The organism is Acinetobacter sp. CE-15, from assembly GCF_051059255.1.
Classification (GTDB): Bacteria; Pseudomonadota; Gammaproteobacteria; order Pseudomonadales; family Moraxellaceae; genus Acinetobacter; species Acinetobacter guillouiae.
The window spans coordinates 2,190,897-2,306,239 of sequence record NZ_CP192737.1; the positions used below are offsets into that span (position 1 = coordinate 2,190,897).

Below are 115,343 nucleotides of genomic sequence, written 5' to 3' on the forward strand. Positions count from 1 at the left end.
TCAAGACGGAATTTTTTTTCACCAATGCTAAATGTATAAAATTCAGGTAGTAATTTTCCATTAAACTGATTTAAAAACGTTTTACCTAAGGCAAAATCACGATTACCCACTTGAAAATAAATTTGATTACCAGCTTGCAAGGAAAATTGTTTTAGATGCTCAATAATTTCATCTAACCAAGGCGCAGTATAATCATCCCCAATCCAAGCATTAAACCAGTCACCGAGAATAAACAGTTGCGTATTTTGATATTTATAGTGTTCTAATAAATCAAAAAACCCTCGAACCAGTCGAGGGTGTTCTGGTGACAAATGTAAATCAGCGATAAACAGATAGGTCACTTATTTTTCCTATTTAATAACTCCTCCCAAGCTTGCTTTGTAAAGGGAACAGTATTCCTTTATTTAAAAGTCAGCTTCGGGAGGATTTATAAATTATTCAGAGATAATTTTTGCAGATTCAATCACAATGTTTTCTAAAGGAACATCAGCATGATAACCACGGTTACCCGTGCGAACACCTTTGATTGCTTCAACGATGTCTAAGCCTTCAGTCACTTTACCAAATACTGCATAACCCCAACCTTGAGCAGTTTTACCTGTATGGTTAAGGAAAGAGTTGTTTTTTACGTTGATAAAGAATTGTGCAGAAGCAGAGTGAGGCGCTTGAGTACGTGCCATTGCAATCGTACCTTCGTCATTGCTTAAACCATTGTCCGCTTCATTTTCAATTGAATCACGTGTGGTTTTTTCTTTGAAGTTTTCATCCATGCCACCGCCTTGGATCATGAAACCGTCAATAACACGATGGAAGATTACGCCATCATAAAAACCATCACGAACATATTCTAAAAAGTTAGCAACAGTTTTTGGTGCTTTTTCAGAGTTAAGTTCAAGAACAATGCGTCCTTTGTTGGTGTTTAATTCGACTTGAGGAAAACTCATTCTATAATCTCCTAATCATGACTAAAAATGTCATGGGTTTTTGGTTGAGAGAAGCATAAGCAAACTGTAAACTACATAGCAAGTAAAAATGTGAAATTCTTTTGTTAAAAAAGGATAAAATCACATTTTCTATATTCAATTTTAACTTTTAGAAGTGATTTATCAACTATGAAGCCAAATGATGTTGTTTCAGAACTGCCGAAAACCCCGACAAATAGTCCAAGCCCTGTCGATAATGCGCAGCAAGAACAACAAGCGGGCTTAGATTTTGTACGCCAAGTCATTACAGAAGATTTGGCAGCGGGCCGTACACAAAAAGTTGTTACACGTTTTCCACCTGAGCCAAATGGTTATCTACATATTGGTCATGTAAAGGCTATCTGCTTAAATTTTGGCATCGCTCAAGAATACGATGGTTTGTGTAACTTGCGTTTTGATGACACCAACCCAGATGCGGAAGAACAAGAATATGTTGATGGTATTGCCAATGACGTAAAATGGTTAGGTTTTGAGTGGAATGGCGAACCTCGCTATGCATCAAGCTATTTTGACCAATTACATACTTGGGCTGTTCAGTTGATCAAACAAGGCGATGCTTATGTAGATCTACAAAGCCCAGAAGAAATTAGAATTAACCGTGGTAATTTTGTCGAGCCAGGTAAAAACTCACCTTATCGTGATGCATCTATTGAAGAAAATCTTGCTCGTTTTGAAAAAATGAACAATGGTGAATTGGCTGAGGGTAAAGCAGTATTACGTGCCAAAATTGATATGACATCACCAAATGTACATATGCGTGATCCAATTCTATATCGTGTACTTCATTCAGAACATCACCAAACAGGTGATAAATGGAAAATGTACCCAATGTATGACTATGCTCATCCATTGTCAGATGCGATTGAAGGGATTACCCATTCATTATGTACTTTAGAGTTTCAAGACCATCGTCCATTTTATGATTGGGTGGTTGGGAAAGTGCATTCACAATCAGTTCCACGTCAGTATGAATCTAGCCGTTTAAATATAGATTATACGATTACCTCTAAACGTAAATTACGTAAATTGGTAGAAGGTAACTATGTTCATGGTTGGGATGACCCGCGTATGCCAACTGTGGTGGGCATGCGTCGTCGTGGTTTTACCCCTGAAGGGTTACGTGAGTTCTGTAAGCGTGTAGGCGTGTCTAAAACAGACGGTATCGTTGATGTGGCTATGCTTGAGTTCTGTATTCGTCAATCTCTTGAAAACACAGCAGCACGTGGTATGGCTGTTTTAAATCCGCTGAAAGTAACTTTGACTAACTTGCCAGCAGATTTAGATTTAAGCCATGCACGTCATCCAAATGTAGATATGGGCGATCGTATTATTCCTTTAACCTCTGAAATCTATATTGATCGTAAAGACTTTGAAGAAGTTCCGCCAAAAGGTTTTAAACGTTTAATTCCTGAGGGTGAAGTACGTTTACGTCATGCTTATGTGATCAAGTGTGATGAAGTGATTAAAGATGCCAATGGCGAAGTGATCGAGTTGAAATGTTCAATTGATCCTGAAACTTTAGGTAAAAACCCAGAAGGTCGTAAAGTGAAAGGCGTTGTACATTGGGTTTCTGCGTCGAAAGGGATTCCTGCTGAGGTTCGTGTTTACGATCGTTTATTCACCGAAGCTGCACCAGATGCAGATGATGATTTCTTGGCAAATTTAAATCCAGAGTCTTTAACGGTACTTCAAGCGGTGATCGAGCCTGCTTTGTCTCAAGCGCAACCAGAAGATCGTTTCCAGTTTGAGCGTGAGGGTTATTTTGTTGCGGATCAATATGATCATACAGCAGATAAACCTGTGTTTAACCGTGTCTTAGATTTGAAAGATAGCTTTAAACCGGGTAAATAATTTTATTCAACCCTGAATAAAATCATGATTTAAGACCTAGCTTCGGCTAGGTTTTTTTATGCTGTTTAAAATTGATTGAGGAATACTATAGAAAAGCGATATAGTAAATGCACAAATAATAATCAGGACAAATATATGTCTTCCCAATTTGATTTTGTTACGGTCTATATTAAACCTAATGTTCATTATAAAGGGCGATCAATCAGTTATCTTATCGAATGCAAAGATGGTTCGAAGAAAACATTGGGGGTAATTTTACCCACAGAGAAACCTTTAACTTTTGAAACGCATGTGACTGAGCGCATTGAGATTGTCTCTGGAAAATGCTTGGTTCGGATAGCAGATCAAGAAGAAATGGAAGTCTACAGTTCTGGAGAGTCTTTTACTGTTCCTGCAAATAGCCGTTTTAGTCTGCAATCCAGCGAAGTTGTAGATTATGTTTGTCATTTGGAATAACGGATAATGTTAGCTAAATCATCGTTAGAATTGTTTAAAGTAATCCTGTAAATACTCAATAAAAACTTTTACTTTATCAGAAATTAATTTTTTATCTGGAATAACAGCATAAATAGCAGTGGGTTCTACCATAAAATCAGGAAGCACATGAACCAGTTTTCCTGAATCTAAATCGTTTTTGACATGCCAAAGCGAGTGATTGGATATGCCGAGCCCTGCCAAAGATGCCTGACGAATCCCTTCGCCTGAGTTGGTAATAAAATAGCCATTTACCTGAATATCTAATCTTCTATTTGGGTTAGCATGATCCACAAAGTTCCATGTATTGCTGATGCCTTGTTGATGACGTTGCACGATACAACGATGTTGCTGTAAATCCTCTAAACGTTTGGGGATACCAAATTTAGCGAGATACTCAGGTGCAGCACAAAGTAAGCGCTTATTGATAGATAATGGTTTTGCGATGAAAGAAGAATCTTGTAGTTTGCCAATGCGAATCGCGAGATCCATGCCTTGACTAATAAGATCTACATTTTGGTCATTTAAATCTAAATTGATTAATAATTCAGGGTGTTGTTTTAAAAACTCAGCAATAACCTGAACCAGTATCTGTGTTCCAAAGGTTGCGGAAGCCGTGATATTGATGCTTCCTGAAAGTTTTTGATCTTGAAGCTTTAAATTTTCGGTTAATGTCTGGAAACTATCGAGTAGTGGACGTCCTTGCCCAATCAATATTTTGGCTTCTTCGGTCAGACTTAGTTTCCTTGTCGTGCGATAAAAAAGTTTAAGACTGAGCTGATTTTCAAGCCTTTGCACTCGTTGACTTGCCACTGAAACTGCAATATTGGCTTCTTTTGCCGCTTGGCTGATTGAACCTAAATCTGCAACACGTAAGAAGAATTGAAAGTCTTGTGTATTCATTTTCCATAAAATCGAAAAAGTATTTTCTTATTATCCTGATTTTTAAAATAATACCAAGTTGTTATTTTGTGATGAGACACATTTTTTAATCAAGGTGAATGATCATGAAATATAATTTTTTAGGCAATTCTGGTTTAAAAGTATCTGAGTTGGGATTTGGTGCAGGAACCTTTGGTGGGAAAGGTCCTCTATTTTCTGCATGGGGACAAGCAGGGCAGAAAGAAGCCAATCAAATGATTACTACATGTATAGATGCAGGAATTAATTTCTTTGATACGGCCGATGTGTATTCAGACGGTGAATCTGAAAAAATGCTTGGAATTGCATTAGCGCCTTATCGGCATAATGCGATTATTTCAACTAAAGTTGCGCTTCGTAGCAATGAACAAGTGAATCAGGTCGGATTGAGTCGTCATTATTTAATTCATGCCGTAGAGCAATCGTTAAAACGATTAAATACAGACTATATCGATGTTTTACAGTTACATCAGTTTGATAGCTTTACTTCGTTAGATCAGCTTATGAAAACTTTAGATGAATTGGTCCGAAGCGGAAAAGTTCGTTATATCGGGGCATCTAATTTTTCAGGCTGGCAATTGATGAAAGCGCAGTCGATTGCAGATCGTTATGGTTATGAAAAAATGGTGGCACATCAGGTGTATTATTCATTGATAGGTCGGGATTATGAATGGGAGTTGATGCCTTTAAATCATGATCAGCATATTGGTGCTGTTGTGTGGAGTCCTTTGGGATGGGGGCGTTTGACCGGTAAGTTTGATCGTGAGCATCCTTTGCCTGAAAAAAGTCGCTTACATGAAACAGCACAATTTGCGCCACCTGTAAACGAAGAATATCTTTATCAAGTGATCGATGCTTTAAAACAGATTGCATTAGATACGGGATATTCAGTCCCACAAATTGCTTTAAAATGGTTGCTCACACGTTCTACAGTGTCTACGGTACTGATTGGTGCTCGAAATCAACAACAATTGCAAGATAATCTCATTGCAACAGATCTAGTGCTTACGGATTCACAATTACAGCGTTTAAATCAAGTCAGTGCGGTTCATCCAGCATATCCATATTACCCGTATTGGAATGGTCAATTTTCAGAGCGCTATCAGCGCATTGTTGAATCATCACTTATTCAAAACTAATTCGTTAAATTTGTTAACAAAAACATGATACTGATTACATAGCACTTATGTTATCAGTATCACTTTGTTATCCATATATAGTTCTATATAAGTTTAGAAGAGTAATAAGAATGAATCCAACCATTGAAACTCAAATGTTAATTCGTAAACCTGTCTTTGCGGTTTTTAATGCATTTATTGATCCTGAAATTACTTCAAAATTCTGGTTTAGCCGTTCTACAGGACCACTAAAAGAAGGCAAAATTGTGCAATGGAGTTGGGATAAGTATCAAGTCAGCGCAAAGGTTATGGTATTTAACATTATTGAAAATAAATTGATTCAAATTACTTGGGGTGAACCCAAAACATCGGTAGATTTTATATTTGAAGAAATTAGCCCCGAGCAAACCTATTTAAAAATTAGAAATTACGATATTTCACTACAAGGCTCTGAACTGATTCAATTTATTATAGATGCGACTGGGGGATTCACCACAGTGCTGGATGGTTTAAAAGCTTATTTGGAACACGGAATAGAACTCAAATTGGTTGAAGACAAATTTCCACCATTTTAGTGGTGATTTAAAATCAGGGCTTTGCCTAACGTCATATGATGAATCTAGCTGAGTATTTTACTTTTTAGGCTGTTGTTCTTTAAGTGATAAATAGGTTGGAAGTTTTAATTTTGACTGAGCCCTGAGTTTCATTTTTATATATAAAACCAAAGCAAAACAGGTGGTTGCAACTGTTAAAAATAAGCCATTCATATAGGTCATGATTGAACTGATATAGCCAATCGTGGTTAAACGGTTCATCATTTTTACCACTTGAGGACTACTTTCAACTCCTGTAATTGCCCAACTACACAGATGTTCACAATTATTGATAATCAAATGATAGCTGTTTTCGTTCATGCGTGTACGCATACGTCGCACCACATGACGACCAGAAAACTTAGGTTGATCATAGTAACGGACACGGATCACTTTACCATGTGAAAATTTTTCAAGTGAAGTGATTTCGATTGGGCGTTTTTTTACAAAATGTGCCAGCCCAGAATAATGTATAACACGACCTTTTCCAGCATAGATTCCATGATGGCTATAGCCAAAATGTTTGACGATTAAATGCGCACCTAAAGGGTATTTAGCTATTTGTTTTGTCTGCATATTCCACTCAGTTCAAATAAAGTGTACACATGTATTTAATTGAAAGGATAGTTTGATTATAACGATGCAAAATGAATTTGATAGCCCTTAAAGTGATAATTAAGTAAAAAAATGCATTAAAAGTGCTAATTAGCCTTCATTATTCAATAGATCACACGATAAAATATAACACTTTGAATGGGGATGTTATGAATTTGAAAACTGGGGTATATGCGCTGATAAGCATGATGGGATTGAGTGCACTTTCCTTTCAAGTCAATGCCAATACTGACTATATCAAAATAATCAAAGACAAGAAGGTGATCGCAGATGCTGTTCGTATCGACGATCTGGATCAGCTACAACTATTTTTAAAAAACCAACAAGGGCAAACCTATAAAAAGTTCGCAACTGTGCAAAAAGAGCGTAAAAAATGCCAGATCAGTTTTGCCATGAATGCAGGAATGTATCACCCTAATTTTGCACCAGTAGGCTTGTACATTGAACAAGGTAAACAACAAATAGAATTAAACCAACAAAAAAACAAATTTGGTAATTTTTTTATGCAACCCAATGGTGTGGTTGCTTGGAACAATAAGCAAGCTGTGATTAAAACCACAGAGCAATATCTTAAATCTAATTTTAAAGCTCGCTATGCTACCCAATCTGGTCCAATGTTATTGATCAATGGTGAGATCAATCCAATTTTCGTTAAAAACTCAGATTCATTAAAAGTTCGTAATGGGGTGGGAATTAAAAATAATCAACTGTATTTCGTGATAAGTCGTGGAAAAATTAATTTTTATAATTTTGCTGATATTTTTAAGTCGCAGCTTAAAACAGATCAAGCTTTATATTTAGATGGCTCAATTTCAAGTGCATTTATTCCACAAGTGAAAAGAAATGATCAGACTTATGATTTAGGCCCGATGTTTATTTATAGTGAAGCAAAAAATTGTGACGATTAAAATGGCAAAATTAAAGTTTTAGTTTTTATTTACAGGCAAAAAATGGATGCCTGCAAACAGAAGCATCCATTTTGTAGATCAAGGATAAATTACTTAACCATGCCAATGATTGAAGACTGTGCTTTACAGGCTTGAATAGCATCTTCTTTAGATAACTTTTTAATTTCTTCTTCAAAGGCTTTTTTCTGTTCTTTTAGTGAATCTTCAGGAATGCCACTTTGTTTTGCCAAGTCTTCCATATGCTTCCAAGATTCTTCACATTCCTTTGGCATACCACCACATGCGGTTAAGATAGTGCCTAAAGCGAGAATTGGAATTAAACGTAATAATTTCATATTCTGATCCTTTAATTTAAGTTGGTTTTTTACTCAGGTTTATTCATATTGATCATTAAAATTTATAGCGTATACAAATGACGGAAAAATGAATTTGTCTTTGAATAAAAAGAAAAAGACTTCATTCTCAAGTATATACACTAGAATGAAGTCTACGCTAAAAAATAATTTTAACAAGATCACGCATTGAGCATTAGAAACGGTAACCTATTTTTAAACCATAGCCTATGGCATGGTTGTCACGATAATCACCTTGTTGGGCAATTTCTGAAGCACCGGGTACCGGAATGTAATAGGTGCCATCTTGTGCCGTGGCATCCCCGATCCAAATATATTTGATGCCTCCTGCGATAAAGTAATTGTCAGTAGGATTGTATTGAACACCCAACCCTAAGCCCCAACCGCCTTTGGTAGGATTTAATACAGAAGCAGGATTTCCAGTACCAGAATCCCATGAAACATCAGCCGACGCAGCCCATTTTTGTGTGAATTGATGTCCTAAGCCAACAGTGATGCTGTATTGGTCTTTTTGATAGTCATCCAGATTAAATCCACCAGCATATAGGCCTTGGCTTAACTCAGCCGTTGCCAGTTCGGTGAGTGCACCAAACTGTGTTGGACGGATTCTAAAATCTTTCCAATTTACCCAACGCGCATTTAAATATGCCAACGTATCTTTATATACACCTGTTTGAAAATCTAAATTTACCGATTGTGGCGTGTTAATTTCTGTATCTTTATCAGTGGTGAATGCTAAAGGTTGTCCAAAAATGGTTTCTTGAGCATCTATTTTGTGCTTAATTTTAGAACGATAAATCACGGCTGCCTTTAAAGCAATTTCAGGAATCTGAAAAGCAGCACCAGCAAGCCATCCAACAGCACTATCTTGTTTAAAGTTGGCATCATAGCCATTAAACACACTCATCGAATTACCACGTAAAGACACTTTGCCTTTGACTGTCTGGTATACGCCACCGCCGTAGAGGTTAAAATGAGCATCTGGCTGAAAACCAAATAGCATCGCAATATTTTGAGTATCAACATCCGCAAGGGTACCTTTCATACTGATTTCAGTATCAGAGAAGGTATTATTGCTACGTAAAGGATATTCGATTGCAGCACCATAAGGTTGATCATAGATGAGCCCAAAGGAAACTTTTGGCGCAATTTGCAGTTTTAATGCTGCATTATAGTATTGATATGATTGTGCCATATCACCTGTACTCAGATCATTGCTGCCTGCATTGACTAAATCAGGTCGATTTCGGACTTTGCCTGATACTTTCGGGTCAACTGCGGCAATACTGGCTTCGAAATAATTCTTGTCTTCAAGAAACGCCAGTATCGATTGACCAGATTGATCCATCGCAGCTGCATGAGTATAAGCAGTGGGTAAAACGCTGAGGATACTGAGAATGAGTGATTGAGTTTTCATGCTTTTCTTTCCTTGAATGTTTTTTTTATTTCGCATATAAAATTCAGACAAAACTATAGTGAACAATGGAAGTTAAGCTATTAGTTTATTTAAGTTTTATCTGAAAGCTTTATGATTTTAGTGAATCATTTTTACTGGATTTAATAAAGGGGTGTAATGACCAATTTAAGGGGGGATTATCGGACAATTCATATGTGCATTGTCTTAAGAAGTTGCCTTAGATCATTGAAGAATATTGAAGAATCAATCGCTGATTTAAAAAGATTATTTTCCAAAAAGAAGTAATTTAAAAAGACTGCTTTGATCGATGAGGAATTGATAGATCAGCAATGGTACAAAATAACCTCAACAAGATGATTAAGTTCATCGATGATTTATTAAATATTGAATCAAGTAATCTAGGTGGATAGCTAATTGTTGCAAAATTTATTAGTATTTAATCTAAATTACCTTGTGGTATCAACAGGGTAAACTATTCGCTGTTAGGTTATTTGGAATGGAATTTACATATCGCTATGAACTATAAAAGATCCTCTGTCATGGAAGAGAAAATGCAACAGAACCGCGAGATGATTTTATTGTCTGCACGAGAACTGGTTGCACAAGGAGGATTTAAAGATGCACAAATTCAAGCGATTGCAGATCGGGCAGGCGTTTCAAGTGGACTGGTCTATCGTTATTTTGAAAATAAAAATCAGGTATTGATTGAAGTTTTAAATGCGGCGATTCATATCGAAGTCAATATTCTCAATGATATTGCACATACCCAACTCAGCGCTGTAGAAAAACTAGATCGCGCCGTTACAACTTTTGTAAAAAGGGCAATGAATAGCCCTCGACTGTCTTATTCTTTATTATTTGAACCTATCGATCCTCAATTTGAGTTAGAACGTTTTCAAAGCAAGCAATTGATTAAAGAAAGTATTATTAAAATTTTGACCGAAGGACGTCATTCAGGTGAGTTTATTTTTGAGGATTTAAATACCACCGCATTGTGCATCGTGGGTGCAATGACTTTTGTTGTGATTGAACCTTTAAGTATCGCCAAGACCAAGCGTTTTGATAAAAGCTATAAAGAGTATTTTGTAAAACAAATCGCTGATTTTTGTTTACAGGCAGTGAAAGTCAAACATCCTCAGGAATAATAATATTAATCATCATTGCAAGGCTTAAAGAAATGGCAAAGGACTTTAATAATCCAGTTGTAGTTGAAGGATATGATGCACATATTCGTAAATTAATTCCCGGTTATGAACTGATACATTTACAAGTCCATGCTGTATTAAAGAGCTATGTATCGACTCAAGCGAAGATTTTAGTCGTGGGATGTGGTACAGGTTATGAACTGCAATATTTGGCTGAGCAATTTCCTCATTGGAATTTTACAGCAATAGATCCTGCAGCAAATATGATTGATAAAGCCAAACAACATATAGCAGATTTAGGGCTTTGTTCTCGAATTCAGTTTATACAAGGTGATACATCTGTTCTTAAACGAGTCGATGTGAGTTTTGATGTGGCTTTGGCGATCTTGGTTTCACATTTTGTTCCAGTTGATGCAAAAGCACAATTCTTAAAAGATATTGCAAATCACCTAAGCAGTACTGGTCTATGTTTAAGTTATGAGTTGATGGAAATTTCGAATACCAAACAATTACAAGCTTTAAAAAATCTGAGTTTAGCAACCGGATTAACAGAAAAACAGGCGCAACTTATGACCGATCGTATTGAACAAGATTTTGCTTTAATTTCTGTTGATGAAATGAGTGCTTTGTATTTACAAGCAGGTTTTAAGCGTGTGGAAAACTTTGCTCAAGTATTGAATTATCATGGTTTTATTGCATTTAAAACGGATTAAGAAAAACCTCTAAGTAATAACTAAAAATCATTTTTTGCTTAAAGTAAATCAATCAGCCATATTTTCTAGAATCTATGTTTTCCATAATTTATATACGCTTATAAAAAAGTTCCTTATCCAAATGGTTGAAGGAACTTCTTTATTTTGGATCATCGTCAAAGCTTAAAAGATTATTTCTCTTTGCTTTCTTTTTCAGGTTCTTTCACCACATTGACATCATATAGATGAGCAAGGGCGGAAAGTAAACGAATTTTAGGATCTGCATTTGAAATCTTAATGCTTTGATCTGCTTCAAGTGTGATTAATTTCTCCGCAACAAAATAATCGACAATTTGTGTGATTTCACTCTCAATCTCAGACTCATCCCATTTTAAAAAGAAGGCTTTTTGTATAAGTGGGTATTGTTCGATGACTTGGGTATATAAATCAGATTTTGAAATCTCAAATTGCTGCTGCTCTGTTTCAACACGCAATACTTTGGCAATCAGTGCTGGCAGGATAAACGTGTGCAGAATGTTATTACTGAAATACTTAAGTAAGCCCACCTGTATATCACTGACTTTCACCCAACGTTCATTATCATGCTCAATCAATTCAACTTGTTTAAGCTTCATGGCATATTGAATGATTTCTGTGTTGGAAAGCTCAGTGATTTGCATACGCTCATCATAACGATGCTGTTTGAGTAGATTACGGAATTGTTCTAAACGTACCAATACTTCACGCTCTGCCAAAGCATGCGTTGGTGCATTTAACAAGACTAGAGAAATCAAACTGATAGGATTAATCACTACGGCTTTATTGATATTTTCCAAAATATCAAATGCAACATCATTGACCGTGGCTTTAACAGACTCAGGCATCTCTTCATGCAAAGCAACACGTTGTGGAGCATTGTTCTTTTTTAAGATCTCTTCAAGGAAAACTGGTTCACCTAAATTGACGTGGACAACACCAAAGACTTTTTCAATTTTTTGAATAGATTTAAGTAGTCCAAATAGTGATTCAGCTTGTTTTTTCTGTCCACCCAGTTCTTTTATGTATGAACTGCCTTCGATCAGTTTTTCATATCCAAAGTAAGTTGGAATAAAGGCAATCGGTTTGCTATTTCCACGCAAATAACTTTGGATGGTCATTGCGAGCATCCCTTTTTTAGGTGGCAATAAAAGTCCAGTACGAGAACGACCGCCTTCAATAAAATATTCCATCGGTGTATTTCGATTGAGCATACTGTAGATATATTCTTTAAAGACAGCGGTATAAAGCGCATTACCATTAAAGCTACGTCGAATAAAGTATGCACCTGCACCACGCATCAGCTGCCCAACCACAGGCATATTTAAATTAATACCTGCTGCAATATGCGGAACCATCAAGCCACGGTTATAAATCACATAAGACAATAACAAATAGTCAATGTGGCTGCGATGACAAGGGGTATAGACAATTTCATAATCTTTGGCAAGTTCACGAACCGTATCGAAATTATGTACTTCGATACCGTCATAGAGCTGGGTCCATAATTTCGTTAAAGCAATTTCAGCAAAGCGTAAGGTCGAATAAGAAAAATCAGAGACGATTTCATCGAGGTATTTATGCGCGAGTGCTTCGGCCTCATTGATGCTGATTTTTTTATGAATGCTTTCATTGAGAATGGCTTCTTTAACCGCATCACTCACCATGAGTTTGTTAATCACATTGCGACGATCTGAAATATCAGGACCAAGAATTGCTTCTTTATAGCCATTAAATTGTTTATTGAGCTCAGTCACCACATAATGCGCTGGTGAAAAATTGGGTGTGAGTTCAATGGCTGAGTCAATTAACTGGCGTAAAGAAACTGCTTGATGGAATTCAATATAATTATTACGGCCATACAGGGTAATATTCAGTGCTTGTTTAATGCCCGTTGGTTTAGCCCAAGCATCGGTCATCAATGCTTTATACCAGCTATCTTCATTCTCTGGTGCACGTCCCCATAAAATCGTTGTTGGCACTAAAAGCACATCTTGCTCAGGATGTTTCAGTAAATATTCGACTAAGCGAATAATTTTATCTGGGTAGTATGCAGAAGCATTGCTTTTGGTTGGTTCTAAAGTGATAAAACGATCATCTTCCTGATAATCTGCCCTTAGATTAAGTGGCGCAAAAGCAGGGCTGAGTTTTCTTTTTTCTGTTTCATTGTCGATCAAGACTTTATTTGAAGTTGAGTCATCTTGAATGACATAGCAAATCGGAAAATTAGCTGTGTTTGGATCATTAACTGTATTTTCAAGAGTTTTTGTATCGCCTAAAACTTGTGGGCTGACGATTTTATCTAAGATTTTTTTTGTAAATTGACGATAAAATTTTTGATAAGCATTGCTTGCCATAATATTCTCTAAATATGAGTCATATCGTTATTATGCTTGAAATAATATACAAATATATAGTTTGATTTGACGACAAATCGGTCAAACACTTTGCCTAAAAACTAAACTTATGATTTTTATCAATAAACTATTTCGATATTGGTATAATTAAATTCAGTTACTCAATATCAAAGTTTCATAGAAAAGCATTATGATAGATTGATATAAATTCATTTAAATTCAAGGAAAGGTCATGTCTACAGATCCAAATTTTCCAGCAACTGAAAACTTAGGTATTGCTGTTTATTCTAATAATGCTGAGGCAATTGGAAATACACCACTTATTCGTATCAATCGTCTTATTACAGGTGGCGCAACGGTCTTAGCAAAAATTGAAAGTCGTAATCCTGCGTTTTCTGTTAAAGATCGAATTGGCGCTGCACTTATTGCAGATGCAGAAGCGAAAGGGCTTTTGAAAAAAGGTATGCATATTGTAGAACCAACCAGCGGAAATACTGGTATTGCATTGGCATTTGTAGCAGCGGCAAAAGGTTATGCGATCACTTTAACCATGCCAGCAAGTATGAGTATAGAGCGCCGTAAAGTATTAAAAGCGTTGGGTGCAAATTTAATTTTAACTGAACCCGCAAAAGGTATGAAAGGCGCAGTTGATGAGGCAGTACGTTTAGCAACTGAACAACCTGAAACATATTATTTACCGCAACAATTTGAAAATCCAGCCAATCCTAAAATACACGAAACAACAACTGGCCCTGAAATTTGGGCTGCAACAGGCGGTAAAGTCGATATCCTTGTGGCAGGTGTCGGAACTGGCGGTACTATTTCAGGAATTTCTAGTTATTTTGAAAAGGTCAAGCAGCAAGCGATTTACTCCGTTGCTGTAGAACCCGCAGATTCACCAATTATTGGACAAACCAAACGTGGTGAAACTTTAACGCCTGGGCCACATAAGATCCAAGGGATTGGTGCAAACTTTATTCCGAAAAACTTGGATTTAGACTTAGTTGATGAAGTTATTGCTATCGACAACCAAGAAGCGATTGATTTTGCCCGTCAAAGTGCTACTCAAGAAGGAATTTTTGTCGGTATTTCTAGTGGTGCGGCTTTAGCTGCTGCTGCACAATTAGCTGCTCGTCCTGAAAATGCAGGCAAAACCATTGTGGTGATACTTCCAGATGCAGGTGAACGTTATTTGTCTTCCGTTTTGTTTGAAGATATTTCAGCAGATTAAGTTTGAATTAAATCATCTATATCTATGTTGTGTATTGTTGTTATAGACTAAAAAATAAACCCGCTCAAGTATCAGCAAGAGTGGGTTTATTTTATTGATATTCAGTTTCTATTCTTAAAATTTATAATGAAGACTTTAACTGTTTTTCATGTTGTTTGACTTGTTTCGCGTATCGTTTACCTTGACGTTTCATTTTACGATTTGTTTGGTAATTTGTGGGTCCAACATTGTAGTAGGCTAAGGCCTTTTTCCAGCTTCCTGCACTTTGATTATATTTTGCCAAGATCATGGTGCCACAGCGTACATTGGTATATTCATCAAACAAATCACCAGGGCAAGCTTGTTGCCAATAACGCGGCATGATTTGGGTAAGCCCAACAGCACCAGATGGAGAGGTGACATAACTCCGATAACTCGATTCTTGACGGATGGTTGCTGCGATCAGTAAAGGATCTACATCATATTGATCTGCGCTTTGTACAATCATTGGGGATACACGATTGGCAACATCGGGAGAGACAGAATAGGCTTTTTGGATTCCAGTCGAAAGTTTAGCAGCACGTTTTTGCACAGAGCCGCCACCCAAAGACGAACATGCTGTGATCGCAAGTGTTAAGCCCACTGTAGAAATTATTTTTAACTGATACTGAAAATCCAAAATAAAACCAATGCTATGTATCCAAGATTGCCCTGATGTTAAGTAGCTGATTTAAACCTGTCAATCTATGAAAATTGGTAGATTTATTCGTGATTTGTATCTTAAGCTGTTGGTTGCTTGCTATTTAGGCGTTATTTCGTCATTTTTGCTTGTTTTTTCTGTAACATTATTGCCAACATTAAATGCAATGGATTCTGAGCAGTATATTGGACTTCAAATTGTTGATTTCCATTGTGCTGGTACAGAGCATAAATTACTGGAATATTTAATTTATTTCCTTCAATCACATTTGAGTCTTTATCTAAAAGTTCTTTGGTCATATCTGCAAGTACATTGGTGCTAATCTCTTGTTGAATTACACCTTGGCAAATATATTGTGCACCTTCAAAACGATCAGTAATCAAATCGATTAGATTTTGTGAATCCTGATTGTCTTTATCAGCCTGTAATTTTTCCAGATTTAATCGCTTTATTTTAGTTAAAGTGATTCCTTCTATAGAAGGTATGGTTTTTGTTGTTTTGTTTGCATTTGGATTAAATTGTTGAGTAAGTTGATTTAATTTTGATCCAAAACTGATATTTACCTGACTTGAGTAGAGTTTTTTTACACGATCAGTCACTTGTTGATTATTACATTCAGACTGATTAAATAAACTGCACCCTTGCAGACCCAAACCTACACAGAGCATTGTAAATATTATTTTGTAATTCATCTATATCTCTCACAATCATGTTTATTCACTAACTCCACCAATATCTTAAAATATGAAAGAAGATAGGTGCAGAAAAGCAGATCGAATCAATCCGATCTAACATCCCACCATGACCATGAATCAACTGCCCCCAATCTTTGACACCACGGTCACGTTTGATGGCAGACATCACCAAACCACCGAAAAAGCCAAAGATACAAACAACCAGCCCTATCAATGCAGCTTGTAGATAGCTAAATGGAGTGAGCCATGCCATAGCGACACCTAAAGCTGTGGCTAAAACAATACCACCCACTAAGCCTTCAACTGTTTTTGATGGTGACAAGACAGGTGCAACCTTGTGCTTTCCAAAAAGCTTACCACAGACATATTGCAAAACATCGGATGCTTGAACGACCATAATCAGCCAGATTGCTAACCAAATCGGTTCACCTTTAAAACCATTTAGTTTTAAATTGAGTAATGCAGGAACATGGGAAATACAGAAAACACAGACCATGAGTCCCCATTGAATTTTAGAACTACGTTCAAGGAAGTGTTTGGTATCTTCTTGTTTTAAACTGGCAATCGGAATCAGTAAAAATACATAAAGTGGAATAAAAATTGAATATAAGCCGTACCAGTCGATATAGATCAAATAATATTGATAGGGAATAACAAAATAAAAGGCGATAAGTAAAGGGAAATAATCACCACGCCGTGTCGGCAATAGACTGGTAAATTCTCGTAGAGCAAACAGGGAAATAATCCCAAATAAGATAATAAATGCAGTTTGACCCAATAGGATGGCTGCGCCAATGACGATCAACATCACCCACCAAGCATTGATTCGTGCGTTTAAATTATCAATCACTGATGAGGGTTTTTGCCCAGCTTTTTGCTTGAGAATAAAGCCCACACTAGATGCAAAAACTAAAATTCCCGCAAAAATACCAAATAAAAGATAGGTTTTATTCAGATTATCTAAAATCATTGATTCTCAACCTCTTTTAATTGTAATAGCTGCTTCTGTGCATAATCTATAAATGTGGCTTTATCCATTTCTAAATGTTGTTCTAAAGGAAAGCCAAAGCATACGGTAGACAGTAAAGGCAAAGGAACAAAAGAACCTTTTGGCATGACACGTCTTAGATTTGAAATCCAAACAGGGACAATCTCAATCTCAGGAAATTGTTTATGTAAGTTATAGAGGCCACTTTTAAAAGGTAATAGCTCGAGATCATCATCGAGATTTCGAGTACCTTCAGGAAAGAAAATAATGGAATAACCCTGAGCAAGAGCGTCTTTCACAGGTTGTAAAGGGTCTGCATTATCTTTGCGATTACGTTGAATCGTGACACCATTAAAGGTGTCTTTAATTAAAAATTGTCTAAAACCATCTTTCAGCCAATAATCTGAAGCAGCAACAGGTTTAGTTTTACGACGCATCAGTTTGGGAAGTGAAGACCACAATAAGATAAAGTCGATATGACTATTGTGATTGGCATAGTAAATACGTTGTTTCATCTCAGGCTGACAACCAACCCATAAGCTACGAGCACCAGTTAAGAGTCTTGCGCCACGGCGTGTCAAAAATGCGATAAAGCGAGCAATAGAGTGTGATGCTAAATTTCCATTAGATGAATCTAAGTGTTGAGTCTTCTGCTCTAAAGACGGTTTATTGTATGACTTTTTATCTTGTTCGGAACGTTGTTCAGGTAGTTGATTCATTCTCTAAGCCGATTGATATTGAAGCATTTTATTGTGGGGCAAGCTGTATAATAAGATGATTAAAGTATAAAATTCTACTTTTTAAGTGATTAAAATAAAAATATAACCAAACTTGGTTTTGAATAAAAAGTAAAAAGCTTGGTCTCCTTTTACAAATTTATAATTTCTATTTTTTGAATCATAGAAGAATTTTATTGCATTTCAAGATCTTCACTGCTGAGAAGCTGAGAATTTTCTTGATTTAAGATGATTAAAACCATCATACGATAACAATTGAATATATCAGCTAAAACTGTATCAGTTGAGGTTAAAATCGCTTTAAATAATTCTAGAAATCAAAATCATTAAAACCAGATATTGTATCAATAATAAAGCAATTTGAAGTTTTAAAAGTTTAAAACATCCTGCAAAACGCTGTGACCAATCACGACCTGCTTTGGATGCGGGCATCAATTTCATACTCATTAGGGTTTGATCAAATTGCAGGGTTAAGTTTTCAATAGATTCAGTTTGGGATTCTCGTGCAATCATTTTAATGAGTTGAGCATCAAACTTAACTCTAAATGAGAGGTAGTGATGAAGCCCAGATAATAACAATGTAATGACAATGAACGTCCAAAACTCAAATGATTGCCAGCCTTTGAACAGGATGGCAAAAATAGATAAGGCAAAAGCCAAATAACCTGAAAGTAATATAGCTGTGGTTGCAGACAACAGTTGCGCAACCACATAAAAATTCATTTTCATGGCGCTAAACCTTTCAGTTTTAGATGGTAAATTTCTAATTCTTCCAATTGGGCTTGTTTTAATACCACCCAAGGGCGAGCTTTACGAATAATGTTTACCATTTCATCAATATTGGCATCTTGGTTTTGTTGAATCAGCCAAGCGGTGAGTACAGCGCTACTTCTTGAATAACCTAAGGCACAAAAAATCAGAATATTTTGGGTAGAGCTTGCTTCAAGCTTTGACATCAAATCATTTAATCGTGCTACGGCTAACTCAAGCTGATTGGCTTGTAATGGAATCAGATCTAGACTGAGATATTGCTGATATGCCGTTGCTTGGTTTAAGGGTAACTCAGCAACACAATCAAATATTGCATTGTATTGGTGGTGATCTTGTTGTGTTGGAATTCTTCCAATATAGATTTTTTTAAGTTCATGTTGAATGATGAAAGAATCTTCGGGATGTTTTTTGGTCCAAACACGACTATTAAGCCAAGCAAAGATTAAATAAGGCGCAAGCAGTATTTGTGCTGCAACCGTCATTTTGCCATTTTCTTGTTTTTGAAAAAAATGTGGACGTACAAAACTATAGCTATGTGCAACGATAAACAGGCTCACAGCAGGGTAAATTAACCACAGTCCCCATGATCTAAACTCATAAGCTAAGATAAAGAAAATTACTGAACCACATAGGTAATAACTGCCAAGCTTTAAATGTTTTGCTGTTAACAGTTGCAGTCCATCTTTTCTGAATGGGGATTTTACTGAAATTGGAAATAACCATAAGCATAAAGCACCAACCAGTATTCCTGTAGGAAGGTCAATAAAATGATGCTGCCATGTGGTGAGTACAGAGATTCCAATCAGCACACACCAAAAATCGACCAAATATTTCCACGTACCTTGTACATGGCGACGATAGAAATCCCAAAGGATAATCAACAGAACAATATGTAATGAGGGCGCTTGGTTAAAGGGTTTATCGAAGCCCATGAGGACATCAAACCATAGACCGAAAAAACCATCTAAAGGTGGGCGTTCAAAGCTAAACTTTAAAGGAAACAGTAAGAAGCAACTAATCGAAATAACTTGCGCTAAAAATAGCCTAAGCGCTTGTTGTTTAAGCTCAAACTTGTTCCAACAAAGCAATAAGGAGAGACCATAAAACAGGTCAATTGACCAATATGGCACAATCGTCCAAGCCCAAAGTGGAATATGCTTTTCCCAAGCAAAGACAATACTTGGAACATCACTCAGACCTGATGCATATTGATTTGCAAAGCCATAAGTGAGGAAAAAGAAAGGCGCAAGAAAAACTAAGCAAAGTACGCCCCATTTCCATGTCCCAGTTTCTTTGATGAGTGTTTGCATAAAACATCCGTAGATTTTTATTCTATTTAAATTAAAAAATTGGTGACTTAGATTGATTTATATCAAGTCACCAACTGTGATAGCAGAAATTTTATAGCTTTTGTGCGACTGAGACGGTAAATATTCCAAACTCATCAATACATTGGTCGACCTTTTTAAAGCCAGCAGCTTCAACAAGTGCGTCCATTTCCGCTTGTGAGCGTAAACGCATTACCCATGCATCACCTTCACGATGTGAGGTTAGTGCACGCGCAATAAACTCTTGCTGTGGGTGCCAAATCTGACCAGTATAAATCAAATAACCATCTTTAAGGATTGCTTTACTTAAGCCTTCAAGTGATTGACGTAGCAAATCATTGTCTGCAAATAACTCGTATAAACCCGAAACTACGGCAAGTGATGGTTTTGGTTTAACAGAGGCCAAAGACTGCGTATCAAATGCATCTGCTTGAACAAATTCAGCAATGTCATTGAGTCCACGTGCTGCAATCATTTGCTGACCAGCTTGTACATTGATATCACTATAATCACGCAATAAAATCGAATCTGGTCGTTTTGGTAGTTGAACCACAGCATCTAAAATATAACGTCCATGACCAGATGCAATATCCATAATTCTCAATGGCTTGCGTTTTTTAATCAGAATATCCGCATATTTCTGAACCAAATGTTCAATGTTCTGTTTGCGGACACGGATCCCACGCCAACCAATCGCATTTAAATACTGGCGGTCAATGATTTTGCCAATAGGATTGGAACTTTCAGATTGATTACGATAGACAAAATCTAAAGTACTTCCAGAGTCATAGCCTGTGTCTTCACCAATTTTTAAGCCTTTAGATAAATGGCTACCAATTTTTAGATTCTTTTTGGTGATTTCCCAAAATGCATTTTTCATTGATTTAGCGGGTAAAGGTGAACTGAGATCTTCAGCGATAGCACAACTTGGACCAATTTTGTCCGCATTTAAAACGTCTGGAGCTTGATATTCAACCGCAAAGCATTGCTGGATAAATCGGCGTATTTTCTCTGTTGCTATATGGCGATCTTTTTCACCTAAAGTATCGTGAAAGAAGCCATCTAAAATATGTAATTCTTTTTTAGGATGCGGAAGCTTTTGGTAAAACTCACGTTGCGGTTTTTGAAAAACCACAAAATCTGAACCTGAGCATAACACTTGAGTCGGCACAAAGATATTTTGTGAATCTGCAACAATACGCTTTGAGGCATCATAAAGTCCAAGCAACATTCTCACCGAAATGGCTTTAGCAATTTTAGGATCGGTATCATAGCTTTGAGCACGTTCTTCATCATGGGTCAGCATTTTGGCTTTAACATAACTTTGGATGAAAAAATTACCGCGAATTTTTTCCATAACTCTTAAACTAGGTTCGGCAAATGGCACATAAAGCTTAATATCAAAAGCAGGGGAAGCGAGACACAAGGCGCGAATTTTAGGTGCATAATCGTGTACCCATGTAGCGGCCAATACCGCACCTACACTTTGTGCAACTACAGCAATATTCTTGGCATCGATACCATAGTTTTCTTCAATATGTTGGACAAAATATTGAATATCTTTTACACATGCTGAGAAGCTAGGTGCATCACCACGTTCACCAGGGGAATCACCGTGACCGCGGGCATCCCATGCAAAGAAATCAAAATCACTTAAATTGAGTTCCTTGACCAAATGCGCCATACGTCCTGAATGTTCATGCCCACGATGAAACAGAAGAATGGCTTTTTTTGTTTCGCTCGGTGAGTTGGTTGCCCAATGTTGATAAAACAATTCTGTTCCATCATGACTCTTAAAGGTGTGATGACTGTTGTTATACATACGAATTTACCCTAAATATGAAACTGTTTTATAAAGCTGTTTTTAAGCTATTTTTAATTCGGTTATAGATGGTTAAACTAAGCAGCAGACCAATTAAAATGAGTATGCCATTACAGATTAAGCCGAGAAGTTGTAAATTTGTAGTGAATAATGGCAAGGCGACAATCACGACTGTGATTAAACTAAACCAAAATGCACGGTCACTTTTTCCCATTGGACCGTCATAACGACGTTCTTGCCCAATCAGTGGCGCCATTACACCAGTGTATTCACTTAGAATTGCAAGGAAAGCAATCAATAACAGTAATTTTGCATTAATAAAGCCAAAAGCAATCAAGCATAGATAGAGTGCTGTGTCCGAAATAACATCACACAACTCATTGTAAAACGCACCTAAGTTGGATTGTTGTTTAAATTCACGGGCAAGCATTCCATCGATGGCGTTGAAAGCCATTCGTAGCAGCATCCACAAGGGAAAGAGCAATAACCACCCATTTACAGCATGATTCAGATAATACTGGTATAGAAAAAAGCTTAAACCGAGCGATATAAACATCGCTAATAAGGTGACTTGATTTGCCGTGATTCCGATATTAAAAAGCTTTTGAACAAAAGGGCGCAGTAAGTTTTGAAATGCTGGTTTTAATTGATAGATTGATGGCATTGTTCTAGTAATATAAGGTATATGACAGGATTTTAATCAAGTTTTCCATGATTTTACAAGTATTAATTTTCATCATTTAAATTTGTATTGTTATTTTAAAATTTACATAAATAGTCCTATAATTCAAATGTCTTCTTAATTTTGATCTTGTTTATTCTATGACGCCTGCTTGCAAAGTTTTAAAATCAAATAAAATTGAATTTTCAATTCATGAATATGAACATGATGTAAATGCAAAAAGTTTTGGCTTAGAGGCTGCTGAAAAATTAGGTTTAAATGTTGAAGAAGTGTTTAAAACTTTGATGGTGACAGATGATAAAAACTATTTTGTTGCCATCCTTCCAGTGAACCATCAATTAAATTTAAAGAAAGTGGCGAGTGCCTTTGCTTGTAAAAAACTACATATGGCTGATCCTAAAGATGCAGAGCGTTTAACTGGATATTTAGTTGGTGGAATTAGTCCTGTAGGTCAAAAAAAGCGTTTAAAAACGGTGATTGATGCAAGTGCACAGCAATTAAGTAAAATGTATGTTAGTGGTGGGAAAAGGGGCTTGGATATTGGGGTTAATCCACAAGATTTAGCTAAGGTTTTGGGTGCGAATTTTGCTGATATTATTGATGAATAAGAAGAGTTTCTTGAGTTAAATTTAAAAAAAGCTGTTATTCACTATATTAGTCACAAAAATATTGACTCCACTAAGGCAATAGAACTGAAAATTAAAGACAAAGATTACAGTCATTCATTCAAGATATGAACTACCTTTGCAGTGGTTTTTTATTGTATAGATGAAAGTGGAACTAAATTAAGTAAGCAAAATTAAGTAAGCAAAACAGGTGGTAGTTTTAAAACCTAAATAATCTTTCCATATTCATCAGATTTTGGACTAACAAGCCCAGTTCTCATATTTTTAGCTAGCGACTACACACGTTATTTCAACGTTATGCCTGATTCCTGAGTGGTATCTGTGCGAATAGCATCATCAGATTGATCATAGCGAGATTGGCAAACCTGAATGGTGTCCATATTCTCGACGGTCCAGTCGTAGAGCGCGTTAAAAGGCAATTTGAGTGATTGACCAAGTGGCGTCAAGGCATATTCCACGCCCAGCGTTTTCCCATCTATAACGGTGCGTGTCACCATACCATTGCGTTCTAACTTGCGAAGTGTCTGTGTCAATACACGTTGGGTAATACCATCAAGGCGCCGTTTGATGGCGTTGAAGCGACGTGGTTCATGTAACACCATCAAAACCAGCATTGACCATTTGTCTGCGATTTGATCGAGAATGGCACGGCTTGGGCAGTCGGCACGGTAGATTGGATCGTGATCAGGGTTCATAGGTATGCTCCAAGATACTTAGGATGCTTAAGGTGCGTAATTGACACTAAGTATACATAGGATACCATGATTGCACACAGCTAAAATCAAGGGTATATGATGACCATTCCAACTTATTCCACACTTCACATTGAGTATGATCGAGGCGTGGCGACTGTCAGTATTAACAATCCACCAGTTAATGTATTGGATGTTGCATTGATGAGTGATATTCGAGCTTTTCTTACTCAGGTACGTGATGACCCACAAACACGTGTAATCGTGTTCCAAAGCGCCGATCCTGAGTTTTTCATCGCACATGTAGACATGACCTTAATTGATGAGCCAAACGCTTTTGACCAGTTCGCAAAAGATGTACCTAATGGATTGAATCCATTTCAGGCTTTGGGAGAGATGATTCAGGCACAGCCGCAAGTGACGATTGTTAAGCTCGAAGGCTTGGCGCGTGGTGGCGGTGCTGAATTTGTAGCAGCAGTGGATATGGCATTTGCTGCTATTGGGCGTGCTGGCCTCGCCCAATGTGAGGCATTGATGGGGATTATTCCTGGTGGTGGTGGTACTCAATATCTTTCACAGCGTATGACACGGGGGCGTGCATTAGAGGTAATTCTTGGTGTTGACCTTATTGACGCTTTGCTAGCCGAACGATATGGCTGGGTAAATCGTGCGCTTCCGGCAAATGAGTTAGATGCTTTTGTTCATCGCATCGCCACAAATATTGCTGCTTTATCTGAAGGTGTCATCGCCGCTGCGAAGAAAGCAATCCCACCAGCGGATTTAAGCGAAGGCTTCTTGCGAGAGCATCAGGCATGGGCTGGTCTGTTTGCGCGTCCTGCTGCTGAAAAACTCATTCGTGGCGGCTTGCAGGCAGGTGCTCAAACAAAAGTAGGCGAACAGGATTTGGAGCAGCTACTCCGCGATTTGTCTGCATCCTGAGGTCTTGCTGCTGTCTAATATTCTGCTCTAGCTTATTCCTGAGGTTTGCGGTCGAGAAATACTGCACCCCACTTTTTAAGACTAATACAGTTTATGCAATTGAGAGGCGATGACAATAGTTTGAAGTATTGACCATCTATAGGGAATAAGCCATATTTTTGCTACAGTGAACCAAATTAAGATCATCTATTTACTAGGCCTCGCATTTGCGGGGTTTTTAATGCTGAATAAAAGGAAAACTTGATGGAATTGCCCAATATCATTCAACAATTTATTGGAAACAGCGTTTTAGAGCCAAATAAAATTGGTCAGTCGCCATCGGATGTTTATTCTTTTAATCGAAATAATGAAACTTTTTTTCTTAAGCGATCTAGCACTTTATATACAGAGACCACATACAGTGTCTCTCGTGAAGCGAAAATGTTGAGTTGGCTTTCTGAGAAATTAAAGGTGCCTGAACTCATCATCACTTTTCAGGATGAGCAGTTTGAATTCATGATCACTAAAGCGATCAATGCAAAACCAATTTCAGCGCTTTTTTTAACAGAGCAAGAATTGCTTGCTATCTATAAGGAGACACTCAATCAGTTAAATGCAGTTGCTATTATTGATTGCCCATTTATTTCAAGCATTGATCATCGGTTAAAAGAGTCAAAATTTTTTATTGATAACCAACTCCTTGACGAGATAGATCAAGATGATTTTGAGGCTGAATTATGGGGAGACCATAAAACTTACATAAGTCTTTGGAATGAGTTAAATGAGACTCGTGTTGAAGAAAGATTGGTTTTTTCTCATGGCGATATCACGGATAGTAATATTTTTATAGATAAATCTGGTGAAATTTACTTTTTAGATCTTGGTCGTGCTGGATTAGCAGATGAATTTGTAGATATATCTTTTGTTGAACGTTGCCTAAGAGAGGATGTATCTGAGGAAACTGCTAAAATATTTTTAAAGCATTTAAAAAACGATATGCCTGACAAAAGGAATTATTTTTTAAAACTTGATGAATTGAATTAACTCCAAGCAATATCTAAAAAAACTTAGCTGTATTTTTAAGTTGCTAATTTTTAAATAAATAAGTGAAAAAAGTTAGTGGAACTACTGATTTAAAGTTTATATAGCCTATAAATCTAAATTTTGGTTTTTAAAATGAACTTATTTAAAACATCTAAAGCTGTTTATTAGCTTAACTTGAGATTTAAGTTTTTTTGAATATAAAATTATTAATTTATTAGCTTTACAAGTTTATTTAAATTTCATCGTGCAACATTTTTAACCAATTTTATTATCGATGGTATTTTTTTGTCTGCTTTTCTTTTCCTAGTCTTTTATCTATCCGTCAACCATATAGTATTTTATTAAATTCTTATGGGAAATGACGAATGTTAAATTATCTTAAGAGCTTTAATAATATCAATACTTATTTGATTTTATCGATAATTCTGCTGTTAATCATAATATCTCTAGATTATTTCTAAACTGAATGAATGTTTATAATGAGTGATTCATATTGCTATTGAAATCGCCTTCTCACTTTGAAAGAAGGCGAGGATGAGGGGCTTTTATGTTGATTTATCATTTTAAAAATGTCTTATAAAAGAAGCCTAACGTGTTTTCTTATATAGGTTTAAACATAATTGTTGTATATCTTAAATCTAATTGATCTTATAATTTTCCTTTATTTTTTTGTATTGTTTTGCAGGTTTAAAAGTGAAAATTTCTAAAGGATTATTGAATATCATCAGCTACGCTTGTTTAATCATCAGTTTTCCAACGATTGCTAAAACCAGCACAAGTTTAGTTTCACCTCAAAAAGGTGTGATTTGTGATCAATATATTTGTGTAAATAAGAAAGGTGTATCAAAATCACTTACGGCTCAATATTTAGGAACCCAAAAAGCGAATAAAGTTTTCTCACAAGGTGATTTTGATCGTTCTGCATTTACTTTCTCAAATGGAGTATTCTGCGATACAAATACAAAACAATGCCATGTAGATCGATATTTTGACAATGGACATCGAAGTAAAGTTGATCAAAAGATAACAGATCAGCTTTTTAATCATAAGTAGTTCTTTGCCATAAATCGGCTAAAGAGTTCACCCGCAGATGGGCTTTTTGATTTATCTTCAAATTTTTAGAATGCTGTGTTCTATTAAATAAGATTGTATAAATCCATATACATGTTAATAATTAGCAATAGATTTATTAAATCATTCCTTCTTCCCCCTCTGAATTGGAATTTTAATTTGTCTAACAAGCCCTTCAATCGAAGGGTTTGTTCTATAAAAATTATAAATTTCGTCATTTCATCAATTACTTATGTTTTTTGTAAAACAATTCATATTTTTGTTTAAAAGTGTGACTTATTTTGCTAAATTCCGGTTGGATTTATTGAACAGAAAAGTAATGAATATGAATAAATATTTTGCAGAATTTATTGGAACATTTTGGCTGGTCTTTGGAGGGTGTGGTAGTGCAGTACTTGCTGCAGCTTTTCCAGAATTGGGTATCGGTTTTGTCGGTGTTGCACTCGCGTTTGGTCTCACTGTACTGACTGGTGCTTACGCATTAGGTCATATTTCAGGTGGACATTTCAATCCCGCAGTAAGTATAGGTTTATGGGTTGGTGGTCGTTTTAATGCAAAAGACTTAGCACCATACATTATCGCTCAAGTCGTAGGTGGTATTTTCGCGGCATTTATATTGTATTTGATTGTGCAAGGTCAAGCAGGATTCACTGGTACGGGTGGATTTGCAACAAATGGTTTTGGTGATTTATCACCTGGAAAATATTCTTTAGTTTCTGCATTATTAATTGAGATTGTCTTAACTGCTATTTTCTTAATTGTAATTCTCGGTTCTACAGATAAACGTGCACCAGCTGGTTTTGCACCTATTGCTATTGGTTTGGCATTAACTTTGATCCATTTAATCAGTATTCCTGTCACCAATACTTCGGTCAATCCTGCACGTAGTACAGCAGTGGCTTTGTTTGCTGAAACGGCTGCACTGAGTCAATTATGGCTTTTCTGGGTTGCTCCAATTGTTGGCGCTGTGATTGGCGCTTTAATTTATAAGTGTTTTGAGCAAAAAAATTGCCAATAGCATTAAAGATCTTTCATAAATCAAAAAATGATCATGTGGAGTGAATCATATTGGTATTGAAAGTTCTTTCTCCCTTTGGGAGAAGGTTAGGATGAGGGTGCTTTTATGTTGATTAATGGTTTTAAAAAGGACTTATGAAAGAAGTCTATTATCAATGCGCCTAACTCTAGACAACATCATAAAAACCTCCCTTGGGAGGTTTTATCATAGCTGAGATTAGATTTAAATAATTGAAACTTCAGCTAATATTTTTTGAGCTGTTTCATCGCCATTTAAATATGCGCCATGAACCGTACCCGCATATTTCAAGCTACAATGTTCGCCAGCGAAGAAGATTTTTTCTTGAATTGGTTGATGCAACACTTTAACAATATCCTCACTGTGCTTTAGTGAGGGAAAACTAAAAGAACCATAGCTATAAGGGTCGGCACCCCAACGTGTAACGATGAGTTTTTTAGGTGTATGGGGAATATTGTTAAATTGTTTCTGCAAGTTACTAAAAATAAACTTTGATATTTCATTATCCGCTGAATTATCAATAAACTCAGATTGCTTTCCTCCAAACAGCATTAAATAAATTGGTTTTTTATAAATTCCAGATAAGTCTAGAATATTAAAACAACCAAGCTCATTCCAATAGAAATCACTTATCTTGTCTATCGGCATTTTGGATCTAAAAGAAAGTGGTTGTTCTAATTCAAAAAATACTTTATTGAAGGATCCAAATCCAATATCTTGAATAGATTGAGTATAGTGATGAGGTAATGGAGGATCAAACGCGATATGATTTTTCTTTAAAATTCCAAGTGGGACAGTAACCACTACACGGGAACCTATGTAAAAATTATCATTGGAATCAATAATTTTGACATAATCATTTTCACAGATGATTTTTTTTACATCAACATTGAATTGAATGTCGATTTTTTTTGAAAGCACGTCTATAACTTGGGCATAGCCATTGGGAAAAATAACTTCATCACCATCAAAATAACCTTCGTAATTTTTGTAATTTGATGAAAGTAGCTCAAGATTTGTCGCAAATGGGTCATTTGCTATTCGGTTGAAAAAGTTAAATAATAATTGTTTAAGATAATCTTCTGAAAATGTATTACCTGAATAATGTAAAGAAGAAATTATTTCTTCAGTCGCCTTGAGGGCCGATTGCGTTTGTGTTTGAGAAAGTTGCTTTTCTATTTCCTCTACATAAGATTCAAACTCTTGGACTTCTTTGTCAGAAAATAACAACCCATTTTCATGAAAATATTGTGATTTGTCATAGTTAAATACAGTTGTTGCTATATGGTTCTCTTGGGTAATTTCCCAGATAGGATTACCTTCAACGCCATGAATCCATGATGCACCTAAATCAAAAACATCAGCATCAGATTGCAATGAATCTATGCGCCCACCTGTGCGAGATCTCGCTTCGAGTATGGTAACTTTTTTACCATTTTCTTGTAATTTTTTAGCGCATGCGATTCCTGCTATCCCAGCGCCAATAATAATAATCGGTAAATTAATATCGCTATGTTCCAACATAAAAATCTATAGCTCAGTTTTGTATCTAAAATTAAGATAATACACCTTATACTTCTCAGATAAAATTATTTGATTTTTATTTTAAAAAAAACAATAAATTATATTTTATCACATTGATTACATGTTCTTTAGAATGGCTGAGATTGTTGAATAATAATCTTTTAATATGAGCTTTTTTTGTTTTCGATAAAAGCGCCAAGTAGGATGAAATTAAAGTCATGCTTATGCGACCAATGCGTGTTCGCAATGGTCGTTATTTAAAAATAAATATTATATAATTTATTGAATTTAAATGTTTTTTATGGGTGTTTATCGTTTTTAATATTATTTCCCTCTAGCTAAATATATTCATAACTTTGCAATTTTGTTACTGATCAATATTTAAAATATTTTTATAGGAATATGCGGTGAGTAGACGGCGTAATCAAACAGGAATGAGTTCTTTTAATTTATCTAAAAAGTATGATTGAAAACTACACTTGATTCTACTAAAATAAAAAAACTTCATTGGGGAGTAGCCGCTTTTTACCTCAGGTAAAAAGGTGATGGTCAACATAATTGCTTAAACTAGCATGGTCATCATAGCAAAGAACCAAATGATCCTCCGATCATAGATTTCTTTTTGTTGGCAAGACCTTTGATTTATGACTCTGCTATGGCTAGCAAGAGTAATAAATCATTGGTAATTATTGCTAGCCAGAGAAATTATTATGATATCTGCTTTCCTAATCTCTCTTGCTGTAGTTGCTTTATCTGAAATGGGAGATAAGACCCAATTACTGGCACTACTGCTTTCTGCACGATTCCGAAAACCTATTCCTATTCTTATCGCTATTTTTCTCGCGACACTGGTAAATCATGGTGTTTCTGCCGTACTCGGGCAGTGGATTACGACGGTTCTTAGTCCGACTGTCTTATTGTGGATTGTTTCTCTAGGATTTATTGGGATGGCCGTATGGATGTTAATCCCAGATAAGCTAGATGATGAATCTGGAAGTATCGATAAGTGGCAAAAATACGGTGTCTTTGGCGCAACCTTTGTGCTTTTCTTTTTGGCAGAAATTGGTGATAAAACTCAAATAGCGACTGTGGCATTAGCTGCTCGTTTTGACAGTATCGGCTGGGTAACTGTAGGTACCACCTTAGGAATAATGTTGGTGAATGCTCCAGCCGTATTTATTGGTAATAAACTTGCAGAAAAACTTCCAATTTCACTCATTCATAAAATTGGCGCACTTGTCTTCTTAATTATTGGTGTTGCAGCACTCATTCAACATTACTTTTTCTAATGACAATGAAACGATTTAATCGAATACCAGTAAGCTGGCAACGCATGTTTTTTATACCGTATCTACTTGCACTACCACTGATCACTTTACTGTTATTAGGTTTAGCTGGGAGTTGGTCGGATAGTGTTCGTTTGGCATTTTTATCACTACCAGGGTGTTGGTTGTGTTTTCAAGCCACAAAAAAACCAAATTTATTTTGGAAATTATTTTCAATCATTTGGTGGTTTATTTTTATATTTCATACCAGCTTACTCTCAGTAAGTTGGCTGTTGTTCAATAGTGACGCTGAAGCATATTCAATTATTGAATCTATCGCGAATACAACATTGAATGAAAGTTTAGAATTTTTTCAACTGCATTTTGGCTTTTTTATTCTAATTGTTGGCTTGATTTTAAGCGCTTTGATTTTATATTTTTTTATTTTATTTAAATATTTTAATACGCGTGAGTTCCATGATCAGAAAGTACATCGATTAGGACGTTATGCTATAGGTTTGTTATTTCTACTGTGTACTGCCAGCTATGCGATTAAGCCTTCAATTGCTTTACATCCATTGCCATTTTGGTATGGATACTATGGCAAAATTCAAGATTTCAAACAGCGTATTCTACAGCATGATCAGATACATAAAGAATGGACATTGAATGCAGAACAGCGCTTAGATTTTAGTGGTCAATTGAATAAAAGGCAGACACATACCATAGTTTTAACTGACAGCATTACCAGTTTTAATTTTGGATTATGTGGCTATCCACGAAATACAACACCTGAGCTAACTCAACGGAGTGATCAATTCAAAGTCTTTTGTCGTGGTTACTCGCCAGCATCATCTACTATCCAATCTTTACGTTATTTGTTTAATGATGGTACGCGAAATGCAATGGATGATCATGCCCCTGAAAATATTATGGCATACGCTAAGGCTGCAGGTTTTAAAGTTTATTGGATTAGTAACCAAGATGATGTTTATATCTCTTCACTTTTTGCCTCATTTGCAGATGAAGCTGTTTTTATCAATAAAAAGTCAGGTCGTAGTAGCACGTCATTAGATGAAAATATTCTGCCCGCTTATAAAATTGCATTGGATGACCCAGATCCTCGTAAATTGATTATTTTGCATCTCATTGGTTCACATCCAAATTATAAGTTGCGCTACCCAGAGCAATTTTCTAAGTTTAATGATTCTAGCAATGATGAGGTTGAAGAAAAACTTGAACGAAATGAGATCAATCACTTAATTCAGTTAAAACGCAATGAATACGATAACAGCATACTTTACCAAGACTGGGTTGTTGCAAAGTTATTCGATCTTTTAATTTCCACTCAATCTGATTTTAGATCTTTTACCTTTTTATCTGATCATGGCAATGAAGTCGGGCATGCTAAAAACTATGCTGGGCATAGTGCAAATACTGAAGCTGGCTACCGTATTCCAATTATTATTTGGTATGATCATATGCCGACTAAAGGAATAGTCAGTGAAAAACCAATTGATGCCAGTGACCTAGATCGATATGTATTACACCTCATGGGTGCTCATGATCGATTGGATCGTAAAGAAAAATTGTGTTGGTTAGATCAGACTTGTAATTTTGTACCTCAGTTACTTTGGCATTCACCAAAATAAACAAGCGATATTATATTAGCTTTGGACAAAATTTTTGCTAAACCGTATCGCTCTGATTGATTGGGTCAGATTTGCTTCGACAAGATCTAGATGAAATAGCATTTTAAAGAAGCGACACAATTCACGGATATCGTTAAACCTACTTTTTATTTTTCCATTAGAAATATCACAATAAATCAATAAATAAGCCTTAGATTAAAATCTGCTAGTGAAGTTGTAGATCAATAAAACTTGCTAAATAATCTCTTAAAATGAAAATTTCGATGAAATTTCTCAATTCTAAATGAGAATATTATCATTTATTACAATTGAAAATTTTAAAATATAAACCATAAGAAAAAGACCAATTCATCATAAATTTTCACAAATCATAGTGTTAAACCTGTATAGACAAGCAGGGTATAACATTGCATTCTCAAATGAGAATGATTATCATTATTTTGTGTTAAGCAGAGCTACACGATCCAAGAAAAACATAAATCAAATTTCTAGATCTTTTTAGTGCAGTAAAAAGTCTTGTACAGAGGATATGGTCAGATGAAAGAGCTTGCCAGCCGATTGGCGATGCAGCACCTAATCAATGCATACTCACAAGAAACAGGAAGTAGAATTTTACTGGAGAAATATCAGCAAAACTCTACACAACTTGCGTTTAGCCAAGGCTTGACCTTGTTAATGATTCCATTGGAATCCATCCAATCCCAATTATATGTACCGCTTTCGTATAGAAGTCTTGTAGGGCGGCATCGAATAGATAAACTGCCGCAGATTTTTAATAAAGGACAAGCGCAAAGGTTTAGTCCAATTGCGATGGTGTGCTTACTTCTAGAAGAGCTGCTACGAAATTCTGTTGAATCCTTAGATTCAGCATCATTGGTTGAAAAATGGATACAAAGCCGAGATGCTTTAGCTGAGTTTTTAAAGCAGCGTCAATATGATTTTGACCAATTGATTCAAGCAAAACAAGATTTTATCCAGACAGAACAAGCCTTGATTCTTGGGCATAGTATGCATCCAGCGCCAAAGAGTCGCACAGGTTTTGTTCATGAAGATTGGTTAAAGTTCTCACCAGAACATAAAGGTCAAACACAACTGTATTACTGGTTAGTTGCACCAGAATATCTGGCAGAAAGTACGACATCAGATCAGCCAATCACGACTCAACTCATCAAGCATATGCAATGGTATTTGAGCGAAGCAGAATTAGATTTAATTCATACACATTCAAGCTATAAATTATTGACACTGCATCCATGGCAAGCACGTTATTTACAGAGCAAAGATTGGTATAAAGAGTTAAAAGCCAAAAAAAAACTAATTGATTTTGGTGAAAAGGCTTGGCATTTTTCCGCAACAACATCCGTCAGAACATTGGTCAGCTATTCAGCGCCGTGGATGGTGAAACTTTCACTATCCGTGATGATTACCAACTCTATCCGAGTCAATTTGGCCAAAGAATGTCATCGTGGAGAAATCACGCGTCAACTTTGGCAGGGGTCAATGGGTCAATCGATTTTAAAATCTTGTCCTACATTGAAAGCAATTCATGACCCCGCATGGACTGCGTTAATCATTGACGGAACAATTGTCAATGAAACGATTTGTATTTTTAGAGATCAACCCTTTGATCGACAGCAGCAAGTGACATGTATTGCCTCCTTATGCCAAGATCATCCAGCAAAAAAATTAAATCGCTTTGATTATTTATTTGAACAAATTGCACAGGCAGAACCGCAGCTAAGTATAGAAAAAATTGCTTTAAATTGGTTTGAGCGATTTTTAGCGATCAGTTTAGTCCCCATGATGTATCTATACCATCACTATGGCATGGCATTTGAGTCACATCAGCAAAATGTACTGGTCGAATTGGAAAATGCGTATCCTCAAAATTTATGGTTAAGGGACAATCAGGGTTTTTATTACATCAAAGAATACGCCACTGAAATATTAAAAGAATACCCGGAACTTGATGGAAAAGCGCAGGCTGTTGGGCCAAAAACTTTGGTTGATGAAAGGTTTAGCTATTATTTTTTTGCTAATACTTTATTTGGCATGATCAACGCAATTGGAGCAACAGGGAGTGTTTCAGAACAGCAACTTATTGATCTATTGCAAGATAAATTGATGGAATTATATCAACAGTATCCTGACAGTAGTTTATTACAAGGCTTATTGTATCAACCAACCTTGCCATATAAAGGGAATTTACTCACGCGTTTATATGAGCTGGATGAACTGATTGCACCTGTAGAACAGCAATCAATTTATATTCAGTTGCCAAATCCTTTATGTCTAAAACAAAAGGATGCAATTTATGCTTGATTTTATTGCTGTGGGTTTAGGACCGTTTAATTTGAGTTTAGCCAGCTTGTTACAACAAAAATCAAAGCTAAAATATCTGTTTTTTGAAAAACAAGCTCAGTTTGATTGGCATGCAGGAGTGCAGCTTCCAAACACAATGTTGCAAGTGCCTTTTATGGCTGATTTAGTCTCTATGGTAGATCCGACCAGCCCATTTAGTTTTCTCAATTATTTAAAAGCACAACAGCGACTCTATAAGTTCTATTTTTTGGAACATCCACATATCCCTCGTAAAGAATATAATCATTATTGCCAATGGGTTGCAGATCAAATTGAACATATTCAATATTCATCTGTAGTCACAGAAATTGTACCCAAATCCTATGGCTTTGAAGTTCTCGTTTTTCAAGCGGGGATTTATCAGCGCTATCGCTGTCGAAACATTGTATTAGGGGCGGGAAATGTGCCGTATATTCCACAATGTATACAGGCATTGATTCAAAGCTATCCTGAGCGATGTAAACATTCAGCACATTATCTAGAGCATCAGCCAAAAAATTTACAAGGCAATGTTGTGGTACTGGGATCAGGGCAATCTGCGGCAGAAATCTTTTTAGATTTATTCGATCGTCAGTATCAATTTGATCAGGTGTCTCAACCGAAATTCAATCTCAATTGGCTGACCCGAGCCAATGGATTTTTCCCTATGGAATATACACCATTAGCTTTAGAACATTTTAGTCCAGACTATAGTCAACATTTTCATTGCTTTGATGACCTTAATAAAGATTTGCAGTTGAGTAAACAGTCACTTTTATATAAAGGAATCAGTGCGCAAACTATTCGTGAAATATATAAGAAACTTTACCATCGACATCTTGCTGGAAATGATTTAGCAACACATTTGCACAGTCAGTCCAACCTAATTGATGCTGTTTTAACGAAGCAGGGAAAAATTAGACTGATTTTTCAAGATCGAGTGACTTTAAATCAGTTCAGTCTAGACAGTGACTATGTGATCTGTGCTACAGGCTATCGCCGTCCTGAATTTCAATTTCTCAAGCAACTGAAGCCCTTGATTAAAACCAATCCTCAAGGACAATGGAATATTTCAGCAAATTATGCTGCTGAATATGCTGGTATTGGCAAAATTTTTGTTCAGAACATGGATATGCATAGTCATGGTGTTGGCACACCTGATTTGGGTTTAGGCGCTTATCGTGCGGCGACAATTGCCAATCAGCTAGTGGGTTATGTGCTATATGACTTAGCAACAGCCCCTCAATGTTTCCAACATTTTGATCCTTTGCAGAATCCGCAAGTCCAAGTGATCTCGAAAAATATCACAACACAGCATCATGTGCATGCTCAGCATGTTGAAGATTTGGTTAAAAATGTCAATTTTCAATCTCAAAGCCCAAGTACACAACATTCTCAGCATCAACAAAACCATCAACGATATTCGAATATTGAGAACAGCATATGAGTTTTGCACAGTTACAAATTAATCAGCAACAATGGCGAAGTGCAGGCCAGCGCTTAATTGAAATGGCAATCGCTGAGTTTTTATATGAAGAAATTATTCAGGCGGAAAGTCTGGGTGATGATGTATTTCAATTGAGATTGGATGACCGAATTTATCAGTTTAATGCACAACAGTACTTATTGGGACATTGGCAGATTCAAGAGGGTTCAGTACGTGATTTAACTTTGGATACGAAAAGGCCTGCTTGGAATTTGCATCAATTTATTGCCGCTTTTTCCAATCAGGTTGAAGTTAAACCCTTTACCAAAGCCTATTTGATTAAAGAGATGAACAATACATGGTTAGCTGAAGCACATGTACTGGATGAAAATCGACTAACAAGCGCAGCAGCATTGACTGCACCGCATTACCAAATTGAAGCAATGTTGCGCGGTCATCCTTGGTTAATTATGAGCAAGGGGCGAATGGGCTTTGGTTATGATGATTATCTGAACTCAGCGCCTGAGATTTTACCCAGAGTCAAAGTGTTATGGCTGGCTGTGCATCGTGATTTGGCAGAGTTTCGTTCTACACCTGAATGGTATGCAGGACAGTTATATTGCCATGAGTTTGACCAGCAGGAATTGCGACAATTCCGTGAAAAAATGCAAAGTCTTGCTTTAAACTCAGAGGATTATTATCTCATTCCCGCATATGCTTGGCAGTGGCATCAATGGATTGTGCCAACTTATGCCAATGAAATTGTAGATCAAAAAATTGTCGAACTTGAAATTGGTCAAGATGATTATGCACCAATGCAGTCAATACGCACTTTATGTAATACATCATATGCACAACGTCATTACATTAAACTGCCATTGAGTATTCTAAATACTGCCGTTTATCGAGGATTGCCTGCTCAACGCAACTTAGCAGCACCTGCTGTTACAGCATGGTTAAAAAATATTTTAAAACAAGATGTGGATTTACAAAAAACGGGTGTGGTGTTTTTAGGTGAGATTGCAACTTTGACCATTCGGCAGCCTTGTTATGATCACATTGCAGGAGCGCCTTATCAATTTAAAGAATTATTTGGCTGTTTATGGCGTGAGAGTGTAGATCCATTTGTTGAATATCATCAGCAGGTCTTATCACAAGCTGCTTTATTACACCGTGATATTCAAGGGCTTTCCATTTTAACGGTGCTTATCCAAGCTTCAGGATTAGCCCCATTGGATTGGCTAAAGCAATTTATTAGCGTCAGTATTCAGCCGCTTCTGATTTGCCTTTATAAATACGGACTTGCATTTTCCCCCCATGGTGAAAATACCATGTTAATTCATGAAAATGGTATACCTAAAGCCATGGTGCTTAAAGACTTTATCGATGATATCAATCTTGTCGATGAAGATTTTCCTGAATTGGCGGATCTTCCTGACGAAGCTAAAATTTTACTGAGACATTCTGCACAAGACCTGAGTCACTTTATTTTTACGGGTTTGTTTATGGTGCATTACCGCTATATCTGTAATGTATTTCTACAGGATTTCCCACAACATCATGAAATTGAATTCTGGCAAACCGTATCCTATGTAATAGATGAATTTCATCAACAGCATCCAGAATATTCAGCAAGAATTGAAAAGTTTGCAATGTTTAGAAATCAATACCATAAGGTTTGCTTAAACCGTGTTCGTCTATTTACCACCAGTTATCACGATGAAGCACAACGCCCCGTACCTGTAATTCTAGATTTGATTGCAAACCCTGTAAGCCCAGAAACCTTAAACAGTTGGATAGCACAATTTTCGCCTGCGCCTGCATGATAAACCGTGCTCGCGCAGACTAGCTATGTGTCTGTATAGCACTTTGATTCAATACAAATTGAAAGCACGATAATCTAACAAATACAACAAAGGTGACAGTGATGAAAACGTTATCACAGCAATTGCCAGACTTTTATGAATACTATGAAAACAGCAACACGTTTTATTTACGTCAAGTGAAATACTCTGATGATATGGCTTTATTACACAAATGGATGCATGAACCACATGTGATTCCGCAGTGGCAACTGAATAAATCAGAAACAGATCTGAAGGTCTATTTTGAAAAACAATTGGCTGATGATCATCATCGTTTATTTATCGTTGGAGTTGATGGACAGGATGTGGGCTATGCTGAAATCTATGAAGCTAAACGAGATCGATTAAGTCGTTATTATATTGCGCATGAACTGGACTTGGGCTGGCATTTGCTGTTTGGTGAAAAATCGGCTTTTGGTAAAGGCTATCTTAGAACAGTAGCGCGCTTATTAAACTTTTATATTTTTGAGCATGCGAACTCGCTGAAAATTGTAGGTGAACCTGACTCGACAGTTAAACCCTATGCAGCAGTTGTAGAAGAAATGTGCTACGAAAATCAGGGTATTCTTAGGATGCCAGAGAAAGATGCAATGTTATATTATTGTTTTAGAGATACTTTTTACCAAAAATTTGGTGAATACCTAGTCCAATCTCAGCAATATTTAGCACAAAAAAAACAATATAAAATCCAATAAGTTGAATTTGCCTTATGAGTTATCAATCTATACATATTCAGATCAAAGAGATGATTTTTTGCAAAGATGTCTCAATCGTTGAATTTCAGTTCTGGTTGGCTGAAATTGAAACATTTCTATGTCAGCAACAAAATTTTGTTTTGGTGATGAGCAGTGCAAAAGGTACGACATTTCCACAGGAATACCGTCAAATTCAAGCCAATTGGTATAAAAAAAATAAAGCCAATTTTTTTAAGTACTGTGTAGGTTTAGTACGGATCGCCTTAGATCAAGCCGATCAAGAACGGCTCAATACACCTGCGCTACATGTTGCATGGCAAGTTCCATATTATGTGACATTAGATCGTGCTGATGCATTGCAATGGGCTGTGCAGAGGTGGCTATTATGCAACGCATAAATAATTTAACCAAACCATCTGTTACTCAACAAATTTCCGTCATGAGTCTAAGTGTTGTGGTTGTTTTATATTTGGCTCATGCCTTGCCTTTGTATTTTTATAATGTGGCATTGCCTGCGATTTTAAGACATCAAGGCGTAGATCTACGCTGGATTGGGCTATTGTCACTGCTTTATATTCCTTGGGCTTTCAAATTCTTTTGGGCACCACTTATTGATCGTTTTTATATTAAAAAATTAGGCAAACGAAAAACGTGGTTGCTGTTCACTCAAATTGCTTTGGTTTTAGGGATTATTGCGCTTGCATTGACTCAGTTTTCTTATGGGTTACTGGTCTTTGTCATTATTGGTTTATGGATATCGAGTTTTGCAGCCACCCAAGATATTGCCATTGATGGATATACCGTTGAAGCATTTTCACCACAAGATTACCGCTTTGGCAGTATGGCGCAAAGCATTGGTGTTGCACTTGGCAGTATGCTCGGTGGTGCTGCAACACTTTGGCTATATCAATATTATGGATGGCAAACAGCACTGATTTGTTTAGCAAGCTTAACCGCTTTGACGATGTTTGCAGTTTTTCAAATACAAGAAAAAAACACTGAACACATGATGAAAAGCCCACCGAGTTTAATGCGAGCATTTAAACGACCTGAAATTCGTTGGGCATTACTTTTAATTGTTTGTTATCGCTTTGTAGAAGCCCCCGCAATGGCAATGCTCAATCCAATGCTGATTGATCAAAAATGGTCACTTTCACAAATTGGTGTGTTGATGTCTGTGGTAGGGGCTGGTGTTGGATTGCTTGCAGCCGTTTCTGCTGCATTGCTGCTTAAAAAGCGAAAGGCGACCCAATTACTGCTATGGGCTGGCTGGGTGAGAACACTGATATATGGACTCTTAGGAATCGCTATTCTGTTCGGATGGATAAATCAGTGGCAGCTTTTGCTGGGTATTTTTGTGATTGCATTCCTTGCAATTCGTTATATCGCAATGACTTCTTTATATGCATATTTCATGCAGAGTAGCTCAAAAGCGCAAGCAGGGACCGACTTTACAATTTTGGTGTGTTTTGAATTGCTGGTCTATTTTATTGGCGGGGCTGGCTCAGGTTTTCTTGCCAAATCATTAGGTTATGGCAATTTTTATATTGTTTTAGCTATTGCATCCGTAGTGAGTTTGATTCTCTCACAACTCATTATTTCCAAATCACAAAAAACTCTAAGATCAGAGATGTTGTAAGGGATAAATCATGAAAAGAACATCAATTCAAATACAACTGACGTGTTTAAGTTTGGCTATTGCGACACAGATTTATGCGCAAAAGCCCACGACTCAAAAGGTTGAAAAGACTGGGGCAGAGGTAAAAAGCCTAGCGCCTATCGTGGTCACGGCAACACGTTCTGCAAAAAGTATTTCAGACATTGCTGGGACCGTTTATCGCATTGAGCGTAGCGAAATTGAAAAGCAAGCCAATGCAGGTAAAAGCACGGCAGAAATTTTAGGACTATTGGTACCTTCACTCACACCCAATACTGGTACAACTTCTAATTATGGTATGACCATGCGTGGCCGTGTGGTGCAATATATGATTGATGGGATACCACAAACAGGTTCACGGGATGGATCGCGTCAGCTCAATAGCATTCTTCCTTCAATGATTGACAGAATAGAAGTTGTGTCTGGGGCAACGAGTATTTATGGCTCAGGTGCAACAGGCGGTATTATCAATATCATTACCAAAAAAGGCGGTGATGAAGCTTTAAGTTTTGAAACTAAACTGGGGCTAACGTCTGGGAATAATTTTAAAGGCGACGCCTTGGCTTATGAAGCTTCACAAAATGTTTCGTTTAACCAAGATCGCATCAAAGGTAATTTGGGTGTTGGCTATGTTAAACGGGGAGAAATTCAAGACAGTCGTGGCGATCGTATTGGGCCTGAGGTTGCGCAAACAGATCGTCAAGATACCCAAACGCTTGATGTCAATGGACAACTCACTTGGAACATTTCAGATCAACAGCACTTAACCGTTGGCGCACAATATTATAATGATGAACAAGATAGTGATTATGGACCTGATTATGGTCAGGGTTTATCTGTCATATTTAGAGGAGCTACACCCAGTTTAAAAGCATTAGAAGGCTTACAACTTGAAGACCAATCTAGAACAAAACGCTGGTCAACGCATGCCCAATATAACCATAATGATGTATTGGGGCAAAGCTTAACCTTGGAAGCTTATTACCGTAAAGAGCAGGCAAGATGGTTTCCAACCGCAGTAAGTTTACCGCATCCGCAATTACCTCTTCCTACTAGAAGTATTCCTGTTGTAATGCAGTCCAATACCGATATTAATATTTGGGGATCACGTTTAGCTTTGCAGAAAGATTTTAAAGTTGCAGATCGGGCTTTAGGGCTAAGTTACGGTTTAGATTTTGAAAATGAGAAAAATGGTCAAGAAGGGCAAAGGTATGATACTAATACTTTTATTGCGAGTAATGGCTTAAATCATCAAGCGACAAAAAACTATGCGATGGGACCAGATGTTCAAATTGCAAAACTTGGTGCATTTGTTCAAGCGAATTATGCAGTTACGGATCGTATAAATATACAGGCAGGCGTGCGTCACGAACGAATTAATAGTGATGTCAGTGATTCTACCCCGTACCCTGAAAGTATTGTCGCTGACTTCGATCCTAGCTATACGGCGAAAAGTTTAAAAGGTGGTGAAGTAAAACATAATGCGACTTTATTTAATTTGGGCGGGGTTTATCACTTAAATGATACCCAACAAATTTTTGCTAATTTTTCTCAAGGCTTTAGTATTCCCGACGTACAACGGATGCTGCGAGATGTTCCAGCAAGTTTTGTTGTGACCAGTAATAATATTGATCCGATTAAAGTGAATAATTATGAACTCGGCTGGCGTCTACAAGAGCAAAAGGGACTCAATCTAGGGCTGACTGCTTTTTATAATGATTCTGATAAATCTGTGAGGTTTAATGCTGCCCCAAATTTTAATATTGAAGTGATTGATACCGATGAACGCATATATGGTTTGGAAGCCAATGTAAAATATGCAATTTCAGATATGTGGAATATGGGAGGAACTATTGCTTATACGCGCGGTCAATTTAAAAATATACTCGGTGATTGGCAAGAGCTAGATGCTATACGAGTTTCACCACTGAAAGGCACGCTATTTTCAGAATGGCAATTTGTAGATAATATCAATTTACGCGTACAGACTTTAGCAATTGGTGGTACAGATCAGGCCGCTAAAGACTATGTCAATCCATTAAATGACCGCAGTATTCGAAAACCCGCTGAGATTAAAGGGTTTGCGATTATGGATGTGATCACCAGTGCAAAAGTAGGTCCAGGCAGATTAGGCTTTGGCGTTTATAATGTATGGAATACAGATTATAAAACAGTGTTTAGTCAAGCAGTTGCGCCTACCTACGGCGCCATTTCAAGTTTGGCTGCACAAGGTCGTAGCTACGGTTTAACTTATACGCTGAAGTATTAATCCAGATAAAGCCTCTTTAAAATTTGAAAGAGGCTTTTTATTGAGTAATATCTCGATGAAAAAACTGAAGCGTGGGTAATTATATAAATTCAATAAAAATTTTCCTAATCAGTTAAGACTGATATTTTAGGAGATTCAAATGAATAAAAATAATGATATTTGGATGATGGCAACGTTACTCAACGGGATCAGCTTATCCATGATTTTACCTTTACTTGCACCTCTTATTCGTCTATTAAAAATCTCAGAGCTTCAGGCAGGTCTGATGGTGTCTGCCAGTGCATTGCTGATGAGTTTGACTGCAATGTGGATTTCTAAAAAACCGAATCTTCAAAATCATTATTATTTATTGAGTATCGGTTTTATTGGAATGAGCATAACGTGGGGACTATTTTCAGGGGTGTTAAGTTATGGACTAATATATAGCATGCCAATTGGACTACTTTTCACTTTATTATTGCTTACACGAAGCAGTATTGGCTTTTTTATGGCAATGCCGCAAATCGCATTACAAAGTTATGTGATGACGCGATATTTAGATGAAACGACACGCAGTCAGAAGATGGCAAGCTTTGGTGCCTTAAACAGTGCAGGGCTAATTTTAGGGCCATTTTTAACCACATTACTCATTATTTGGGGAATATTGATTCCTTTGTGGCTCGCCGTATTGCTTTTGACTGTCATGAGTATGCTGATAGTAGGTTTATATCAACACAACGGGAAAAATGCTCAACAGTCACATTCAAAAAGTCATGCTCCAAACCATTCGCCTTTAACCTATCATTTTGATGAAGATCAGCATATTCAAGACACAGTTTTACAAAAAGAGATTTCTCAGCAAGATTCTAATCATTCGCAATTGGTTCGTCTGAGTGATGATGATCTAAGAAAATCAATGATTTGGTTGATCCTCGGATTTAGTTTATATATTGCGATTATTACTCTGAATTTAACTGCTGGTTTTTATATTCAAGATAAATTTCAATTTAATATTCAGCAAAGTGCCCTCTATTTTTCTCAATGTTTGTTGATTGTGGGGATTGTATCGGTTTTGATGCAAATTGCGATTTCTAAATGGTTTAAATGGTCTTTAACACAGCTTTTAATGGTCGGATTAAGCACGATGTTGGTTGGGCTAATCTTGTCAATCTATACGCAGCAGATCGTGATTTTTCAGTTGGCTTATGTTTTTTATGGTATCGCTGTGGCATGTCTAATGCCTGCATTTACCACAGGTGCATCACAATCAGTTTCGATAAATTTGCAAACTAAAATTGCTGCTTTATGCACCATGGCGCAAGCGCTCAGTTTAGTTGTTGCACCATTAATGAGCACAGGGCTGTACCAACTTAACATTATTTTCCCATATTATTTACTGCTTAGTATTTTCTTATTACTGTCTTTTTATTTTGTTGTTTTTAAATGGAATAAATAGAGGATGGTCATACCAGTGTCATGTTCTTTGATTAGTTTGCCTGCATTAAATCAAATATGACATTTCAATGATGAAACCATTTAAAATTAAACATTCGCTAATCATTTGTTTTGCTTCAGGACTATTTTTAACAGCCTGCAATAATGATCAGGATGATAATTCAGCTGTTGTAGTCCCACCTAAAGTTGATACATCACTATATTTACAGACCAAACAACCCTATCAACCCCAGCAGAAACTAAGCAGTTATGAAGCAACGCCAGCAGGTTATCGTGCAGTTTTTACAGAATTAGTTGCTCGACATGGTTCACGAGGTTTATCGAGTATTAAATATGATTTAGCTTTATACAACATGTGGTTAAAAGCAAAACAGGAAAATGCCTTAACGCCATTGGGTGAACAATTGGGTGCTGATTTAGAAGCCATGATGAAAGCCAATATTCTATTGGGTTATGGGGTGGAAGGTATACGCCAATATGGCTATGGCAACGAAACTTCTGTAGGTATTAAAGAACATCAGGGTATTGCAGATCGCTTATTACAACGCTTACCACAATTGTTTAATCAAGCCAGTCAACAAGGTAAATCTGTACAGATCGTTAGCTCGGGTGTGGATCGTGCGGTGGACAGTGCTAAATTTTTTACCAATGAATTGTTGAAACAGCAACCAAGTTTAAAGACTGCAATTACACCAGCAAGCTATCAAAGCCTCAACAGTACCTCTATACCAAGTATTGTCAATGGCGGGGTAAATCGCTTTCATCTGTATTTTCATAGTTTAAATGCACAAGACGATTTGGCCAATGTCAAAACGGATTTAGACAAAACAGTCTATGCGGCTAGTTTAAAATATCAAGATTTTGAAGAGAATGACGTTAACTTAAAACAAAAAATAAAAGAGTTAAGTGCAGATCCTAATGCGCAAAAAATCGCAACAGAAGTATTAAACCCAATTTTTAAAACAGCGTTTATTCAAAAAATTGGTCAAACTCGCTATAGCTTTAGTAATTCAGGATCATTCACTGTAACAAGCCCTAAAGGTGAACAGATTACTGAAAAAGGAAAGGGGAAAAATACCATTGCCAGTGCAGTAGATGCTGCTGCTTATGTGTACGAGTTGTATTCAATCACTGGCGGAATGCAAGACGAGCTTGGTGCGACAAACTTTAAAAAATATATGCCAACCGAAGCGGCTAAGTTCTATGCGCAATATAACGATGCCAATGATTTCTATAGTAAGGGTCCAAGCTTTGATACAGGCAAAGCTGTAACAACAGATATTGCCAAATCACTCAAACAGGATTTATTTAAACAAGTTGATGATGTTATGAGCAATACACAAAAGAATGTTGCTGTATTAAGATTTGCTCATGCTGAAATCATAATCCCTTTAGCCACCAGCTTAGAGTTAAAGGGGATGATGCAATCTGTGCCCTTGACGCAGACGTTTAATTATTCAAATAGTGCGTGGCGTGGTGAAGATATCTCACCGATGGCAGCAAACTTACAGTGGGATATTTATCAGAATTCGCAAGGGCAGACTTTGTTAAAAATGCTCTATAACGAAAAAGAGATTGCTTTTAAAAAAGATTGTAATTATGCCCGCTATAAAGCAAACAGCTATTATTATGATTATTTAAAGTTGAAACAATGTTATAGTATTCAATAGATTGCTATAAAATTTGAGGGAGAACGGGTTTCTCCCTTTTAATCTGTTTATAAAAGGAACACTGTGAAATTCCAGCAACATACGATTCAAGCTGCTATTTTTGATATGGACGGTACGATGCTGGACACTGAACGGCTTAGGTTTGATGTGTTAAAACAAGCGTCTTTGGAAATCTCTGGTGTAGAATTTAGCTTAGATTATTTGATGCAATGTTTAGGGCTTAATGCGTTAAGCTCAGAACACTTAGCACAAAAGTTTTATGGTCAAGATATCCCTTACCAGCACATTCAGCAGCGTGCTGAACAAATTGAACTTGAGATGATTTTGTCGCAAGGCGTACCAGTGAAAGCTGGGCTTTTAGAAATATTAGCTTATTTGCAATCTCAAAATATCCGATTGGCTGTCGCTACATCTAGTACCCGAAAAATTGCTGAAAAATATTTAAAACTTGCAAAAATTGATCATTATTTTACCTTGTTGGTCTGTGGCGATGACGTGATACAAGGTAAACCACATCCAGAAATTTTTAACAAAGCCTGCACCTTATTAAATCTAAATCCGCAACACAGCTTGATGATTGAAGATTCTGAAAATGGGATTACTTCAGCAGATTTGGCTGGGGGAGTAACGATATTGATTGAGGATATTAAAGCGCCAAATCAGACTATGCTGGCAAAAGCAGATTACTACTTTGAATCTATGTTGGATTTTTATCAAGCAATCATAAAATCTGACTGAATAAAATTTATTTTCAATTGAACAACACTCAGTCAATTCAAGATTTAAACATGATGATTACGTGCTTTAATAGAAGCATTAAAATTAATGTGAATTTGATGTGTTTTTAGATTCTCAAAGTTTAACAACTCCAACTGAGACACATGATTATCCCGAGTGGCACAAAGGGAGAAAACACTACGCCTTATGGTATATCGAAATTCATCATCCTGAATTATTGGCTTATTTAAGCGATTTAACAGAAAAATTCTCAAACTATTTATTGCACCCCAATACACGCCAATTTCATATCACATTGTATATTTGTGGCTTTCTAACAGAAGATAAAAAGCAATTTGATGATGATTTTATCCAAAGTAAATTTCAACAACAGCTTAAAATTTTGAGCCAAAACCAGTTAAATAGTTTTAAATTAACAACAGGAAAAATAAATAGTTTTAGCAGTGCTTTATTTATAGAAATTCGAGATCATGAAAATAGCCTAAGCAATATTCGACAATTATTATCCCATTCAAGCCAAGAAATTGCTGCTTTAGATTATTGTCCGCATATCACCTTAGGTTTGTATTCAGCTGAGTTTAAAGCGCAACAAATATTTAAGGCTATTGAAACGATTGATCAAAAAAGTTTTGAAATTGGCATTGATCAGCTTAATTTTGGTATATATCAAGCACAAGTCTTACAGGGGCCTTTAGCTACGTTACATCAGCTTATACTCAATCCGAAAAAAACAGATGGATCTTGGGAGTCAAATTTATGTTGCAATTAATCCTAGGTGGCGCGCGTTCAGGCAAAAGTAAATTAGCTGAACAGATCGCAAAAGACTCAAATCTACAAGTTGTTTATATTGCTACCGCGCAAGCGTGGGATGATGAAATGCGACAACGTATTTCACACCATCAGGCACAACGACCTGATGCATGGAGGCTGATTGAAGAAGCACTTTACCTCGCCGATTGTTTAAAACAAATAGATCAACAAGAACAAGTGATTTTGGTGGATTGCTTAACCTTATGGATGAGTAATTTATTGATGCATGAGGACTCAAATCTTCAGCGCATCGAATGTGAAAAATTGCTGAAAATTCTACCTACATTAAAGTCTAAAATTGTTTTAGTTAGCAATGAAACAGGACTCGGTGTTATACCAATGGGTGAAATAACTCGAAAATTTGTTGATGAATCAGGACGTTTACATCAACTATTAGGTCAAATAGCTGATAAAGTAGTGTTTTGCATCGCAGGTTTTCCGATGTTATTAAAAGGATAAATATTGTGATTTTTATCATATAAACTTGAGCATTTTAACGATTAACAATGAATTTTTAAAATACGAGATGGAGAGCAACAATGAATTGGTGGTTAGAAGCATGTAAAGTGCCAAACGCAGAAACAAAACAACAGGCTGAAGAACGTCAATTACAATTGACCAAGCCAACAGGCTCACTGTCTGTTTTGGAAAATGTCGCCGTGCAATTGGCTGCTTTGCAAAGTAACTCAAAACCGAATGTAGATAAACCTTGGATTGCAATTTTTGCAGGTGATCATGGGGTAATGGCTGAAAATATTTCAGCATATCCGCAAGCAGTAACGCGTCAAATGCTACAAAACTTTGCAACGGGTGGCGCGTGTATCAGTGTAATTGCTAAAGAATATGCTGCGACTTTACAAGTCATTGATTGTGGCACAGTGGGTGAGGCTTACCAATATCAAGGGGTTGAGCGTCATAGTATTGCTCAAGGGACTGCCAATTTTGCTCAACAAGTGGCAATGACTGAGCAACAATGCCAGCAAGCCATGGCGCTGGGGCGTGAGAGTGTAGAAAAAGCCATTGCACAGGGTGCTTCTATTTACATTGCTGGAGAAATGGGGATTGGAAATACCTGTTCCGCTTCTGCGATTGCATGTTTCTTATTAAATGAACCTGCTGAGCAACTGACAGGTGTAGGCACGGGGATTCGTGCTGATCAGTTGATTCATAAAAAAAATATCATTCAGCACTCACTTGAGTTACATAAAAATTATGTTGAAAATGATGCATTTAAAGTTTTGTGTGCTGTAGGTGGCTTAGAAATTGCTGCAATGACAGGAGCTTATATTCGCTGTGCTCAACTCGGGATGCCTGTAATTGTCGATGGCTTTATTAGTTCTGTGGCGGCATTAGTCGCGGTACGACTCAATCCTGAAGTTCGACAATGGATGTTGTTCGGTCATCAGTCTGCTGAATATGGGCATCAACGCCTATTACAAGAGTTGAATGCTGATCCATTATTAAAGCTTAATTTACGTTTGGGAGAAGGCAGTGGTGCGGGTGCTGCCTTGGGTGTGATTAAGTTGGCATGTAGTTTACATAACAATATGGCCACTTTTGCAGAAGCTGCGGTAATTGGCGAGAAAGTTTAAATTTATTCATAATTCAAAAAGAGCATATGCATGAAATTGAGGATTGATCTATTACGTCACGGGGAAACTACGCTGAATCATACTTTGCGTGGTTCGACTGATGATGAATTGACAGAATTGGGCTGGCAACAAATGCACCAGACCATTTCCTATGATCAATCCTCTGTGCAAACGCAATGGGATTTTATGTTTAGCTCGCCTTTAAAGCGCTGTTTCTCATTTGCACAGCGACTTTCTGAACAAGTTCAAATACCACTGATGCAAGATCATCGATTGCAAGAAATTCATTTTGGTGATTGGGAAGGTATTTCAACACAGCAGATTTATGCAAAAACGCCTGAGTTATTGGAAAATTTTTGGCAATCTCCGACACGTTATACTCCACCAAATGCTGAAAGATATTTAGATTTTCAGTATCGAATTAAGCAAGCATTACAAGCGATCAAAGAGCAAATGCTGATTACACAAAGTCAAACAGCTTTGATTGTGACGCATGGTGGTGTGATTAAGCTTTTAAAATGTATGGCGCTACAACAATCTCTTGATGATATTTTAAAAATGTCTGCTGAGCTTGGGCAATTAAATCGCTTTATGTTGGACAGCGAAACCATGCAGTTAGAGTTATTGGAGAGCAATAAATGACCCCATTTTTTATTGCATTGCAATTTTTAACGATTTTCCCTGTTTATTTAAAAAATATGCCTTCGCCAAAACAAAATGGTCAGTCACTGCTATTTTATCCAGTGATTGGGCTTTTGATTGGTTTGGTTCTGTTTGCCGTTGCCAGTTTTCTACATGTTTTGCCTGTAGTTTTACTCAGTACCATTATTCTGGTCATCTGGATTTTGCTCACGGGTGGCTTACATTTAGATGGTTTAGCGGATACTGCGGATGCTTGGGTCGGTGGCTTTGGTGATAAAGAAAATACCTTAAGAATTATGAAAGACCCAGCATGTGGACCGTTTGGTGTGCTGAGTTTAATTGTTATCTGTTTGATTAAATGGTCTGCACTGTATGTGTTATTACAAGAACAACACTATACTGCTTTGATTCTATTTCCTATTTTAGGGCGTTTAACACCATTATTTTTATTTCTGACCACTGAATATGTTCGTGAAAAGGGCTTAGGCTGGTCGATTGCTCAATATATCCCTAAAACTTGGGCAATGATCATTTTTGGTATCAGTTTATTGGGCGCAGGTTATTTTGTTTGGGTTGGTTTAGTGACGGCGACAATTTTTATCCTCACCTTAATTTATCTACGCTATAAGTTTATTCAACGAATCGATGGGATTACGGGTGACACCATTGGTGCCAGTATAGAAATCGCAGAAACCGTCTGTTTACTCTGTTTTATCATTTGTGGTTTTTATATTTAATCAGATTAAAAAAACCGAAGTTTTTAAAACTTCGGTTTTTAAATTGATCACTTATTTATGTTTATCTACTCATTATTTATCAGTAAATAATTAATAAGATTTTGATTTATATATCTATGCTAATCAAAATTAGAATTTTTTCTCTACACTGAACAAGAAGCTTGGAATAGCATCATTGACCCGAGCTTCATATAAAGCACCATCACTTTGACTATTTAAGCGCTCTTTATAGTCTGTACTCAAAATATTACGAGCACTCAGTGTTGTTGCCCAGCCTTTAGGGAAGCGTTTTGTCGCACTAATATCCACATTTACACGTTGATTGGTTGTACGATCATAGGGAAGATTGTCTAAAGCACGGGTAAATTCAGGCGTGTAGCTTAGATTAATACTGCTTGCCAATTGCCAAGGCTGGTAATTGTATGAAACGCCTGTACTTGCTGTATAAGGGGCAACATCACTGGCTAAACGGGTATTATGATCGGTATCTTCGATTTTGGCGCGTACCGTCGATAATTGTCCATTCAACATAAATGAATGACCATTTTCGGTTTGTTTTAAAGCATAGCGACCTGAAATTTCTACACCGTAGGTTGTTGCTTGGTCTTGGTTATACGGACGTTCAACAAAGCGTGTGCCTTCTTGACGAATCACTTTTTCGATATAGTCATCAATATCTCGATGAAAAGCCGTAATATTTACGCCACCTGCAGTAGTGTTATAACCCAAGGTTGTTTCCAGTGCGGTGATTTTTTCAGGTCGAAGATTGGGATTACCACCGCGGTCTGGGTTATTGATAGAGCCTGCATCAGCATCTGTTGAAATGGAAACAGTCGGCATGAGATTGTTACTATTTGGACTTTTAAAGGCGCGACTAACATTGGTTTGCAAAGACCATTGATCGTTAAAGTCTAAACGGTGTGCAAGCACAGGGCTGAGGTTTTGATCACTGTATTCAACCAAGCCTGAACGTTCTAACCATTCCTGACGCGCACCCACGGTAAGCGTTTGACGTTTTGAAAACTTCCAACTGCCTTCCAAATAAAGTGCGTAACGTTGCTCATCTAATGTATCAGCAATATTGCTTGCTAGCGCATTAGCACGCGCATCAAGTCCAAATTTTACTTGTTTGTTTTCGTCAAACTTGCGTACCCCATCATACGCTAAGCCGTATTCATTCACAGTTTCATCAATATAAGAACTGTATTGATTGGAACGAGTGGATTCAGTTTCATTTTGCTTTTCAATAGACAAGCGGACTTTGTCTGAGTCACCTTTATCTTTACGCTCATAACGGGTATTTAAACGAATACTGTCATTTTTATCATTTTGAACTTGATTACTGCTAGAGCCATCACTTTCATTCTTACGATAAAAAAATTCTGAAACCAGTTTTTGTTGATCATCAATTTGATATTCAACACGTGGTGCAAACATGGTATTTGTACGATTGGTAGTGCGTATTTGTTGGCGTGTACCATTTATATTTTCAATTTCCGTGCTTGATTTGCTGTCATTCCACATTTGATTGGCTGAAACACTGTAAATCCATGCACCATCACGCCCATCTGCTTGTACACTGATATTTTTACGCTGTTCTTCTTTTTGATCCGATTGGGTGATGCCATATCCTAATTTAACATTGCCACTGATTCGAGCATCGTCTAAGGGTTCTTTTAAAATGATATTGATCACTGCGGATGAGGCAACTGAGGCTTGAGCTACACTAGGTTGTTTGGTGATTTCAATTCGTTCAATCATTTCAGGCGTAATTGAGTCAACAATAGACATACCACCACGTGGTCCACCTTGTACGGCTTCACCATTAATCAAAAATACTGGTGCGCCACCACCACGAAAACGCATGCTGCCGGAACCGCTTGATCCACGTGGTCCTTGTCCAGGTGTTGGCATTTGAAAACCTGCTGCACGTCTTAAAGCATCATTGACCGATTGATCGCCGAATTGCAGCATTTCTTCACGTGTCACAATGGTTTTAGCAACCGCACTGATATCAGGATCTTTAGCAGGTGTTTGTTCAGCGGCAAAAACCAAGGTTTTTAATTGTTTTGGTGATTCATTTTCTTTAAGTTGAGTTGCTTCAGTGGTTTTATTTGCAGATATTGTTTCATCATTTGCAAGGCTTGCAGAGGTGATGGCGAATATTGCAAGGCTTAAAGTACTCAATGTACCCCAGTAAAGTTTTGTACGGTGCATGTTGCATCGTTCCGTTTATGTAATTTCGCGTAAGATTAACGCACAATTATGTAGAAATTTTGAGGAAAAGTGCATGGATGAAAAATAAATTTAATGCTGAATTTTTTTATTTAAATCAAAAAAAAGCCTAATGATTGAAGCATTAGGCTGATGAAATTTCTAAAATATAAACTGAAAAATAGAACAGGGGATTACCACATCAAGTCATCTGGAATAACATAAGCAGCATAAGGATCTTCCTCATCTGTCACTTGTTCATTCTTCTCAGAATTATTGACAATAATAAATCCAGTCATTTTTTCATTGATACGTTCACCCAAAGCTTTGGGTAAAATTGCGTAGGCATCATTATTGTCGTGTGCAATCACCAAACTGCCTGAAACCAAGGCATTATAAACTTGCTGATTGATATAGATTTTCTTAACCGAACCATCGATAAACTGATAGACCGCATCGCCATCTGTATCTGTGATTTTATGTTGACCAATCATTTGGATAATTGAAGCTTTTAAGGCTTTTTCATCTAAAATGCGTTGTTTCTCTTGATTCAGCGCTTGGTCTTTACTGATTTTCTCTTGTTTGTCTTGTTCAATTTTAGCTTTAAGCTCAGCTTCATTACTCTGACCTGTACGTTGCTCGTGCTGTGCCTGCTTTGACAATTTCTTTGCTTTTTTATTATCCACTAAGCCAGCTTTGAGTAACTGTGCTTGCAATGCGTTTTTGACCATAACAATAACCAACCATTAAATGTGTTTCGAACCATGCCGAAAATAAATAAACCAATACGTTAAGCTGAGTATTAAACTTAATCCAGCAGGGATAAGGAATGAATTTAATTGTAAATAAGGATACACGATACTGGCAATCAGCCCACCCAGAATAAATCCGCAAAGAATCAATAAATGTAATGTGACACGGCGCTTTTCAATACCGAGTCCCCGAAAAAGATAGCCTAAAGCCAGACCAAGATCAGTTAAAACCCCTGAAAGATGTGTAGTGCGAATAATCGTGCCTTTATAGTGGCTGACCATGGCATTTTGCATTCCCATTGCGGTACTTGCCCAAAGTAAAGCATATTTGGGATAATAAGGAATAAATAACCAGCAAAGCAAAATAAACACACTGACAAGACTGAGTGGAACACCATATCTACGACCCAGTTTAAAATTGCTATTACCTAAAATAAAGCCACTATAACTTGATCCAATCACATAACTGAGCATGACCAAGAAAAGGTAAAGCACATGATCATATTGTTGATGAATCAGTGCTTGCGCAAATAAACTGGCATTGCCCGTCATATGAGAGATGGATTGATGAAGGACGGTAATCAAACCAAGCACATTAATTATGCCTGCATTGACTGCAAGCATAAACGCACCTAGTTGAATCCAAACGGGCAAATACTGTAGAGGCATAATTCCTTCTTTTTATTCATATACCTTGTATATTACTTTTTAGAAAGATCAACTGCTGCTGTAAATAAGACATCAGTCGAGGAATTCAATGCTGTTTCTGTTGAGTCTTGAAGCACACTAATCACCATACCAATTGCAATTACTTGCATTGAGATTTCTGAAGGAATACCAAATAAACCACAAGCCACGGGAATTAACAACAGAGAACCACCAGCAACACCAGATGCACCACAAGCCGTTACCACAGAAACTACAGATAAGATCACCATAGTGACGATATCAACTTGAATACCAAGTGTATGCACAGCAGCGAGGGTGAGCACGGTAATTGTTACCGCTGCACCTGCCATGTTAATTGTTGCACCTAATGGGATCGCAACGTTAGCAGTAGTATCATTTACCCCTAAGCGTTTTGCCAAGTCAAGGTTTACTGGAATATTTGCCGCAGAACTACGGGTAAAGAATGCAGTGATTCCACTTTCTCTTAAGCATTTTAAAACCAAAGGATATGGGTTTTTACGCATCACAAAACCAACAATCAATGGATTGATGACGAGGGCTACAAAAAGCATGGTACCAACGAGTACAGCAATTAACTGGGCGTAGTTCTTTAATGTCTCTAAACCTGCTTGTGCAAATGTTGCAACAACTAAGCCAAAAATCCCCACAGGAGCAAAAGCAATCACCACACGAATAATGGCATTCGTCGCATCCGCAATATCTGTAATCACTTGTTGAGTGGTTTCTGAACCGTGACGAAGTGCCGCACCTAAGCCTACAGCCCAAGCTAAAATGCCAATAAAATTTGCCTCGTGTAAAGCCGTTATTGGATTGGTAATAAAACTAAGGAGTAGATTTTTTAATACTTCTGCTACGCTACCCGGTGGCTGTAAAGTCACTTCACTTGCATGTGCAAAAACCAAAGTACTTGGAAACATCGTGCTTATCGTAATGGCACTAATCGCAGCCAGTAACATTCCGATTGCATATAATCCAAGAATTGGTTTTAAGTTACTCGCACCTTCGCCAACTTTAAAGTTAGCAATTGATGAGAGAACCAAGACAAATACAAGAATTGGTGCAATGGATTTTAATGCTTTAATAAAAAGCTCGCCTAAAATAATGAAATATTGGGCTGAATTGGGGAATAGATACGCAACTATAAAACCAAGAATAATGGCAATAAGAATACGAGTAACTAAACTTAAACGTGCTAGGACAGCAAACATGTTGAACCTTTATGCCTAAACTGGTCTAAAATCGATGAACAAGCCGCGTATTCTATACCTAAAAGCGAAAACTTAAATAATACAATTTCGCCATAAAAATTAAGATATTAAAAAATATATAGCTTTTTCAGCAATCATAATAAAAAATGTTGATAATTTAAACGATTATTTAACTAAAAGTTTGGGCATCCAATTGATGCATGGCTTGGTAATGCGTTAAATAAATATTTCCACTGAGCTGTTTAATTAAATTGGACTGTTTTAAACGATCCATGACTGGACCTTTGACTTCCGTGAGATGCATTTGAATTTTTAATTTATTTAAATCACTGTTGATTTCTTCCAGAGTTTCTAAAGCACTTGCATCAATATTACTAATACTTGAGCAATTGATCACCACATGATGTAGTTCTGGGTGTTTACTAACTTCTAAAATGATAAATTCTTTTAAGGTATTGGCATTTAAAAAACTTAGATTTTCATCTATACGAATAGACACAATATTGGTACTGGTCAAAACATCATGTCTTGAAATATTGCGGAAATGTTGCGTGCCTTCAACTAAGCCAATGACGGCAATATGTGGACGGCTAATACGCCATAACAGCAATAAAAATGTAGAAACAATACCAATAATCAAACCTGTTGAAATATCGATACACAACACCCCAAAGAATGTGACCCACATGGCAATCCCATCAGCTTTGGAATAACGCCATGTTTCGATGAAGGGTTTAAAATCAACCAATTTCCAAATGGATACCATAATGGTGACAGCGAGAATCGCCAAAGGAAGTTGTTTAAATAAACCGGTAAAATATAAACTCACAATCACGATAAAAATTGAAGATAACACACCAGCCATAGGCGTTTTTGCGCCTGCATCTGCATTAACCACTGTACGTGATAAACTGCCAGTCACAGGAAATGCTGACGTGACACCTGCACTAAAGTTGGCTAAACCCAGTGCAATCAGCTCTTGATTACTATTGAGCTCACTACGTTGTTGAAATGCTGTGGTCTGTGCAATAGAAATAGATTCGACAAAACTCACCATGGTAATCATCGCTGCACCGGGTAAAAGCTGGATCACCAAATCCCAGCGCCAGTAAGGCATGGCAATTGGTGGAAATCCCGAAGGAATCTCACCCACGGTTTTGATACCAAATTGGTCTATATGCAGGAAATGTATTAACGCAATCGAAATAAACACCAGAACCAAGGGCAGTGCTTTCACCCAGAATTGAAGAGAATGTGCAAAAGATTGGCATAACTTAGATTTAAAAAAAACTGGGATGTAAATCAAAAACAGTATTGCACAGACACCAAAAATCAAAGTTTCAATATTGGTAAAGCTAATGTATTGCCATAGGCTTTGAATAAACTCGATAATATTGCCAGATTTTAAGGGTACATCGAGCATAAACTTAACTTGGCTGAGTGCAATCAATACTGCGGATGCGATGATAAAACTTTTAATCACAGGATGGCTGATTAAACGGATTAAAAAGCCGAATCTAAAAATTCCCAGTAAACTTGAAAGTATGCCGACGAGAAGTGCCAATAAACATGCGGCTTGAATATATACAGGTGAACCCACCTCATAGAGCGGTTCAAGTGTAGCAAAGGTCATCATGGAAATCAGTGCAACAGGACCAATCGAAAGCGTTGGGCTGCCACCCACAATGGCATAGATGATCATGGGTAAAATACTGGCATATAAGCCAGTCACAGGAGGCAACCCAGCAACCATGGCATAAGCCATACCTTGAGGTACAAGCATTGCAATGACGATTAAAGCAGCAAGTAGATCAGCCCTAAATTTAGGGACATTATAGTCTTGCAGCCATTGCCATGCAGGGAGTATTTTACTGAGTTGAACTTTTGGGGCAGCCATTGGAACTTCATTAGCATATTTTCATATATATTATGCAGAAAAAATGCTAAGAAAAATAGCGACAGCTAACTTATATACTGAATTGTTTGTTTTTATTTTAAATTTATCTAGACGCTAAGATGTGTATTAAACCTGTGGGCAATACAAATCATATAAGGTTGTTAATACCACTGTCAGTTTTTGATCTTTAATAGAATAATAAATTTGCTTCCCATCACGACGTGTTGAAACAACATCACTTTTACGTAACATCATCAATTGTTGAGAAAGCGTCGGTTGATTAATCTGAGTTTTTTCTTCTATTTGCGAAACATTTAACTCTTCTTGAGCAAGATGGCATAAAATGAGTAAGCGATCTGTATTGGCTAAAGATTTTAAAATAGTCACGACTGATGCAGCTGATTCACGCATTACATCAATTTCAAGATCACTAGACATCGGTAGGTTCCATCCATTATTTAATACAGTATAACTGTGTCAGTGCATGTCGTATGGCTTTTAGCTTATGTTTTTTGATGAATTTCTAAATCAATTTTGTGAATATATCTTCACATTCTGTTTTAACTTTCTACAGAGCTAGATTTTCTCTGTTTACAGTTGAATAAATAGACAAAAATAAGTGGTATGTTAAGATGTAACTACAGCTAAAAATCAAGCTGAGGATATTTGACATGACGACATTTACAGCAATGAAGACGACATTACGTGAGGAAGCAACGATTCCTGTGCTTGCTATCGATGCGTTTAGTGCGGCATTTAATCATGCAAGTCAGTCAAACGCTACAATCACTTATGTAAAAGATCAACAACTGGTTCAACAAAGCAATGGTGAAATCAAAGTTGTTGAAGATTTATCTTCTGCCTATGTGGTTCCCAAGCTTAAACACAGTGTGTTAAAACGTAAAAAGAAACAAGAGGTGATGGCATAATTTTATATGCGACAGCCGAGAATAAGAATGTTTGCTGGTCCAAACGGATCAGGTAAAAGCACAATTAAAGACTATTTAGCGCCCCATCAGATTGGGGCATATTTAAATGCAGATGAGCTTGAAAAACAATTATCTGCGACTCAAAGTTTGTGCTTAGATGATTATCATCATGATTTATCTAGCGCAGCGTTACTGAAATTTTTAAAACAAAAAAAACGTAAAAAGAATGACCAAGTCGTGCCGCTATTATCCTCAAAACCACAAATTGTGGATGGACTCATTATATTTAACCGAGATGAAATCGACTCCTATCTTTGCGCACGCATTATCGATTTTATTCGGATGGAATTTTTAAGGTTAAAAATGAGTTTCACTTTTGAAACTGTGATGTCGCATATCAGCAAAGTAGAGTTTCTACGTGAAGCCCAGAAACAAGGCTTTAAAACGTATCTGTACTATGTGGCAACCGTTGACCCAAAAATTAATATTGGACGTGTGCAATATCGGGTCGCTACAGGTGGTCATGCTGTACCAGTGCAGAAAATCTGTGAGCGCTATTACCGTAGTTTAGATTTATTGATGTTGGCAATTGAAGCCTCAGATCGTGCATATATTTTTGATAATTCAAGTCACGGTGAAAAAGCAGCTTTTATTGCAGAGATCGAAAAGGCTGAAGTACTAAAACTAAATCCTGTTGTAGAGCATTTCCCTAAATGGTTTGTAGACAAAGTATTGAGTGAATTTAATTAATTTGAAGATTAGATCTGTTTGATAAAGCAAAAAAGATCATGTTGAGTGAAACATAATGGTATTGAAAGTTCCTTCTTACTTTGGAATAAGGCAAGAATGAGGGGATTTTATGTTGATTTATCGTTTTAAAAAGGACTGATAAACGAAGTCTATTGGCAAAATATTAAAAATTAAAATAAATTATAAGCTATTGATTATTAATTATAAATATGAATAAATCTATCCAGAGATTTAAATCAAAACTAAAAATTAGGCTGTGCAATTCTGTAGCAAATCATATAGAGATTGTATTTGCAGTTATGCCTTTGATTTGCATATTTCTATATATCCTTATCTGAAGATGATGTTGATTAATTTAAATAATTATATATTATAAAAACATATATTGTATGGATTTAAAGCAATGCATGATTTTATATTGGCCTTTTTTGGGGGAGTCCTACTTGGGCTGGCTGTAGTTGGCTACTTATTTGTAAATGGTCGTGTTGCTGGGGTAAGTGGTCTAATTGCACAAGTCCTCAATCCACACAGAATTTTTAAAACACCCGCTTTGTGGTTTTTATTGGGCTTATTCAGCACACCATTTATTTATAGAGTGATTTTTAATCCTGAAATCGTGATGCTAACGACAAGCCCAATTTTACTTGTCATCGCAGGTCTATTGGTAGGCTTTGGCACACGATTAGGATCAGGCTGTACCAGTGGTCATGGAATTTGTGGGATAAGTCGTTTGTCTAAGCGTTCAATTGTCGCAACCTGTACCTTTATGCTGGCTGGGTTTATTACTGTGTATGTGATGCGCCATGTGATTGGAGCTTAATCATGAAAAATATCTTTGCATTTATCTTTGGTGGGCTATTTTCTGTAGGTTTAATGCTCTCGGGGATGTCGAATCCAGCAAAAGTCATCGGTTTTTTAGATATATTTGGCCAGTGGGATCCAAGTCTGGCTTTTGTGATGATTGGCGCAATAGTCGTTGCATTTATTCCTTTTCAAAAAGCGATACGTGATCCTGTAACTGTGTTTAATGAAGTGATCGAATTACCAAAAAATACCCAACTCGATACAAAGTTAATTGCAGGCGCTTTCATTTTTGGTATAGGTTGGGGAATAGCTGGAATTTGTCCAGCACCAGCATTTACATTGATTGGTTTAGGTTATTATCAAGCCCTATATTTTATTGTTGCCATGCTGTTTGGCGTATTGATTCATCGCAAAGTGACAGGAGCATAATTTTTTATGAATCCATTTGTACAAGATTTTTTTGATGAAGCCAGTAATACCTTTAGTTATGTGGTGGTTGATCCTGCAACTCAATACTGTGCCATTATTGACAGTGTATTGGATTATGATGCGTCATCTGCAACAACATCGACAACACATGCAGACCATATTATTGAGTATATTCAAAAACATCATCTTACAGTGCAGTGGATTCTTGAAACACATGTACATGCAGATCATTTAACAGCTTCGCAATACTTAAAAACACAGTTAGGTGGTCAAATCGCCATGAGTGAAAAAATTGTGACTGTTCAAGATATTTTTAGTCAAATTTATAATATTGATTATCAGGCTTTAAAAGCACAGCATTCCTTTGATTATTTATTTAAAGATCATGAGATTTTTAAGATTGGCGAGTTAGAGGCATATAATCTCCCTACGCCTGGTCATACTCCAGCTTGTTTGACCTATGTGATTGGTGATGCAGCCTTTGTTGGTGATACTTTGTTTATGCCTGATTATGGCACAGCGCGTTGTGATTTTCCAAAGGGCAGTGCGGCACAACTTTATGATTCTGTGATGAAAATTTTTAATTTAGCAGAGCATACTCGGTTATATTTATGCCATGATTACCTGTCAGAATCACGCCTAGATTATCATTGCCAAACAGACATTAAGAGCCAACGTGAAGAAAACATCCATATCCATACAGGGGTAACTAAACAAGCCTTTATTGCGATGCGGGAACAGCGTGATGCTACATTGGCTATGCCGAAATTGATCCTTCCAGCCATTCAAATCAATATGAATGCAGGTCAATTTCCTGAGCCTGAAATAAATGGTATTCGTTATTTAAAATTACCTTTAAATTATTTTAGGTAAATTGCTTAAATTAAAATGTATTTATTAAATGATAATGATTTGAATTTTTGTTCAATAATTATGCGATTTAATCACGATGATTATTTATTTAGTTTTTTAAAATAATTTTCTTTAATATGCTTGAAAATTACGCAATGATTGATTTTTTTATGAATATTGTTAAGATTATTGTAAATAAGTGCAGAACTCAATCATGGAATTGAGTCTCTTTAGAATAAATCATAACAGGGGGATTTTTTTCTCATATTACAAAATATAAAATTTATTTATCGAGTTGATATTTAAATATAATTTAAACAAACATGGGTTTGTCATAAATTTGAAACATACCTAAAAACTTAAAAGAATAGATTTTATAAACGTTATTGTATACAATTTAAACTTATTAGCTAAAGTGTGACTTATATCACATGGTTTTTTTAAAAAAATAACGACTCGACACTTGGGTTATACAAGAATCTGTGGTTATTTAAAATACATATAAGTTTGAACAATGGTTTATCTTAATTTTGCGTTGATAGATAGGATTAATTTATGGCAGGCATTTATTTACCTTTGCATTCGAGTTTGAATCAGGTGGGTTCATTTCCAAAGTCTATAACTCCTCGATCTGCACAAATTTTGAATGAAGTCAAAGAAGCTTTAGATCTGATACCCCACCTTATTTGGGTGACAAAATTGGGGATTGGCTATTGTAATACCCCATTAAAAGAATTTATTGGTGTAGATACGCATAATATTTGCGATTCCGATTGGATTAAATGCTTACATCCTGATGATGCAGAACATATCTATAATATTTGGATAACCGCGCAGAAAACTGGTCAGCGTTTTGAAAAAGAATGTCGTATCCGTCATGTGAATGGCGACTATCAATGGTTTTTGCTGATTGCTCAAAGTACGGTTTATAAACAACAGTTTTTTGATTGGACCATAACCTGCACCAATATTCATGAACGTGCAACGTTATTACGTGAAACCAGTGAGTCACTAAAAGCCAATACAGATATGCTTGATGTCAGTGTCGACTGTATCAAAATTATTACACCAGATGGTTATGTGTCACATATGAATAAATCTGGTTGTATTGCATTACTAGGACAAGAAAAAGTAAAAACTTTTGGTATGGAATGGCTTGGACTATTACTACCAGAAGTGCGTGAGCAGGGTAAAAAAGCCATTAAAGAAGCGGCAAAAGGGAAAAACGCCAGATTTGCAGGTAAAAGTGTCTTTGGTAATTTAACCATGTATTGGGATAATATTTTAACCCCAGTTGTCAATGAAAATGGTCAAACCACCAGTATTTTATGTGTTTCACGAGATATAACCAAACAACGTATTGCCGAAGAAAAACTCAGAGTGATCTGTGAATTTGATGAAATGACGAGTTTGATGAATCGTCGTGCATTTAAAAGAAGATTAAAGGCATCAATCTCTAAAGCCAGAGAAAATCGAAGTAAAATTGGATTATTACTGATTGATTTAGATCATTTTAAACATATTAATGACACATTAGGTCATTCTGCTGGCGATCATTTACTTAAGGTTTTGTCTAAACGCCTTGCGCATTGTTTAGATGAGAATGCCTATATCTCAAGACTTGGGGGTGATGAGTTTGCGGTGGTGATTGACCATGTGGAAAGCCATGCACAGATTGAGGCTGTTTCCAAAAAATTATTACAACAACTCGATGCGCCTATTACTTATAGCGGTAAATTGCTGAATGGTGGTATGAGTATCGGCGGTTCAATTTATCCGCACGATGCCAAAGATGGCTCAGGATTGTTGAAATGTGCAGATGCTGCTTTAAATGATCTTAAAGAACGGGGTCGTGGCGGTATTCGTATGTTTGGTGTAGACATGTTTGAAATTGCCCAAAGTAAAGCCAAGCAATTAAATACAGCGCGCCAAATTATCCGTAACAATCAAATTGAACCATTTTACCAACCTAAAGTGAAACTGGATGATTGCTCAATTATTGGTTTTGAAGCATTACTCAGATGGCGAGATGTAGAGGGCAATGTTTATTTACCTGCGACTGTTGCTGAAGCATTTAATGATTTTGAGTTAGCGACCAAAATCAGTGAAACCATGCACGATAAAATATTTACAGATATTTCTCATTGGATCAAGCAAGGCTTTAACGTGGTACCGATTTCAATCAATGCCTCACCTGTAGAGTTTATGCGGGATAATTATGCCGAAATTTTATTAAAGCGCTTGACCCAGTATGCCATTCCACATCATCTTGTTGAAGTCGAGATTACTGAACATGTTTTGGCTGATCGTGGCTATGAATATGTCATTCGCGCGTTAAAAAAACTTAAACAAGAAGGCGTGCGGATTGCCTTAGATGACTTTGGAACAGGGCATTCATCGATGACGCATATTCGTGATTACCCTGTCGATAGTTTAAAAATTGACTATAACTTTGTAAATCGTATGCATGAAGAAAAGTCAATTAAAGCGATCGTGGAAGGGATTGCAAAATTAGGTCCAATCCTTTCTTTAGATATTATTGCAGAAGGGATTGAAACGATTCAGCAGCTTGAAAATTTAAGAGCCGTGGGCTGTAAATTTGGCCAAGGTTTCTTATTTAGCCAAGCAATTTGTGCTGAACAAGTGCAAGAAATGTTGCAGTAAGGGCTTTGGATTAACACTATTGATTGGGTTAAATTGTGCCTTAACTCAATCATTTGTATTCCATACATAAAATATAGAAAAACTTTAAAAAAGGGCTTGAAAAGTCTACAGACTACAGGTATTGTAAATTCAATATAGATTTTTATGAACGACATAAAGATGAAAAAGCAACCTGTAATCGCTACTTCTTATTATTTCTGGCAATTCTTTAGATAATTGCCTGAAGTCGTTCGGGCAATGAATTGGTTGCCCATCAAAGTTAATACCTGATCGGCAACACCGATCAGGTTTTTTTATATCTGAATGTTAAAAATATTTTGAATCAATTAAGTGTAAAGATTTTGGAGAATGTCATGATGAAATTTAACTACGTATACTTTAGCAACTTTTATTGGACTTACTTTGGTCAAGTGAAAAACCTGATCGCCCATTTGAATAGATCCCATACGCTCAAATAAAAGTTCGGACTTTAGAGAGTCCAAAGGAATACATCATGAATGCACTAAATATTGCTTTACAACAAAATCAAACCATAGAAACTCAACTCAGTTTGCCTTATGAGTTAAAAGAAAAATTTGCATTAAAACATAAGCTCGCTTTACAGATCGCCGAGCAACGCCAAACAATTGAAAATATTCTCGATGGTACAGATGATCGTTTGCTGGTGATTACTGGCCCATGTTCTATTCATGATGAAAAATCCGCATTGGAATACGCAGATCGCTTAATACAATTACAAGAAAAAGTGTCAGATCAGATCTTTCTAGTGATGCGTGCATATATTGAAAAACCACGTACAACTGTGGGCTGGAAAGGGTTTTTATACGATCCAAATTTAGATGGATCTTCCAATATGCAATTGGGTTTAGAAAAATCACGCCAATTGTATTTACAAATTATTGAAAAAGGTTTGCCGATCGCCAGCGAAATTTTAAGTCCTATGGCAACTGCATATTTTGATGATTTATTGGCTTGGGGTGCAATTGGTGCACGTACCAGCGAATCACAAATTCATCGTGAAATTTCAAGTCATATGCCTTTTAGTATTGGCTTTAAAAATGGTACAGATGGCTCGATTCAAATTGCTTTAGATGCAATTCAATCTGCAAGCCATCCTCATCAATTTCTTGCCATGGGGCAAAAGGGATTGCCTTGTATCGTGCATAGTCATGGTAATCCTTTAGCACACATCATTTTACGTGGTTCAAATAAGGGCACAAACTATGATGCAGAATCGATTCAGCAGATCCGCCAGCAGCATCAAGGAAAATTACCCGCATTGGTGATTGATTGTAGTCACGGTAACAGCAGTAAAGATCCTTTAAAGCAACCGTTGGTTTTACAGCAAATTATTGAAGAAAGACATGTAACCCAAGTACGTGGTGTAATGCTAGAAAGTCATTTGGTGGATGGTAATCAAAAAATCTCTTGTGATATGACTTATGGTCAATCTGTTACAGACGGTTGTTTGGGTTGGAATAAGACGGAGCAATTGTTGTTGGATGTTGCAGAGCAACTTTCGAAACAGGAGTTGTTGCAGACGGCATAAAATGTAGTATCGGCTTGTGTTTTTATCATTTTAAAATAGCGCTTTATAAAAAATCCCATCATATTTTTATATGATGGGATAAAGGTTAAAGTTTATTATTTGGGTTGTACTTGAATCACTTTACAGTAGCCATTGCCAGAATATGGTTCAACATACACTTCTACAGCTCTCTTTTTTTGATACCACTGCGCCAAAGTCACAGCAAGAATGACCTTACTTGTTTGAGGAATAAGCATCCAACCATAAGGAGTGCCATTACAAACAGTTGGAAGGTTTCCTGATTCAAGCCGAATGAGTAATCCTTCCGAAACACTTGTGATAGATGTCATATTTCCATATACATATGTCTCAGCTGCAAAAATTTGTTGAGTTAATAGCACAGAGAGCAATAGAATTTTTTTCATGTTTTAGTACCTTATTTTAAAAATTAACTTTTGAATTTAGCAACCTATCGATAGTCAATTAATCATTTAAAATATAATGATAAAACCCTTGAGCTAAAGTTCATGGTTGGAAATCTGAACAACTTTGTGCACCAGAAAAATATAAAGTTACAGATTTCTTTGTAATTTGAGCAGTAAGTAATACAGCAAATAATTTACTGCAATTCGCTGGAGAGATTTCATTCCAAGTTGCTGATGTACTACATAATAAGGGACTGCTTAAACCACCAACACTGTTAGCAAATAATCCACCTGAACGTGGATTTATTGACACACCACTCACTTTTCCTGTGCACATAATATCAGCCGAAAAAACGGATTGATTAATTAAAATAAGTAGTAAAAAAATAATTTTTTTCATTAGCATCACCTTTTAAGAAGAGATCTTTGCTACGGTGGTAAATGATGTCAAAGTATAAAAATTTCTTGAATTACCACATTCTTACCATCCATGGTACAGTTACATAATCAGTTTCTTCACAATTATAATTGTCCTGTATATAACGCAAAGTTATATTCCTTTTCATCGCATATGCTTGCATTAGGATACCTAAGTATGGCTTCGTTGATGGTTTTGACCATGAGCCAATCTGTTTCCAAGATTCTCGACCACTTGAAGATTTAAGCAATGCTAATAAATCAGTTTCTTGTGTTTGAATTTGCATTACTTTATATGGTCCACAATCTACTTGAGCAAAACACTGATTACAGAAAAATGAACTAATAAAAATAATTATAATTTTCATAAATATACCTTGCTAAATTAATAAATATGAAACCAAACGATAGATGGCCTACCATCTGAGGAACATCCATCTAAATAAACATCTACAAATTTCTTACTTAAATAAGCTGCGTAAAGCGAGGCATATGTTCTTTTTCCATTTGTAGTGCTAGCGTCAAAACGGAATTGATTTACATTTTTATATGGACAAGACAAAGTGTTACCAAAAGGCTCCCCTGACAAACTTGCATAACATGTTCCGTCTACATGATGGCAACCAATACTGGTAATTTTTCGATATGTAATATTCTCAGCAGCATATAAAGAAGTATTTGCTGTTATTAAAATAAGAACAATTGTGATTTTTCTTAACATTTTTCTCCACTTTCATGATGAATTGTGAATATTTTGTGTTGAACTTGTATTTTTTTTTAAAAATATGTATTTTTTATATACAACTTATTAAAAAAAGTAAATAGGGTTAAAAATGAAAAAAGTAGTGTTCTTTGTTTTGTTGATGTCTCAACTAGTGTTTGCTGGAAATGTTTTAGCCAGTGACTACACAGGAAAAGTTGAATCAATTGTAGTGCGTGACTCAGATGGACTCATTTATATTTATTTTAGCGGTAGTCGATCAAGTAATATCCCGGATTGTGCTAAAAATACAAGTTATATGATGATAAAAAATGAAAATAGTGCAACGGGAAAGCGGCAATTAGCAATGTTAATGTTGGCACAAGCATCAAATAGAAATGTAGGTGTAGAAGGAGCGAATGTATGTACAAGGTGGCCTGACGGTGAAGATATTCAATCAGTTATTTTGCAACGCAAATAGGTAATTAAATAGATAAATAAAAAGGGATATCGCTCATGAGAATAATAATGAGTTTTGTTTTAAGCCTATTTAGTTCAATACTTTATGCTGGAGCAATAGACTGGTCTGTTGCAATGACATCTTTTCCATCAGATCAAAGTGTCGGTGATACAGGACAAGAAAAAACACCCAATGGTTATGTCGATTTAATGAGTGGTAACCTTGTTTATGATGTACCTGAAGTCACATTAAAAGGTGAGAGAGGTCTGAATTTTACCTTGTCTCGTTCTTATGGAAAGGTAAACAATGGCTTTCGCTCTATGGGGAACTGGGAGTTAGAGTCACCAAGATTGGTGATGATGACGGGACCTTCAACTAAACTCCAAGGTGATAGTGGCGCTGGCATATGTGAAGCAAATGGTGATGCAACTAATAATAGTTCAGGAAGGCCTGCTTTTACAGCTTCGCTTACCAATTCAAGTTTCAGAAGTAAAATTGAGCAAACATATGTAAATCAAGCGAATGCAACATTAGCTAACCAAACATTAAATACAATTATAAATTTAGTACAATATTTTGGAAGCTTAACGGGTGATGCAAATGCGCAATACAATAAACAACAAGCACAAAACGCTACATCTAATTTACAATTCCAGTTATTTAGTGCTTTTAAAAATAACGTGAATGCTATATCCGTTACTTCAAGCCAAGCAACCACTGAAAAAGCGAAATACAGACAAAGTATAACAAATGTATTGCAGACAGGACAGGTAACAATTTCTGTTAATGGCACTAGGCTAACTAATGGAAACTTAACCATAGTTTTAGATGGTTTGGCAGTAAATTCCTCATTTACTGTTCAAACAAATAATGTACTAATGGATGCCGCTATTAGACAAGTAATCATAGGCTATCTTTACTATCATAATATTGAAAAGATTAAATCTCCAATGTTGCTAAATGGAATTACTCAAACTTCAACACTTAATACCTCATCCAATGTTGATCCAAGACAAAGACCAATAAGCTTATATCTTCCTAGTCAAAAAAACATAATTTTTTATCCTATTAAAACAGGTGTTGCGGGATACCCTCAATCTGCAAAATATATATCTCAAGACAATTGGTATATTAGTTGTACAAATTCAGGAAAAGATTTTGTAGTAAGATCAAATAATGGTGTTACTTATTATTTTCCTGGTGAAAATCGAGAAAACCAGACAGGTTTTACTTCATTCTTTGGAAGCGAATATATTCCTGGGCGTGTATCAATTTATGCTTCAAAAATAGAAAATCAATTTAATGAAGCTTATCAGCTTAATTATTTTAATAAAAAAACCAATACCCTGATTTATAATGGGTTTAATTATACAAATAAATTTTTTCTAAAGTCAGTACAACATTTGCTGGATGGAAAAATTGTTAATGAAAATACGCCTGAACTTGTACTCAATTATGTAAAGAGCCAAAGTGGAATTGAGAATACTGATGAAAGCCAATTTGATAATATTTCGGGGGATATAACCCTTAAGAAAATTCTTAGATATATCAATGGTTCATATAAAGAATGGACTTCTTATAATTACACGAGCCAAAAAAATCTTTCAAATTATAAATTGACAGACACAATACCAACAGGTGGGACGATAGGAGCTTTTCAAGACAACAATTCTGCGTTTATTTATTTACAAGCAGCAGGTTATATTACAGGTGATGCTATAAATTATGGTTATGGTGGTCCTTATCGAATTGTTGGTAATGCCACACCAGCATCGACGAGTATGACTGCGCAAGACTTTCTCTGGTTCTATAGTGATTTAACAAATATTCATTACTATAAGAGTTCTTCAAATGGCTTAGTCAATACTAAATCTGTTTATTGGACATATTCACTCATCAATGAATCTCGCCCAGGATTTGCTGAAACTAAATCCTATAAAGTGACAAGTTCCTATTATACTGGTGCTGATGTCAATCCATTGCAAATTACCTATGCATATAGCCGTAATAAAGAAGCTAAAGAACAAACTACAACAGTAACAACCAAGGATGTAACTACAGGTCTGACAAAGGCATATGCTTATGTGATGAATGCTTTCGAAGGTGGGATTGCAGAAAGCTTCTTACATGGATTACTTAAAAAAGTAACGATTGATGCTCGTACAGAAGTTTATGAATGGGTGACATTAAATCTTATTGGTCAAAAACCAAAAACAACCAATGATAATTACACTGATAATGAAGATGTTTTATTGGTTCGAATGTCTAAAAAAACAGTTAATCATCATGGTGCTTATGGCACAACTTATCGAGATTTTGACCAATATGGTAATGCTCAAACGATTGAATCTACAGGTCTAAAAGGTACAAGTTCAACTTCATTACCAAGTGTTAGTATTGCTTATTTTAATGCTGAACCTGCAAATGCTTCAGTGAATGATGGTAGCTTGCCTTGGATTATAGGTTTACCTCGTCAAAAGACATCTGGTGGGTATACAACACAATCTATTGAATATGATGTTCAAGGTGCGATCAAAACAGAAAGTAAAGAAGGACGTATCACCAAGTTTAAATATGAAACTGTTTCATTTAGTTCATGCTTAGGTAACCTTGCTGATTTTGCTTGGTCAAAATTTGCTAGTTGTTTCTCCGATTATGTTGCTGGAGATAAACATACTGGATTACCAATGGAAGTTGATGTGGGCAATGGTCAACAAATTACTCAATACTCTGCCTATAAGAAAGGTGTACCAGCCAATATTCGTTTAGCCAATGGTGGCTTAGAAACCAATGTTATCGATGACTTTGGTAATATTATTTTCCATACAGATGCAGATGGTGTTCGTTCACAAAACCAATATGACGATGCAGGTCGTTTAAAAGTTGAAACACCAGTTATTGGTTTAAGCTATACAACTATTGATTACAATGGCTTAGACATTGTAAGAACCATGCAAAATGGTGCAAGCTATAATAAAACAGAAAAATATAATGGTGATGGTTTCCTGATCTATTCTGCTGCAAATACATCAAATAAGACGGTCGTAAATTCAAGTAAATATGATGCTTTTGGAAATGCAATCTTTAGTTCAAATCCATCTGTTGGAGGTACAAATGAGGGGATTTCTACAAGTTATGATGTCTTTGACCGACCAAAAACTGTAATTGATAATGGCGTATCCGTAAACTACTGCTATCAATCATGTGGTGGGCGTAACGGTGCTATTGCATTAACAACAGATGCTTATGGTGTCACTGAAACTGATTATTTGGCTGCTGGCGATTTTAGTGCAAATCTAAAAACACTGGTCAGTCGTAAAGGTGGTGATGGTTCTGTATTCACAACCTCAACTGAATATAATTTAGGTCTGTTAAAACCAACTTTTGCAGCTTCAGGTGCTTCAACACAAAGTTATACCTATAACAGTAATGGCACATTGGCGACCGAAAAAGACAATAGTATCAATGGGCAAAAGGGTTATGGTTATGATGCGACTGGGCGAATTAAAACCATTAGCCATCAAGATGGTTCAGTCGAAACAATTGAATATTATCCAATCAATGATTTGATTCGTTCTCGGGCTTGGCGTGGTATAACCACCAATTATAGTTATAGCTTAGCAGGACGTTTAAATTCAACCAATAATGCCAATACTTCACAAGGCTATGGTCGTGATGGTTTTGGTCGTGTTGTAACACTGACACAAAATATTAATTCCAATAATGCTAATTATGGTTATACCACCACATTTGGTTATAACAATCTAAACCAAGTGGTTTCGATTATTTATCCAAACGGCAAATCTGTGAATTTGTCAGATCAAAATGCTTTGGGTGAAGTTTATTCAATACCTAGTGTGATTCAAGGGCTTAACTACAATATATTGAGTCAACTTACATCTGTACAAGCAAATGCTGACGTGGCTTGGACATATTCGTACTCAAACAATGGTTTACCTACAGGTGTAAGTTCTACCAGTTTAAATAAATGTGTACTCAATATTGGTTATGGCTATGATGCATTAAATCGTATCAATAGAATGAGTGATCATTGCGGTGCGACCTATAACGCCACAATTGACCGTTTTGGTACAGGCTTGATGAAACAGGTTGAGCTTGATCAGGCACGTTATCAGTATTTATATAACAATGATGATATTAGTTCAGTCAATATTACCTCTAAGAGTCAAATCGTTGCACCTGCTTCCTACACTTATAACTATGTGAATGGCACATCACGCTTAGCTAATGTTAGTGGTTCAGCATATAGCTTTAGCTATGATGCAATGGGGAATGTCACCAATGATGGTATTCGTGCCTTAGATTATGATGCTTACTATCGTATCAGTAAAAATGGTAATGAAAGTTATATCTACAATACAGATGGTTTGCGTGTTCGTGCAGTTCGTGATGATGGTATTACTGACTATATTTATGATTCAGCAGGTAATTTGGTTTATGACATTAACCATCAATCAGGTTATAGCAAAGCCTATGTTTATATTGCTGGGAAATTAGTTGCAACTTTAGAACGTTATCCAGATGCCAACAGTAAAGGCTTTGATTTGATGAATGATTTTGAAGGAGCCGAGTTTGGTATCAATAGCTTGTTAGAGAGTTATGTGGATAGTGATGATGATGGTTTACCTGATTATATCGAACGCTTTATTGGTTCTGACCCAAATAATCCTGATTCAGATGGTGATGGTCACAAAGATGGTTATGAATATAAATTATTGGGTGCGAAAGGTGTTTTAGACCCGCTGATTTATCCAAGTGAACCTGATCCTGATGAAGATATGGCAGCATGGTTGCCTGTAATCTTAGATATGATCTTGGAAGATGACTAAGGGGATAAATCATGAAAACAAAAATGAAAAATCTAATGAAAAATAACAATATGCAGTCAAATAAGATCTGGTTGATAACAGTTCAATTGATTGTATTAAGTCTCTTCCTTGTTCTTAGTCAGCTCACGCTGGCTAAGGATCGGATTCAATATCATGTTCAGAACTTTGATGGTTCAACCTTAAAAGTGATCAATGAACAGGGCGTGGTTAGTCAGTCTTATCAATACGCGCCTTTTGGTCAACAACTGCAATATAAGAAACCAAGCAATTTAAAGAATCCCAATGCTTTTGTTGGAGGGGTTCAAGATGCTGATGATTTGGTTTATTTAAAGCAACGTCACTATAACCCAGTATTAGGAAGATTTTATCAGCCTGATCCAGTGACATTTATTATTAATGGTGATGGGCAATTAAATAGATACCATTATGCTTGGAATGATAGTTATACATTTAGTGATTCAAGTGGAGAAGCTGTACAGTTATTAGCATTTGTTCCTTTAGTGCTTTGGGTTGCAGATAATTTTAGATCAGATATACCGAATGCTAATAACATCCCGCCAAGTGGAATTGGCGATGCGGCTCTTGCCGGATATGGACTAAGTTCATTACTATTTCAAGCAAGGCTAGCTTCAATGGGTGTTGCTGAGCTAACATACTATAATATTGCACAAAATAGTGCTTCTATATCTCCTCTAGTGCTATCTAGGAGCATTACAAATATTGATCCAGCAAAATTACTTTGGACTCAACGATCAGCAGGAGGGAATGGAAGAGCTGATATTTTACGTGAAAGTATGTCTATAAATGGATATAAAGGACCTCCAATAGATGTTGTGCAATATCCATACGGTTTAGTAACACTTGACCATACGCGTGCAGCAGTAGCACTTGAGCAAGGTATAAAAAGTATTCCTGCTATAATAAGGACTCCTAATGAACTTTTACCACAAAGTATGATAGGAAGGTTTGGAAATGCTACAACATGGGGCGAAGCGGTAATTTTTAGAACTGCAAATCAAAGACCACCTTTAGCTCCGCAAGGAACTGTAACGCCTCCTAGATTACCTAAAACCAAAAATTGAAGAGATAAAATGAACATTAATTTTCCAAAAGGTTATTATTGGTTGTTAGAAAGAAATTTGATTTCGTATGAAACATTTGGTGCATTACAGCCATGGTTGTATCTGCCAAAAGAACATCAATTTAATTTAAACGATAAGTGGGGCACTACTGATTGTTTTAACAGAATAGCTTTCGCAAAAAGGCAAGATAATGATGAATTAGCATGCTTTGTCTATAATTTAGAAGGAGAGGTATTAGGTGTTGATCTCATACAAGGATGGACAAATGATGGATATACTATATTGCAATCATTTAATTCATTTTGGGAATGGCTTAAGCACGTTATTGATGATATGGCTGAGTGGTTAGAATATGATATTTAAGGATAAGTAATGATATCTTACTCATAATGAGATTCATACAATGAATTTTGGATAAATGGTAATGAAGACAATTAATATTGAGTTTATGAATGAATCTACATTTGAAATTACTGTAATTGTTGAGCCTCTTGCTGATGAGTTTTTATTAAAACCTAAAGATATAATTAAAGTCGTATGCGAGTCTTTGGAGGAAATTACTACAATTCATTCTGCTTTAATGGATAAGGAAACTGTTGTTATTTGGTTGCCTAGAGGTAATGTTGAATGGAAATATTATATTAATGATTGTTTGACTGACCCGATTTAAATAATCATGTTTAAATTTCAATTACTATCTGATACTGACTCTGAATCAGGAATTTTAATAGCAAAGCAAAAAATTACTTCAAATGGATTTAATAAATATATTACATCTGAGAATTATGGTAGTGATTTAAATGGAATAGTAATTATATTAATGTGTCGTAAACCTGAAATTGTTTTTAAAAAACGATTACGGTTATCAAAAAAAGAAAAAGTCTTGTACATGGATATTATGTTGGATTATGATCTATTTAATAATATGACATTCGAACAAAGAATCACTCAAATTTGTAAAACGCTTTTAGTAGAGTTATCACAGGTACTAAAAAAATATAAATTTCAAGATTTTAAATCGGATGAACTAATAAAAAATTAGAAAATTGGTTTGTGAGTTATGGTTTTATTTAAGTAGTTAATTTTATTATGAGCCTAATAATCAAGGAGGCTCATCAACAGAGACTGCAATTAGCAGGATATCTTTATAGACAAGGCTTAAGATAATATGATCTTTTTCTTAACTGAAAATTTCAGATTTATTTTTTAGTTCTAAGGTTATCTAACAGAGTACTTTAATAGGAAAAATTTAGATGAAGAAGAAGATAGTATTTGCTAGTATAGATTTTTTTAAATCTACATTAACTTTTATCTTAATAACATATCCTTTATATTGCTATATTAAAAGTCAGTTTATTTTAAAACTTGAAAATGATTGGTTTTTAGGAGTGATTATTTGGATTTTCTTAATTTTAACTGGTTTTGTTTATTTGTTTTCATTTGTTATAAAAATAATTTTTTTTAGAAATGAAATATTTATTTCAAAGAGATATGTTAAATTTGTTAACTATTATGTTTTTTTTATTTTTTTGTTTTTATTTTTCTTACCAATTATAAATGTAATCTTGAAGAAGATAAAGTAAATGGTGTTCGGTATGTATTTCATATTAATATTTTTATCTATTATATTAAGTGGATGTGGATTAATGAAAAATAATAATAACTTTTTATATGGTAGCCTGGAGTATAAAAATGTAAAAGATATATTATTAATTTTAAATGATGAAAAAGTTTATTTTATTGGTGTAACACCATGTGCACTGTCAAAAATATGAATATTATCTGAGAAGAAAATGGTGTTGGTTATTTTGAGAATTAGTGAATTACCAATGGGTTTGAGAGAAAGATTGGAAACATGTAACTGGAAAATTGAAGAGTTTTATAATTACATACCTACTGAAATAAAAATTGATAAGGTAGATCGAGAATATATAAGAAGGAGTAAAATACATCCATGGTTTAAATTTTAATTATTTAATAAGGAATATAGAGATAAATTAACTTTATATTTTATTCTAAAATATTTAGTGAAATAAGGTTTCTTTAAAATTGATTAATTATTTAATTTACACTTATTAATAGGGTGATATATGAGTAATTTAAAAAATTCAAGAAAATTTCATTAGTGATTATAGGGAATTATTACAATGTTTTTCTGAATACATAGCCTTTATTAGTATGGAATATGCGAATATAAAAGCATATTGTAAATTAATTAATAAATTGTTGCCATGTATAGAATTTTTTTTTGATTACGAATAATTAAGGTCTATTCTATACAAAAATAATGGTTTATCCCTCATTGAGGACAGTACTACCACAAATGAAATAATACATACTGCTTTTGTTATGAATCTAAGAATCAAAAAGGGTCATCAACAGAGCCTACAATTAGCAGAATATCTTTACAAACAAGGTTTAAGATAAATGAATCGAATTTTCAGTATATTGAATATTCTAATATCAATAACTATTTTTTTAATATTATTATTCCCTGTATCTGTCTATGTATATAGTCAATATGTTATAAGGGTTGAGAATGATTGGGTAACTGGAATTTTAATTTGGACTAGCATATTTTTTTCTATTTTTTTAAAAATATTATGGGTTATTGTGTGTGATTATTTTTCTTACGTTGAAGGCAGGGAGGTAGTAAAAAAATTAATTATTCTTCTGTTTTTATTTTAATTTTTTTAGTGCTTTTACCGTTTATTGAGTCAATATTAAAAAAATAATTTAAGAAGACTAAATAAAAGTGGCTAGAAATTGAATTCCTGTATTTGTTAATTCGTGGGTTAAGTAATATGGATTACAATCAATTAATTGATAAAATTGAAAAGTTTGTTAACAAAGATGATATCTCACTAAAAAACACTCAAGAGATTGAAGTTCTTTTGGAAAATTTAATTATTAAAGATGAATTAATTACTGAAACAATTTTATTTTTAGCATCATATAGACCTGGAGGTGGTGAATATATGAATGATGAAAGTCAAATTACTCAACAATTAAACAAAGTTTTAGTACTTTTAAAAAGTGAATAAAGAATCATTACATGTTTAAAGAAATGCATGCAGCACTTCTTTCTGCTTTCCATGCACAGACGATAATTAGCGGTTGGGCAAATGGTTGTTTTATAGGGTATCCAGTACTAACTAAATTAGATTTAAGAAAATAACAAATTAAGTAATTAAAATTTGGAAAACAAAAAGATCAGACTCATCTGATCTTTTTGTGTTTAAACATTATTTTTAAGCATTAGAATTTTAAAAATTAAAGCCCAGCTTCATATTCGCTATTGCTGAGTAACTTTTCAACATCTGCAATATTGTCTGGTTTAATCTTATAAATCCAACCTTTGCCATACGGGTCGTCATTCACAAAATCTGGATCATCTTCAAGGGCAGTATTCACTTCTACAACTTCACCCGAAACAGGCGCATGAATATCAGATGCTGTTTTAACGGATTCAACTACACCAGCCTGAGCGCCAGCAACCACATGGCTACCCACTTCAGGCGCTTCAACGTAGACTAAGTCGCCTAAAGCATCTTGAGCATGGTCAGAAATACCAGTAATCACAAGATCACCTTCAATTTTTACCCATTCATGTGTAGCTGCATATTTCAAATCTGAAGGATGATTCATAATGACTCCATTAATCAATTTATTTTTGGCACGAGTTATACAGGTTTTTTAATCAAAACAGAAAGCAGAGATACTGATAAACTTATTCATCGAAACAAATAATCGTGATAAATCACATTATAAGTATGGGTCTTTGCGCCAACTACTTGGGCTACGACCACTCCAGCGTTTAAATGCACGACTAAAGTTTGCAACATCACTATAACCGAGTTCATCTGCAATTTGTTCCAGTGTATAGTCAGTACGGGAAAGTAACGATGTGGCATGGCGATAACGTACTTCATCTACCAGTGTAGAGAAAGAAGTACCTTCGGCAGCCAACTGACGCTTTAACGTACGGTCTGACATATGCAGACGATCTGCGACATTTTCAATACTTAAATAATGCTGTTCCGAATGGGTCAAGATATCGCGTACACGCATTGCCAAACGACGTCTTTCACCCAAAGCTGAAAGTTCTGCTTCACATTGATTAATCGCAATTTGACTGGCAATCGGGTCAGCATTGACCATTTTTAAGCCCAAGTAGGATTTGTCAAAACTTGCAATGAGATGTGGCTGTTCAAAACGCATATTGTATTGCTTTGCCAGTTTCTCGATGTATTTGTCAAAACCATCAGGCTTGGGAAAATCAAAATCGATATCGCCATGCAAATAATCAATACCAGTTAAGGCTTTTGCCATGGTCATAATACCAAAGGTTAGCCCCATCACAATTTCTGTGCGCAAAGGTTCGATTTCGATATCACATTGCAATTGAAGTGTGGCTTTTTCACCAAAAGTAGAAAAATACAATTGTAGAAAGGGCATACGCAACTGGATAAAACGGTTGGCTAAGACAAGCGCATCGGTAATATCGTGTGCTGTCATGATGGCATAACCAATAAAGCCATGAATGGAGATACGCATTTGTGTACCAAGATGAAAACCTAAGGTGCTTTCACCTGTAAGTTTTAATGCGTGTTTAATCAATTCATTGGCAAGCGGTGTTGGAATCCGACACTCAGGATCTGCTAACTGTTCGCTGGTAAAATTAAAGGGTGCGAACAGTGTTTCTGCGCTATATCCCCAACGAGAAACAATATCTAATAATAATAGTCCATAAACACCAGGAATTCCCTGATCTTGGCGAGCTGAGACTGTTTTCATGTGCTTTCCATTGCTCTGAACATTGTTTTTACTTGTTTCATCATATTGTCATGATATGGAAAAACCCTTAAATATTGTAAGACAAATTTAGGATTAATGTGCATCAAAATTGCGCTTAAATACCACAATTTTAGTGGTTGAAATCAGCAATACATCATCATCTTGATTTTTTGCTTGTGTTACATAGGTCACAATTGCGCGATCATTTTTGGTTTTAGACGGCTGGATAGATACAATTTCGACATCAACATGTATTTTATCGCCCACACGCGTGGGTTTGGGCCATCTTAAACTTGATTCTGAACCAATTAAGCCATAAGCAACAGGGAAGCATTCTGTCCAAAGACGCATGGTGACCGCAGAGGTATGCCATCCACTTGCAGCAAGTCCTTTAAAAATCGGGTGATCTTTGGCTTTTTCAGCATCAGTATGGAAAACTTGCGGATCATACTTATGTGCAAACTCTAAAACCTCATCCAAAGTCATTTCGTATTCACGACTTTTAAAATGATCACCAATATTTAAATCTTCCAAATACAACATTGTTTATACATTCCCTTAATTTCACACAATACTCATAAATAATGATGTTCTACGCATAAAAATTAAATTATCTAAACTTTTTCATTGTAAATCACCATTAAGCAATTTCAATGACTGTTTTGCCAATCATCCATTTTTTTAAGTCGTATTGAAATATCACTCAAAATATCGAGTGATTTAGATCATAATAACATTGTGTAATGTCCTGAAAGTAATGAAAATACGACCAAAGTGAATTGAGCAAGCTTATGACGCATTAAAGCAATGTTTTAAGCATCCAAACTTCACAAACATGACTATGACCAGTATTACCTTTAGGCTGTGATAAATGTTTAAAGCCTAACTTTTCATAAAGTTTAATGGCTTGCCAGAGATCTTGAGTGGTTTCTAAATAACAAGACTGAAAGCCTTGCTGTTGTGCAAATTCAAAACACTTTTCTAAAATTTTCTTAGCAAATCCTAAACCACGAAGTTCAGGCAAAAAATACATCTTTTGAATCTCTAAAACAGTTGCATCACCTTGTAATGGTGAAAGACCTCCGCCACCAACAACGCGACCATTTGCATCCTCAATAATCCAATATTGGGCATTGGGTTGAGCATATACCTGATATAAATCATCCAAAATCGGGTCAGCTACAGCAAAGCCTGATTCAGGTGCTAAGCCAAATTCTTTAGATACTTCACGAATAACTTGTGCGATCGACGGATTGTCTTGTATTTGTATCGTTTTAATTTGGTACATAAGTAAATGAAAATAAAAAAGGTAGAATTTTTATAACAAAAATTCTACCTTTTGTGATCAGTTAAAAATTCAACTGATCAAAACTTTACCACTTGAATAACAGTATAGGGGCTGTTGACAATTCGTCTAGTTATGAAATGCCAACAAACCCTAAGTAAATTTACATGTTTTGCTGCAATACTATTTTAATTCACTCGAAGATTTACCCAATTCTCGACGGGCAATGATCAGCTGTTGAATCTGTTGTGTTCCCTCAAAAATATCTAGAATTTTTGAATCACGCGCCCATTTTTCTAATAATTCATCTTCGTTATAACCCACACTGGCAGCCAACTCTACGCATTTTAAAGTGATTTCATTACAAATACGTCCAGCTTTAGCTTTGGCGATAGAAGCTTCGCGAGAGTTTGGTTTTTTGTTATCTGCCATCCATGTGGCTTTTATGGTGAGTAAGCGTGCAGCTTCCCATTCTGCCTCCATCCGATAGATTTGTGCAGCCAAATTGGATGTTTGCAAATATGGAGTAGCATAATCGGGATCTAGTTCATCTTTAAAGATTTCTTTAATCCGTTCTAAAGACGCTTTGGCACAGCCCACTGCCATGGCTGCAACAAGTGGACGGGTATTATCAAAGGTTTCCATCACCCCTGCAAAACCTTTGGCTACATCAATTTCTGCATTGCCGAGTAAGTTTGCTCCAGGGACACGGCAGTCTATAAAACTAATTGCCGCTGTATCCGATGCCTTAATACCAAGTTTATGTTCAAGGCGTTCAACTTTCATGCCGGGTGTACCTTTAGGTACAACAAAAGATTTAATTGCAGCACGGCCCAATTTCTTATCTAAAGTTGCCCAAACCACAACCGAGTCAGCGCGTTCTCCAGAAGTGACAAATATTTTTTCACCGTTCAGAATGTAATCATCACCATCTTTGGTTGCGGTTGTACGAATCGCAGCAGAGTCAGAACCACAACCAGGTTCAGTAATGGCCATCGCAGCCCACGTCCCTTTAAAACGTTCCAGCTGTTCATCATTGGCGACTGCCGCAATCGCTGAATTGCCCAGCCCTTGACGAGGCATGGTCAGCAATAGGCCTGTATCACCATAACACATTTCGATCACACCCAAGGCAGTCGACATATTGGTGCCATTTTTATTATTGCTGTCGATATCGCCACGTTTATTGATTGCAGCGCCAGCATTGAGCCCATCACCACCGTCGTTCATACCATCCAGTAAAGAAGCCAGCATATCGAGTTCTTTAGGATAGGCATGTTCTGCTTTGTCGTATTTACGAGAAATTGGGCGCAAAACATTTAATGCTGTTTCGTGTGCTTGGTCTAAAAGCATCTGGAATTTTTTTGGATTTTGTAAATTCATGATTTTTATCCTTTATCTTCTAAGTTAAGCGTGTAAGCCAGAATGTAGAATGGCTGTTGCACGTAAGTCGCGGTACCAACGCTCAGCTGGATGTTCCTTGGTAAAACCATGGCCACCTAAAATTTGCACACCATCTGTCGCAATTTTCATGGATTTTTCTGCACAAAGTAGACGGGCTAAATACGCTTCCCTATGGAAGGGTTGTCCGGCTTCTGCAAGACTGGCAGCATTTAAAATCAGCATACGCATTGCATCAATTTCAATCGCCATATCTGCGATCATAAATGCCACGCTTTGACGGTGTGAGATAGGCTCACCAAATGCAGTACGTTCATTGGCATATTTGATGCTGTATTCTTTAACCGCTTCGCAGCTACCAACAGCCATTGCACACCACATTAGATTGCCTAAATCTAAAAATGCAGGGTAATTAAAATCGTCGTCACCTAGACGTTGGGCAGGGGTATTGTCAAACTTCAAAGTTACCGTTTCAGTTGCTTTTAAACCCATTGCCGGTGATTTTTTCACTGTAATACTTGGGTCTCGCTTTACAACGAAAACGTCCGCTTGACCCTTAAAGTCTGCACTAACAAGGAATAAATCTGCTGTTGCACCTAATAGCACTAAAGTTTTTTCTCCAGTAATGCTGAATTGTCCATTGTTGGCAGTCGCTTTGGTTTTTAAGCGTAAGGGATTAAATGCTGGGGTTGCTTCTTGTACCGCAAAAGTGGCTTGAATATCGGTATCATTGGCAAAATTTGCTAAATAAACAGATTGAACTTTTTCAGAACCCCATTGTGTGATTGCATTGATGACACTAAAAGTAGAGAGCAGACCTGCAGCAAGTGAAAAATCACCTTTAGCCAAGCGTTCGGCAATTAAAATATTACTCACAATATTTTTTTCAGATGCAATACCGCCTAAAGCTTCAGGCAGTGCATAATAATTTAGACCTAAATCGGTACTGTGTTGCCAAAGCTCAACTGGAAACTTTTCGTCGTGATCCGCTTTATGGGCCAGTTGATAAAGTACTTCGGACGCAAATTGATCCATGGCATCCACCGTCATTTGCTGTTCTTCAGTCAAACTCAGATCAAATAGGGACTTTTGCTGATTGGGCAGACGTTGTTTGGTTACATTTGAATCTGATTTAAATGCTTTTTGTGTTGCACTTAAGGTTTTAAAACCAGCTTTAGAACCTTGATAAAGTGATCTTTCGATAAATTTGCGCAATTTAAACTGATCAAGTAAATCACTACCTGCAATTTTTGTAATTAGATTTAAACCCAAACCTTGAGCTTTATTTACCATATTGGTCATGCCGAAGTCCCTGTATTTTAGTGTCGGTATACAACAATCCTGACATGCATAAAAATAAAAAACTATGTCAAAGCTGACAAAGTGATTGACCTTAGATGAATGGTAGAGTAGATGATATATTTGTTATTAATATTTTGATTTTTATTGTTTATTTTTAAATAAAAAAACCCAACATTTGTTGGGTATTGGTAAAAGTGACATTTTTAAAACGTTTACAATCTCGTTTAACCTGTATGAAAACTAAAAAGATTAAACAAAAGGTACAATCATTTTACGAACATTGGTCTTTGCTTCAATCACCGTCATAAATGTATAAGCACCTATAAATTTACGACTGATAAACATAAATTCTTTTGGTGGAATACTGAAGTAACGTGAAGCCATTGATTTTGAAGCACGTTGCATCACACGGCTATGTAGCTGGCTTTTTTTCCAGTCATAACGGTTATGTTGATCCATCACGCCAGCAGGTAAATCTGGGTTATTTAAAGGTGTACTAAATGCTTCTGTTGCCAATAAAAATACTTTTGCCATATCGGGTTTAATGCTTAAAGGCATGGCATCAAAGAACTCATAGCCCGACATGGCATTGACCATTGCTTCAGCATCGTGGTTATAACCCGCTTTGATTAAATTACAAGCTACGCGAAGTAATTGGTCATCGAATTGACGTATAGCGCCAAAATCTAACAAAATAATTTTATCTTTTATCTCTTCACCATTGCCCAAACGAACAAGGTAATTGCCAAAGTTCGGGTCGGTTTGCATTTCGCCCCATTCAAACAATTCACGAACTGCGATTTCAAGTGATGCTTCACCTAAAAGATTACGTCGTTCTTGTGGTAAAGACAGCATGACAGGGCTGTTGATGGGTACACCACGTTCAAAGGTCATACACAGGACTTGATTGGTACAATAGTCATCAATAATTTGTGGCACGCCATAACGTGGATCTTCTTTAAGTCGCTGGCCAAAACGGCGGGTTGTTGCCGCTTCTACTTTATAATCAACTTCACGATGCATCATTTCACGCACTTCATCAAACCACTGATCGAACTCACGGGTTTGTGGCACCATACGTGTCAATTTAAGCATATTTCGAAATAGGCTCATATCTGAGTCTATGGCGTCGGCTACACCTGGATATTGGATTTTAAGAACCAACTCTAATCCATCTGACTTACGTGTTGCGCGGTGAACCTGAGCCAGAGAAGCGGTACCAATCGGCTCATGATCAATGGTGAGATCGTTGAGTTTTGAACCCAATTGATTGACCAATTGCTCTTTAATCGCAGGCCATGCAAGGGCAACTGTTTGATTATTGAGAGTGTTTAATGCTTGAGTAATTTCTTCAGGTAAAAAATGCTCGCCATAAAGCGCCATCATTTGACCGATTTTAACAATTGAACCTTTTAGCTTGCCAATTTCTTGAACAAGATAATTGGCTTGTTCTTTCATAGCTTGTTTACGTTTTTTTTCTTTTTCTTCTTCACTTGAAAAGATTGAACTCGCACTTGAAGCTGCCCAGCGTGTACCTGCCAATAATGATGCTTTTGCAATTGATAAGCGACGATCCATTGATGAGGTTTTTAACTGTTTGAGCTTTTCGTTCTGATCTGACATGAAGATAAAATCCTTTATAAGAGATTCGAAAAGATAAAAAGATGACTAATTGTAAGGAATATTACATGGAATAACTGTATTTAAACAGTTCAATTCGCTGAATGGGGGAATTAAATTAATTCCATCAAAATAGCCTAAGCAATATTAAAATTTACATTCTAAATTGGATTTTAAGCTCTTTGCGGAGTATTAAACCCTGCTTATTTGAAGCAATGTAATGAATGATCAGATCTTTAACGCTTTGATTAGTAAAGCCCAGTGCATAGCCTTTAACAATGATAATGCTGGGCAAGCTAAAGAAAAAATATTTTACATCGTCTAGAGAAGGTGCTTCGTAAACACCTTGTTCAGTGAGAGTTTGTTGAAAAAATTGCTTTTCAATTTTGACATTTGGAGTGGATTCATCATCCCACCATGACTGACGCATCGCCATGAGGTTATTATGTTTGTAGCTCATAAATTGACTAAATTCATAAATATTTAAAAACTTGTTGTATATATAAAGGTGAAATGACCCAATTTCAAGTTAAGTGCTCAATCTCAGCAATTTTGCCACAAATAAGTTTATATTTTATAACCAAGCAGATTGATTTGTTTTAAAAACATACAACAATAGGCTTGAAAATAAACCTAAAAAACGAGTGATATGGCAAAACAAAGCTGATTGTTTTAAATCAAGTTTTAACAATAATTTATCTGCAATGATTGTATTTAGTTTCAAATCTTTTACACTCTTTTACATAGGCGATTGTTGCTAATCAGTGCCTGAGTTCTTTGGATTAAAAGTTTTTGAATTAAAATAATGATTTTGGGATAGGGGAATTGGATGTATTTAAAGTATTGGGGTATCAGTTTAGTGGTATTATTGCCGATGCACACGCAGGCGATCGGTTATAGCTCAGATTATTTAAGCTGTATGAATTCGGCAGGTTCAAGCTCGGCAACACTTGCCAGCTGTATGAAAACTGAGTTGAGTAAGCAAGATGATCGTTTGAAATCATTATTTAAACAGACACTGGACCTGTATACAGACAAGCAACAGAAAGCTCAAAAGAAATATCAGAAACAATGGTTTAAACTTCGAGATCAGCAGTGTGATGAGTCGAATAAATCAGTTTCTGATGATTATAAAATGAAGTATTACAATTGTGCCCTCAAACAAACAGTCAATAGAGCCAATATGTTAGAGAAACAAAGCTATCGTTTATAGTGCTTTATTGCGCTATAAAATAATTGCTAAGTAAATTGTCGTAAAGCATTATAAATGTCATGCAAAACAAGGTATCATAAGGCGTTTAAAAATATGACCTTGGAGAAACCTTAAGTGGATCGACCGACTATTAGCCCTGAACATTTACAGGAAGCTGCTGAAAACCTATCAACAATTCGTGATTTTATTCGTTTTGGGGTTACAGCTTTACGTCAATACGATGCACATTTGGGTCAAGGTACAGAAGATTATTTCGCAGAAAGTTCTGCCTTGGTTTTACAAACGCTTTCTTTGGAATGGAAGGCGGATGCTGAAATTTTAGATTCAAAATTATTGCCAAGTGAAAAAGCTGAGTTTTTAAATTTACTCGAACGTCGTGTAAATGAAAGAATTCCTACCTCTTATTTACTTAACCTCTCTTATTTCTTTGGTAAGCCATTCTATGTTGATGAGCGTGTGTTAATTCCTCGTTCACCGATTGCTGAATTGATCGAAAACCGTTTTGCACCTTATTGTTTAGATGAAAATGGACAAACACGTGCAGGCGTGAATAATTTACCTGAAAACCCAAATCCAAAAACACCGCAACGTATCTTAGATATGTGTACGGGTTCAGGTTGTATTGCGATCGCGCTGGCATATGCATTCCCTGATTCAGAAGTAGATGCAACTGATATTTCTAAAGAAGCATTAGAAGTGGCTTCTATTAATGCGGAGCACCACAATAAGCAATATCAGGTGGCTTTGCTTGAGTCAGATTTGTTTGCCAAAATTCCAGCTGAAAATCAATATGATTTGATTGTTTCGAATCCACCATATGTGGATGCCGAAGATATGGCAGATCTCCCGGATGAATTCCATCATGAACCTGAACTTGCTTTAGCTGCGGGTCAAGATGGTTTGGATTTAGTTCGAAAAATGTTGGCTCAAGCAGCTGATTATTTAACTGAAGACGGTTTAATCGTGATTGAAGTAGGTAACTCAGAATGGGCAATGAAACAGAATTTTAATACCATTGATTTTTACTGGTTACAGTTCCAAAAAGGCGGTACAGGTATTTTTGCTTTGACTGCTGAACAATGTCGTACATTCCGTGATTTATTTATTCAATCTATTCAAGCTTAAGGAGTCGTAAGCATGGCAGGTAACAGTATTGGACAACTCTTCCGTGTAACGACTTGTGGTGAATCTCACGGCGTAGGCTTGATGGCAATTGTTGATGGTGTGCCACCGGGGCTTGAATTATCTGCTGAAGATTTACAAATTGATTTAGATCGTCGTAAACCGGGAACGTCTAAGTTTGCCACTCAGCGTAAAGAGCCAGATGAGGTTGAAATCATTTCTGGAGTTTTTGAAGGTAAAACGACAGGAACTTCGATTGGTTTATTGATCCGTAATACAGATCAAAAATCTAAAGATTATGGCAATATTGCGCAAACTTTCCGTCCAGGCCATGCAGATTACACCTATACGCAAAAGTATGGTTTCCGTGATTATCGTGGTGGTGGTCGTTCAAGTGCACGTGAAACGGCGATGCGTGTGGCAGCGGGTGCGATTGCAAAGAAATTTCTTTTTGAGAAATTTGCGATTGTGATTCGTGGACATGTGACGCAAATTGGTACTGAAAAAGCACAAGCTTTAGATTGGAATGAAGTTCCGAATAATCCGTTCTTCTGTGGTGATGTCAATGCGGTTCCACGTTTTGAAGCGCTGGTGACATCATTGCGTGAACAGGGGACCAGTTGTGGTGCAAAGCTTGAGATCCTTGCAGAAAAAGTACCTGTAGGTTGGGGTGAACCCGTATTTGATCGTTTAGATGCTGATATTGCCCATGCCATGATGTCCATCAATGCGGTGAAAGGTGTTGAAATTGGTGATGGTTTTGCCGTTGCAGAACAATTTGGCCATGAAACGCGTGATGAACTTAGCACAGATGGGTTTTTAGCCAATCATGCTGGTGGTATTCTTGGTGGTATTTCTTCAGGCCAAACCATCCGTGTAGCGATTGCGTTAAAACCAACCGCAAGTATTACTACACCGGGGAAAACCATTAATCTAGATCGTGAAGATACAGATGTACTGACCAAAGGTCGTCACGATCCTTGTGTGGGCGTGCGTGCGACACCTATTGCTGAAGCCATGCTTGCCATTGTATTGATGGATCATTTTATGCGTCACCGTGCACAAAATGCGGATGTGGTTGCACCATTTGCCCCAATTGAACCTAAATAGCAAATATATTTGAGATAAGAGAGGGTATTTTAGTTTTGAAATACCTTTAATTATTAGAGTAAATTTCAAATGATTTGTTTTTTACTTAATAGAGTTATTGCTCAACAAATTTAGCTGAATGATCTTGGATTCATTATTTTAAGTTAAAGATTTTGAGTTAAAAAAACCAGACATTTTGTCTGGTTTTTTATATCTATACTTGCTCAGTCTTATTGAGTAACAATTTGACCTGTATAACCCTTTAAGAACGTCAGATACGCAGAAGACTGTTGACCATCTGCCTTTAAGATTGAACGTTCAACATCACCCTGATTGGTTACCAATTTAAGTGAAATTTCTTTACCATTACGGAATGAGTTAAGAAAGCTGACAGGAACATTAATCGAGTTTGATGAAATTGTACCCGCGTATTGTGTCGTGTTAATGGTTGAATATGTATATGGCTGACCATCCACTAAAAAGACAAATTGGGTAATATCATATTTTGTTGGATTGTTAATTTCTGCTGTGATTTTAAATCCATCACGGACTTCATCTTTCCAACGCATAGAAAGTTCAGGGCAAACTTCATTTGCTTCACAGATTAAAGGGCCTTTTGTAACAACTCTTTCTGGATAAGAGCCAGCACAACCCGCCAAAGTTAAACATGCTAAAGAAGAAATTACCGCAAATTGAAGTTTCATACCGCTTCCTAATAAGTTCATTTGTGTTATTGATATGTTGATAATCTATGTAAAATTTACCGCTTTTTAGTTAAAAAGTGAATTAAATATTTCAGTAATTTGTATTTCAGTTAAGACATAGCATAAATCTTAAACAAAATTTAAGATTTTTAATATTTCCTTTGCAACATTTTCAGTTAATTGATTTAAACGAGTCAACGGCTCACCTTCAATAAAATATTTAAAATTCGACAATGTGTTTTGATAATAGATTGAGATAAAAAAAGTACCTTCTGGTTTTTCAATACTAGCACTACCACCAGGTTTAAGTAAGCCCGTACAACTGACAATGATATCTGCAGCGCTAAAGAGTTTTTTCCCTTGAACTGCCATTGCTTTCGTGACTTCAACTGATTCAGCGCTATATTTTTCGATGAGGGATGGATCAACTTGTAAAATTGAAATTTTAATAGAGGGGTCGTAACTAACTAAACCGCCTAATAAAATATCTGCACCACTGTTTTTATAGATCGAAAATTGGCTGGATAAATAACCAGAACTTGCACTTTCAATAAATGCGACTGTTAAATTCTTTCTTTCAAGCAGATCACAACATTGTTTTAAAAGCATTGGTATGGCTCTAAATTAATTATTTATATTCAATAATTTAACTATAAGTGAATTGAGAGAATTTGCAAGAAAACCAAACAAAAAATAAGCATATTGAGCCATGAACTTAATTATTTTTCGGATATTTTTATATATAAATCATAATATTAGCTTATATGGTTTATTAAAGACAAAATAAATCAAAAGAGCGCTGAGTTGAAATAAGCTTGTCATATTTATTTGCCATAATGACGGCACAAAACAACAAAAACCAAGAATAAGCATCAAATAACAATCACAGAAAGTTAAAAGAATAATCAGCGTAAAGTCTGTAAATATGCAGTCAACCCACTTCTCAACAGGTGGGTTTTCCTTTTTTGGGCCAATTGTAGAATTACTATGCAATATGATGAATTTTTATATTTCAAACGCGTCAAAAAGTGATATAAATAAAAATAAAGTGCATATGAAAATGGAGTGCGAATGATGAAAACGACTGTTAAGTATGTTGTCTTAAAAAGTAGAGAATATCAGCTTGGCACAGCCTTATTTGAAGAAAGTATTGAAGCCGAAGGAAATTATTTTGATCAAATACCTGAGGTCATCCACTATCAAAATCATAATTTTAAAGTAAAGTCCAAAGAACTTAGCCGTAAGCAAATTTTTGATGATTTTGAAGAATCTCAAACCATTTTAGTCAAAGTTATCGCGGTTTAATAGTTTCCCCAAGTTATCTTTGATCTGGACATTGCATAAATAAAACCCAGCTAAACTGGGTTTTATTTATTTGGTTTTTAGGGGCGTTTGACAATTCATCTACAACGCAAATCATTTATGAACGGTTAATAGACCCTAATCAATCACTGTTTGACAATCAATACAGGAAGTTTGGTTTGACCCAGTACATCTTGCGCAAAACTGCCTAAGAAAAACTTTTGGAAGCCTTTACGACCATGCGATCCCATAATAATTAAATCTGTATGTAATGATTCAGCAGTTTTAATGATGGTTTCAGCTGCAACCGAGTCTCTCACGACTTGTGTATCAATTTGAACACCTTGCTGTTCAGCCAATTGTTTGGCTTTGCCCAAACCTTCTTCCGCATTTTTAATTGCTTCTTGAATGTAATCTTTTAACATATCTGGCGAATAGTAAAAATCAGCAGCAGCAAAAGGGTCTTCAGCAACGACACTGATCGCAGTGACTTTGCTTCCAAAGGCTTTGGCAATCGCAGCAGCATGTTTTAATGCAGAAAAAGAAATGTCAGAACCGTCAACTGGAACAAGAATATTTTGATAACTCATAATCACACCTTTTTAATTAACATTTCAAATAAAAATTAAGCTTCTTCTTGGGTAGATTTAATAATCAACACAGGCAGTGGAGAAATCGACAACACTTCTTGTGCAACACTCCCTAAGAAGAATTTCTTCAGACCAGTACGTCCATGAGAACCCATTACAATAAGGTCCACATTCAGTTCATCTGCAGCATCTAAAATTCCAGTAGCTGGAGGCACTTCACGTACCACTTTGGTATCTACTGTTGTTACACCATGGTGAACTAAAGTTTCTTGAATATCTTTTAAACGTGCTAAAGCATTTTTTTCAGCTTCAAATAAATATTGAGTTACAGCAGGCGCTATTTTATAAAAATCGACGCCTTTAAAAGGATCAACTGCGATCACACTCATCACAGTAATTTTACAGTTAAAAGCAAGTGCAAGTTTCTCTGCATGTTCAAGTGCAGCATAAGAAATAGGAGAGTCATCTACAGCAAGAAGGATATGTTGATAAGCCATTATAAGTTTCTCCTTTTAAGGGGGCTGTTGACATTTCATAAAGGGTTTGCGTTGTAGGCTAAAATTGAGCAGACAAGGCAGGAAACGAAGAGAATAGCGAGACTATTTTCGAGTTTCATAACGCAGACTGAGATAATTTTAGCCACAACCCTTCGGGACTAGCGTGTTTTTTGCCGCTACGTCGTTACGAAATATTCATTTAGAATGACTAAATTTCATACTTCGTGCCTAGTATCACCTAAAAAACACACGTAGTCGCAAATCTAGACGAATTGTCAACAGACCCCGTCATTATTTATTCATTGATAACACATTGCGCTGTTAGTCGCAAATTGTCGATAAGAATTTTAGTTGATCAAAAGTGTGTTATTTCAAGCTTTTGTGAAATACACATAATTTTATTATGGTTTTATTTTGTAACGTTTAATTGTTCTGATTTTTTATTGAAATCTCGCTCATGTAAATTTGATCTCAGGTTTTGGGTTGGCGTTCTAAATAAGATGCAGTTTGAATTCTTACGATTCTAAAAACTGGCATGATAAATGCTTTAATTTAATGCAAACCGATATTTATGAATAAAATTTTGGCATCAATTTGGAACATTTTAAATCAAGTGCCATAGAAAAGTGGATCAATATGAAAATTTATACGCAACGTCTAGACCATATAGAGTCAAACATTGAGGCTGAAAGTATTGAATTGACTTTTGATACTCGGCAAAAGAGCCGTTTTCGTGCAACTTTAAATAATGGGCACGATATTGGTGCGGATTTACCACGTACAGGCATTTTGCGTAGTGGTTCTTATATTGCAACTGAACAAGGTGAAGTGTTACGTGTAGATGCCAAAGCTGAAAAATTAATGCAAGTTTCGGCACTGCATAGTTTTGATTTACTTAAAGCTGCATATCATCTGGGAAATCGCCATGTTCCGTTAATGCTTACCCCAACTGCACTTTATTTTGAACCTGATCATGTCCTTGCAGAAATGATCCAAGGTTTAGGGCTGACAGTAGATGAAGTTGAACATCCATTTGAACCTGAAAGTGGGGCATATGCACAACATCAGCATGATCATCGTTTAAGCCCGATTAAGGCTTTACATCATGTCCATCACTAATGCATCGCAACTATTAAGTCTATTGACCCTGTCATCGACAGCTTTACCTATAGGTGCATATTGTTATTCACAAGGGGTGGAAAGTGCGATTGATCAAGGCTTGATTCATGATGAAGCAAGCAGTATTGCTTATTTTGAAGAAGTACTGGAAATGTTGCTGGTTAGGTTTGAACTCCCCGTTTTAAAACGTCTGATGCAACAATATTTAGACGAAGCTGAATTTTTAAATTGGGCTAACTTTTATAAAGCGAGCCGTGAGTCGAAAGAATTACGGGCTGAATCTCAGCAGTTGGCATTTTCTTTGAATGCTTGGATTCGTGATGTTTTAAAACAGCAACCTGAGATTAAAAAGCAGTTTGGTTTTGTCCCTGTTTATGCACATTTATGCGGAACATTAAAACTTAATCTGGTGGATGTGCTGACAGCATATAGCTTTACTGTTTTAGAAAACCAAGTGCTAGGTGCGGTTAAAACTGTCCCTTTAGGGCAAATGAGTGGTCAAAGAATTTTGTGGCATTTACATGGCTTAATTCCTCAAGCGGTAGTGCGTGCCTTAGCCTTAGAAGATGATGAGTTAAGTAGTGCCTTGCCCAATTATGCGATGTTAAGTATGTCGCATGAAACTTTATATTCACGATTATTCAGATCATAAATGACACGTTTCATTCGCTATTTTTTATTGAGAATGAAGCATAGAAAAGGAAAAAATGATGACAGAACGTAGCCCTTTACGTGTTGGAATAGGTGGTCCTGTTGGTTCAGGTAAAACAGCATTAACCTTGAACTTATGCCTTGCTTTACGCAACAAATATAATATGGCGGTTGTGACCAACGATATCTATACCAAAGAAGATTCTAATTTTTTAACTCGTCATGAAGCGATGTCACCAGAACGTATTGTTGGTGTTGAGACAGGTGGTTGTCCACATACGGCAATTCGTGAAGATGCTTCAATTAACTTGGCTGCAATTGATGATCTTTGTGAAAAATTTGATGGTTTAGAGCTGATTATTATCGAAAGTGGTGGAGATAATCTAGCCGCTACGTTTAGTCCCGAATTGTCTGATTTAACTCTTTATGTGATTGATGTTGCAGGTGGTGAAAAGATCCCACGTAAAGGTGGTCCCGGCATTACCAAGTCGGATTTATTGATTATAAACAAAACAGATTTAGCTCCAATGGTCGGTGCAAATCTCGATGTGATGGATCAAGATGCAAAACGCATGCGCGGTGACAAACCTTTTTTATTTTCAAATATGAAAACTCAAGATGGTTTAAAGCAAATCATTGAATTTATTGAAAAACAAGGTTTATTTAAAGCTTAGCGTAGAGATTAAAGCTTAGTCGCGATATTAAAAATAATTGTATCTATTTGAATTGAAAAATAATCAAAGGAGAATTCGAATGCGTTTTTTTAAACACAGTCTGATGGCATGTGCTGCATATTTACCTGTATTGGCTTTGGCTCATCCTGGACATGATCACCATAGCGGTTTTTGGGCAGGCTTTATTCACCCATTTACAGGTTTAGATCATTTGATGATGGCAGTCGCATTTGGTGTATTGATGTGGACGGCAAATCAACGCTGGAAACTTTTCGGCTTGATTGGCTTAGCTGTAGCGATGGTGATTGGCTTTATGATCGGTAGCCAAGGATTTATTCCAGCAGCAGTTGCTGAGTACGGCATCATTGCGTCATTGATTTTATTGGCTGTTGCGCTTTGGACAAAAACAAATCAAGTTTTACCTATCGCAGCAGTTCTATTGGCAAGTTTTCACGGCGTTGCACATGGCGCTGAATTAGGCCAATCAGGTCATGCCAGCTTACTGATTTTAGGTATGGTGACAGCAATGGCATTGATCTATGCGGGTGGATTGGGCATTGGTGCTTTTATCAAAAAGTACGTTCCATATGGCAAAAAAATTATTGGTACTTTGGCTGCAATCGTTGCCGTTATTGGTTTGGCTTAATGTTTAAGCGCTTAATTGCGGATTTCAATTTATAAAGGCGGTCATGATAAGTTTAGTAGAACATCTTCCTGATCAGCGCCTGTGGTATGCCAAACTCGAATTGGGTTTTCAGGCTCAAACTGTGCGAACGATATTGGCGCATCGTAGACATTTTGGACCTGTACGTGTGCAAAAGATGCTGTGGCCAGAAAAAACTGGAATTTGTCATGCGATTATTGTCCATCCGCCTGCGGGTATTGCAGGTGGCGATCATTTAACATTTGAGATCAGTGTAGATGCTGCTGCCCATGCCTTAGTCACAACCCCAGGTGCTGGTAAATGGTATCGAACCAATGGCAAACAAGCTTATCAACATATCCATATCTCAGTTGAACACAATGCTGTGTTTGAATGGCTTCCTCAAGAAACCATGTTATTTGATGGTGCCAATGCTCACTCAGAAACCTTGATTCAGCTTGATCAGACAGCAAGCTTTATCGGTTGGGATATGTTGGTAATTGGTCGACAAGCTCGAGATGAAAAATTTCAATCTGGTGCTTATCACAGTCATTTTAAATTATGGCGAAATCAGCAATTACTGGTGGCAGACACACTGAGTTTTAAAGGCAATGATCGTTGGCTCAGTTCTTGTCTAGGCATGAATAATCATGCCGTTATGGGCAGTTTATGGGCTGTTCCTCCTGAAAAATTCCGAGCAAACATTTATTTAGAGGCACATATCGATTTAATTCGTGAGTTGATGATGCGAATGGATATGCCTGTAAGGTTAACCTTATTGGGTGATGTCATTAGTGCACGTTTTTTAGGCGATGATGTTCGACATTGTCATGATGCCTTTGCTGCAATTCGTGCCAGATTAAGGCGATATTGGTTTGATTTGGAAGAAGCATTTCCACGCATTTGGCGAACTTGATTCATTTAAAGATCACCTTTTAGAAATAAAATCTGCGTGTTTAATTTAAAACTGAGCACATATTTTGCATAAAAAAATGTGAGAACTTTAGGAAATACATATGGAACTCAATCCTACTGAAAAAGATAAACTGCTGATTTTTACAGCGGGTTTAGTTGCAGAACGTCGCAAAGCACGTGGATTAAAACTCAATTATCCTGAATCTATTGCATTTATTTCTGCAGCATTGCTTGAAGGTGCACGAGATGGAATGACTGTCAGTGAGTTGATGCATTTTGGCACCACTTTACTCAGTCGTGATGATGTGATGGAGGGTGTGCCTGAGATGATTGCCGAAGTGCAGGTAGAGGCTACTTTTCCAGATGGCTCGAAGCTCGTCACAGTCCATCAACCGATTGTATAGAGAACACTTCTTCAAAATTAGGATAAGCATATGATCCCTGGTGAAATTATTACACCTGATAGTGATATTGAAATGAATGTCGGTCGTGAAGTACTGAAAATTTCAGTGTCAAATATAGGTGATCGGCCGATTCAAGTGGGTTCACATTTTCATTTTTATGAAGCCAACGATGCTTTGCAATTTGATCGTGAACGTGCCAAAGGTTTTCGTTTAAATATTGCGGCTGGTACAGCGGTTCGGTTTGAACCGGGGCAGCGACGTGATGTAGAAATCGTTGCACTGGTCGGAAAACGTGAAGTCTATGGTTTCGCAGGGCGTGTGATGGGTAAGTTGGACTAAAAGGATAATCAAAATGAAAATGTCACGTCGAGCTTATGCTGAAATGTTTGGTCCTACCGTTGGGGATCGAGTACGTTTAGCAGATACCGAACTTTTTATAGAAGTTGAACAAGACCTTACCACCTATGGTGAAGAAGTTAAATTTGGTGGTGGTAAAGTTATTCGCGATGGGATGGGACAATCTCAATTACTTGCAGCAGATGTTGCAGATACGGTGATTACCAATGCATTGATTGTCGATTGGTGGGGAATTATTAAAGCCGATGTGGGATTAAAAAATGGGCGAATTTGGAAAATAGGTAAAGCTGGCAATCCTGATATTCAACCTGATATTACCATTCCATTAGGTGCGGCAACTGAGGTGATTGCCGGTGAAGGACAAATTCTTACAGCAGGTGGTATTGATACTCATATTCACTGGATTTGCCCTCAACAAGTTGAAACAGCGTTAATGTCAGGAACAACGACCATGATTGGTGGTGGTACTGGTCCTGCTGCAGGAACATCGGCAACAACGGTAACACCGGGGCCATGGCATATTTCAACTATGCTGCAAGCCATTGATGATTTACCTATGAATATTGGCTTATTGGGTAAAGGTAATTTGAGTCAACCTGAACCGATTGCGGAGCAGATTAAAGCGGGTGTGGTGGGGTTGAAATTGCATGAAGATTGGGGTTCTACCCCTGCTGCAATTGATAATTGTCTAACTGTGGCAGATGAATATGATGTACAAGTGGCGATTCATACCGATACTTTAAATGAAAGTGGTTTCCTTGAAGAAACACTGGGGGCGTTTAAAAATCGTACTATTCACACTTATCATACTGAGGGTGCGGGTGGTGGTCATGCACCTGATATTTTAAAAGCCATTGGTCAGGCAAATGTTTTGCCATCTTCAACCAATCCAACCCGTCCATATACCATCAATACCATTGATGAACACTTAGACATGCTCATGGTCTGCCACCATTTAGATCCAGCGATAGCTGAAGATGTCGCATTTGCTGAGAGCCGTATTCGTCGTGAAACGATTGCCGCAGAAGATATTTTGCAAGATCTCGGCGCAATTTCGATGATGTCTTCTGACTCTCAAGCCATGGGGCGTGTGGGTGAGGTGATTTTACGCACTTGGCAAACGGCGCATAAAATGAAAGTACAACGTGGGCCATTAGAAGGTGATAATCAGTACCATGATAATAATCGGGTGAAGCGTTATATTGCAAAATATACAATAAATCCCGCCATTACTCATGGTTTAAGCCACGAAATTGGTTCTATAGAAGAAGGGAAACTTGCTGATTTGGTGTTGTGGAAACCCGCATTTTTTGGGGTAAAACCATCGATGATCATTAAAGGTGGAATGATTGCGGCAGCGCCAATGGGGGATATTAATGCCTCAATTCCAACACCACAGCCGGTACATTACCGTCCAATGTTTGGGGCGTATCCAAGAGGCGTGCATAATACCTGTATTACTTTCTTGTCACAGGCCGCAATTGAACTTGGTGTTGCTGAAAAATTACAATTAAAGAAGTTAATTTCACCTTGTAAAAATACCAGAAACATCACTAAACAAGACATGAAGCATAATAGCTATTGTCCTGTGATGGATGTGCATCCTGAAACCTATGAAGTTCGTGCCGATGGTGTACATCTAACTTGTGAAGCTGCTGAAGTATTACCAATGGCACAGCGTTATTTCTTGTTTTAATTCTATGTATATCAACAACAAGAAGATAAAACTCCTTTCTTATGATAAGAGCGGAGTTTTTCGATTTAAAATCAATAGATCTATACCCAATGCAACCAAAGACAACTTTATTTATTCAAAAAGCTATGTTTAATATTGGGTGGTATTGGTACAGCGATATAACCTTTTCCTTTTTTTGAGTTTTATTGATGACGCAATTTTGGTCTAAATTTTTTTCCAAGTTACTTTCTACGTTGTTTTCAAAACCATTGAATCAACAGCAGCGCGAATCGAATAAACATCATCAAGCTTCTGGTGCAGACGTTGCAGTAGCCGTGGATACAGATGCTAAGGAGATTGGCTTTGCACAAGATCAAATTACTTATGTAAGTCCTCAAGGCGTGGATTTGATTTGTGGTTTTGAGGGATTAGAGCTTAAAGCTTATGATGATGGTGTCGGGGTTTGTACCATCGGTTATGGAACGACGATTTACCCGCATGGAAAAGCTGTTCAGTATGGTGATACTTGTACCATTGAACAAGCAAAAAACTATATGCAATATGACCTTAGACGTTTTGAGAAAGCAGTAACTGCTGCTGTAAATGTGCCGTTAAATCAAAATCAGTTTGATGCGTTGGTTTCATTGAGCTATAACATTGGTATTGGTGCTTTTAAAAATTCAACTTTATTAAAATTATTGAACGCTTCTGATTATCACGCTGCCAGTGATCAATTTGATGTTTGGATCAAAGCAGGTGGCAAAACAGTACAAGGTTTAGTAAACCGAAGAGCAGTAGAGAAACTCTTATTTAACTCATAATTTTAAACCTCTTTGCTAAATTAAAAAATGATCATCTGGAGTGAATCATATAGCTATAGAAGGTTCCTTCTCCCTTGGGGGAGAAGGCTAGGATGAGGGGGCTTTTATGTTAATTTATGATTTAAAAAAGAGCTGATGAAAGAAGCCTTTTGAAAATGAAGATGATTTTTAAAATATCAAAAAAGAGAAAAATATAAGGGCCAATTTGATGATTAGAGTATTAAAAATAGCAATTTTTATTGCTTTTATAGGGATGAATAAATTTGCGTATGCTGATGTGCGGTCTGAATTAAATTTAATAAGCCAAGATTTATTAATAGCATGTAAAAATGAAGATGATTATAGACCAATAAAAAATTTGAATAACTTCTTAAATGACTCAAAAGGAAGTGATATTCATGTATATGATCTTATGTTTATATTTAATTCAGATTTTTTACTTTTTATAAAAGATAAAAATTGTGCTTTGGCAGCAAGTAAATTTTCAGCTAATGGTATTTCAATTAAAGAAAAATATTTTAAAGATAAATATGATATAGAGAGAATGCTGAATAATGAAGTTTATAGGCAAGCAGGTTATGCTAATTTAATTGAGTATTCTTGGACGATGGATAACCAAAAATTACAACAAGCTCAAGAAAATTTTAATATTTATTTAAATAGAAATATTATTTCAAAAAATGAGAAAAGCCGATGTGGAGAGTTATGTAAAGATTATGTATATCTAAAAGAAGATCATGGATTTTATCTTCCTCTTCATTATGTGGGTATTTTAATGGCATATCATGATCTATTTCAACATCATTATAAAAATTTTAAAAAAACAGAACAGCAGATCACACAACTTCAAGAAATATTTGATTTAACTAATGATTTTGAAATCAAATATATAAAAAAAACAGGTTTAAATTCTTTCCCCTTCGAAGTTGCATCAATTGAAAACTTTAAATTCATTTTTAAAATTGATGACCGAAACATTAAAAATATTTTCTATGCAAAACTAGATGCTTATATAAAATATCGTATTGAAAACAATCTTCTTGATGATCGCATGATAGAAAATATATATGAGATTTTAAGCAAAGAAAGCAGATACTTGTACACAAAGGTTGAATATCTAGGTACACATGAGACTAAAAGCAAAAGTGTAACAAGTTATCAATTAGGTCAGCACATTTATAGTTTTATAGTTTCAGACAATAAGTTAAAACTAATTATGGAGCCGATAAATTTTTCTAAGCAAAATTCTGGATGATTAATCTTCAAAAATGATGATTGAAATATGAGTTGTAAATTGATTGACTAAAAATTATTGATTATTTTCAAAATAAAGGTGAGGTAAGAGAATTTTATGAGCATTTATTTAATCCGTCATGCGCAAAGTTTGGGTAATGTAAACGGTAAAACTGAGTCACATGCAAGTATTCCCTTAACCGAATATGGACATGAACAGGCGCAAAAACTTGTTGATGTTTTACCTCCAGCAAAGCAAATTTTTATCTCGCCATTCCTCCGTACACGTCTAACAGCTGAACCAATTTTATTACGGGATCAGATTACACCTCAAGTTTTGAATATTCAGGAGTTTTCTTACTTATCCGATACGCGATGTAAAAACACCACTTTAGAGGAACGAAAACCTTGGGTTGATGATTATTGGAACCAAGCAGATGTGAATCTAGTGACAAGTGAAGGTGCTGAATCTTTTGCCAATTTTTATCAACGTGTTACGGACTTTATTTCGCACTTGGATTCGTTAAAAGTACACTATCAACATGATCATTTACTGGTATTTAGTCATGGTCAGTTTTTACAGTTATTGAAAATGCTGGTAGAGCAAAAGCGAGAATTATCATCACAATTAATGCGTGATTTTCGTTATGCATTGTTAAATCATCAATTAGACAATACAGAGTTTTTTATTTTTAAATAAAATGAGATTAACAGCATGAATTTTATAATAAGAAAAATTGCTCTATTGACAGTTTTTACGTTTATACCTGTATCTACATATGCAGATATTGTGGCTTTAAAGTCAGATTTAACTCAATTTGCGCAACCTCTTGAAACACAATGTAAGGGGCCTGAAAGCTATATGCCTCTTAACATGTTGCATAAATTCTTAAATCGTTCAAATTCTGAAAAAATAGATGTGTATTCGATGGATGTTATTTTTGTTTCAGATTTTTTGGGTTATTTAGAAGATAAAAATTGTGCTTTAGCGGCATCTGATTTCACCATATCGGGCGTTAAAATTTTGAATCAATATCGTAACTTATGGGAGAAAGATTTACCAAAAGAGAGAAAAATCTTGAGATATGAAACCTACCTTGCAGCAGGTGATGCAAGTTTGGTGAAATATAAATGGACGCATAAGATTCAATATCTAGATGATGCGCATCAATTTTATACAAAGTACTTAGTGACCAATGCAATCAGTCAACAACAAAAACAACAATGTGGGAAAAAATGTGCTGAATACTTAGCTGATGTAAGTAAGATGCAATACTTTAATCTGTATGATTACGCGTCTATATCCTATGAATATCAAAAACTTTTTCGTGATATCTATGAACAATATTCACAACAAGATGCAAATTTTTCAGACAATCTCGAAAGTCTGAATCTGGTTTTTGAACGCACTGATCAATTTGAAGTGAATGCAATTAAAACCACAGGATTAAGCTCAGTAAATAAAGAGGTGGCTTCTTTAAATAATTTTGATCGCATTTTTAGTTCTGGTGATAAAAAACTTATAGAACTTTATACAAAACGTTTAGATCAATATCTACAAAATAGAATCCAGCATAAATTATTAGATGCAGAGATGACGGATAAAATTTATCAATTCTTGTTAAAAGAATCGAATGAAAATAATGCGATGATTGTACGTACTCAGCAGGAAAGTGCTCTTCAACCTAATCAAAGTTTTCAAATTGGAAAACACCACTATATTTTCAATGGAAAAAGTCATCACATGCAGTTAACTTTCCAACCCGTTGAGTAAAGCATGAGTGAGATTGGCATAAAAACTGCTTGATCATTCACACTAAAAAATGGTGATTGAAAAGTTTAAAGGCGGTTTGAGTGAGTAAAACTTATTTACGTGGGCAAGACTTAATAGACCAAATCCAAAATACTCCCTATTCACGAGATCTCATTGGCTATCACGGTCAAGTACCTAAAGTAGCATGGCCTAATCAAGCCCAAATAGCAGTACAGTTTGTCCTTAACTATGAAGAAGGTGCTGAAAACCATATCGAACATGGTGATGCCGGTTCTGAGCAGTTTTTATCTGATATTGTGGGAGCAGCAAGTTTTCCTGACAAGCATATGTCGATGGATTCGATGTATGAATATGGTGCTCGTGCAGGATTCTGGCGTATTCATCAAGCGTTTAAAAAGCGTAACTTACCCATGACCATATTTGGAGTGGGCATGGCACTGGCACGTAATCCATATATTGTGGAAGCCATTCAACAAGCCCATTACGATGTGATTTCACACGGACAGCGTTGGCTAAATTACCAAACTATAGATATTGAAACGGAACGTCAGCATATTGATCAAGCGATCAGCATTCTAGAAACCTTGTTTGGCACTACACCAATGGGGTGGTATACAGGGCGAGATAGCCCAAATACGCGTAAATTATTGGCTGAATTTCCACAGATCAAATATGACTGCGATTACTATGGTGATGATTTGCCATTTTGGACCAGCTTAACCAATTTACAAGGCCAAAGTCGCCCGCACCTGATCATTCCATATACATTAGAAAGTAATGATATGAAATTCTGTGCGCCTGCTGGTTTTAACAGTGGCGAGCAATTTTACCAATATTTAAAAGATGCCTTTGATGTGCTTTATGCAGAAGGTGAAACTGAGCCGAAAATGCTATCGATTGGCATGCATTGTCGTATTCTGGGACGTCCCGGTCGTTTTAAAGCATTACAACGTTTTTTAGATTATATCCAGACACATGAAAAAGTCTGGATCTGTCGTCGTGGTGATATCGCTGAACATTGGTTTAAACACCATCCAGCCGCATAATTGTCGCTATGAGGATGTGGCTTTTAAGGTAAGCACTTTAATTTTAATTGAATGAAGTAAAGCGCGTTGCAAAGTTTATATAAAAGTGTTTGAAAATTTTAGCGAACTCAAGCATAGGTATTATTCGTGAAAATAGAAGAATTTAATCAAGCATCATCAGAAGAGCTTACAACCTTGCTCAAGCATTGTGTGCACATTCAACGTTGGTCAGATGAAATTTTGTCACAACGTCCATTTGGTAGCACTCAAGCGTTAATGGATTTTGCAAAAGCACAAGCCTCAACTTGGACATGGTTAGAGGTTGCAAATGCATTAGCGACACACCCACGGATCGGTGAAAAAAAGGCTCAGGCTGTGCTGAGTGAAAAAGAGCAAGCATTTTCCAATCAAGAGCAATCAGCAATAAAACAGAGCACTGAAACACAACATGCTTTATTGCAAGGCAATATTACTTATGAAAAGAAATTTGGTCATATTTTTTTAATTCGTGCTATGGGCTTAGATCAGACTGAAATTCTACAAGCACTGAAATATCGTTTATTAAATGATCCTGAAACAGAACAGCGTATTGTTAAACAACAACTTGGTGAAATTGCAATGTTAAGACTCAGTCAAGAACTGAGTGAAGATGAAAGTTTAAATGATTGATTGCATTAAAATAATGTTTAGAAAGGAAATAACATGATCAGTACCCATATATTAGACACGCATCTCGGTAAGCCTGCCGTAAATGTCCTGATAAAATTATTGGATAGCCAAGACAATATTGTTGCAGAATCAAGGACCAATGAAGATGGACGGGTAGCAGATTTTAATTTAAGTGGAATTAAAACAGGGAATTATAGTTTGGTTTTTTATACTGCTGAATATTTTGACCGTTTAGCCTTAGCAACGTTTTTCCCAAAAGTTGTGATTCATTTTTCAGTCCTTGATATTGCACAACATTATCATATTCCTCTATTAATCAGCCCATTTGCTTATTCCACGTATCGTGGAAGCTAGCTTTTATAGAACTAGATTTATAGAACTAGTTTTTTCATGATTTTAAAGCCCATTGATTTGGGCTTTTTTTATGAAATTTTGACCAAATGTAAAAAATTGGCTTTGTTTTTGCTTATTCACGCAGGTGTTTACCGCTATTTCTGATGGGGAATTTATACAATGAAATTAACACAATTTGCTGCGCTTTCAACTTTGGTTTGCACCGCTTTTAGCACCCATGCTGCGCCTATTTGGCAAGACTTTAGCATTACTGGATTATATGGAAAAAATTATGAATTAATTGCTCGGGAAGATGACCAATCGACCATTACTTTTGAATATGCAGCCAAATTAAAATATGGGGACTTCTTTGCATTTGCGGATCGTACCAATAATGATGTTTCAGGCAATGAGACCTATTTTGAAGTTTCACCACGATTGAGCTTAGGCGCGATTTCAGGGCATAAGTTGGAAGCAGGGCCAATCAAAGACGTTCTTATTGCTACAACATGGGAAGGCGGTGAAGGGTTTAATAATTATCTGTATGGGATCGGGGTAGATTTGGCGATTCCATATTTCCAATATGCACAATTAAACTTTTATAAAGCAGACAATTACAAGAACACAAATGATGATTATCAGCTGACTTTTGTTTTTGGTGTGCCTTTCAAAATTGCATCAGAAGATTTTCTTGTTGATGGTTTTCTGGATTGGTCAACCGCTGAAGATGATCATGCCAGTGAGTTAAACTGGACCACCCAGTGGAAATGGAATGCGGGTAAACATATTTCACCGGATACGAAATTGTATTTAGGCGTTGAATATTCCGTTTGGAATAATAAATACGGCATTTCAGGCAAAGATGAAAATAATGTCAGTGCTTTAATTAAATATCATTTTTAAAATGATCTTTATCTGATCATGTTTTTAAATGCATGAATAGGATTGAGATAAGCTTAAGATAAATTTCCAAACCAGCGCAACACTGAATGATGCTGCACTGGTTTTTTATAACCTAGGGTGAAGTCTTATCTCAGTACTTCTCAGCACTTTTAGTGTGAATGTTTTGATCCATGCATTTTTTATTTGCTGTTTTGAAAGGATGATTATAAGGTCAGGACAATATTTTCATTAAAGTGAAAAACATCGCAATTGTGACCCTCACCAATCCGATCAATTACAGTAAAGTCGCTGGGTGCTTCAAGCGTCAATAACGGATGATGCCAAGTGCCTGCACGATAGTTTACAGCCTGTTGGCCATTGCTTATAAAGGCATAAATATGATCAAGATCAGGTTGATCCTGATCTAAAGCCGCTGCAACAACAACCAAGAAGGATTGACCTTGCATCGGGATAAATGCCTGTGAACCGAGTGGATGGCGTTCAAGCATTTGAATTTCGCAAGGCACTTGGGTTTTTTGAATATTACGAAAAATACTCAACCCGACTTCAGCATTGGCCGCTTGAGCCAAAGATAAAGCATGATAGCGTTCCGTATGCGCGCCATTGATATGGAAAAAGTCATTGCCAGAACAGGCAATGACCTCACCAAAAGCTGCAAAAGCTTCAGCAGTTAATGGCTGAATTTGGATATATTTCATAAAATCACTCTGCAATTTTACCCCATAATCGGATACGGCTAATGCCACCGTCTGGAATCATATTGACACGAATATGTGAAATTTTTTCATGTTTTAAAATATCGGCTACATAATCATGAATATGATCCATTTGCATATCCTGAGCATTGAGTAAAAATGGCCAAAACATACTTTGCGGAATCAATTGTGGATCAGTCGCATTTTCAATATATATCGCCTGAATCGATACTTGAGCGGGGAAATTGCCTTTGAAATGTGCGGTATCAATTTCAATTTTTTCAATTACACCACTTTGACCGAGCGCCAAAATACACCAGTCAAATCCAGGTGCACGGCGGCGTTTGGTTTCCCAACCATCACCCATATTGATCCCACGATTCGGATTGATCAAATTACGGGGATGACCAAAGTGTGCATCACTATAGGCAATCACGCGTCCACCATTTTCAAGTGCCAGTAAATCTAATGTATGTTGGCGATCTTGGATCTGTATTTGCACTTCACCATAGACGCGGAATCGTGCAATGCCACCATCAGGAAAAATATTTAAGCGGACATGGGTAAAGACTGCTGAATTTTTAATGTCAAAAATATGATGTTGGCTGGGGCCAAGAACAGAATTATCTAGAATGGGCTGCCATAGTGCATTGCTTAAGTCCCCATTTGGTGCATAACAGGCTTCAATTGAAGCAGAAGCAGGGTAATTCCCCGTAAAAAAAGTAGTATCAATATCAAATGCTGTAATTTTTCCAGCAACACCTAATTTAACAATTGCCCAGTCATAGCCTGCATGGCGTTTACGGCGGGTTTCCCATCCATCCATCCATTTGCCGTGATCATCAAATTTATCTTCTACAAAAATAGGTGGATTAAATTGCAACATTCGTTGTGCTTCTGCAAAAAAATCATCTGAACATTCAAGTACTTTTGTACCAATTCGGGGATCTGCCAAATTGCTGTATTGTTGCAAATGTGCAGGAAGCTCAAAACTTGGTGCAAGTAAAGTTGCCATATTTATTTACCATTCATATTATGATTTATATCATTTTATTGATTGATATCAGCACTTAAAGTTCAATAAGCACTCATAAAAACAATATCTTAGCGTCCTCATCATGCATAGCCTATGCCAACTTTGCTTAAGGAATGTTGTGATTTTTATATAAATGGCACGTTTTTAGCATTTTAGTCATAAGTGTTAAAGAAACAGACAGAGGAGAAATAGATGGAGATTACTATTATCGGTGCAGGTATGGGGGGATTAACCGCAGGTATTGCACTAAAAAAATTCGGACATACGGTCACCATCTATGAACAAACTGAACAAATTCTAGCTGTAGGTGCTGCTATTTCTTTATGGTCAAATGGTGTTAAGTGTTTAAATTATTTAGGCTTAACGGATCAAGTTGCTAAACTTGGTGGTCAAATGGATCATTTAGCCTATATCGATGGCTTAACTGGTGAGCACATGACTCAGTTTAGTTTAATGCCTTTGATTGAAGAGGTTGGGCAACGGCCTTATCCAGTTTCCCGTGCAGATTTACAAAACATGTTGATGGATGAATTTGGCCGTGAGGATATTCATCTTGGGAAAAAAATGGTTGCATTAGAACAAGTAGATCAACATATAAAAGTTCAGTTTGCAGATGGCAGTGAAGTCACCACAGCATTGTTAATTGGTGCTGATGGAACACATTCGCTGACACGTCAGTATGTATTGGGTGAGCAGGTTGAACGTCGTTATGCAGGTTATGTTAATTGGAATGGCTTAGTCGAAATTTCAGATAAATTTGCCCAAGCAGATCAATGGACAACCTTTGTTGGAGAGGGAAAACGTGTTTCGCTTATGCCAGTGGCAGAGCAACGTTTTTACTTCTTTTTTGATGTGCCATTACCTGTAGGTTTAGAAAACAGTAAAGCCCAATATAAAACACTCTTTAAACAATATTTTAAGGACTGGTGCCAGCCCGTTCAAAACTTAATTGAAGCGATTGATGAGCAAAAAACCAATCGAGTAGAAATTCATGATATTGAACCTTTTACCCAGTTTTATAAAGGCCGAGTGGTGATTATGGGGGATGCGGCTCACAGTACCACACCTGATATTGGTCAAGGCGGTTGCCAAGCTATGGAAGATGCAATTTACTTAGCAAGAGCTTTGCAAATCAATACATTAGGTTTAGAGGATGCGTTAAAACGTTATCAAAATAAACGTAATGAGCGTGCCAATGAGCTGGTATTACGTGCACGTAAGCGCTGTGATGTGACCCATATGAAAGATGAGGCTGTGACCGAAGCGTGGTATCAAGACTTACGTCAAGAACAAGGCCCACATATTATGCGTGGCATTATCAGTAATATTATCGGAAATCCTTTAGATTAAATGTTGCTAGGTCGATGCTGAATTTAAATTACTGAATCTAAATTCAGCATTGGAAATCTAACGCTTTTGATTCATATATGTTTAGGGAGTTATTGCTAGTCATCACTCAGCTACACGTCATTGCTTTGTTGCTTAAGGGGCTGTTGTTCATGTATTACAACATAGCTAAAGCTGATTATTGATAAGGGATCAACTTGAGCTTAAATGCTTCGATTTGTTCAATAAGATGCTTAATCATAATCTGCGATACGCGTGAAAGTTGTCGTTTTGGCGCAACACATAAAGCCAGTGTTAATGGATATAAACCCTTTTCTCGAATCGGCTTAAAAACCAGCTCGCCACGCTCTAAATATGGATATGCATCAATAAATGACAATAAACCAATACCTAAATTCTTTTGAATTAATGACATAATCATTCGAATGTCATTACAATCTAAGTGCTGTTGTGGGCTAAATTTATGGTGCTTATACAAGGTCTGCACATAATCATGAATAATTAACGGTGCACCAGGAATTAAGTGTTTATCGTTGACACTATCTGACAAATAAACTTTCTCATTTTTTGTTAAAGGATGATCTTTAGGTAAAACAAAACCGATTGGGATTTCGACAAAAGATAAAACCTCTAATTGATGATGGCCTTTCGGATTTAATAAAATTCCAAAGTCAATTTCAGCGTCCACAATCATATTTGACACAGTTTCACTGTCTTGGATATGAAAATTAAAATTAATCCAAGGGTAGTTGTCATACATATATTGAATTGAATCTAAAACAAAGCCATCACTAAGTGCGGAAATCAATCCGCAATCAATTGTTCCCCGAGAAAGCCCTTGGATTTCATCAAAACGATTACGGGTTAATTGAAATTCTTTTTGCCACTTAATCAAATCTGCATAGAGTAACTCTCCAGCAAGCGTCAGTTTTAATCCACTGGGTAAACGTTCAAACAGATCAATGCCAAACTCTTCCTCAGCGAGCGCGATTTGACGATGTACCGCTGATACTGAAATATAGAGTTGATCTGCTGCTTTTCTTAAGCTGCCTGTCTTGGCAACTGCAATAAAATAATCAGAAAATCGCGAAAAAGTTGTATTCACAGGCATATGGGCTGTCCATTATTTATATTTCACGGACTTATTCCTAAGCAATGAAAATCAAGGAAATTTAAAACTCGCTAAAATCACAGATCACTAAGCGATTTTTATGCCAAGGATGAGTTTTTTCTAAAAATAATTTTCAGATAGGTGTTCTATTTTTTAGAACGAGATAAGCAAAACATTCTAATAGACAGAATTAGACAAAATTCGTAATTTAAAACTCAGCCATGATTTTAGCTGAGCAACATGCTGAAATCACAGCATAAGATCATGACATTAAATATATATTCTGTGAGTTTCGTATGAATGCAATTCCAGTTCTGAACTTATTTAGTCAACCACAATGTAGTGGTTTTGAGCCTAAAGACTGGGAAATACTTGCTCAGCATTGGTATCCTGTCGCACGTGAGCAAGATGTCACAACAGCCCCACAACAAGTACAACTCCTTGATGTGAAAATGGCACTTTATCAAACTGCAAGTGGTGCGATTCAGTTGGTGCGTGATATTTGTCCGCACCGTGGTGTACCACTCAGCAAAGGTTGGGTACAAGGTGAAGAGATTGTTTGTCCCTATCATGGATTACACTACAACACAGCAGGTCAATGTACAAAAATTCCAGCCCAGCCAGACCTGACAAATATTTCAGAGCGCTTTAGTCTCACCAAATTTCCTGTAGTGTTAAAATATGGTTTGGTTTGGACAAGTTTATTTAGCCGTGATGCAAGCCATGCAAACTTTCCAATATTGGACACTTGGGATGATCCTGAGCATCAGCCCGTACTGCCACCATTTGTCGACATTGCGGGCTCAAGCGGGCGGCAATTGGAAGGCTTTATTGATGTCGCACATTTTGCTTGGGTACATCAGCAGTCTTTTGCCGATGCTGAAAATCCTGTCGTACCCAAATACATCACTGAGCGTACAGACTATGGTTTACATACAGAATATGTCAGTAATGTGAGCAACTACCCGCATGGCTTACAGCATCTGGCACCAGAGGGTTTTTTATGGAAACGAATTTTTGATGTTTACCCGCCATTTTCAGCAGTGTTAAAGGTTGAATTTCCACGCGAGGGTGTGTTGAAAATTTTAAATGCCTGTTGTCCTGTATCACATAACAAAACCCGCTTATTTGTACCACTGACCCGTAATTTTGATACCACAGGCGACTTGCAAGCAGTTTACGATTTTAATGCGCAAATTTTTGCAGAAGATCAGGACATGGTAGAGAGTCAAAAACCTGAAGAGCTTCCATTAGATATTACAATGGAAGCACATTTTGAAGCAGATCGTTCATCTACAACTTATCGTCGAATATTGGCAGAATGGGGGCTAAGCAAACGCTATATTGTATAAATTTTCTTTATAGCATCAGGAGCAGTCAATCTTTCTTTTTGACGGATTGAGTGCTCTTTTGGATTTACAGTTGAATCCATGTGGTTTTTAACTGTGTAAATTTATCAATCGCATGTAAAGATAAATCACGACCATAACCTGACTGTTTATATCCTCCAAATGGAGTACTGACATCTAAAGCATCTACTGTATTAATAGAGACTGTCCCGACTAAAAGCTGTTTAGACAGAAGAATTGCTTTCTGAATATCTTGGGTCCAAATTGAGGCAGCTAATCCATAAATGGAGTGATTGGCAAGTTCAATTGCTTCTTCTTGGGTTTCAAAAGTTGTGATTGAAACCACAGGACCAAAAACTTCGTCATGGAAGATTTTAAAATCAGGATTGACACCGATTAGAATGGTTGGTGCCACATAGGTGGCTGGATCTAAAGCAGCATCTAAATCAAACGGAATAATATGAGATTGCGCACCTTGAGCCTTGGCTTGATCAATAGCAGCTCTGACATTTTCTGCGTGTTGACGATCAATTAAACAACCCATCGTAGTATTCGGATCTAGAGGATCTCCAATCTTAAGTGTTTGGGCTTTGGCTATAAATTTCTCTATAAATTGTTGTGAAATGCTTGTTTCTAATAAAATCCGTGAATTTGCCGAGCATACTTCACCTTGATTATAAAATGCACCAAAAATCGCCTTATCGACCGCTTTATTTAAATCAGCGTCAGCAAAAATGATATTGGCACTTTTCCCACCGGTTTCTGGCCAAACAGGTTTCATATTGGATTCAGCAGAATAAGCCAAAAACTTTTTTGCCGTTTCGGTCGATCCAGTAAAGACTAAACAATCGACATCTGGATGTCGTCCAAGTGCTTGACCCGTGATATGTCCTAAGCCAGTAACTACTTGTAATACACCATCTGGAATGCCAGCTTGTTTTGCAAGTTCAGCGAGTTTTAATGCAGTAAAGGGTGATTGTTCTGCGGGTTTTAATACAACACAATTTCCTGTCGCTAAGGCAGGTGCAAGTTTCCAACTCGCCAAATCAAGCGGAAAGTTCCACGGGACCACAGCAGCGACAACGCCTATGGGTTCACGACTGACCATCGCCAGTTGGTCTACACTTGTGGGGGCAATTTCATCATAAATTTTATCAATACTTTCTGCATACCATTCAAAGCAAGATGCTGCACCAGGAATGTCAACATGCAGTGAATCCTGAATCGGTTTACCTACATTGAGGGTTTCGAGTAAGGCAAGCTCTTCAGCATTTTCACGAATAAGTTCAGCAAGCTTTTTAAGTATTTGTTTACGCTCGCGCGGCGCTAACCGAGACCAGACACCACTGTTAAAGGTCTTTCTCGCATGTTGAACAGCTTGATCAACGTCATTGGCATCACATGCTGACATATCGACTAAAAACTCAGCGGTGGCTGGATTTGATACTTTATAGGTCTGTGTGGTGTTGACAAATTGTCCAGCGATAAAGGCACAACTTGGCAGTGTTATCTGCGCGCGTTGTTCTAGCCAATCCTGTTTTAGTTTCATTCATCTTCCTTAAAATTTTAGCGATAGAGTAGGTTTAACCGTATTATTTTTCGCCAATTTTGTGAATTTGTTTTATACAAGCCTTGGGTTTAGAAAAAACAAATTAAATAGACTTCTTTCACCAGTCCTTTTTAAAAGCATAAATCATCTTAAAAGCGCCCTCATCCTAGACTTCTCCCAGCGGGCATTGGTATCTACACATCTTTTTGTAGAGACTCTAATGCAATTTCAGCAATCAGCTTAAGGTCATCAACCGAATGTTCAGATAATAATTGTAGTGTATTCAGTAATATTGACAGACCAGCCAAAATTGCAGGAGCACTTTCCCTTGTTCCTCTTTTTTGTTGTCTTCCTGATAGACGTGTTAGAAAGACTCTAACTCTTGAATTTTTCTCATCATTTTCTCGCTGTATTCGCCAAGTTAACACACATGCCATACTTGCAATTAAGAGTCGTCTTAATATCGCTTGCGGAGTTGTTTGTAGCCATGACTCAATGTCATGGCCCGCCTGTTTTAACAACTTAAAATAGTTTTCTATTTTCCAACGCCAGTAATACCAAGTTGCCAATTCTATACTTGGAATTTCTGATGATACATTACTTAATAAGCTCCAACGAGAAAGTGATTTTCCTTGCTTATTTTTAACTTCAACTACAATCAGTCGAACGGTTAATGACTTTCCCTTTTGTGGTGGAACTCTTTTTCCCGTTTCGTCTTTCTGCATTGGTCTTGCATTACGTGTAATACTGATTTGAGTTTCACCAACATAGAGTTGTTCGCAATTCCCTTTATATTGAATTGTATGGGTTTGTGTAGTTGGTATTTGGTCTGACACTTCCCTTAACTTAACATCTTCTCCTTGATATTCAACACGATTTCCTTCTTTACCTCGAATAAGAAATAAATGTTCTTGTTGATTCAATAATCTAAGATGAGCAATTGAATCTCCTTCACGATCAATAATATGTACGAGTTTCTTTTCTATTGGTAAAGACTCAATATGTTCGATTTGTTCACATAGTGCATTTAAGTGGGTTTCTTTTATTTTATGCCCATCAGTAAATGTTGAATAACGTCCAGTAGCATCACATAAAGTTTGATCTAATGGTGCAATGGGTAAACCCGTTTCAGCATCAATTAATAAACTGCTTTGTAATTCATAGCCTTTGTCACTTGCATGTGTTCTTTTGAATCTATTTAACTTGTTGTTATGTTTGAAATATTGTAGTTGAGACCAATCATGAGCAACTAAGGCATAGTGGTGATTCGATAGAGCGATTTGTTCAAGCGCAAGTTTCTGAAGAGGCTGATTGAGTTGTTGAAATGAAACGTTTTCGTTATTTAAGAAACGCCAAACTGCTTGGGTTGTAGCAAAGCTAGTCTTTTGGGTAGAGGCAATATCTTTAAGCGCTGGGGCTAATGAAGCAAGTGGATTCATATTAAGTTTTACAAGACTTCCGTAGCGTTTAACTAATCGGTTATCTAAGTGTGGAATGTTAAATTGGAGAGCATGCTCTCCAATTTAACTTAAATAGATTTAATTGTGTAGATACCTATGCCCAGCGGGAGAAGGAACTTTCACAATACCAATATGATTCACTACACATGATCATTTTTTATTTATGAAAGATCTTTAAGGTGTTGCTTATTTTTTAAACTAACTTTTTAAATCAATAGTCGCATCTTAGCGCTTAATATGACTGAGCAGGCGTTCAAAAAATGCATCACATTGTTGCATCTGTGAGATTTCAATATATTCGTCTGGTTTATGCGCAACTTGAATAGAACCTGGGCCACAAACGAGTACCGCAGAATTTAATTGTTGATGAAATAATCCACCTTCTGTGCCAAATGAAATCTTCTGTAATGCAGTTGCTGGATCAAGGAGGTTTTGTAAAAATTTGACCGCTTGAATTGTGGTTGAGGTATTTAGTCCGGGATATTGGTTAATTTCCTGAAAACTGACAAATTTTGCATAAGGGCTTTGCTCGATATATTCAAAAATTTTCGATTGAACTGACTCCGTATCTTGTTCTGCAAGATTACGAATCTCATAATCTAAAACACATTCATTGGGAACGATATTTAAAGCTTTACCGCCTTGTATTTTCCCGACATGTACAGTGGTATAAGGCACATCGTAGTCCATATCGACAATTGGACCTTCTGCAATCTGTTTTTGTGTTGTGGTAATGGCCTCAACAACATTTTGAGCACAATAAATCGCATTGACATATAACGGGGCTAAAGCGGAGTGACCTTCTTGTCCACGACAAATTGCTTTAAATACTGCTTTGCCTTTATGGCCTGTGGCAATATTCATACTGGTAGGTTCACCAATCACACAAAGCTCAGGTTGAATAATTAATTCAGAGAGTAGGCCAAGAATTCCGCGTACACCAATACAGCCAATTTCCTCATCATAGGAAAGGCACAGGTGCAGTGGTTTAGCCAATTCTGGCATTTGTGCTGCTTTTAACATGGCCTGTATCGCGCAGGCGATAAAACCTTTCATATCAGCTGTACCACGACCAAAAATTTTATCGTCTTTGATTACAGCGTGGAAAGGTTCGGTGCTCCACGCTTGTCCTTCAACTGGAACCACATCGGTATGTCCAGAGAGCAATATACCAGCTTGGTCTTTAGGACCAATACTTGCCAATAAGTTGGCCTTGGTCTGCTCTGGATTAAAATTTAAAGTGATACTGATTCCCGCAGGTTCAAGTAAATTCTTAACGAATATGATCAGTTCTAAATTACTTTTGTAGGATGTTGTATCAAATGCAACAAGTTTTTTAAGTAGTTGAATACTCGACAGATTAGACATCTGAGGAATCCTTTTGTGTTTGGGCTTTTATATAGGGATCGTAGAAATGCGGCGAACTCATACCCGAAATAAAATGATCGGAGATAAAGCTTTTACAACGACTAATGAATGCTTCGACAACAATATTTTTGGGTACATTTTTCGGTGTCGCAATGCCGATATACATCGGGCGATGTTCATGCGCAATACGAATACGGACCAGACGTTTACCATCAAGGCTATAGGTGTTTTTCGGGCGAACATTCAAAATCGTGTAGCCAATATTATTGGCAACCATTGAACGAACGACATCGATATTTTTTGAAGAACGCACAACATTGGGCGTAAGATTTTGAGCTCTAAATAATGATAAGAAATATTCATTGCTAAAGGGCATGTCTAAAAGAATCATCGGGTACTGTGAAAGTTCTTCTAAGCTTACAACAGGCAATATTGCTAAAGGGTGCTCCTCACTGACCAATACATGGGGCGGCAATTTCGTTAAAGCTTCAAAATGAATAATATTTTCATCAATATTGAGATCGTAAGTTAAAGCAAGATCAATATCATTACGTATAAGCGCATTTAGAAGTGCTTGTTGATCATCTTCGTAGAGGTCTAAAGAAACTTGCTTATATAAATTGGAAAATCCATTGATGATATCGGCATAGATCATCGGGGTAAAAGCAGGGAAGCAGCCTACTTTTAACGGCCCACGTATGGAACCAGAAAATTCTGCCGCAAGAGAATATAAACTTGAAGCTTGGTTTAAGATCTTCTTACACTCCAACATGACACTTTTACCAACAGTGTTGAGGATTAAGCCTTTGGCATGTTGGCGAATAAATAATTGGGTTTGTAATTCTGATTCAATATGTGCGATTGCGGCAGAAATAGACGGAGAGGATACATGTATCTTCTCCGAAGCGATAATGATGCTGCCACATTCAGCTGTTGCAACAAAGTATTCCATTTGTCTTAAAGAAATTCGATTTAACACTTTGGATACACCTCCATTGTATACCCTCGAAAAATTTATTCATTTCCTAGAACACCATAGCTGCGAGCATTGATCGGGTTTAAAGCTCTTAAAACATAATCATCAATTTGCGGTTCATATATCTGCCATAGTGCGATAAGGTCGGAAATGGGTTGATCTGACCAGTCCACGCGTAAGTCAACAATCGGCCATTCCAATTTGTCAACAACCAAAAGACCAGCAGAATGTACTGCTCCTGCTTCTCCACCAGCCTGTTTTCCTGCGTCTAATGCATAAAGTAAACGCTCAGCTAAAGCGCCTTTACTTTGTTCGAAGTGTTTGAGCATAACATGAGTAACATTCTCATTTGCAAGTAAATTACCCGCACATACAGCATGTTTCCCTATATGTTGTGTATAAATTCCTAAGCTATTTGCTCCACTATAGGCAAAAGGCTCATTCACGGCATCAAGTAAAGTTAATTGGCGGTATTCAATAAAATCGGTATTTTTAGTTAATTCTGTAATCGCATTTTTAGGCGATATATTATATTTGGTCATTTCAAGTAAAATGCTGGCCAATTGAGGATCAGTTATATTTTGGCTTGCTGCAACACCAATCCCAGCTTTGGCACGTATACATCTTGATGCAACGGCTGGAGAGGAGGAACTAATTGCTGCACCGAACTGTCCTGTTTCACTACATCTCGCAATAATTGAAAATGTCATATTTCCCTCACATCTTGATGGTTTTTAGTCTGGAATAACGGCAATTGCATCAACTTCGACAAGCCATTCTGGACGTGCCAAAGCGGAGACAACGATACCCGTTGAGACAGGGTAAATCCCTTTGAGCCATTTACCGACAACACCATAGACATCTTCACGGAAGCGTGGATCAACGATATATATGGTAATTTTACAAATATCTGCCAATTCTCCCCCAGCTTCTTTGAGTAGCATGTCAATGTTGTACATCGCCTGTTCGGTCTGACCCTTGACATCACCTATCGCAACACTTTCCGATGTATCCAGATTTTGTCCAATTTGACCGCGAAGAAAAACAGTTCGCCCACGTGCAACCACAGCTTGGCATAGGTCATTGTCTAAATTCTGCTCTGGATAAGTTTTCTTGGTATTAAATGTTCGAATACGGGTATGTTTCACAGCTCAATCCTCAGTTAATTATGATGTTTCTCTAGTATGCTTACTTCGTGAGCACTCACAATTTGTGTTTTCCTTTCTAGTAATTTACTTTTTCCGTAGTAATAAAAATAATTTAAAAAGAATTATAGCCTGGCATATATTTTCTATTCATTTCATATGTTTATTGTATGGCTTCAGATTTTTTGATGCATTTGTTTTGGATATTCTATTTTCGCTTTGCTGCTGGGCTCCCTATATTTTTCTTAAATCATGTTTTGCGCAGCTTGAATTATTCATTTTTTGAACAAGAAATCTGCAGCAAACACATACAGCCAAACACATGTGATTGGCAGTAGTTGGTAAATGTCTATTCAGCAAAAGAGTTGTTGTTGCAAGGACGTTCCTCGATCTGACAAGGGAAAAAAGATGAGTTTAGATAAATTAGAAATAGATACTG

The 115,343-nt window shown here is 36.6% G+C and carries 115 protein-coding genes and 1 riboswitch (2 of these 116 cut by a window edge); of the genes, 67 read left to right on the plus strand and 48 right to left on the minus strand.

Annotated features, from left to right (window positions below; translation table 11 throughout):
- Positions 1-341, minus strand: the 5' portion of a protein-coding gene (locus tag ACQ7EO_RS10110; RefSeq protein WP_434279504.1) for a UDP-2,3-diacylglucosamine diphosphatase. 382 nt of this gene lie to the left of the window's left edge; 341 of the gene's 723 nt are visible here — the first part of the coding sequence; its start codon is at positions 339-341; the stop codon falls past the left edge of the window.
- A 93-nt stretch (positions 342-434) separates the two neighbouring features.
- Positions 435-944, minus strand: coding sequence for a peptidylprolyl isomerase (locus tag ACQ7EO_RS10115; protein ID WP_004821835.1), 510 nt, complete (start codon positions 942-944; stop codon positions 435-437).
- Between the two features lie 168 nt (positions 945-1,112).
- Here ACQ7EO_RS10115 and ACQ7EO_RS10120 point away from each other — a divergent pair, with 168 nt between their 5' ends.
- Positions 1,113-2,834, plus strand: coding sequence for a glutamine--tRNA ligase/YqeY domain fusion protein (locus tag ACQ7EO_RS10120; protein WP_434279505.1), 1,722 nt, complete (start codon positions 1,113-1,115; stop codon positions 2,832-2,834).
- A 135-nt stretch (positions 2,835-2,969) separates the two neighbouring features.
- Positions 2,970-3,290, plus strand: coding sequence for a pyrimidine/purine nucleoside phosphorylase (locus tag ACQ7EO_RS10125; RefSeq protein ID WP_434279506.1), 321 nt, complete (start codon positions 2,970-2,972; stop codon positions 3,288-3,290).
- A gap of 24 nt (positions 3,291-3,314) precedes the next feature.
- Here ACQ7EO_RS10125 and ACQ7EO_RS10130 read toward each other — a convergent pair whose 3' ends face one another.
- The gene (locus tag ACQ7EO_RS10130; protein ID WP_434279507.1) at positions 3,315-4,211 is read right to left on the minus strand and encodes a LysR family transcriptional regulator; all 897 of its coding nucleotides are present in this window, start codon (positions 4,209-4,211) and stop codon (positions 3,315-3,317) included.
- 104 nt (positions 4,212-4,315) lie between these two features.
- Between ACQ7EO_RS10130 and ACQ7EO_RS10135 the strand changes: the two genes are divergently transcribed.
- Both ACQ7EO_RS10135 and ACQ7EO_RS10140 read left to right on the plus strand, forming a co-directional pair.
- Positions 4,316-5,368: an aldo/keto reductase gene (locus ACQ7EO_RS10135; protein ID WP_434279508.1), complete on the plus strand. Its 1,053-nt coding sequence runs from the start codon at positions 4,316-4,318 to the stop codon at positions 5,366-5,368.
- A 110-nt stretch (positions 5,369-5,478) separates the two neighbouring features.
- Positions 5,479-5,922 (plus strand): SRPBCC domain-containing protein, encoded by a 444-nt coding sequence (locus ACQ7EO_RS10140; RefSeq protein ID WP_434279509.1) that lies wholly within the window; start codon positions 5,479-5,481, stop codon positions 5,920-5,922.
- A 57-nt stretch (positions 5,923-5,979) separates the two neighbouring features.
- Here the strand turns inward: ACQ7EO_RS10140 and ACQ7EO_RS10145 are convergent, their stop codons facing one another.
- Positions 5,980-6,516 (minus strand): lecithin retinol acyltransferase family protein, encoded by a 537-nt coding sequence (locus ACQ7EO_RS10145; protein WP_004821822.1) that lies wholly within the window; start codon positions 6,514-6,516, stop codon positions 5,980-5,982.
- Positions 6,517-6,704: 188 nt separating this feature from the next.
- On the opposite strand from ACQ7EO_RS10145, the gene ACQ7EO_RS10150 reads away from it, so the two are divergent.
- Positions 6,705-7,463, plus strand: a complete 759-nt coding sequence (locus ACQ7EO_RS10150; protein WP_434279510.1) for a phosphodiester glycosidase family protein — start codon at positions 6,705-6,707, stop codon at positions 7,461-7,463.
- An 89-nt stretch (positions 7,464-7,552) separates the two neighbouring features.
- Here ACQ7EO_RS10150 and ACQ7EO_RS10155 read toward each other — a convergent pair whose 3' ends face one another.
- Both ACQ7EO_RS10155 and ACQ7EO_RS10160 read right to left on the minus strand, forming a co-directional pair.
- Positions 7,553-7,798, minus strand: coding sequence for a hypothetical protein (locus ACQ7EO_RS10155; RefSeq protein WP_004719975.1), 246 nt, complete (start codon positions 7,796-7,798; stop codon positions 7,553-7,555).
- A 193-nt stretch (positions 7,799-7,991) separates the two neighbouring features.
- Positions 7,992-9,233 (minus strand): OmpP1/FadL family transporter, encoded by a 1,242-nt coding sequence (locus ACQ7EO_RS10160; RefSeq protein WP_434279511.1) that lies wholly within the window; start codon positions 9,231-9,233, stop codon positions 7,992-7,994.
- A 515-nt stretch (positions 9,234-9,748) separates the two neighbouring features.
- Between ACQ7EO_RS10160 and ACQ7EO_RS10165 the strand changes: the two genes are divergently transcribed.
- A complete protein-coding gene (locus tag ACQ7EO_RS10165) occupies positions 9,749-10,378 on the plus strand; it encodes a TetR/AcrR family transcriptional regulator (RefSeq protein WP_434279512.1) in 630 nt (209 codons plus the stop codon).
- 32 nt (positions 10,379-10,410) lie between these two features.
- Positions 10,411-11,091, plus strand: coding sequence for a class I SAM-dependent methyltransferase (locus ACQ7EO_RS10170; protein WP_034615345.1), 681 nt, complete (start codon positions 10,411-10,413; stop codon positions 11,089-11,091).
- 170 nt (positions 11,092-11,261) lie between these two features.
- On the opposite strand, the gene plsB is transcribed toward ACQ7EO_RS10170, so the two are convergent.
- Positions 11,262-13,463 carry a glycerol-3-phosphate 1-O-acyltransferase PlsB gene (gene plsB / locus ACQ7EO_RS10175; RefSeq protein ID WP_434279513.1) on the minus strand — a complete coding sequence of 734 codons (2,202 nt, stop codon included), beginning with the start codon at positions 13,461-13,463 and terminating at the stop codon, positions 11,262-11,264.
- 232 nt (positions 13,464-13,695) lie between these two features.
- Here plsB and cysK point away from each other — a divergent pair, with 232 nt between their 5' ends.
- Positions 13,696-14,694 carry a cysteine synthase A gene (cysK, locus tag ACQ7EO_RS10180; protein WP_154130056.1) on the plus strand — a complete coding sequence of 333 codons (999 nt, stop codon included), beginning with the start codon at positions 13,696-13,698 and terminating at the stop codon, positions 14,692-14,694.
- A gap of 121 nt (positions 14,695-14,815) precedes the next feature.
- On the opposite strand, the gene ACQ7EO_RS10185 is transcribed toward cysK, so the two are convergent.
- The 8 genes from ACQ7EO_RS10185 to ACQ7EO_RS10220 all read right to left on the minus strand — a co-directional run bounded on the left by ACQ7EO_RS10185 (position 14,816) and on the right by ACQ7EO_RS10220 (position 22,378).
- Positions 14,816-15,352, minus strand: a complete 537-nt coding sequence (locus ACQ7EO_RS10185; RefSeq protein ID WP_434279514.1) for a lytic transglycosylase domain-containing protein — start codon at positions 15,350-15,352, stop codon at positions 14,816-14,818.
- 131 nt (positions 15,353-15,483) lie between these two features.
- Positions 15,484-16,065 carry a hypothetical protein gene (locus ACQ7EO_RS10190; RefSeq protein WP_434279515.1) on the minus strand — a complete coding sequence of 194 codons (582 nt, stop codon included), beginning with the start codon at positions 16,063-16,065 and terminating at the stop codon, positions 15,484-15,486.
- A gap of 28 nt (positions 16,066-16,093) precedes the next feature.
- Positions 16,094-17,038, minus strand: a complete 945-nt coding sequence (locus ACQ7EO_RS10195) for a phosphatidate cytidylyltransferase (RefSeq protein WP_004719987.1) — start codon at positions 17,036-17,038, stop codon at positions 16,094-16,096.
- Positions 17,035-17,775 (minus strand): lysophospholipid acyltransferase family protein, encoded by a 741-nt coding sequence (locus ACQ7EO_RS10200; protein ID WP_434279516.1) that lies wholly within the window; start codon positions 17,773-17,775, stop codon positions 17,035-17,037. The genes ACQ7EO_RS10195 and ACQ7EO_RS10200 overlap by 4 nt, the downstream gene beginning before the upstream one ends.
- A gap of 318 nt (positions 17,776-18,093) precedes the next feature.
- On the minus strand, positions 18,094-18,522 hold the full coding sequence (locus ACQ7EO_RS10205) for a hypothetical protein (protein WP_056511452.1): 429 nt from the start codon (positions 18,520-18,522) through the stop codon (positions 18,094-18,096).
- A complete protein-coding gene (locus tag ACQ7EO_RS10210; protein WP_434279517.1) occupies positions 18,519-19,874 on the minus strand; it encodes a phosphatase PAP2/dual specificity phosphatase family protein in 1,356 nt (451 codons plus the stop codon). The genes ACQ7EO_RS10205 and ACQ7EO_RS10210 overlap by 4 nt, the downstream gene beginning before the upstream one ends.
- Positions 19,875-19,965: 91 nt before the next feature.
- Positions 19,966-21,714, minus strand: a complete 1,749-nt coding sequence (locus tag ACQ7EO_RS10215) for a bifunctional alpha/beta hydrolase/class I SAM-dependent methyltransferase (protein ID WP_004821798.1) — start codon at positions 21,712-21,714, stop codon at positions 19,966-19,968.
- Between the two features lie 28 nt (positions 21,715-21,742).
- Positions 21,743-22,378 (minus strand): CDP-alcohol phosphatidyltransferase family protein, encoded by a 636-nt coding sequence (locus ACQ7EO_RS10220; protein WP_004719997.1) that lies wholly within the window; start codon positions 22,376-22,378, stop codon positions 21,743-21,745.
- Between the two features lie 158 nt (positions 22,379-22,536).
- Here ACQ7EO_RS10220 and ybaK point away from each other — a divergent pair, with 158 nt between their 5' ends.
- Positions 22,537-23,004, plus strand: coding sequence for a Cys-tRNA(Pro) deacylase (ybaK, locus tag ACQ7EO_RS10225; RefSeq protein ID WP_434279518.1), 468 nt, complete (start codon positions 22,537-22,539; stop codon positions 23,002-23,004).
- Between the two features lie 302 nt (positions 23,005-23,306).
- Here ybaK and ACQ7EO_RS10230 read toward each other — a convergent pair whose 3' ends face one another.
- Entirely contained in the window at positions 23,307-23,717 is a 411-nt protein-coding gene (locus tag ACQ7EO_RS10230; RefSeq protein WP_140967324.1) for a winged helix-turn-helix transcriptional regulator, read from the minus strand.
- Between the two features lie 99 nt (positions 23,718-23,816).
- On the opposite strand from ACQ7EO_RS10230, the gene ACQ7EO_RS10235 reads away from it, so the two are divergent.
- The 4 genes from ACQ7EO_RS10235 to aqpZ all read left to right on the plus strand — a co-directional run bounded on the left by ACQ7EO_RS10235 (position 23,817) and on the right by aqpZ (position 27,765).
- Positions 23,817-24,653 carry an enoyl-CoA hydratase/isomerase family protein gene (locus ACQ7EO_RS10235; protein WP_434279519.1) on the plus strand — a complete coding sequence of 279 codons (837 nt, stop codon included), beginning with the start codon at positions 23,817-23,819 and terminating at the stop codon, positions 24,651-24,653.
- A 243-nt stretch (positions 24,654-24,896) separates the two neighbouring features.
- Positions 24,897-25,676: an APH(3')-VI family aminoglycoside O-phosphotransferase gene (locus tag ACQ7EO_RS10240; RefSeq protein ID WP_434279520.1), complete on the plus strand. Its 780-nt coding sequence runs from the start codon at positions 24,897-24,899 to the stop codon at positions 25,674-25,676.
- Positions 25,677-26,417: 741 nt separating this feature from the next.
- Positions 26,418-26,729, plus strand: coding sequence for a YcgJ family protein (locus ACQ7EO_RS10245; RefSeq protein ID WP_434279609.1), 312 nt, complete (start codon positions 26,418-26,420; stop codon positions 26,727-26,729).
- A gap of 343 nt (positions 26,730-27,072) precedes the next feature.
- On the plus strand, positions 27,073-27,765 hold the full coding sequence (aqpZ, locus tag ACQ7EO_RS10250; protein ID WP_434279521.1) for an aquaporin Z: 693 nt from the start codon (positions 27,073-27,075) through the stop codon (positions 27,763-27,765).
- 222 nt (positions 27,766-27,987) lie between these two features.
- Here aqpZ and ACQ7EO_RS10255 read toward each other — a convergent pair whose 3' ends face one another.
- Positions 27,988-29,307, minus strand: a complete 1,320-nt coding sequence (locus tag ACQ7EO_RS10255) for an NAD(P)/FAD-dependent oxidoreductase (RefSeq protein WP_434279522.1) — start codon at positions 29,305-29,307, stop codon at positions 27,988-27,990.
- A 497-nt stretch (positions 29,308-29,804) separates the two neighbouring features.
- Positions 29,805-29,950, plus strand: a riboswitch (yybP-ykoY riboswitch).
- A 70-nt stretch (positions 29,951-30,020) separates the two neighbouring features.
- Between ACQ7EO_RS10255 and ACQ7EO_RS10260 the strand changes: the two genes are divergently transcribed.
- The 17 genes from ACQ7EO_RS10260 (at position 30,021) to ACQ7EO_RS10340 (ending at position 50,099) form a co-directional block, all read left to right on the plus strand.
- A complete protein-coding gene (locus tag ACQ7EO_RS10260; RefSeq protein WP_171066908.1) occupies positions 30,021-30,596 on the plus strand; it encodes a TMEM165/GDT1 family protein in 576 nt (191 codons plus the stop codon).
- Between the two features lie 44 nt (positions 30,597-30,640).
- Entirely contained in the window at positions 30,641-32,224 is a 1,584-nt protein-coding gene (locus tag ACQ7EO_RS10265) for a phosphoethanolamine transferase (protein ID WP_434279523.1), read from the plus strand.
- A 537-nt stretch (positions 32,225-32,761) separates the two neighbouring features.
- Positions 32,762-34,546 (plus strand): IucA/IucC family protein, encoded by a 1,785-nt coding sequence (locus tag ACQ7EO_RS10270; RefSeq protein WP_434279524.1) that lies wholly within the window; start codon positions 32,762-32,764, stop codon positions 34,544-34,546.
- A complete protein-coding gene (locus ACQ7EO_RS10275) occupies positions 34,539-36,011 on the plus strand; it encodes a lysine N(6)-hydroxylase/L-ornithine N(5)-oxygenase family protein (RefSeq protein ID WP_434279525.1) in 1,473 nt (490 codons plus the stop codon). The genes ACQ7EO_RS10270 and ACQ7EO_RS10275 overlap by 8 nt, the downstream gene beginning before the upstream one ends.
- Positions 36,008-37,816 carry an IucA/IucC family protein gene (locus tag ACQ7EO_RS10280; protein WP_434279526.1) on the plus strand — a complete coding sequence of 603 codons (1,809 nt, stop codon included), beginning with the start codon at positions 36,008-36,010 and terminating at the stop codon, positions 37,814-37,816. The genes ACQ7EO_RS10275 and ACQ7EO_RS10280 overlap by 4 nt, the downstream gene beginning before the upstream one ends.
- Before the next feature lie 101 nt (positions 37,817-37,917).
- Positions 37,918-38,550, plus strand: coding sequence for a GNAT family N-acetyltransferase (locus ACQ7EO_RS10285; RefSeq protein WP_434279527.1), 633 nt, complete (start codon positions 37,918-37,920; stop codon positions 38,548-38,550).
- A gap of 14 nt (positions 38,551-38,564) precedes the next feature.
- A complete protein-coding gene (locus ACQ7EO_RS10290; RefSeq protein WP_434279528.1) occupies positions 38,565-38,948 on the plus strand; it encodes a hypothetical protein in 384 nt (127 codons plus the stop codon).
- Positions 38,936-40,189 (plus strand): MFS transporter, encoded by a 1,254-nt coding sequence (locus ACQ7EO_RS10295; protein ID WP_434279529.1) that lies wholly within the window; start codon positions 38,936-38,938, stop codon positions 40,187-40,189. The genes ACQ7EO_RS10290 and ACQ7EO_RS10295 overlap by 13 nt, the downstream gene beginning before the upstream one ends.
- 10 nt (positions 40,190-40,199) lie before the next feature.
- On the plus strand, positions 40,200-42,476 hold the full coding sequence (locus ACQ7EO_RS10300; RefSeq protein WP_434279530.1) for a TonB-dependent receptor: 2,277 nt from the start codon (positions 40,200-40,202) through the stop codon (positions 42,474-42,476).
- A gap of 139 nt (positions 42,477-42,615) precedes the next feature.
- Positions 42,616-43,911: an MFS transporter gene (locus ACQ7EO_RS10305; protein WP_434279531.1), complete on the plus strand. Its 1,296-nt coding sequence runs from the start codon at positions 42,616-42,618 to the stop codon at positions 43,909-43,911.
- A 70-nt stretch (positions 43,912-43,981) separates the two neighbouring features.
- Positions 43,982-45,580: a histidine-type phosphatase gene (locus ACQ7EO_RS10310; RefSeq protein WP_434279610.1), complete on the plus strand. Its 1,599-nt coding sequence runs from the start codon at positions 43,982-43,984 to the stop codon at positions 45,578-45,580.
- Between the two features lie 63 nt (positions 45,581-45,643).
- Positions 45,644-46,318, plus strand: a complete 675-nt coding sequence (locus ACQ7EO_RS10315; RefSeq protein ID WP_434279532.1) for an HAD family hydrolase — start codon at positions 45,644-45,646, stop codon at positions 46,316-46,318.
- 100 nt (positions 46,319-46,418) lie between these two features.
- Positions 46,419-47,087 (plus strand): 2'-5' RNA ligase family protein, encoded by a 669-nt coding sequence (locus ACQ7EO_RS10320; RefSeq protein WP_434279533.1) that lies wholly within the window; start codon positions 46,419-46,421, stop codon positions 47,085-47,087.
- Positions 47,075-47,587 carry a bifunctional adenosylcobinamide kinase/adenosylcobinamide-phosphate guanylyltransferase gene (cobU, locus tag ACQ7EO_RS10325; RefSeq protein WP_434279534.1) on the plus strand — a complete coding sequence of 171 codons (513 nt, stop codon included), beginning with the start codon at positions 47,075-47,077 and terminating at the stop codon, positions 47,585-47,587. Before ACQ7EO_RS10320 ends, cobU begins: the two co-directional genes overlap by 13 nt.
- A gap of 80 nt (positions 47,588-47,667) precedes the next feature.
- Positions 47,668-48,720 carry a nicotinate-nucleotide--dimethylbenzimidazole phosphoribosyltransferase gene (gene cobT, locus ACQ7EO_RS10330; protein ID WP_314340256.1) on the plus strand — a complete coding sequence of 351 codons (1,053 nt, stop codon included), beginning with the start codon at positions 47,668-47,670 and terminating at the stop codon, positions 48,718-48,720.
- A gap of 30 nt (positions 48,721-48,750) precedes the next feature.
- Positions 48,751-49,362, plus strand: a complete 612-nt coding sequence (locus tag ACQ7EO_RS10335) for a histidine phosphatase family protein (protein WP_004821760.1) — start codon at positions 48,751-48,753, stop codon at positions 49,360-49,362.
- On the plus strand, positions 49,359-50,099 hold the full coding sequence (locus ACQ7EO_RS10340; RefSeq protein WP_034616781.1) for an adenosylcobinamide-GDP ribazoletransferase: 741 nt from the start codon (positions 49,359-49,361) through the stop codon (positions 50,097-50,099). Before ACQ7EO_RS10335 ends, ACQ7EO_RS10340 begins: the two co-directional genes overlap by 4 nt.
- A gap of 129 nt (positions 50,100-50,228) precedes the next feature.
- On the opposite strand, the gene ACQ7EO_RS10345 is transcribed toward ACQ7EO_RS10340, so the two are convergent.
- The 6 genes from ACQ7EO_RS10345 to ACQ7EO_RS10370 form a co-directional block, all read right to left on the minus strand.
- Complete coding sequence (locus ACQ7EO_RS10345) at positions 50,229-52,316, minus strand: TonB-dependent receptor plug domain-containing protein (protein WP_434279535.1); 2,088 nt, start codon at positions 52,314-52,316, stop codon at positions 50,229-50,231.
- Between the two features lie 191 nt (positions 52,317-52,507).
- Positions 52,508-53,044: a DUF2058 domain-containing protein gene (locus ACQ7EO_RS10350; RefSeq protein ID WP_004821753.1), complete on the minus strand. Its 537-nt coding sequence runs from the start codon at positions 53,042-53,044 to the stop codon at positions 52,508-52,510.
- A 15-nt stretch (positions 53,045-53,059) separates the two neighbouring features.
- Entirely contained in the window at positions 53,060-53,734 is a 675-nt protein-coding gene (locus tag ACQ7EO_RS10355; protein ID WP_004821751.1) for a YoaK family protein, read from the minus strand.
- 32 nt (positions 53,735-53,766) lie between these two features.
- Entirely contained in the window at positions 53,767-54,963 is a 1,197-nt protein-coding gene (gene sstT / locus ACQ7EO_RS10360; protein WP_314340250.1) for a serine/threonine transporter SstT, read from the minus strand.
- Between the two features lie 169 nt (positions 54,964-55,132).
- A complete protein-coding gene (locus ACQ7EO_RS10365) occupies positions 55,133-56,860 on the minus strand; it encodes a SulP family inorganic anion transporter (RefSeq protein WP_434279536.1) in 1,728 nt (575 codons plus the stop codon).
- A gap of 126 nt (positions 56,861-56,986) precedes the next feature.
- Positions 56,987-57,298: an ArsR/SmtB family transcription factor gene (locus ACQ7EO_RS10370; protein WP_004720219.1), complete on the minus strand. Its 312-nt coding sequence runs from the start codon at positions 57,296-57,298 to the stop codon at positions 56,987-56,989.
- Positions 57,299-57,531: 233 nt separating this feature from the next.
- Between ACQ7EO_RS10370 and ACQ7EO_RS10375 the strand changes: the two genes are divergently transcribed.
- The 7 genes from ACQ7EO_RS10375 to ACQ7EO_RS10405 all read left to right on the plus strand — a co-directional run bounded on the left by ACQ7EO_RS10375 (position 57,532) and on the right by ACQ7EO_RS10405 (position 64,837).
- Positions 57,532-57,789, plus strand: a complete 258-nt coding sequence (locus ACQ7EO_RS10375) for a hypothetical protein (protein WP_004821745.1) — start codon at positions 57,532-57,534, stop codon at positions 57,787-57,789.
- Positions 57,790-57,795: 6 nt separating this feature from the next.
- On the plus strand, positions 57,796-58,539 hold the full coding sequence (locus tag ACQ7EO_RS10380; protein WP_034616794.1) for a zeta toxin: 744 nt from the start codon (positions 57,796-57,798) through the stop codon (positions 58,537-58,539).
- Between the two features lie 403 nt (positions 58,540-58,942).
- Entirely contained in the window at positions 58,943-59,359 is a 417-nt protein-coding gene (locus tag ACQ7EO_RS10385; protein ID WP_434279537.1) for a YeeE/YedE family protein, read from the plus strand.
- 2 nt (positions 59,360-59,361) lie between these two features.
- Complete coding sequence (locus tag ACQ7EO_RS10390) at positions 59,362-59,772, plus strand: DUF6691 family protein (RefSeq protein WP_034616528.1); 411 nt, start codon at positions 59,362-59,364, stop codon at positions 59,770-59,772.
- Positions 59,773-59,778: 6 nt separating this feature from the next.
- Entirely contained in the window at positions 59,779-60,645 is an 867-nt protein-coding gene (locus ACQ7EO_RS10395; RefSeq protein WP_434279538.1) for an MBL fold metallo-hydrolase, read from the plus strand.
- Positions 60,646-61,179: 534 nt separating this feature from the next.
- Positions 61,180-63,288, plus strand: coding sequence for a sensor domain-containing protein (locus tag ACQ7EO_RS10400; protein ID WP_434279539.1), 2,109 nt, complete (start codon positions 61,180-61,182; stop codon positions 63,286-63,288).
- Positions 63,289-63,781: 493 nt separating this feature from the next.
- Complete coding sequence (locus ACQ7EO_RS10405; RefSeq protein ID WP_434279540.1) at positions 63,782-64,837, plus strand: 3-deoxy-7-phosphoheptulonate synthase; 1,056 nt, start codon at positions 63,782-63,784, stop codon at positions 64,835-64,837.
- Positions 64,838-64,932: 95 nt separating this feature from the next.
- On the opposite strand, the gene ACQ7EO_RS10410 is transcribed toward ACQ7EO_RS10405, so the two are convergent.
- From ACQ7EO_RS10410 to ACQ7EO_RS10425, 4 genes are all read right to left on the minus strand, one after another.
- Positions 64,933-65,241 carry an ABC transporter ATP-binding protein gene (locus ACQ7EO_RS10410; protein ID WP_434279541.1) on the minus strand — a complete coding sequence of 103 codons (309 nt, stop codon included), beginning with the start codon at positions 65,239-65,241 and terminating at the stop codon, positions 64,933-64,935.
- Between the two features lie 100 nt (positions 65,242-65,341).
- Positions 65,342-65,641, minus strand: coding sequence for a hypothetical protein (locus ACQ7EO_RS10415; protein WP_434279542.1), 300 nt, complete (start codon positions 65,639-65,641; stop codon positions 65,342-65,344).
- Positions 65,642-65,711: 70 nt separating this feature from the next.
- Positions 65,712-66,026: a hypothetical protein gene (locus tag ACQ7EO_RS10420; protein WP_434279543.1), complete on the minus strand. Its 315-nt coding sequence runs from the start codon at positions 66,024-66,026 to the stop codon at positions 65,712-65,714.
- Between the two features lie 17 nt (positions 66,027-66,043).
- Positions 66,044-66,379 (minus strand): hypothetical protein, encoded by a 336-nt coding sequence (locus ACQ7EO_RS10425; RefSeq protein ID WP_434279544.1) that lies wholly within the window; start codon positions 66,377-66,379, stop codon positions 66,044-66,046.
- 112 nt (positions 66,380-66,491) lie between these two features.
- On the opposite strand from ACQ7EO_RS10425, the gene ACQ7EO_RS10430 reads away from it, so the two are divergent.
- From ACQ7EO_RS10430 to ACQ7EO_RS10460, 7 genes are all read left to right on the plus strand, one after another.
- Positions 66,492-66,839, plus strand: coding sequence for a hypothetical protein (locus tag ACQ7EO_RS10430; RefSeq protein ID WP_034616551.1), 348 nt, complete (start codon positions 66,492-66,494; stop codon positions 66,837-66,839).
- Between the two features lie 35 nt (positions 66,840-66,874).
- On the plus strand, positions 66,875-71,668 hold the full coding sequence (locus ACQ7EO_RS10435) for an RHS repeat protein (RefSeq protein WP_434279545.1): 4,794 nt from the start codon (positions 66,875-66,877) through the stop codon (positions 71,666-71,668).
- An 11-nt stretch (positions 71,669-71,679) separates the two neighbouring features.
- On the plus strand, positions 71,680-72,750 hold the full coding sequence (locus ACQ7EO_RS10440) for an RHS repeat-associated core domain-containing protein (protein WP_434279546.1): 1,071 nt from the start codon (positions 71,680-71,682) through the stop codon (positions 72,748-72,750).
- Positions 72,751-72,759: 9 nt separating this feature from the next.
- Positions 72,760-73,113: a hypothetical protein gene (locus ACQ7EO_RS10445; protein WP_434279547.1), complete on the plus strand. Its 354-nt coding sequence runs from the start codon at positions 72,760-72,762 to the stop codon at positions 73,111-73,113.
- 61 nt (positions 73,114-73,174) lie between these two features.
- Positions 73,175-73,420: a hypothetical protein gene (locus ACQ7EO_RS10450; RefSeq protein ID WP_434279548.1), complete on the plus strand. Its 246-nt coding sequence runs from the start codon at positions 73,175-73,177 to the stop codon at positions 73,418-73,420.
- A 6-nt stretch (positions 73,421-73,426) separates the two neighbouring features.
- Positions 73,427-73,792, plus strand: a complete 366-nt coding sequence (locus ACQ7EO_RS10455; protein WP_434279549.1) for a hypothetical protein — start codon at positions 73,427-73,429, stop codon at positions 73,790-73,792.
- Between the two features lie 1,762 nt (positions 73,793-75,554).
- Positions 75,555-75,794 carry a hypothetical protein gene (locus ACQ7EO_RS10460; protein WP_434279550.1) on the plus strand — a complete coding sequence of 80 codons (240 nt, stop codon included), beginning with the start codon at positions 75,555-75,557 and terminating at the stop codon, positions 75,792-75,794.
- A gap of 229 nt (positions 75,795-76,023) precedes the next feature.
- Here the strand turns inward: ACQ7EO_RS10460 and gcvH are convergent, their stop codons facing one another.
- From gcvH to ACQ7EO_RS10500, 8 genes are all read right to left on the minus strand, one after another.
- Positions 76,024-76,398, minus strand: a complete 375-nt coding sequence (gene gcvH, locus ACQ7EO_RS10465) for a glycine cleavage system protein GcvH (RefSeq protein ID WP_004720254.1) — start codon at positions 76,396-76,398, stop codon at positions 76,024-76,026.
- 117 nt (positions 76,399-76,515) lie between these two features.
- Positions 76,516-77,547 carry an AraC family transcriptional regulator gene (locus ACQ7EO_RS10470; RefSeq protein WP_004720255.1) on the minus strand — a complete coding sequence of 344 codons (1,032 nt, stop codon included), beginning with the start codon at positions 77,545-77,547 and terminating at the stop codon, positions 76,516-76,518.
- 93 nt (positions 77,548-77,640) lie between these two features.
- Positions 77,641-78,090, minus strand: coding sequence for a MaoC family dehydratase (locus ACQ7EO_RS10475; RefSeq protein ID WP_004720258.1), 450 nt, complete (start codon positions 78,088-78,090; stop codon positions 77,641-77,643).
- Positions 78,091-78,346: 256 nt separating this feature from the next.
- Positions 78,347-78,835: a GNAT family N-acetyltransferase gene (locus ACQ7EO_RS10480; RefSeq protein WP_434279551.1), complete on the minus strand. Its 489-nt coding sequence runs from the start codon at positions 78,833-78,835 to the stop codon at positions 78,347-78,349.
- A 180-nt stretch (positions 78,836-79,015) separates the two neighbouring features.
- Complete coding sequence (locus ACQ7EO_RS10485) at positions 79,016-80,215, minus strand: acyl-CoA dehydrogenase family protein (RefSeq protein ID WP_419354925.1); 1,200 nt, start codon at positions 80,213-80,215, stop codon at positions 79,016-79,018.
- 24 nt (positions 80,216-80,239) lie between these two features.
- Positions 80,240-81,526, minus strand: a complete 1,287-nt coding sequence (locus tag ACQ7EO_RS10490; protein ID WP_434279611.1) for an acyl-CoA dehydrogenase family protein — start codon at positions 81,524-81,526, stop codon at positions 80,240-80,242.
- Between the two features lie 258 nt (positions 81,527-81,784).
- A complete protein-coding gene (locus tag ACQ7EO_RS10495) occupies positions 81,785-83,158 on the minus strand; it encodes an ABC1 kinase family protein (protein WP_434279552.1) in 1,374 nt (457 codons plus the stop codon).
- Between the two features lie 151 nt (positions 83,159-83,309).
- Positions 83,310-83,615, minus strand: a complete 306-nt coding sequence (locus ACQ7EO_RS10500) for a hypothetical protein (RefSeq protein WP_034616582.1) — start codon at positions 83,613-83,615, stop codon at positions 83,310-83,312.
- Positions 83,616-83,984: 369 nt separating this feature from the next.
- Between ACQ7EO_RS10500 and ACQ7EO_RS10505 the strand changes: the two genes are divergently transcribed.
- The 3 genes from ACQ7EO_RS10505 to aroC all read left to right on the plus strand — a co-directional run bounded on the left by ACQ7EO_RS10505 (position 83,985) and on the right by aroC (position 86,600).
- Positions 83,985-84,368 (plus strand): lysozyme inhibitor LprI family protein, encoded by a 384-nt coding sequence (locus ACQ7EO_RS10505; protein WP_004720273.1) that lies wholly within the window; start codon positions 83,985-83,987, stop codon positions 84,366-84,368.
- Between the two features lie 114 nt (positions 84,369-84,482).
- Positions 84,483-85,493 (plus strand): 50S ribosomal protein L3 N(5)-glutamine methyltransferase, encoded by a 1,011-nt coding sequence (gene prmB, locus ACQ7EO_RS10510; RefSeq protein ID WP_004720275.1) that lies wholly within the window; start codon positions 84,483-84,485, stop codon positions 85,491-85,493.
- 12 nt (positions 85,494-85,505) lie between these two features.
- A complete protein-coding gene (gene aroC, locus ACQ7EO_RS10515; protein ID WP_004720277.1) occupies positions 85,506-86,600 on the plus strand; it encodes a chorismate synthase in 1,095 nt (364 codons plus the stop codon).
- Positions 86,601-86,809: 209 nt separating this feature from the next.
- On the opposite strand, the gene ACQ7EO_RS10520 is transcribed toward aroC, so the two are convergent.
- Together ACQ7EO_RS10520 and ACQ7EO_RS10525 are read right to left on the minus strand one after the other, a co-directional pair.
- Positions 86,810-87,283, minus strand: a complete 474-nt coding sequence (locus ACQ7EO_RS10520; protein ID WP_434279553.1) for a hypothetical protein — start codon at positions 87,281-87,283, stop codon at positions 86,810-86,812.
- Positions 87,284-87,412: 129 nt separating this feature from the next.
- Entirely contained in the window at positions 87,413-87,892 is a 480-nt protein-coding gene (locus ACQ7EO_RS10525) for a CinA family protein (RefSeq protein ID WP_034616588.1), read from the minus strand.
- Between the two features lie 465 nt (positions 87,893-88,357).
- Between ACQ7EO_RS10525 and ACQ7EO_RS10530 the strand changes: the two genes are divergently transcribed.
- A complete protein-coding gene (locus ACQ7EO_RS10530; RefSeq protein ID WP_034616591.1) occupies positions 88,358-88,588 on the plus strand; it encodes a hypothetical protein in 231 nt (76 codons plus the stop codon).
- Positions 88,589-88,731: 143 nt separating this feature from the next.
- Here ACQ7EO_RS10530 and ACQ7EO_RS10535 read toward each other — a convergent pair whose 3' ends face one another.
- Both ACQ7EO_RS10535 and ACQ7EO_RS10540 read right to left on the minus strand, forming a co-directional pair.
- Entirely contained in the window at positions 88,732-89,175 is a 444-nt protein-coding gene (locus ACQ7EO_RS10535) for a universal stress protein (protein ID WP_096734184.1), read from the minus strand.
- 35 nt (positions 89,176-89,210) lie between these two features.
- Complete coding sequence (locus ACQ7EO_RS10540) at positions 89,211-89,672, minus strand: universal stress protein (RefSeq protein ID WP_434279554.1); 462 nt, start codon at positions 89,670-89,672, stop codon at positions 89,211-89,213.
- 636 nt (positions 89,673-90,308) lie between these two features.
- Between ACQ7EO_RS10540 and ureE the strand changes: the two genes are divergently transcribed.
- From ureE to ACQ7EO_RS10620, 16 genes are all read left to right on the plus strand, one after another.
- Positions 90,309-90,791, plus strand: a complete 483-nt coding sequence (gene ureE, locus ACQ7EO_RS10545) for an urease accessory protein UreE (protein WP_004821691.1) — start codon at positions 90,309-90,311, stop codon at positions 90,789-90,791.
- Positions 90,778-91,443 carry an urease accessory protein UreF gene (locus ACQ7EO_RS10550; RefSeq protein ID WP_434279555.1) on the plus strand — a complete coding sequence of 222 codons (666 nt, stop codon included), beginning with the start codon at positions 90,778-90,780 and terminating at the stop codon, positions 91,441-91,443. The genes ureE and ACQ7EO_RS10550 overlap by 14 nt, the downstream gene beginning before the upstream one ends.
- Positions 91,444-91,501: 58 nt before the next feature.
- Positions 91,502-92,116: an urease accessory protein UreG gene (ureG, locus tag ACQ7EO_RS10555; RefSeq protein WP_004720292.1), complete on the plus strand. Its 615-nt coding sequence runs from the start codon at positions 91,502-91,504 to the stop codon at positions 92,114-92,116.
- A gap of 79 nt (positions 92,117-92,195) precedes the next feature.
- Positions 92,196-92,762: a HupE/UreJ family protein gene (locus ACQ7EO_RS10560; protein ID WP_434279556.1), complete on the plus strand. Its 567-nt coding sequence runs from the start codon at positions 92,196-92,198 to the stop codon at positions 92,760-92,762.
- A 43-nt stretch (positions 92,763-92,805) separates the two neighbouring features.
- On the plus strand, positions 92,806-93,675 hold the full coding sequence (locus ACQ7EO_RS10565) for an urease accessory protein UreD (protein ID WP_434279557.1): 870 nt from the start codon (positions 92,806-92,808) through the stop codon (positions 93,673-93,675).
- A 100-nt stretch (positions 93,676-93,775) separates the two neighbouring features.
- Complete coding sequence (gene ureA, locus ACQ7EO_RS10570; protein WP_004720298.1) at positions 93,776-94,078, plus strand: urease subunit gamma; 303 nt, start codon at positions 93,776-93,778, stop codon at positions 94,076-94,078.
- A gap of 30 nt (positions 94,079-94,108) precedes the next feature.
- Positions 94,109-94,417: an urease subunit beta gene (locus ACQ7EO_RS10575; RefSeq protein ID WP_419338062.1), complete on the plus strand. Its 309-nt coding sequence runs from the start codon at positions 94,109-94,111 to the stop codon at positions 94,415-94,417.
- Positions 94,418-94,430: 13 nt separating this feature from the next.
- Complete coding sequence (gene ureC / locus ACQ7EO_RS10580; RefSeq protein ID WP_004821679.1) at positions 94,431-96,131, plus strand: urease subunit alpha; 1,701 nt, start codon at positions 94,431-94,433, stop codon at positions 96,129-96,131.
- Positions 96,132-96,319: 188 nt separating this feature from the next.
- On the plus strand, positions 96,320-96,931 hold the full coding sequence (locus ACQ7EO_RS10585; protein WP_434279558.1) for a lysozyme: 612 nt from the start codon (positions 96,320-96,322) through the stop codon (positions 96,929-96,931).
- A gap of 208 nt (positions 96,932-97,139) precedes the next feature.
- On the plus strand, positions 97,140-98,186 hold the full coding sequence (locus ACQ7EO_RS10590; RefSeq protein WP_434279559.1) for a hypothetical protein: 1,047 nt from the start codon (positions 97,140-97,142) through the stop codon (positions 98,184-98,186).
- 96 nt (positions 98,187-98,282) lie between these two features.
- A complete protein-coding gene (locus tag ACQ7EO_RS10595; RefSeq protein ID WP_434279560.1) occupies positions 98,283-98,864 on the plus strand; it encodes a histidine phosphatase family protein in 582 nt (193 codons plus the stop codon).
- A gap of 15 nt (positions 98,865-98,879) precedes the next feature.
- Positions 98,880-99,938, plus strand: a complete 1,059-nt coding sequence (locus tag ACQ7EO_RS10600; RefSeq protein WP_434279561.1) for a hypothetical protein — start codon at positions 98,880-98,882, stop codon at positions 99,936-99,938.
- Between the two features lie 80 nt (positions 99,939-100,018).
- The gene (gene puuE, locus ACQ7EO_RS10605; protein WP_434279562.1) at positions 100,019-100,984 is read left to right on the plus strand and encodes an allantoinase PuuE; all 966 of its coding nucleotides are present in this window, start codon (positions 100,019-100,021) and stop codon (positions 100,982-100,984) included.
- A 126-nt stretch (positions 100,985-101,110) separates the two neighbouring features.
- A complete protein-coding gene (gene uraD / locus ACQ7EO_RS10610; RefSeq protein ID WP_434279563.1) occupies positions 101,111-101,632 on the plus strand; it encodes a 2-oxo-4-hydroxy-4-carboxy-5-ureidoimidazoline decarboxylase in 522 nt (173 codons plus the stop codon).
- Positions 101,633-101,665: 33 nt separating this feature from the next.
- Positions 101,666-101,986, plus strand: coding sequence for a hydroxyisourate hydrolase (gene uraH / locus ACQ7EO_RS10615; RefSeq protein ID WP_239045587.1), 321 nt, complete (start codon positions 101,666-101,668; stop codon positions 101,984-101,986).
- Between the two features lie 159 nt (positions 101,987-102,145).
- Positions 102,146-102,868: an outer membrane protein OmpK gene (locus tag ACQ7EO_RS10620; RefSeq protein WP_166782461.1), complete on the plus strand. Its 723-nt coding sequence runs from the start codon at positions 102,146-102,148 to the stop codon at positions 102,866-102,868.
- Between the two features lie 203 nt (positions 102,869-103,071).
- On the opposite strand, the gene ACQ7EO_RS10625 is transcribed toward ACQ7EO_RS10620, so the two are convergent.
- Positions 103,072-103,566, minus strand: coding sequence for an ureidoglycolate lyase (locus ACQ7EO_RS10625; protein WP_434279564.1), 495 nt, complete (start codon positions 103,564-103,566; stop codon positions 103,072-103,074).
- A 4-nt stretch (positions 103,567-103,570) separates the two neighbouring features.
- A complete protein-coding gene (gene alc / locus ACQ7EO_RS10630; protein WP_244012603.1) occupies positions 103,571-104,578 on the minus strand; it encodes an allantoicase in 1,008 nt (335 codons plus the stop codon).
- A 213-nt stretch (positions 104,579-104,791) separates the two neighbouring features.
- Between alc and hpxO the strand changes: the two genes are divergently transcribed.
- Complete coding sequence (gene hpxO, locus ACQ7EO_RS10635) at positions 104,792-105,949, plus strand: FAD-dependent urate hydroxylase HpxO (RefSeq protein ID WP_096734172.1); 1,158 nt, start codon at positions 104,792-104,794, stop codon at positions 105,947-105,949.
- A 175-nt stretch (positions 105,950-106,124) separates the two neighbouring features.
- Here the strand turns inward: hpxO and ACQ7EO_RS10640 are convergent, their stop codons facing one another.
- Positions 106,125-107,057 carry a LysR family transcriptional regulator gene (locus ACQ7EO_RS10640; RefSeq protein WP_434279565.1) on the minus strand — a complete coding sequence of 311 codons (933 nt, stop codon included), beginning with the start codon at positions 107,055-107,057 and terminating at the stop codon, positions 106,125-106,127.
- 296 nt (positions 107,058-107,353) lie between these two features.
- Here ACQ7EO_RS10640 and ACQ7EO_RS10645 point away from each other — a divergent pair, with 296 nt between their 5' ends.
- Positions 107,354-108,409 carry a Rieske 2Fe-2S domain-containing protein gene (locus ACQ7EO_RS10645; RefSeq protein WP_434279566.1) on the plus strand — a complete coding sequence of 352 codons (1,056 nt, stop codon included), beginning with the start codon at positions 107,354-107,356 and terminating at the stop codon, positions 108,407-108,409.
- Between the two features lie 64 nt (positions 108,410-108,473).
- Here the strand turns inward: ACQ7EO_RS10645 and ACQ7EO_RS10650 are convergent, their stop codons facing one another.
- The 6 genes from ACQ7EO_RS10650 to ACQ7EO_RS10675 form a co-directional block, all read right to left on the minus strand.
- Positions 108,474-109,955 carry an aldehyde dehydrogenase gene (locus ACQ7EO_RS10650; protein ID WP_434279567.1) on the minus strand — a complete coding sequence of 494 codons (1,482 nt, stop codon included), beginning with the start codon at positions 109,953-109,955 and terminating at the stop codon, positions 108,474-108,476.
- Between the two features lie 194 nt (positions 109,956-110,149).
- Entirely contained in the window at positions 110,150-111,394 is a 1,245-nt protein-coding gene (locus tag ACQ7EO_RS10655) for a transposase (protein WP_262086299.1), read from the minus strand.
- A 246-nt stretch (positions 111,395-111,640) separates the two neighbouring features.
- Positions 111,641-112,783, minus strand: a complete 1,143-nt coding sequence (gene argE, locus ACQ7EO_RS10660) for an acetylornithine deacetylase (RefSeq protein ID WP_434279568.1) — start codon at positions 112,781-112,783, stop codon at positions 111,641-111,643.
- Positions 112,776-113,762 carry a LysR family transcriptional regulator gene (locus tag ACQ7EO_RS10665; RefSeq protein ID WP_004821644.1) on the minus strand — a complete coding sequence of 329 codons (987 nt, stop codon included), beginning with the start codon at positions 113,760-113,762 and terminating at the stop codon, positions 112,776-112,778. Before ACQ7EO_RS10665 ends, argE begins: the two co-directional genes overlap by 8 nt.
- A gap of 35 nt (positions 113,763-113,797) precedes the next feature.
- Complete coding sequence (locus ACQ7EO_RS10670; protein WP_434279569.1) at positions 113,798-114,469, minus strand: DUF1028 domain-containing protein; 672 nt, start codon at positions 114,467-114,469, stop codon at positions 113,798-113,800.
- 24 nt (positions 114,470-114,493) lie between these two features.
- Entirely contained in the window at positions 114,494-114,907 is a 414-nt protein-coding gene (locus ACQ7EO_RS10675) for a RidA family protein (protein WP_434279570.1), read from the minus strand.
- A 405-nt stretch (positions 114,908-115,312) separates the two neighbouring features.
- Between ACQ7EO_RS10675 and ACQ7EO_RS10680 the strand changes: the two genes are divergently transcribed.
- Positions 115,313-115,343, plus strand: partial view of a flavin-containing monooxygenase gene (locus ACQ7EO_RS10680; RefSeq protein WP_419311700.1) — the 5' end (the start) only. Its footprint extends 1,259 nt past the window's final position; 31 of the gene's 1,290 nt are visible here — the first part of the coding sequence; the start codon lies at positions 115,313-115,315; the stop codon falls past the right edge of the window.

Coding starts and splice junctions, on each gene's coding strand:
- ACQ7EO_RS10485 (WP_419354925.1), bottom strand. CDS start 80,215: ATGAATTTACAAAATCCAAAAAAATTCCAGATGCTTTTAGACCAAGCA.
- ACQ7EO_RS10480 (WP_434279551.1), bottom strand. CDS start 78,835: ATGTACCAAATTAAAACGATACAAATACAAGACAATCCGTCGATCGCA.
- ACQ7EO_RS10585 (WP_434279558.1), top strand. CDS start 96,320: ATGACGCAATTTTGGTCTAAATTTTTTTCCAAGTTACTTTCTACGTTG.
- ACQ7EO_RS10655 (WP_262086299.1), bottom strand. CDS start 111,394: ATGAATCCACTTGCTTCATTAGCCCCAGCGCTTAAAGATATTGCCTCT.
- argE (WP_434279568.1), bottom strand. CDS start 112,783: ATGTCTAATCTGTCGAGTATTCAACTACTTAAAAAACTTGTTGCATTT.
- ACQ7EO_RS10425 (WP_434279544.1), bottom strand. CDS start 66,379: ATGTTAAGAAAAATCACAATTGTTCTTATTTTAATAACAGCAAATACT.
- ACQ7EO_RS10375 (WP_004821745.1), top strand. CDS start 57,532: ATGACGACATTTACAGCAATGAAGACGACATTACGTGAGGAAGCAACG.
- ACQ7EO_RS10145 (WP_004821822.1), bottom strand. CDS start 6,516: ATGCAGACAAAACAAATAGCTAAATACCCTTTAGGTGCGCATTTAATC.
- ybaK (WP_434279518.1), top strand. CDS start 22,537: ATGACGCCTGCTTGCAAAGTTTTAAAATCAAATAAAATTGAATTTTCA.
- ACQ7EO_RS10195 (WP_004719987.1), bottom strand. CDS start 17,038: ATGATTTTAGATAATCTGAATAAAACCTATCTTTTATTTGGTATTTTT.
- ureE (WP_004821691.1), top strand. CDS start 90,309: ATGAAAATTTATACGCAACGTCTAGACCATATAGAGTCAAACATTGAG.
- ACQ7EO_RS10405 (WP_434279540.1), top strand. CDS start 63,782: ATGAATGCACTAAATATTGCTTTACAACAAAATCAAACCATAGAAACT.
- ACQ7EO_RS10625 (WP_434279564.1), bottom strand. CDS start 103,566: ATGAAATATATCCAAATTCAGCCATTAACTGCTGAAGCTTTTGCAGCT.
- cysK (WP_154130056.1), top strand. CDS start 13,696: ATGTCTACAGATCCAAATTTTCCAGCAACTGAAAACTTAGGTATTGCT.
- ACQ7EO_RS10495 (WP_434279552.1), bottom strand. CDS start 83,158: ATGTCAGATCAGAACGAAAAGCTCAAACAGTTAAAAACCTCATCAATG.
- ACQ7EO_RS10505 (WP_004720273.1), top strand. CDS start 83,985: ATGTATTTAAAGTATTGGGGTATCAGTTTAGTGGTATTATTGCCGATG.
- ACQ7EO_RS10205 (WP_056511452.1), bottom strand. CDS start 18,522: ATGAAAATGAATTTTTATGTGGTTGCGCAACTGTTGTCTGCAACCACA.
- ACQ7EO_RS10640 (WP_434279565.1), bottom strand. CDS start 107,057: ATGCCTGTGAATACAACTTTTTCGCGATTTTCTGATTATTTTATTGCA.
- ACQ7EO_RS10275 (WP_434279525.1), top strand. CDS start 34,539: ATGCTTGATTTTATTGCTGTGGGTTTAGGACCGTTTAATTTGAGTTTA.
- ACQ7EO_RS10230 (WP_140967324.1), bottom strand. CDS start 23,717: ATGAACCCTGATCACGATCCAATCTACCGTGCCGACTGCCCAAGCCGT.
- ACQ7EO_RS10395 (WP_434279538.1), top strand. CDS start 59,779: ATGAATCCATTTGTACAAGATTTTTTTGATGAAGCCAGTAATACCTTT.
- ACQ7EO_RS10600 (WP_434279561.1), top strand. CDS start 98,880: ATGAATTTTATAATAAGAAAAATTGCTCTATTGACAGTTTTTACGTTT.
- ACQ7EO_RS10140 (WP_434279509.1), top strand. CDS start 5,479: ATGAATCCAACCATTGAAACTCAAATGTTAATTCGTAAACCTGTCTTT.
- ACQ7EO_RS10285 (WP_434279527.1), top strand. CDS start 37,918: ATGAAAACGTTATCACAGCAATTGCCAGACTTTTATGAATACTATGAA.
- ACQ7EO_RS10420 (WP_434279543.1), bottom strand. CDS start 66,026: ATGAAAATTATAATTATTTTTATTAGTTCATTTTTCTGTAATCAGTGT.
- ACQ7EO_RS10540 (WP_434279554.1), bottom strand. CDS start 89,672: ATGGCTTATCAACATATCCTTCTTGCTGTAGATGACTCTCCTATTTCT.
- ACQ7EO_RS10215 (WP_004821798.1), bottom strand. CDS start 21,714: ATGTATAACAACAGTCATCACACCTTTAAGAGTCATGATGGAACAGAA.
- ACQ7EO_RS10125 (WP_434279506.1), top strand. CDS start 2,970: ATGTCTTCCCAATTTGATTTTGTTACGGTCTATATTAAACCTAATGTT.
- ACQ7EO_RS10450 (WP_434279548.1), top strand. CDS start 73,175: ATGAAGACAATTAATATTGAGTTTATGAATGAATCTACATTTGAAATT.
- sstT (WP_314340250.1), bottom strand. CDS start 54,963: ATGTTTGCTGTCCTAGCACGTTTAAGTTTAGTTACTCGTATTCTTATT.
- ACQ7EO_RS10135 (WP_434279508.1), top strand. CDS start 4,316: ATGAAATATAATTTTTTAGGCAATTCTGGTTTAAAAGTATCTGAGTTG.
- ACQ7EO_RS10365 (WP_434279536.1), bottom strand. CDS start 56,860: ATGGCTGCCCCAAAAGTTCAACTCAGTAAAATACTCCCTGCATGGCAA.
- ACQ7EO_RS10220 (WP_004719997.1), bottom strand. CDS start 22,378: ATGCCATCAATCTATCAATTAAAACCAGCATTTCAAAACTTACTGCGC.
- ACQ7EO_RS10590 (WP_434279559.1), top strand. CDS start 97,140: ATGATTAGAGTATTAAAAATAGCAATTTTTATTGCTTTTATAGGGATG.
- ACQ7EO_RS10650 (WP_434279567.1), bottom strand. CDS start 109,955: ATGAAACTAAAACAGGATTGGCTAGAACAACGCGCGCAGATAACACTG.
- ACQ7EO_RS10210 (WP_434279517.1), bottom strand. CDS start 19,874: ATGCAAACACTCATCAAAGAAACTGGGACATGGAAATGGGGCGTACTT.
- ACQ7EO_RS10490 (WP_434279611.1), bottom strand. CDS start 81,526: ATGGTAAATAAAGCTCAAGGTTTGGGTTTAAATCTAATTACAAAAATT.
- alc (WP_244012603.1), bottom strand. CDS start 104,578: ATGGCAACTTTACTTGCACCAAGTTTTGAGCTTCCTGCACATTTGCAA.
- ACQ7EO_RS10535 (WP_096734184.1), bottom strand. CDS start 89,175: ATGAGTTATCAAAATATTCTTGTTCCAGTTGACGGTTCTGACATTTCT.
- ACQ7EO_RS10160 (WP_434279511.1), bottom strand. CDS start 9,233: ATGAAAACTCAATCACTCATTCTCAGTATCCTCAGCGTTTTACCCACT.
- ACQ7EO_RS10435 (WP_434279545.1), top strand. CDS start 66,875: ATGAGAATAATAATGAGTTTTGTTTTAAGCCTATTTAGTTCAATACTT.
- ACQ7EO_RS10120 (WP_434279505.1), top strand. CDS start 1,113: ATGAAGCCAAATGATGTTGTTTCAGAACTGCCGAAAACCCCGACAAAT.
- ACQ7EO_RS10380 (WP_034616794.1), top strand. CDS start 57,796: ATGCGACAGCCGAGAATAAGAATGTTTGCTGGTCCAAACGGATCAGGT.
- plsB (WP_434279513.1), bottom strand. CDS start 13,463: ATGGCAAGCAATGCTTATCAAAAATTTTATCGTCAATTTACAAAAAAA.
- ACQ7EO_RS10255 (WP_434279522.1), bottom strand. CDS start 29,307: ATGTTGGAACATAGCGATATTAATTTACCGATTATTATTATTGGCGCT.
- ACQ7EO_RS10520 (WP_434279553.1), bottom strand. CDS start 87,283: ATGAAACTTCAATTTGCGGTAATTTCTTCTTTAGCATGTTTAACTTTG.
- ACQ7EO_RS10310 (WP_434279610.1), top strand. CDS start 43,982: ATGAAACCATTTAAAATTAAACATTCGCTAATCATTTGTTTTGCTTCA.
- ACQ7EO_RS10595 (WP_434279560.1), top strand. CDS start 98,283: ATGAGCATTTATTTAATCCGTCATGCGCAAAGTTTGGGTAATGTAAAC.
- ACQ7EO_RS10200 (WP_434279516.1), bottom strand. CDS start 17,775: ATGAATCAACTACCTGAACAACGTTCCGAACAAGATAAAAAGTCATAC.
- ACQ7EO_RS10530 (WP_034616591.1), top strand. CDS start 88,358: ATGAAAACGACTGTTAAGTATGTTGTCTTAAAAAGTAGAGAATATCAG.
- ACQ7EO_RS10300 (WP_434279530.1), top strand. CDS start 40,200: ATGAAAAGAACATCAATTCAAATACAACTGACGTGTTTAAGTTTGGCT.
- ACQ7EO_RS10240 (WP_434279520.1), top strand. CDS start 24,897: ATGGAATTGCCCAATATCATTCAACAATTTATTGGAAACAGCGTTTTA.
- gcvH (WP_004720254.1), bottom strand. CDS start 76,398: ATGAATCATCCTTCAGATTTGAAATATGCAGCTACACATGAATGGGTA.
- ACQ7EO_RS10280 (WP_434279526.1), top strand. CDS start 36,008: ATGAGTTTTGCACAGTTACAAATTAATCAGCAACAATGGCGAAGTGCA.
- ACQ7EO_RS10525 (WP_034616588.1), bottom strand. CDS start 87,892: ATGCTTTTAAAACAATGTTGTGATCTGCTTGAAAGAAAGAATTTAACA.
- ACQ7EO_RS10165 (WP_434279512.1), top strand. CDS start 9,749: ATGAACTATAAAAGATCCTCTGTCATGGAAGAGAAAATGCAACAGAAC.
- uraH (WP_239045587.1), top strand. CDS start 101,666: ATGATCAGTACCCATATATTAGACACGCATCTCGGTAAGCCTGCCGTA.
- ACQ7EO_RS10370 (WP_004720219.1), bottom strand. CDS start 57,298: ATGTCTAGTGATCTTGAAATTGATGTAATGCGTGAATCAGCTGCATCA.
- ACQ7EO_RS10355 (WP_004821751.1), bottom strand. CDS start 53,734: ATGCCTCTACAGTATTTGCCCGTTTGGATTCAACTAGGTGCGTTTATG.
- ACQ7EO_RS10235 (WP_434279519.1), top strand. CDS start 23,817: ATGACCATTCCAACTTATTCCACACTTCACATTGAGTATGATCGAGGC.
- ACQ7EO_RS10385 (WP_434279537.1), top strand. CDS start 58,943: ATGCATGATTTTATATTGGCCTTTTTTGGGGGAGTCCTACTTGGGCTG.
- ACQ7EO_RS10645 (WP_434279566.1), top strand. CDS start 107,354: ATGAATGCAATTCCAGTTCTGAACTTATTTAGTCAACCACAATGTAGT.
- ACQ7EO_RS10445 (WP_434279547.1), top strand. CDS start 72,760: ATGAACATTAATTTTCCAAAAGGTTATTATTGGTTGTTAGAAAGAAAT.
- ACQ7EO_RS10335 (WP_004821760.1), top strand. CDS start 48,751: ATGAAATTGAGGATTGATCTATTACGTCACGGGGAAACTACGCTGAAT.
- ACQ7EO_RS10500 (WP_034616582.1), bottom strand. CDS start 83,615: ATGAGCTACAAACATAATAACCTCATGGCGATGCGTCAGTCATGGTGG.
- aqpZ (WP_434279521.1), top strand. CDS start 27,073: ATGAATAAATATTTTGCAGAATTTATTGGAACATTTTGGCTGGTCTTT.
- ACQ7EO_RS10345 (WP_434279535.1), bottom strand. CDS start 52,316: ATGCACCGTACAAAACTTTACTGGGGTACATTGAGTACTTTAAGCCTT.
- ACQ7EO_RS10460 (WP_434279550.1), top strand. CDS start 75,555: ATGGATTACAATCAATTAATTGATAAAATTGAAAAGTTTGTTAACAAA.
- ACQ7EO_RS10475 (WP_004720258.1), bottom strand. CDS start 78,090: ATGTTGTATTTGGAAGATTTAAATATTGGTGATCATTTTAAAAGTCGT.
- cobT (WP_314340256.1), top strand. CDS start 47,668: ATGAATTGGTGGTTAGAAGCATGTAAAGTGCCAAACGCAGAAACAAAA.
- ACQ7EO_RS10575 (WP_419338062.1), top strand. CDS start 94,109: ATGATCCCTGGTGAAATTATTACACCTGATAGTGATATTGAAATGAAT.
- ureG (WP_004720292.1), top strand. CDS start 91,502: ATGACAGAACGTAGCCCTTTACGTGTTGGAATAGGTGGTCCTGTTGGT.
- ACQ7EO_RS10440 (WP_434279546.1), top strand. CDS start 71,680: ATGAAAACAAAAATGAAAAATCTAATGAAAAATAACAATATGCAGTCA.
- ACQ7EO_RS10150 (WP_434279510.1), top strand. CDS start 6,705: ATGAATTTGAAAACTGGGGTATATGCGCTGATAAGCATGATGGGATTG.
- ACQ7EO_RS10455 (WP_434279549.1), top strand. CDS start 73,427: ATGTTTAAATTTCAATTACTATCTGATACTGACTCTGAATCAGGAATT.
- ACQ7EO_RS10265 (WP_434279523.1), top strand. CDS start 30,641: ATGTTTTTTATACCGTATCTACTTGCACTACCACTGATCACTTTACTG.
- ACQ7EO_RS10350 (WP_004821753.1), bottom strand. CDS start 53,044: ATGGTCAAAAACGCATTGCAAGCACAGTTACTCAAAGCTGGCTTAGTG.
- cobU (WP_434279534.1), top strand. CDS start 47,075: ATGTTGCAATTAATCCTAGGTGGCGCGCGTTCAGGCAAAAGTAAATTA.
- ACQ7EO_RS10550 (WP_434279555.1), top strand. CDS start 90,778: ATGTCCATCACTAATGCATCGCAACTATTAAGTCTATTGACCCTGTCA.
- hpxO (WP_096734172.1), top strand. CDS start 104,792: ATGGAGATTACTATTATCGGTGCAGGTATGGGGGGATTAACCGCAGGT.
- ureC (WP_004821679.1), top strand. CDS start 94,431: ATGAAAATGTCACGTCGAGCTTATGCTGAAATGTTTGGTCCTACCGTT.
- ACQ7EO_RS10295 (WP_434279529.1), top strand. CDS start 38,936: ATGCAACGCATAAATAATTTAACCAAACCATCTGTTACTCAACAAATT.
- ACQ7EO_RS10270 (WP_434279524.1), top strand. CDS start 32,762: ATGAAAGAGCTTGCCAGCCGATTGGCGATGCAGCACCTAATCAATGCA.
- ACQ7EO_RS10155 (WP_004719975.1), bottom strand. CDS start 7,798: ATGAAATTATTACGTTTAATTCCAATTCTCGCTTTAGGCACTATCTTA.
- ACQ7EO_RS10305 (WP_434279531.1), top strand. CDS start 42,616: ATGAATAAAAATAATGATATTTGGATGATGGCAACGTTACTCAACGGG.
- ACQ7EO_RS10470 (WP_004720255.1), bottom strand. CDS start 77,547: ATGAAAACAGTCTCAGCTCGCCAAGATCAGGGAATTCCTGGTGTTTAT.
- ACQ7EO_RS10410 (WP_434279541.1), bottom strand. CDS start 65,241: ATGAAAAAAATTCTATTGCTCTCTGTGCTATTAACTCAACAAATTTTT.
- ACQ7EO_RS10390 (WP_034616528.1), top strand. CDS start 59,362: ATGAAAAATATCTTTGCATTTATCTTTGGTGGGCTATTTTCTGTAGGT.
- ACQ7EO_RS10560 (WP_434279556.1), top strand. CDS start 92,196: ATGCGTTTTTTTAAACACAGTCTGATGGCATGTGCTGCATATTTACCT.
- ACQ7EO_RS10290 (WP_434279528.1), top strand. CDS start 38,565: ATGAGTTATCAATCTATACATATTCAGATCAAAGAGATGATTTTTTGC.
- ACQ7EO_RS10340 (WP_034616781.1), top strand. CDS start 49,359: ATGACCCCATTTTTTATTGCATTGCAATTTTTAACGATTTTCCCTGTT.
- ACQ7EO_RS10620 (WP_166782461.1), top strand. CDS start 102,146: ATGAAATTAACACAATTTGCTGCGCTTTCAACTTTGGTTTGCACCGCT.
- ACQ7EO_RS10565 (WP_434279557.1), top strand. CDS start 92,806: ATGATAAGTTTAGTAGAACATCTTCCTGATCAGCGCCTGTGGTATGCC.
- ACQ7EO_RS10430 (WP_034616551.1), top strand. CDS start 66,492: ATGAAAAAAGTAGTGTTCTTTGTTTTGTTGATGTCTCAACTAGTGTTT.
- ACQ7EO_RS10115 (WP_004821835.1), bottom strand. CDS start 944: ATGAGTTTTCCTCAAGTCGAATTAAACACCAACAAAGGACGCATTGTT.
- ACQ7EO_RS10400 (WP_434279539.1), top strand. CDS start 61,180: ATGGCAGGCATTTATTTACCTTTGCATTCGAGTTTGAATCAGGTGGGT.
- ACQ7EO_RS10130 (WP_434279507.1), bottom strand. CDS start 4,211: ATGAATACACAAGACTTTCAATTCTTCTTACGTGTTGCAGATTTAGGT.
- aroC (WP_004720277.1), top strand. CDS start 85,506: ATGGCAGGTAACAGTATTGGACAACTCTTCCGTGTAACGACTTGTGGT.
- ureA (WP_004720298.1), top strand. CDS start 93,776: ATGGAACTCAATCCTACTGAAAAAGATAAACTGCTGATTTTTACAGCG.
- ACQ7EO_RS10190 (WP_434279515.1), bottom strand. CDS start 16,065: ATGAATTACAAAATAATATTTACAATGCTCTGTGTAGGTTTGGGTCTG.
- ACQ7EO_RS10415 (WP_434279542.1), bottom strand. CDS start 65,641: ATGAAAAAAATTATTTTTTTACTACTTATTTTAATTAATCAATCCGTT.
- ACQ7EO_RS10670 (WP_434279569.1), bottom strand. CDS start 114,469: ATGACATTTTCAATTATTGCGAGATGTAGTGAAACAGGACAGTTCGGT.
- ACQ7EO_RS10170 (WP_034615345.1), top strand. CDS start 10,411: ATGGCAAAGGACTTTAATAATCCAGTTGTAGTTGAAGGATATGATGCA.